This is a genomic window from Psychromonas arctica (genome assembly GCF_038155225.1).
In the GTDB taxonomy this organism is placed as follows: Bacteria; Pseudomonadota; Gammaproteobacteria; order Enterobacterales; family Psychromonadaceae; genus Psychromonas; species Psychromonas arctica_B.
This window is the reverse complement of sequence record NZ_JBAKBA010000004.1, coordinates 57,672-140,834: the sequence shown is the minus strand read 5'-3', so window position 1 is coordinate 140,834 and position 83,163 is coordinate 57,672. Positions and strand designations below refer to the sequence as shown.

General features: G+C 37.2%; 70 protein-coding genes and 1 pseudogene. 32 read left to right on the top strand and 39 right to left on the bottom strand.

The features are described from left to right. Positions 1-311 precede the first annotated feature (311 nt). Complete coding sequence (locus V6255_RS03325; protein WP_025566132.1) at positions 312-518, bottom strand: cold-shock protein; 207 nt, start codon at positions 516-518, stop codon at positions 312-314. Positions 519-818: 300 nt separating this feature from the next. Here V6255_RS03325 and V6255_RS03320 point away from each other — a divergent pair, with 300 nt between their 5' ends. Then, on the top strand, positions 819-1,172 hold the full coding sequence (locus V6255_RS03320) for a DUF2007 domain-containing protein (RefSeq protein ID WP_341626868.1): 354 nt from the start codon (positions 819-821) through the stop codon (positions 1,170-1,172). 196 nt (positions 1,173-1,368) lie between these two features. Here V6255_RS03320 and V6255_RS03315 read toward each other — a convergent pair whose 3' ends face one another. From V6255_RS03315 to urtA, 13 genes are all read right to left on the bottom strand, one after another. Next, positions 1,369-1,551 (bottom strand): hypothetical protein, encoded by a 183-nt coding sequence (locus tag V6255_RS03315; RefSeq protein ID WP_025566131.1) that lies wholly within the window; start codon positions 1,549-1,551, stop codon positions 1,369-1,371. Positions 1,552-1,589: 38 nt separating this feature from the next. After that, positions 1,590-2,201 carry an urease accessory protein UreG gene (ureG, locus tag V6255_RS03310; RefSeq protein WP_341626867.1) on the bottom strand — a complete coding sequence of 204 codons (612 nt, stop codon included), beginning with the start codon at positions 2,199-2,201 and terminating at the stop codon, positions 1,590-1,592. A gap of 74 nt (positions 2,202-2,275) precedes the next feature. Continuing rightward, positions 2,276-2,971, bottom strand: coding sequence for an urease accessory protein UreF (locus tag V6255_RS03305; RefSeq protein ID WP_341626866.1), 696 nt, complete (start codon positions 2,969-2,971; stop codon positions 2,276-2,278). Continuing rightward, entirely contained in the window at positions 2,961-3,449 is a 489-nt protein-coding gene (gene ureE / locus V6255_RS03300; protein ID WP_341626865.1) for an urease accessory protein UreE, read from the bottom strand. The genes V6255_RS03305 and ureE overlap by 11 nt, the downstream gene beginning before the upstream one ends. A 14-nt stretch (positions 3,450-3,463) precedes the next feature. Then, positions 3,464-5,167 (bottom strand): urease subunit alpha, encoded by a 1,704-nt coding sequence (gene ureC / locus V6255_RS03295; protein WP_341626864.1) that lies wholly within the window; start codon positions 5,165-5,167, stop codon positions 3,464-3,466. A gap of 2 nt (positions 5,168-5,169) precedes the next feature. After that, positions 5,170-5,511: an urease subunit beta gene (locus V6255_RS03290; protein ID WP_341626863.1), complete on the bottom strand. Its 342-nt coding sequence runs from the start codon at positions 5,509-5,511 to the stop codon at positions 5,170-5,172. A gap of 11 nt (positions 5,512-5,522) precedes the next feature. Continuing rightward, positions 5,523-5,825, bottom strand: a complete 303-nt coding sequence (gene ureA / locus V6255_RS03285) for an urease subunit gamma (protein WP_025566126.1) — start codon at positions 5,823-5,825, stop codon at positions 5,523-5,525. A gap of 62 nt (positions 5,826-5,887) precedes the next feature. Continuing rightward, positions 5,888-6,820, bottom strand: coding sequence for an urease accessory protein UreD (locus V6255_RS03280; protein WP_341626862.1), 933 nt, complete (start codon positions 6,818-6,820; stop codon positions 5,888-5,890). A gap of 50 nt (positions 6,821-6,870) precedes the next feature. Further along, on the bottom strand, positions 6,871-7,566 hold the full coding sequence (urtE, locus tag V6255_RS03275) for an urea ABC transporter ATP-binding subunit UrtE (protein WP_025566124.1): 696 nt from the start codon (positions 7,564-7,566) through the stop codon (positions 6,871-6,873). A gap of 2 nt (positions 7,567-7,568) precedes the next feature. After that, complete coding sequence (gene urtD, locus V6255_RS03270; protein WP_341626861.1) at positions 7,569-8,378, bottom strand: urea ABC transporter ATP-binding protein UrtD; 810 nt, start codon at positions 8,376-8,378, stop codon at positions 7,569-7,571. Next, a complete protein-coding gene (gene urtC, locus V6255_RS03265; protein ID WP_341626860.1) occupies positions 8,378-9,568 on the bottom strand; it encodes an urea ABC transporter permease subunit UrtC in 1,191 nt (396 codons plus the stop codon). Before urtC ends, urtD begins: the two co-directional genes overlap by 1 nt. Beyond that, positions 9,568-11,247, bottom strand: coding sequence for an urea ABC transporter permease subunit UrtB (gene urtB / locus V6255_RS03260; protein WP_341626859.1), 1,680 nt, complete (start codon positions 11,245-11,247; stop codon positions 9,568-9,570). The genes urtC and urtB overlap by 1 nt, the downstream gene beginning before the upstream one ends. Before the next feature lie 172 nt (positions 11,248-11,419). Continuing rightward, on the bottom strand, positions 11,420-12,703 hold the full coding sequence (gene urtA, locus V6255_RS03255) for an urea ABC transporter substrate-binding protein (protein WP_341626858.1): 1,284 nt from the start codon (positions 12,701-12,703) through the stop codon (positions 11,420-11,422). Between the two features lie 256 nt (positions 12,704-12,959). Between urtA and V6255_RS03250 the strand changes: the two genes are divergently transcribed. From V6255_RS03250 to V6255_RS03220, 7 genes are all read left to right on the top strand, one after another. Continuing rightward, positions 12,960-16,325: an ATP-binding protein gene (locus tag V6255_RS03250; protein ID WP_341626857.1), complete on the top strand. Its 3,366-nt coding sequence runs from the start codon at positions 12,960-12,962 to the stop codon at positions 16,323-16,325. Next, positions 16,315-17,202: a response regulator transcription factor gene (locus V6255_RS03245; protein ID WP_025566118.1), complete on the top strand. Its 888-nt coding sequence runs from the start codon at positions 16,315-16,317 to the stop codon at positions 17,200-17,202. Before V6255_RS03250 ends, V6255_RS03245 begins: the two co-directional genes overlap by 11 nt. Positions 17,203-18,306: 1,104 nt before the next feature. Continuing rightward, positions 18,307-19,026: an RES family NAD+ phosphorylase gene (locus V6255_RS03240; RefSeq protein WP_341626856.1), complete on the top strand. Its 720-nt coding sequence runs from the start codon at positions 18,307-18,309 to the stop codon at positions 19,024-19,026. A gap of 447 nt (positions 19,027-19,473) precedes the next feature. Continuing rightward, positions 19,474-19,812, top strand: a complete 339-nt coding sequence (locus V6255_RS03235) for a hypothetical protein (RefSeq protein ID WP_341626855.1) — start codon at positions 19,474-19,476, stop codon at positions 19,810-19,812. Between the two features lie 690 nt (positions 19,813-20,502). Then, positions 20,503-22,593, top strand: a complete 2,091-nt coding sequence (locus V6255_RS03230) for a sensor domain-containing protein (RefSeq protein WP_341626854.1) — start codon at positions 20,503-20,505, stop codon at positions 22,591-22,593. A 274-nt stretch (positions 22,594-22,867) separates the two neighbouring features. Next, the gene (locus tag V6255_RS03225) at positions 22,868-23,500 is read left to right on the top strand and encodes a TetR/AcrR family transcriptional regulator (RefSeq protein WP_341626853.1); all 633 of its coding nucleotides are present in this window, start codon (positions 22,868-22,870) and stop codon (positions 23,498-23,500) included. A gap of 104 nt (positions 23,501-23,604) precedes the next feature. After that, positions 23,605-24,588, top strand: coding sequence for an MDR family oxidoreductase (locus tag V6255_RS03220; RefSeq protein WP_341626852.1), 984 nt, complete (start codon positions 23,605-23,607; stop codon positions 24,586-24,588). A 236-nt stretch (positions 24,589-24,824) separates the two neighbouring features. On the opposite strand, the gene ald is transcribed toward V6255_RS03220, so the two are convergent. Continuing rightward, positions 24,825-25,958, bottom strand: a complete 1,134-nt coding sequence (gene ald, locus V6255_RS03215; RefSeq protein ID WP_341626851.1) for an alanine dehydrogenase — start codon at positions 25,956-25,958, stop codon at positions 24,825-24,827. 308 nt (positions 25,959-26,266) lie between these two features. Between ald and lrp the strand changes: the two genes are divergently transcribed. Beyond that, positions 26,267-26,731: a leucine-responsive transcriptional regulator Lrp gene (lrp, locus tag V6255_RS03210; protein WP_201288120.1), complete on the top strand. Its 465-nt coding sequence runs from the start codon at positions 26,267-26,269 to the stop codon at positions 26,729-26,731. A 201-nt stretch (positions 26,732-26,932) separates the two neighbouring features. Here lrp and V6255_RS03205 read toward each other — a convergent pair whose 3' ends face one another. Next, complete coding sequence (locus tag V6255_RS03205) at positions 26,933-27,700, bottom strand: SDR family NAD(P)-dependent oxidoreductase (RefSeq protein WP_341626850.1); 768 nt, start codon at positions 27,698-27,700, stop codon at positions 26,933-26,935. A 416-nt stretch (positions 27,701-28,116) separates the two neighbouring features. Here V6255_RS03205 and serC point away from each other — a divergent pair, with 416 nt between their 5' ends. After that, positions 28,117-29,310, top strand: a complete 1,194-nt coding sequence (gene serC / locus V6255_RS03200) for a 3-phosphoserine/phosphohydroxythreonine transaminase (protein ID WP_341626849.1) — start codon at positions 28,117-28,119, stop codon at positions 29,308-29,310. A 265-nt stretch (positions 29,311-29,575) separates the two neighbouring features. Here the strand turns inward: serC and V6255_RS03195 are convergent. Then, a pseudogene (locus V6255_RS03195) lies at positions 29,576-30,850 on the bottom strand (aspartate aminotransferase family protein). A gap of 349 nt (positions 30,851-31,199) precedes the next feature. Between V6255_RS03195 and V6255_RS03190 the strand changes: the two are divergent. After that, on the top strand, positions 31,200-31,940 hold the full coding sequence (locus V6255_RS03190; RefSeq protein WP_341626848.1) for a sulfite exporter TauE/SafE family protein: 741 nt from the start codon (positions 31,200-31,202) through the stop codon (positions 31,938-31,940). A 541-nt stretch (positions 31,941-32,481) separates the two neighbouring features. Here V6255_RS03190 and V6255_RS03185 read toward each other — a convergent pair. The 4 genes from V6255_RS03185 to V6255_RS03170 form a co-directional block, all read right to left on the bottom strand. Then, positions 32,482-32,979, bottom strand: coding sequence for a universal stress protein (locus V6255_RS03185; protein ID WP_341626847.1), 498 nt, complete (start codon positions 32,977-32,979; stop codon positions 32,482-32,484). 56 nt (positions 32,980-33,035) lie between these two features. Next, positions 33,036-34,379 carry a TRAP transporter large permease gene (locus tag V6255_RS03180; RefSeq protein ID WP_341626846.1) on the bottom strand — a complete coding sequence of 448 codons (1,344 nt, stop codon included), beginning with the start codon at positions 34,377-34,379 and terminating at the stop codon, positions 33,036-33,038. Then, on the bottom strand, positions 34,376-34,975 hold the full coding sequence (locus V6255_RS03175) for a TRAP transporter small permease (RefSeq protein ID WP_341626845.1): 600 nt from the start codon (positions 34,973-34,975) through the stop codon (positions 34,376-34,378). The genes V6255_RS03180 and V6255_RS03175 overlap by 4 nt, the downstream gene beginning before the upstream one ends. 266 nt (positions 34,976-35,241) lie before the next feature. Continuing rightward, positions 35,242-36,243, bottom strand: a complete 1,002-nt coding sequence (locus tag V6255_RS03170; protein WP_341626844.1) for a TRAP transporter substrate-binding protein — start codon at positions 36,241-36,243, stop codon at positions 35,242-35,244. A gap of 346 nt (positions 36,244-36,589) precedes the next feature. On the opposite strand from V6255_RS03170, the gene V6255_RS03165 reads away from it, so the two are divergent. Further along, on the top strand, positions 36,590-38,113 hold the full coding sequence (locus V6255_RS03165; protein WP_341626843.1) for a PLP-dependent aminotransferase family protein: 1,524 nt from the start codon (positions 36,590-36,592) through the stop codon (positions 38,111-38,113). Between the two features lie 201 nt (positions 38,114-38,314). Here the strand turns inward: V6255_RS03165 and V6255_RS03160 are convergent, their stop codons facing one another. The 4 genes from V6255_RS03160 to V6255_RS03145 all read right to left on the bottom strand — a co-directional run bounded on the left by V6255_RS03160 (position 38,315) and on the right by V6255_RS03145 (position 42,763). Then, entirely contained in the window at positions 38,315-39,712 is a 1,398-nt protein-coding gene (locus tag V6255_RS03160; RefSeq protein WP_341626842.1) for an APC family permease, read from the bottom strand. A 38-nt stretch (positions 39,713-39,750) separates the two neighbouring features. After that, positions 39,751-41,043: an FAD-binding oxidoreductase gene (locus V6255_RS03155; protein ID WP_341626841.1), complete on the bottom strand. Its 1,293-nt coding sequence runs from the start codon at positions 41,041-41,043 to the stop codon at positions 39,751-39,753. A gap of 35 nt (positions 41,044-41,078) precedes the next feature. Then, the gene (locus tag V6255_RS03150; RefSeq protein ID WP_341626840.1) at positions 41,079-41,540 is read right to left on the bottom strand and encodes a RidA family protein; all 462 of its coding nucleotides are present in this window, start codon (positions 41,538-41,540) and stop codon (positions 41,079-41,081) included. An 83-nt stretch (positions 41,541-41,623) separates the two neighbouring features. Then, on the bottom strand, positions 41,624-42,763 hold the full coding sequence (locus V6255_RS03145) for a tyramine oxidase subunit B (RefSeq protein ID WP_341626839.1): 1,140 nt from the start codon (positions 42,761-42,763) through the stop codon (positions 41,624-41,626). Between the two features lie 280 nt (positions 42,764-43,043). Between V6255_RS03145 and V6255_RS03140 the strand changes: the two genes are divergently transcribed. Next, positions 43,044-43,877, top strand: a complete 834-nt coding sequence (locus V6255_RS03140; protein WP_341626838.1) for a helix-turn-helix domain-containing protein — start codon at positions 43,044-43,046, stop codon at positions 43,875-43,877. Positions 43,878-44,108: 231 nt separating this feature from the next. Here V6255_RS03140 and V6255_RS03135 read toward each other — a convergent pair whose 3' ends face one another. Next, the gene (locus V6255_RS03135; protein ID WP_341626837.1) at positions 44,109-44,999 is read right to left on the bottom strand and encodes a DMT family transporter; all 891 of its coding nucleotides are present in this window, start codon (positions 44,997-44,999) and stop codon (positions 44,109-44,111) included. Positions 45,000-45,670: 671 nt separating this feature from the next. Then, positions 45,671-46,432 carry a 2-dehydro-3-deoxy-D-gluconate 5-dehydrogenase KduD gene (gene kduD / locus V6255_RS03130; RefSeq protein WP_341626836.1) on the bottom strand — a complete coding sequence of 254 codons (762 nt, stop codon included), beginning with the start codon at positions 46,430-46,432 and terminating at the stop codon, positions 45,671-45,673. A 413-nt stretch (positions 46,433-46,845) separates the two neighbouring features. On the opposite strand from kduD, the gene V6255_RS03125 reads away from it, so the two are divergent. Both V6255_RS03125 and V6255_RS03120 read left to right on the top strand, forming a co-directional pair. Then, the gene (locus V6255_RS03125) at positions 46,846-47,178 is read left to right on the top strand and encodes a hypothetical protein (RefSeq protein ID WP_341626835.1); all 333 of its coding nucleotides are present in this window, start codon (positions 46,846-46,848) and stop codon (positions 47,176-47,178) included. A 7-nt stretch (positions 47,179-47,185) separates the two neighbouring features. Further along, the gene (locus V6255_RS03120) at positions 47,186-47,803 is read left to right on the top strand and encodes a LysE family translocator (protein WP_025565388.1); all 618 of its coding nucleotides are present in this window, start codon (positions 47,186-47,188) and stop codon (positions 47,801-47,803) included. Here the strand turns inward: V6255_RS03120 and V6255_RS03115 are convergent. The 3 genes from V6255_RS03115 to V6255_RS03105 form a co-directional block, all read right to left on the bottom strand. Further along, positions 47,786-47,920 (bottom strand): hypothetical protein, encoded by a 135-nt coding sequence (locus V6255_RS03115; protein WP_341626834.1) that lies wholly within the window; start codon positions 47,918-47,920, stop codon positions 47,786-47,788. The genes V6255_RS03120 and V6255_RS03115 overlap by 18 nt on opposite strands. 19 nt (positions 47,921-47,939) lie before the next feature. Then, the gene (locus tag V6255_RS03110) at positions 47,940-48,794 is read right to left on the bottom strand and encodes a universal stress protein (RefSeq protein WP_341626833.1); all 855 of its coding nucleotides are present in this window, start codon (positions 48,792-48,794) and stop codon (positions 47,940-47,942) included. 285 nt (positions 48,795-49,079) lie between these two features. Continuing rightward, complete coding sequence (locus V6255_RS03105) at positions 49,080-50,048, bottom strand: magnesium transporter CorA family protein (RefSeq protein WP_341626832.1); 969 nt, start codon at positions 50,046-50,048, stop codon at positions 49,080-49,082. A 195-nt stretch (positions 50,049-50,243) separates the two neighbouring features. On the opposite strand from V6255_RS03105, the gene V6255_RS03100 reads away from it, so the two are divergent. The 4 genes from V6255_RS03100 (at position 50,244) to V6255_RS03085 (ending at position 55,183) form a co-directional block, all read left to right on the top strand. After that, complete coding sequence (locus V6255_RS03100) at positions 50,244-51,299, top strand: DUF21 domain-containing protein (protein ID WP_341626831.1); 1,056 nt, start codon at positions 50,244-50,246, stop codon at positions 51,297-51,299. A 287-nt stretch (positions 51,300-51,586) separates the two neighbouring features. Continuing rightward, positions 51,587-52,444 carry a mechanosensitive ion channel family protein gene (locus V6255_RS03095; protein ID WP_025565384.1) on the top strand — a complete coding sequence of 286 codons (858 nt, stop codon included), beginning with the start codon at positions 51,587-51,589 and terminating at the stop codon, positions 52,442-52,444. A gap of 384 nt (positions 52,445-52,828) precedes the next feature. Next, a complete protein-coding gene (locus V6255_RS03090) occupies positions 52,829-53,689 on the top strand; it encodes a mechanosensitive ion channel family protein (protein ID WP_341626830.1) in 861 nt (286 codons plus the stop codon). A 147-nt stretch (positions 53,690-53,836) separates the two neighbouring features. Next, a complete protein-coding gene (locus V6255_RS03085) occupies positions 53,837-55,183 on the top strand; it encodes a magnesium transporter (RefSeq protein ID WP_341626829.1) in 1,347 nt (448 codons plus the stop codon). A 113-nt stretch (positions 55,184-55,296) separates the two neighbouring features. On the opposite strand, the gene V6255_RS03080 is transcribed toward V6255_RS03085, so the two are convergent. Continuing rightward, a complete protein-coding gene (locus V6255_RS03080; protein ID WP_341626828.1) occupies positions 55,297-56,145 on the bottom strand; it encodes a LysR family transcriptional regulator in 849 nt (282 codons plus the stop codon). Between the two features lie 248 nt (positions 56,146-56,393). Here V6255_RS03080 and rimK point away from each other — a divergent pair, with 248 nt between their 5' ends. The 4 genes from rimK (at position 56,394) to V6255_RS03060 (ending at position 59,958) form a co-directional block, all read left to right on the top strand. Further along, on the top strand, positions 56,394-57,299 hold the full coding sequence (gene rimK / locus V6255_RS03075; protein WP_137297433.1) for a 30S ribosomal protein S6--L-glutamate ligase: 906 nt from the start codon (positions 56,394-56,396) through the stop codon (positions 57,297-57,299). A 4-nt stretch (positions 57,300-57,303) separates the two neighbouring features. After that, positions 57,304-58,350 (top strand): succinylglutamate desuccinylase/aspartoacylase family protein, encoded by a 1,047-nt coding sequence (locus tag V6255_RS03070; RefSeq protein ID WP_341626827.1) that lies wholly within the window; start codon positions 57,304-57,306, stop codon positions 58,348-58,350. 2 nt (positions 58,351-58,352) lie between these two features. After that, complete coding sequence (locus V6255_RS03065; RefSeq protein ID WP_341626826.1) at positions 58,353-58,784, top strand: ATP-dependent zinc protease family protein; 432 nt, start codon at positions 58,353-58,355, stop codon at positions 58,782-58,784. A gap of 265 nt (positions 58,785-59,049) precedes the next feature. Further along, positions 59,050-59,958, top strand: coding sequence for a GGDEF domain-containing protein (locus V6255_RS03060; protein ID WP_341626825.1), 909 nt, complete (start codon positions 59,050-59,052; stop codon positions 59,956-59,958). A gap of 46 nt (positions 59,959-60,004) precedes the next feature. Here the strand turns inward: V6255_RS03060 and V6255_RS03055 are convergent, their stop codons facing one another. The 5 genes from V6255_RS03055 to V6255_RS03035 form a co-directional block, all read right to left on the bottom strand. Beyond that, the gene (locus V6255_RS03055) at positions 60,005-60,508 is read right to left on the bottom strand and encodes a hypothetical protein (protein ID WP_341626824.1); all 504 of its coding nucleotides are present in this window, start codon (positions 60,506-60,508) and stop codon (positions 60,005-60,007) included. 121 nt (positions 60,509-60,629) lie between these two features. Then, entirely contained in the window at positions 60,630-63,761 is a 3,132-nt protein-coding gene (locus tag V6255_RS03050; protein WP_341626823.1) for an efflux RND transporter permease subunit, read from the bottom strand. Further along, positions 63,758-65,395 carry an efflux RND transporter periplasmic adaptor subunit gene (locus tag V6255_RS03045; protein WP_425355898.1) on the bottom strand — a complete coding sequence of 546 codons (1,638 nt, stop codon included), beginning with the start codon at positions 65,393-65,395 and terminating at the stop codon, positions 63,758-63,760. Before V6255_RS03045 ends, V6255_RS03050 begins: the two co-directional genes overlap by 4 nt. 10 nt (positions 65,396-65,405) lie before the next feature. Further along, positions 65,406-66,665: a TolC family protein gene (locus V6255_RS03040; protein ID WP_341626822.1), complete on the bottom strand. Its 1,260-nt coding sequence runs from the start codon at positions 66,663-66,665 to the stop codon at positions 65,406-65,408. A gap of 95 nt (positions 66,666-66,760) precedes the next feature. Then, positions 66,761-67,093, bottom strand: coding sequence for a hypothetical protein (locus V6255_RS03035; RefSeq protein ID WP_341626821.1), 333 nt, complete (start codon positions 67,091-67,093; stop codon positions 66,761-66,763). A gap of 345 nt (positions 67,094-67,438) precedes the next feature. On the opposite strand from V6255_RS03035, the gene V6255_RS03030 reads away from it, so the two are divergent. The 7 genes from V6255_RS03030 to V6255_RS03000 all read left to right on the top strand — a co-directional run bounded on the left by V6255_RS03030 (position 67,439) and on the right by V6255_RS03000 (position 75,177). After that, a complete protein-coding gene (locus V6255_RS03030; RefSeq protein WP_341626820.1) occupies positions 67,439-67,714 on the top strand; it encodes a YrhK family protein in 276 nt (91 codons plus the stop codon). A gap of 220 nt (positions 67,715-67,934) precedes the next feature. Then, a complete protein-coding gene (locus tag V6255_RS03025; protein ID WP_341626819.1) occupies positions 67,935-69,572 on the top strand; it encodes a phosphoethanolamine--lipid A transferase in 1,638 nt (545 codons plus the stop codon). Positions 69,573-69,648: 76 nt separating this feature from the next. Beyond that, the gene (locus V6255_RS03020) at positions 69,649-70,323 is read left to right on the top strand and encodes a response regulator transcription factor (RefSeq protein WP_341626818.1); all 675 of its coding nucleotides are present in this window, start codon (positions 69,649-69,651) and stop codon (positions 70,321-70,323) included. Beyond that, positions 70,323-71,759, top strand: a complete 1,437-nt coding sequence (locus tag V6255_RS03015; protein WP_341626817.1) for a HAMP domain-containing sensor histidine kinase — start codon at positions 70,323-70,325, stop codon at positions 71,757-71,759. Before V6255_RS03020 ends, V6255_RS03015 begins: the two co-directional genes overlap by 1 nt. Before the next feature lie 441 nt (positions 71,760-72,200). Further along, positions 72,201-73,127, top strand: coding sequence for a tripartite tricarboxylate transporter substrate binding protein (locus tag V6255_RS03010; protein WP_341626816.1), 927 nt, complete (start codon positions 72,201-72,203; stop codon positions 73,125-73,127). Between the two features lie 100 nt (positions 73,128-73,227). Beyond that, complete coding sequence (locus V6255_RS03005; protein ID WP_025565030.1) at positions 73,228-73,674, top strand: tripartite tricarboxylate transporter TctB family protein; 447 nt, start codon at positions 73,228-73,230, stop codon at positions 73,672-73,674. A 9-nt stretch (positions 73,675-73,683) separates the two neighbouring features. Further along, positions 73,684-75,177, top strand: a complete 1,494-nt coding sequence (locus tag V6255_RS03000; RefSeq protein WP_341626815.1) for a tripartite tricarboxylate transporter permease — start codon at positions 73,684-73,686, stop codon at positions 75,175-75,177. 267 nt (positions 75,178-75,444) lie between these two features. Here the strand turns inward: V6255_RS03000 and V6255_RS02995 are convergent, their stop codons facing one another. Beyond that, entirely contained in the window at positions 75,445-76,635 is a 1,191-nt protein-coding gene (locus tag V6255_RS02995; RefSeq protein ID WP_341626814.1) for a potassium/proton antiporter, read from the bottom strand. Positions 76,636-77,334: 699 nt separating this feature from the next. Between V6255_RS02995 and V6255_RS02990 the strand changes: the two genes are divergently transcribed. Together V6255_RS02990 and V6255_RS02985 are read left to right on the top strand one after the other, a co-directional pair. Further along, complete coding sequence (locus V6255_RS02990; protein WP_341626813.1) at positions 77,335-78,450, top strand: FIST C-terminal domain-containing protein; 1,116 nt, start codon at positions 77,335-77,337, stop codon at positions 78,448-78,450. A gap of 15 nt (positions 78,451-78,465) precedes the next feature. After that, a complete protein-coding gene (locus V6255_RS02985) occupies positions 78,466-80,292 on the top strand; it encodes a bifunctional diguanylate cyclase/phosphodiesterase (RefSeq protein ID WP_341626812.1) in 1,827 nt (608 codons plus the stop codon). Between the two features lie 317 nt (positions 80,293-80,609). Here V6255_RS02985 and V6255_RS02980 read toward each other — a convergent pair whose 3' ends face one another. Continuing rightward, positions 80,610-81,035: a response regulator gene (locus tag V6255_RS02980; protein WP_341626811.1), complete on the bottom strand. Its 426-nt coding sequence runs from the start codon at positions 81,033-81,035 to the stop codon at positions 80,610-80,612. Between the two features lie 34 nt (positions 81,036-81,069). Then, a complete protein-coding gene (locus tag V6255_RS02975) occupies positions 81,070-82,968 on the bottom strand; it encodes a CHASE domain-containing protein (protein ID WP_341626810.1) in 1,899 nt (632 codons plus the stop codon). Positions 82,969-83,163: the final 195 nt, after the last annotated feature.

Here is an 83,163-nt window from a genome sequence, read left to right as displayed (position 1 = left end):
TACAAATATCTAAACCTACAAATATCTAAACCTACAAATATCTAAACCTACAAATATCTAAACCTACAAATCTTCTAAATCTAAAATCTATAAATTGAACAGCTCTTCATGTTGATGATTAATATCACCTAAAAAAACACTATCCATATGCGCTCTACCTCAATATATTCAGAAGTTAGTTTAAACGGTTAACAGCGGTTGATTGGTGATCTATATGTTCACTTTTTTTAAAGCAAAAAAAATGGCGAATCTTTTCAGATTCACCATTCTCTTAGAATTATTAGTGCTTTAAGGCACTAAAATATCAGAGCTTATAGAGCTACGATATTTTCTGCTTGCGGGCCTTTAGGACCTTGGCTTACAGTGAATTCTACTTTTTGGCCTTCAGCTAAAGTTTTGAAACCTTCGCTTGCAATTGCACTGAAGTGTGCGAATACGTCTGGACCAGACGCTTGCTCGATGAAACCAAAACCTTTAGACTCGTTAAACCACTTAACCGTACCTTGAACTTTAGACATAATAATATCCTGTAAAATTTAATAAAAATTGCCTTCAATAGGCTTGAATAGCGTAAAATTAGACTGGAACTTAAAAACTTCAGACGAGGTATTATTAATAAGACAACGTAATGGAGAATGTAAACAATAGGCTTTATTTCTGCTGAGTTGTATAGTATAGAATTCCTAGATTAAGTCAATAGATCATTAAGATAAAAAGCATTAAATATCTGATATAAACTCGATTTCTATCAGTTGCTTTATCTCCTGACTATTTCAACTAAGCTAGTCACCCCACTATCAATAAAGTTATAGAGCGTTATGAGTCGGTTTGTCGTCATATCTAACTATTCATTTCCTTTGGATGCACATATAGCTAAAGCCAGTTTAGAGAGTGAAGGTATTCCTGCGCATATAGCTGATAAACACACTGTTAATATGCAATGGCTTTATTCTGATGCGATAGGGGGAGTTAGGTTATACGTGCCAGAGGAGTTTGAAGTTGAAGCAAAAGCGGTTTTAGCATTAAACTTTTCAGAGGATGTAGATTCTATTTTCGAAGCAACACCAGAACACTGCACGCAATGTAAAAGTACTAATTTAGTCAACTATTACCAACTACTAACAACTACACCAAAGATAAGAAGCCGGCTTTCATTCTTTTTATATTTTTAGGATTTCCGTTATTTTTTTATAAACACGGTAGAAAATGCACGGACTGTGGGTGGTTTAAAAAAGCGTAATAAGCGCAGATGGGCCAATACTAAGCTCATAAAGTGAATAATAGAAAACAACTCACCGATAAGTAGGCAAGGCAATATCAAGATATGACGACATTGCCTCGTCAATAAAAGACTAATTAAACAATATTCTATTGCTTAGATTTTTTCTTGTTTTTGAAATAAAGCACACCTTTTACTGCGACAACAGCAAATAATCCCCAGAAAACAGCATGGTAAAGTAAATGTATTGCGCCTTCGCCTAGTGCATGGTCAGTATGAGCAAAAGCTTGCGTGCTTAGTAACAAGGTAAAAATTAAAGTAAAAAATTTCATGGTTATTCCTTTCCAACATAATAATATATAAATAGTGCTTATTTGAGCATACCTTGCGTTTCAATAAACTCGATGATTTCAGCTAACCCTTGTTGTGTTTTCATATTACTGAAAATAAATGGTTTATCACCGCGCATCTTCTTCGCGTCTCGATCCATTACGTCCAATGATGCACCAACCAAATCAGCAACATCAATTTTATTAATGATCAACAAATCAGACTTAGTAATACCTGGGCCACCCTTACGCGGAATTTTATCACCTGCAGACACATCAATCACGTATAAAGTTAAGTCTGATAGTTCAGGGCTGAATGTTGCACTTAAGTTATCGCCGCCGCTTTCCACTAATACAAAATCTAAATCAGGGTGGCGTTCATGCAATTCATCAATGGCCGCTAGGTTCATTGAGGCGTCTTCACGGATTGCCGTATGCGGACAACCACCTGTTTCTACGCCAATAATACGGTCAGCCGTTAACGCATCATTACGTGTTAAAAATTGTGCATCTTCATGTGTATAGATATCGTTAGTGACGACAGCCATTTCATATTTGTCGCGTAGTGCTAAACACAATTGGCTTAATAAAGCGGTTTTACCTGAGCCGACTGGGCCACCGACACCGATACGTAATAGTTGTTTTTTTCTCATTATCTTTCTCTCATATTTCTAAAATCACTTTTAAACACTTAAAACAGATAACTGTTTAAGCCTAAGCTGTTACTTTAAGAGCGGAACAGTCGCGTATATTGTGTTTCATGCCAGGCACTTGCCATCGCCAATCGCGGTAAGCTTGCACCGATATCATCATCTTCAAGTTGGTTGGCAAGACTGATCGCCCCTTCCACTTTATCGCTTAATTCAAACAGTAAATTTTGTGCTTGAGTTTGTCCTAATGGCACCAATTTAGTGGCTGCTGCTACTTGGTTATCAAGGTACGTCCAGCAATAACCACTTTGTGCTGAGATTAAATCTAACTTAAAAAGGTACGCTGCAATCGCAAAAACACTGACAAAACTGCTTTCAGATTGTTTAAATAATTCGCTATAAGGCTCACTATCCACAGTATCTAATTGTTTTAATAAACGAATCAATGCTTTACCCATTGCGACATCAGCAAGGCGTAATTCGCTACTTTCACGACAAGCAATTAAATGTTGGTTATGCTCTTTAAAGCTTTCAAAATCATTATTTTCTAAGGCGAGATACAATCGTTTTAATAAGGCTAAATCAGTACGGGCAATGGATTCATTGAGATTTAACTCAATCCACTCAAAAGTCGTTTTTTGATTGTTTATCCAGCCCATTTCAATCGCGTATTCCAACCCTTGTGAAAATGAAAACCCACCAACTGGTAAATTCGCACTACATAATTGTAGCAGTCGATTAAGCTTAATCGGACTCGCTATATTAATGTTCATGGCTATGCTCTGAATGTGCATGAGAGTGAGAATGTCCATGCGAATGCCCACTACGTTTACCATAAGCGCCATTTTCAGGTGCAAAAACGGCAGGTGCTTTATCGATTGTTAAGCCATAGTTTTCAGCAAGTTCTTCTAACACGTGATCCGGTTTAAAACGCACCCATAACTCACCGACTTGCAATGTCGTATGGCGATTTCCTAAGTGATAGCAGACTTTACTGAAGGTTAACCAATCAGTGCCAAGCGCAGTTGAAACGGCTTCCGCTTGCCCTTTTACTTCAATCAATAAACCACATTCTGTTTTTAATATTTCACCGACTAACAAAGGATGTCCACGCTCTACAAAAATGCCAATATCAGCACCTTTGTCAGTAACACCTTTAATGCGTGATTTTTTACGCGTGTCATGATCTAGTGTGATCGAATCACTGATTTCATCATGCGTATGATCCAACCTTTCAAATACTTGTAACATTGTTTTTTCCTAACTTAAAACAAACAATAACGTTGTGCTAACGGTAGTTCAGTAGCCGGCTCACAGGTCAATAACTCACCGTTTGCACGCACTTCATAGGTTTGTGAATCCACTTCAATATTTGGCATCCAGTCATTGTGGATCATGTCTTTTTTACCAATATTACGGGTGTTTTTACACACTCCAACTAAACGAGTCATCCCTGCTATTTCAGGTACATTTTTATCAATTGCTGCTTGCGATAAAAAGGTCATTGACGTTTGTGCTGCTGCGCTACCAAATGAACCGAACATAGGACGATAATAAACCGGCTGTGGCGTTGGGATTGATGCATTCGCATCGCCCATTGGTGCAGCGGCAATAAAGCCTGACTTTAAAATCATCGAGGGTTTAATACCAAAGAATGCAGGTTTCCATAACACTAAATCCGCCATTTTTCCTATTTCAATCGACCCTACTTCATGGCTAATACCATGGCTGATTGCTGGGTTGATTGTGTATTTAGCAATGTAACGCTTAGCACGGAAATTATCATTACGCTCTGTATCAGGCGTTAACGGGCCACGTTGTTGTTTCATCTTATGGGCTGTTTGCCAAGTACGTGTGATCATTTCACCAACACGTCCCATCGCTTGTGAATCAGACGAAATCATACTGATTGCACCTAAGTCATGCATGATGTCTTCAGCTGCGATACTTTCTTTACGAATACGTGAATCAGCAAAGGCAACATCTTCTGGAATTGAAGGGTTTAGATGATGACATACCATCAACATATCTAAATGCTCATCAATGGTATTGATCGTATACGGACGTGTTGGGTTAGTTGATGAAGGCAATACATTTGGCTCACCGCAAGCACGAATAATATCCGGTGAATGACCGCCACCAGCACCTTCAGTATGGTAAGTATGAATAGTACGACCTTTGAAGGCACCCAGCGTATCTTCTAAAAATCCTGACTCGTTTAAGGTATCAGTATGAATCGCAACTTGTACATCATAGCGCTCAGCCACTGACAAACAGTTATCAATAGCAGCTGGCGTTGTGCCCCAATCTTCATGCAGTTTTAAACCACATACACCCGCTTCAATTTGCTCTTCAATCGCTTTTGGTAAGCTCACATTCCCCTTGCCTAAAAAGCCAAAATTCATTGCAAAGTCATTGGTTGCTTGCAACATTTTATGGATATTCCAAGGACCCGGTGTACAGGTAGTGGCTTTAGTGCCTGTCGCTGGGCCGGTACCTCCACCAATCATAGTGGTCACACCTGACATTTGTGCTTCTTCAATTTGCTGTGGGCAAATAAAATGAATATGCGCGTCTATGCCACCAGCTGTCAATATTTGGCCTTCGCCTGCAATCACTTCAGTGCCCGCACCAATTTCGATATCAATATTGTCTTGAATATCTGGGTTACCGGCTTTACCGATAATGGCAATACGGCCATCTTTAATACCAACATCGGCTTTTACAATACCCCAATGATCTAGGATCAATGCATTGGTGATCACAAGATCAACGGTCTCAGAACAAGCCGCTTGGCTTTGCCCCATACCATCACGAATAACTTTACCGCCACCAAAGGTGACCTCTTCACCGTATTCCGTAAAGTCTTTTTCTACTTCTATCCATAAGTCGGTATCAGCTAAACGAACGCGATCGCCCACTGTTGGCCCAAACATATGTGCGTAAGAATGTTTATCAATGCTAGCCATGATTATTGTTCTCCCTCAATGCTATTTTTAGTCTCGACTTGAAGGTCGCCTTGAATATCACCACGGAAACCAAATACACGACGCTTACCGCGATAAGGAATAAGCGTAACGTCTCGTTTTTGGCCCGGTTCAAAACGAACCGCAGTACTTGAGGTAATATCTAAACGATAACCTTTGGTGATTTCACGATCAAAAACCAACGCGCTGTTTACCTCATAAAAATGATAATGAGAACCTACTTGAATCGGTCTATCGCCTGAATTTGCGACGGTGACTTTTAACTGTTCACGGCCAACATTGAGCTCTCGATTACCGCTATCCGTTTTTATTTCGCCGGGGATCATAAGCTGCTCCATTAAATAATTGGGTTATGGATAGTGACTAACTTCGTCCCATCAGGAAAGGTTGCTTCAACTTGTACTTCAGGAAGCAACTCAGCAATGCCATCCATCACTTGGTCACGGGTTAATAACGTACGCCCGTAATCCATCATTTCAGCTACGGTTTTACCGTCACGTGCGCCTTCCATGATTTCCATTGAGATGTAAGCCATCGCTTCAGGATAATTTAGTTTTACACCACGTTTTAAACGACGCTCTGCTAATAGTGCCGCAGTAAAAAGCAGTAATTTGTCTTTTTCTCTTGGTAATAAATCCATATCATTTTCTCTTTTTATTTAGGCTAGCTACTAATAAGATCTCTTCTCATGCAAAAGTCTTGTTAGGTATGCCAGATTCTTGGTTGTATCGCAGTTTTATCGACTAATAAAGGCCGTAATACTTCCCATAAACTAATGAATAATTGTTTGCATTGTTGTGCATGAGCCCCCAGATAGCGGATCACCAATAAACCATCGATATCACTAATGCTGATCAACGACTGTGCGTTTTGCTCCGTTACTGTGTCACGTAATAACGCCACTAACTCCGCGCGTTGCTGTGGCTGTTTTAATACTTGCGGCGCATAAGCTAAAAAAGTCGCAAAGACGCTGTTGTTTGCTAACCCAGCGGGATGCGTTAAGAGTTGGTTAGCGGGAGATAACGCAATGCGGTCATGGTAAATCAAGATGTCATCGCAATATAAGCGATTCAATTGACAGTATTTTCCGTCCACAAAGGGTACATCTGAGTCGGGTAATCCAAGACAGGTAATGTCCCAACCAAGATAAACACTGCTACTAGTGAGCTTGATATCAACAGTATTAAAACCATCGGCTCCTTCGTAAACAATGGTTTCCTGTGGGAAGTTTTCACACTTAGCGTTAGCCTCTAAGGTTAACTGAGTGATTTGTGCTTGCTTTGTATCGCCGATATCAAGGTTGGTTCGAGCACGATAAAAGCGCCCTGCTCCAGGTGTCGTAAACAGTAGATGCGCATCTTCTTTCACTGCCACACTAATACGTAATTCATCACCAGAGACAATCCCAGCAGGCGGATGTAACAGGTAAATATGTGCACAATCTCGTCCTTCTGGGTAAAAGGCTTTTTGAACGGAAAGCGGCCCTTTACGTTGCGTGCGAGTCAATTGTGTACCGACAGGAGTGTTGCTGAATTCTAAGAGCAAATGAGCAAGCCAGTGATTTTTCACTGGCTTGCTAGCGTTGATATTCGTCGCAGCAGTAGCGACTGAAGAGAGTGGCGCGGTTGTGATCATTGTTCCCTTATTTTAACTTATATTGACATTAGCGATTCAGCTTCACCGTTTTAAACGGCGAGATACTTACTGACTAACTCATCATCAAGTTCATCCATTGGACCCGATGCTATTACTTGGCCTTTTTCCATTAAGTGGAAGTTTTCTCCCACTGCGCGAGCAAAAGGTAACTTCTGCTCCACTAGAATAATGGTCATGCCTTGTTCTTTATTTAACTTTAATAACACATCTCGAATTAATTGCACAATATTAGGTTGAATACCTTCGTTGGGCTCATCTAATATTAGAATATCCGGATTCAGTACCAAAGCACGTCCAATCGCTAACTGCTGTTGTTGGCCACCAGACAGGTCACCACCACGGCGATGTAACATCTCTTCCAACACAGGGAAAAGTTTAAATATATGATTTGGAATCGTTTTACTTTTTTGTCTTGAGCAATTTAAACTGATTTTTAGGTTTTCTTCAACCGTCAATTGCGGAAAGATATGACGCCCTTGTGGCACGTAACCAACACCAATCTCAGGACGTTGCTCAACACTACTTTTGCTCATATCTTTGTCATTAATCACTAGATTACCTGAGCTAATAGGCAACAACCCCATAATGGTTTTTAATAATGTGGTTTTGCCCACACCGTTACGTCCCATGATACAAGTACGAGAACCTTTCTTAATCTTAAGATCAAGATCCCATAGGATCTGTGTGCCACCATATTTTTGATTTACCGCGGTTAACTCAATCATGATTAAGCTTCCTCCTCACCTAAATAAACTTCGCGTACGTCTTTATTTTCTTGGATTTCATCCATCGACCCTTCCGCCAATACAGTCCCTTGATGTAATACCGTGACCTTACGCGCAATAGACCTTACAAAAGCCATATCATGCTCAACCACCACCACTGAATGCTTGCCTGCAAGTGACGTTAATAGCTCGGCCGTTCGCTCTGTTTCTTGTGCTGTCATCCCGGCAACAGGTTCATCAACTAACAATAAACGCGGTTCAGCGGCTAATAACATACCAATTTCTAACCATTGTTTTTGGCCATGAGATAGACGTCCTGCTGGGTAATGTTGTTCAGCAGTTAAACCAATGGTTTGTAATACTTCATCAATTTTATCTTGTTGTTCGCCACTCAATTTATGAAATAGCGAACTCCAAATACCTTTATCGCCAGACAAACTTAACTCGATGTTTTCAAACACACTGAGTGCTTCAAATACTGTTGGTTTCTGAAATTTACGACCGATACCTGCACGCGCAATTTCAGATTCATCAAGTTCTAATAAATCAATTTGTTGACCAAAACTTACCTTACCTTTGTCAGGGCGAGTCTTACCTGTTATCACATCCATTAACGTTGTTTTACCTGCGCCGTTTGCACCGATTAAACAACGTAACTCACCATCACCAATATAAAGATTCAAGTCGTTTAACGCTTTAAAACCATCAAAACTCACACTGACATCTTCCACGTATAAAATCATACCGTGGCGTGTATCTGGTTTTAAGTTATCAACTGATGACAGCGGTGAACCGTGTTTATCTACAATCATTATTTATTCTCCGCTGCTAGTGTTGGATCATCTGACTTACTTTTATCAGAGCCGCTCGGTTTCTTTTCTGTTGCTGGTGGATCTATTTTATCCATTAAGTTTGTGACTAACCCTGCCAAGCCTTTTGGCAGTAACAACGTTACCAATACAAACAAACCACCTAATCCAAATAACCATGCTTCAGGCATAATCGCAGTAAAACGCGTTTTGGCATAACTGACCACAATCGCGCCCACTAATGCGCCGTATAAAGTGCCACGTCCACCAATTGCCACCCAAATAACAATCTCAATCGAGTTTAATGGTGAGAACTCACCCGGGTTAATAATGCCCACTTGCGGTACATAAAGCGCACCCGCTACACCTGCTAACATGGCAGACACAACGAAGATCCACACTTTATAATGCTGTGGTTTATAACCTACAAAACGAACACGGTCTTCAGAATCACGAATCGCAGTGACAACACGACCCATTTTTGAATTAACAATAAAGTGACTGATCGCATAACCAATGGCTAACATCACAGCCGTTGCCATAAATAAAGCCAACTTAGTATTCGATGACTGTAATGAGAATCCAAAGATTTCTTTAAAGTCAGTCAAACCATTGTTACCACCAAATCCCATTTCATTACGGAAGAAAGACAGTAGCAGTGCATAAGTCATCGCTTGCGTCATGATAGATAAGTACACACCACTTACACGTGAACGGAACGCTAACGTACCAAAGATGAAAGCTAATAAACCAGGGCCAGCAAAGACTAACAAAATCATTACAAAGGCGTTATCAGAACCCGCCCAATACCAAGGTAATTCAGTCCAGTTCAAGAACACCATAAAATCGGGTAGTTCTGGGTTACCGTAAACGCCTCGATCACCAATTTGGCGCATCAGGTACATACCCATCGCGTAACCACCTAAGGCAAAGAATGCACCGTGACCTAAGCTTAAAATACCGCAATATCCCCATACCAAATCAACCGCTAAGGCGAGTAAGGCATAACAAAGGTACTTACCCAATAAGCTAACCGTGTAATCACTCACATGTAATAGTGAACCCTCGGCAAACATTAAGTTACATACGCTGACGTACAGTGTTGAGGCAAATAAGATCGCAATAACAAAATGCAAACTACTCATTTTTTCAGTTATCTTTTTCACGTTAGGTGAATTCAGTAAAGTATTCATTATTCTGCAGATCTCCCTTTTTGCGGAAACAGTCCCTTAGGTCGTTTTTGAATGAACAACACTAAACTGACTAAAACAATAATATTGGCAAGCACAGGCCCCATTGATGGTTCTAAAAACTTATTGAATGTGCCCATAGTCATTGCTGCGACCAAGGTTCCCCATAAATTACCCACACCACCGAATACCACCACTAAGAATGAATCTATAATATAAGCTTGACCTAAATTAGGACCAACATTGGTCAACTGACTTAATGCAACACCTGCCACACCCGCAATACCAGAACCTAAACCAAAGGTAATCGCATCAACCCATGAGCTTTTAACACTCAAGGCTCTTGCCATATCTCGGTTTTGAGAAACAGCGCGAACGTGTAAACCTAGTGAAGAGTTTTTCAAAATCATTAACAGTGAGAAGAACACCATTAACGCAAATAAGATGATGTATAAACGGTTATAGGTTAACGATAAGATAGGGTTAATTTCTAACGAACCACTCATCCATTGTGGCGCTTCAACTTGGCGGTTAAGTGGAGAGAAAACACTACGTACTAACTGCTGTAAAATTAAGCTGATACCAAAAGTAGCCAGTAAGGTTTCTAATGGGCGACCTTTTAAGAAACGAATCACACCACGTTCAATTAACACACCAACAAAGCCAGACACAAGGAATGCAGCAGGCACGGCCATTAATAACGAGTATTCGATTAAATTAGGGAAAGTTTGTTGAATAACATAAGTGGTATAAGCACCTAACATCATCATTTCGCCATGCGCCATATTGATCACGCCCATCACACCAAAGGTGATAGCAAGACCAATCGCCGCCAATAATAAGACTGAGCCAAGACTCAAACCAAAGAATAGGTTTTCAGCTAAGCTAAACACACTCGCCTGCTGTTCAATACTATCGATAGCATTGGTTAATACTATTTTAAGCTCTTTTGTTTCTGCGCTTTGTACTTCTACGCTGCTAGATTCAGTGTCAGCAGATGTTGAACTAGTAGAAACTGAATCGGCAGAGATCCTATCTAACTCTTTAACTAAGGCATTCTTAACCGTCGGTTCTAAACGATCTGAAAGTTGTTTAGCCGCAGATAATTTCTCCGATGTTGGCCCTGTTTCTAATTGAGCAAGTAATAAAATAACCGACATCAATTCACGAGCATCATCATCCTTCTCACTTTTGATTAATTTATTAACCGCAGTCAAGCCAGTTTGGTTTGGATTATCTAATAATTGTTTTAAAGCCGCGATGCGCGTATCCGCATCAGCACTTGTTAAATCAAGATTGGCTAATAAATCACGAATTTGGCCACGTAAACGGTTATTGGTTCTTACTTTTTTAATCGCTGATTTACTCACGGCAGGTAACACTTCCGCCGTTAATACATCGGTTAATTCATATTGGTTTTGTTGGTTTTTATAAACAGAGACAACGCGTTTATCGGCTTTAAGGTAATACAGATCGCCGTCCATCAAAGGTTGTAAAATATCGCTGACTTGTGGTGTTGATGTCACCGCGATCTGTTCAATCAATGACGCCATTTTGTTTAATTTAGTATTTGGTAACTGCTCGACTAATGTAGGAAGAGCTGATTGTTGTGTTTCACTAACAGCGGCTGAGGCGTTGAATGACATAACAAAGAAAAGTAAAAGGGGAAGTAGACGCAACATGAGCTGTTCCTTAATATTGATTTCTTCAGTGCATAAAAATGGGAGGGCTGAGCCTCCCATCTAATCGTTCTTACATTTAGCTACATGAACTTAACTATATGAGCTTAACTATATAAATTTAGCTCTATGAATTTAAATACATAGGTTAAATTAGTAAGTTAGAACGTTATGACTAAAATTGTTGACCAGAACATTTTGCAGTAGTGACATCAAAGTTGCCGCATTTGATTGGAGCAGTCCAATCAGATACTAGGTTTTTAGAGCTTGGTAAAAAGTCTGACCATGCATCACCAATTACTGTATCAGGCGTTTCCCAAACTACTTCAAACTGACCATCTTCTTGGATTTCGCCAATTAATACAGGCTTAGATAAATGGTGGTTAGGGTTCATTACCGCAATACCGCCTGTTAAGTTAGGTACAGCGATACCGATCATTGCTTGTTCTACGGCATCAACATCAGTAGTACCGGCTTTCTCAACAGCCTTAACCCACATTTTAAAACCAATGTAAGTTGCTTCCATTGGGTCATTTGTTACACGCTTGTCATCACCAATGTATTTTTTCCATTGTGCGATAAACGCTTCATTTTCTTCTGTATCAACACTTTGGAAGTAGTTCCAAGCGGCTAAGTGACCCACTAACGGTTTTGCATCAAAACCAGATAGCTCTTCTTCACCGACAGAGAATGCAATAACAGGGATATCTTCAGCAGAAATACCTTGGTTACCTAATTCTTTGTAGAATGGGATATTTGCATCACCGTTTACTGTTGAAACTACAGCTGTTTGTTTGCCTTCAGAACCAAAGCGTTTTACTTCAGCTACAATATTTTGCCAATCTGAATGACCAAATGGCGTGTAGTTAATCATGATATCTTCTGACTTTATGCCTTTAGACATCAAGTATGCTTCTAATATCTTGTTAGTTGTACGAGGGTAAACATAATCGGTACCTAACAATACAAAACGCTCAGCACCAAGATCATTGATCAGGTAATCAACTGCAGGAATCGCTTGTTGATTTGGCGCAGCACCCGTGTAGAATACATTTTTAGACGACTCTTCACCTTCATACTGAACTGGGTAAAACATTAAGCCGTTAAGCTCTTCAAGCACAGGAAGTACTGATTTACGAGAAACTGAAGTCCAGCTACCAAAAATAACATCAACTTTATCTTTTGCTAATAACTCACGGCCTTTCTCTGCAAATAATGGCCAGTTTGACGCAGGGTCAACCACCACAGGCTCAATTTTTTTACCTAACAAACCGCCCTTTGCATTTTGATCTTCAATCATCATTAACACAGTATCTTTTAGTGTTGTTTCACTAATCGCCATGGTGCCTGATAAAGAATGTAAAACACCGACTTTGATGCTATCAGCAGCATAAGCAAAGTTAGTCATTAAGCCAGTTGCAACAATCGAACTTGCAACAATTAGTTTCTTCAGTTTCATAGATAGTTCCTTTCCCTTTTTTAGTATCCAATGATTAATCTTTTTAGAGGAATAAAAATCTCAATCCCAACCTATTTCAAGTGGGATTAGTATCCAGTAATTAGTGCAAGCATTAAATGCGCAAAAGCGCGCAATGGACTACGCAATTATGCGCATATAAAAACAACAACTATTGAAGTAAGGTACGCGCGCACGATATGCTAAGAGCTAAGTAGTTATTAGTACGGATAGCCAATAAATAGCGAAAGAAGCGGTCATGCAATCAAACCAAAAAATAATTAAAGCACGCAGAACCTATAATAAGCTTGTTGCGAATGAGATGATGGAAGATTTCGCGCTGCGCTTTACTGCTAAACGTGCCAGAAAGTGGTCATTAAACCGCATCTCAATGACCGCGCTTGGCATAGTTTCGTTTCTTGTTTTAGAAGCGATTGGCGGTGCAATCACCCTTCAATATGGTTTTGAAAATGCCGCGTGGGCAATTTTAGCGGTGACTTTAATTGTTTTTTTAACCGGTCTACCTATTAGCTATTATGCCGCCAAATATGGGGTCGATATCGACTTACTCAGCCGAGGGGCTGGCTTTGGTTATATTGGTTCCAGCATCGCCTCACTTGTCTACGCCTCCTTTACCTTTATCTTTTTTGCGCTTGAAGCCGCGATTATGGCGATGGCCTTAAAAATACTATTTGGCTTGCCCTTACCCGCTGGGTATATCGTCAGTACCTTATTAATTATCCCCTTAGTGACCCACGGCATTACCTATATCAGTCGCTTTCAAGTATGGACGTCACCAATTTGGGTAGCGCTACAACTGTTGCCGCTGTTCTTTGTGTTTATCCACAACGATACGCAATTCAGTGATTGGATCAGCTTTACCGGTGAAGCTGGAGAATCAGGCAGTTCATTTAATCTATTATTATTTGGTGGTGCTTCAGCCGTTTTATTAGCATTAGTCGCGCAAATAGGTGAACAAGTCGACTTCCTGAGGTTTTTACCTGAAAAACCCAAAAAAGGCGCTTGGCGATGGTGGTTAGCACTGATTGCAGGTGGTCCCGGTTGGATGTTATTTGGCGCGCTTAAACTATTTTTAGGATCTTTCTTAGCTTACTTTGCATTAAAACAAGGCGTTGCACCCCACCTTGCTAGCGACCCTGCCCACATGTATCAACTCGCTTATAGTTACGTGTTTGATAACCCGTCGATTAGTGTCTTTGTGGCTTGTACCTTTGTGGTGTTATCACAACTAAAAATTAACGTGGCTAATGCCTATGCAGGTTCATTAGCATGGTCTAACTTCTTTTCACGCGTGACTCATAATCACCCTGGTCGTGTAGTGTGGATGGTGTTTAATGTAGCTATTGCCCTATTACTGATGGAACTGGGCATTTACCAAACCATCGCCAGTATGTTGTCTGTTTATTCGGTGATTGTACTGGCTTGGTTAAGCTCAGTGGTTGCCGACCTCATCATTAATAAACCGCTAGGTATCAGCCCTCGTCATATCGAATTTAAACGCTCTCACCTTTATGATATTAACCCCGTGGGTGTGGGTTCAATGTTACTTGCTTCAATAGCAGGTTTTACCGCACACATGGGTATTTATGGTGAAACCATTGAAGCATTGGCGTCTTTTATTGCTTGTTTTTTACCTTTTATAACGGTGCCTTTAATTGGTTGGTTAACCAAAGGAAAATACTATTTAGCAGCCAACCAACAACCTAAAATTAAAACCTTTACGCAATGCCACATTTGTGAAAATAGCTTTGACCATGAAGACATCACTTTCTGCCCTGCTTATGGTAAAGCCATTTGTTCACTATGTTGTAGCCTCGATGTACGATGTGCAGATCAATGCCGCCCAGACGCGACACTTTCGCAACAAGCCCATGATTTTTTCACGCGTTTTTTAAGTGCCAAAGTACTTAAAGTATTAACCACACCACTGATGCAGTTCATCGCACTCACCTTAGGTCTTGGTTTTGTCGGTGCGGGGATCTTAGTGTTGGTATATCTACAAGTTCCTCTCGATGAAATAGAAGTCAAAGAGGTGTTTGCCAGCACCTTAATCAAGATATTCTTCCTATTAATTATCATCATCGGCATTGTCAGTTGGTTATTTATCCTCGCGCGTAATGGCAACCAAAGTGCATTAAAAGAGTTACGTTCACAAACTAAAGCCTTAGCCAAAGAAGTGGATGCGCATGAACAAACTTCAGAGGCATTACAAAGCGCAAAAGAAGTAGCGGAGTCTGCCAATGAAGCTAAAAGTCGTTATCTTGCCGCGTTAAGTCATGAGTTACGCACGCCGCTTAATGTACTGCTAGGTTATGCACAACTGTTAATGCGCGATCAAGTATTACCACCAAAACAGCGTGAAAGCATTGCCATTGTGAGACGTAACGGAGAGCATCTCGCCGACCTAATTGAAAGCCTATTAGAAGTCTCTAAGATTGAAGCGGGACGAGTGACCTTGCAACGTGATGAGTTTAATCTCAAAGCTATTTTGCAACAGCTGGTGGATATGTTCCAAATGCAAGCTAGTAAAAAAGGTATTAAATTCCATTATATCGCCAGCGCCAACCTACCCGATTACGTAGCCACAGATAAACAACGCTTTAGACAAATACTGATCAACTTGATCTCTAACGCCATTAAATATACTGAAAAAGGCTCAGTGACTTTTAAAGTCACCTACCGCAGTGAAGTCGCTAACTTTAGTATTATCGATACTGGTGCAGGCATCGCTAAAAGTAACCAAGATTTAATATTTAAACCTTTTGAACAAATTCGCAATACCCATACTCAATCTATCGGTGGAACAGGATTAGGGTTAACCATCTCACGTTCATTAGCTGAACTGATGGGAGGTGAAATAAGCTTAACGAGTAGCGTTGGCCAAGGCTCAACCTTCAACTTTAAGCTTATGTTATTTAAGCTCAACAAAGATCCTAAAGAACCAGAACTGACTAAATCAGAAGCCGTAGGCTATAACGGTGAAACACAAACCGTATTAGTGGTCGACGATAATAAAAACCAACGCGATCTGATGTTCAGCTTATTAGCGCCTATTGGTTTTAAAGTGTTATTGGCCGAGCATGCACAACAGGGTTTTGAATTACTACAAGATAATGATATCGACTTAGTGCTAATGGATGTGCAAATGCCAGACATTAACGGCTGGCAAATGGTAAAAAATCTACGTGAACAGCATTATCAAATGCCCGTATTAATGGTGTCAGCCAATGCACGAGATGCAGAATACAACCTACAAGCCGAAGGTTATCATAATGGCTATATTGCCAAACCTCTTAATTTAGATGCATTATTAGGTAAAATTGCACAATTATTAAACTTACAGTGGCAATATAAAAATACTGATAACATAACGTCTAACGATATTAATAAGACTAATAAACCCAGCGTCACCAGCGAACAATACCAAGCTTTAATCGCCCTCGCAGAGATTGGTTATCTGTCTGGTTTTAAGAACAAGTTTGAAGAAATACAAACAGAATATCACTACCCAGAAGACAGTGCGTCGCAGATACTTGAGTATGTTGAAGTCTGTAATTTCCCTAAAATTATTGAATATTTAAACGAGTTAAACCATGGATCATAAAAGCAGTGATGTTGTATTGGTTGTCGATGATTCACCAGAATCATTAGGCATGCTCAATGTGGCACTGAACAGTCAAGGTTATACCGCATTAGTCGCCTTAAGCGGACAACAAGCACTCGCCATCGCAGAGAAAGTACCACCAGATGTAGTGCTATTAGACGCGATGATGCCAGAGATGGATGGCTTTGAAACTTGCCGACGTTTAAAAGAACTATTACCTAACACCCCGATTATTTTCATGACCGGATTAACCGATGTCGAAGACATTGTGAAAGGTATTGAAGCGGGAGGCGTGGATTATGTCACCAAACCCATTTCACCCGACGAAGTGATTGTGCGGATCAAACGCCACGTTGAAACCGCCAAGCTCGCACTAAGTGCACAGGATGCCTTAGACCACGCAGGGAAAACCGTATTTTGTGTCAGCCAATTAGGTCGATTATCTTGGGCGACACCGCATGTGCATGAATTGGTCGATGATATTTCCAAAGGCGATGCAAGTCCGTGGGCAACCTTAGCGACGTTAATCGAAAGTTGGTTATTAGGTGATACCAGCAAAGAGTTAAAAGTAGACTGCTTTTCTGAGAAAATGAGCATTGCTTACGAGCGCCAACAACAGCAAATGCATTTGTTACGCATCGTACAAACTAAAACACAAAAATCACCACAGGATTTGAAGGATAATCTCCCGATCACCAAACGTGAATCTGAGGTGTTGTATTGGGTGTCTTATGGTAAAACCAGTTGGGAGATTTCACAGATTTTAGAAATGAGCCCACGTACGGTAAACAAACATTTAGAGCAGATTTATAAGAAGTTAGGGGTGGATAATAGGACGTCGGCGGCGGCGATCTCGATTAGGATCCTAGAGGGATAGTCGTTTATTTAGCAGCAAGGGATTGCTGGGTGATCCTTTTTTTTTGTGCTTTAGGGTTCGTCTGCGTTCGTTGAGACTATTTGGATTTTTTGTTAGCAAGTTTTTCGTCTTCGCTCGTTGTGGCTTTATTAATAATTGTAACTTGGTGTTTCGCCCTTTCGGCGACTTTACTTTCTCTCTGCCAGCAGAGAAAGTAAGCAAAGAGACTGGCACCGGATCGCTTTCTTATCCAATCAATGAAGCTCTTTCTTTATGCACCACTTCATACGGCGCGTCCATGCGCCGAATGAAGTTACAGCAAACGTCCTGTTTGCTGTTGCAGAAAGAGCTTAATCGCTTGGGAAAGCTCAACGGCGGGGAGTTGTAGCCACATTGAGTAATGTTTCGCTACGCTCGTTGAGGCTATTTTATTTTTATTTGCAAGTTTTTCGTCTACGCTCAGCAAATTACATTGATACTTCCGGCTTGGTGTTTCGCCCTTTCGGCGAGTTCATTTTCTTTATACGAACAAAGAAAACAGAACCAAAAGAAACTCGCCCATATCGTTTTTGAATCTACTCTTTTGAAAATATAATAATAACAGCCTTCTTAACGCACCGCTCATACGCGGCGTCCCTGCCGCGCTCTGAGCTAGCAACCGCAAAGGGCACGCAGAGCTTAGCCCGCTCATAAACTATGCTGTCGCATAAGTCGCTCCATTCCTTAGCTTGCTAAAGGCAGTAATTAATTCAGAAAAACTAAAATGGGAAATTGATGCAGCCATATAGAGTTTCTTATTACTCCAATAATACAATAAAATTTTTGTTAAATATAAACCAATAAATCTCATTCTACCTTTCCATGGTTAATGCGAAATAATTCCACCTATCTACATGATTAATAATTGATTTAAGGTTAAAGATAACTTTAAATATTTGATTTACCGTTGCAGTAGCGTATTGTTGAAAAAATAACAAAATTAATGTATTCCGTATTTACACCTGAAATATAGAATTTTTTGGTTTAATAAACTGTTATGTCATCAGTCATACTAATATCAAATTATTTTTAACATATGAGATGTTCCCTCTTTAAATCGTAAGTGAATTATTGGGTTGAAAAATTATGGAAAATAAAATAGCCGGTTTCTCGGAGATGTCGAATTTTTTTAATGAAATTAGCGAACACCTTCGTCATGAAAATAGATTTTCTTTACCTGAAAATTTACAAAGAACAGTAGATATTTTTTGTGAATATCATTATAAACACGCCATAACAATACCTACTGGGGGCGAGTACTGGCGTGCTCGAATTAATCCTATGGGTAAAATAGATGCGTATGAATCATCAGACATTGGTGCTCCTCCTAAAGGATCTGCAAGCTCAGGACGAATTAATCCTCCTGGTATTCGATATTTATATGTAGCTTCAAATAAGGCTACAGCAATAAGTGAAGTACGCCCTTGGAAAGGGGCAATGATAAGTGTCGCAAATTTTGTACTTAAAGAAGATGTTAAGATTGTTGACTTAGTACAAGATATTAGCTTACCAGCATCAATGGAAAGTAATTCGGATGCTGTCATCGAAACCTTAGCTAATGACGTGATATTAAAGTCCATTAATGCAAAATATTTTTCAACTCCTGCACATGCTCATGATGATTATGCATATCTTCCAAGCCAGTATATTGCAGAAAAATTGAAAATAATGGGTATTCAAGGTATCAAATATCCAAGTGTGCTAAGTGAATCAGGGCATAACATCTGTTTGTTTTTACCTGATAAAGCTGAGTTTAAAATTAGTGAAGTAATAAATGTTAAAGGTGTCTCGTATACTTTTAAGTAATGACATAATCGGGTAGCCGGAGGTATCTAACCTCCAACCCCACACCACCCTGCATGAGGCTCCGCACAGGGCGGTTCATCTTATGATGAATAGTAAATGTTAATCAACAAATCCTTTAATAACATCAAACATTGAAAAAGTACGGGGCATCCAAAGGTTGTTCTTAACAGTATTTTTCGCTTGCACAAACTGAAACTTTCTTAATCATTGTAACTTAGTGTTTTCCCCCTTTGGCGGCTTTACTTTTTCTCAGCTAGCAGAGAAACTTATATTTATAAAGAGCCAAATAGACTGTCATCGAGTCGTTTTATTATTCACTTTTTAATGTTAAAACATCTTTTTACAACTGCTATAGGCGTTACTTTAACAACTACGCCTTTAGGCAAGTGCTGTATTGGCAGCTGGCTTTGGTGGATCAATGCTTAGTGATTTTATGGAGAGTAAAGTTTGTCTTTTGAAGATTGGGTATTTTGGATTGCATTTATAAATTTTTTATTATTAGCTATTGCTAGTTTTGCATTTGGACGTATTTCTCTACCTTATATTGAAAAGCAAATGGTTAAAGAAGGCACTGCTATACCTGATTGGGATAAAGGAATTGGGGGCAGAGCAATTGTCTATGCGATGGCAATTCTAATCGGAAAAGGTTATTCAAGTATAATGGTTGATAATAAAGCAATCCTTAAACATACCAGAAAGCTTGATTGGTATTTAGCATTGTTACTTGTACTTACCGTTTCAATGTTTTTCATATCTGGTTGTATTTTGTATTTTAATGATGGTTAAATTATTTTGCTCTAACCGCATACTTTGATTTTCGATAAATGTTAGAAAATAGCGTGTCATATTTTTAACAGTATTTTTTTCCTGCTGGCAAGACGTGACTAAGGAATCTCAATATGGTTTCGCGATCTAGTAAAGTACGGGACATCCAACGATTGATCTTAACAAGATCAAATAGTAAATAATAAAGTTCGATACTCAATGTGGCTACGACTACCCGCCGTTGAGCTTTCCCAAGCGATGAAGCTCTTTCTGCAACAGCAAACAGGACGTTTGCTGTAACTTCATTCGACACATGGACGCGCCGTATGAAGTGATGCATAAATAGAGCGGTACCAGTTTTTGCATGCTATGGGTAAAGTTTCAAAAAATTCAAAAAGTAAAATCGTCAACAAGGCGAAATACCAAACAACAATGTTTAATAAACCCTCAATGCGCACAGACAAACTAAATCCAGAACAAAGCTATACCCAAAACAAAACTACATCCAAAAGATCCGACCACTAAGTTCAGCTCCTGATTTCATACATTCCCCTCTACAAACCATTTATCTAGGCATTTAACTAACCATAACCTACCTAAAATAGCCTTGTTCTTGATCATAGAAATATAATTTATTAATGAAAAAATAGCTATTAAGATATAGTATGTATATAACTTAAATTTTTATTAAATCTAATATGAGCCTAATATATGAGATCGGTAAAAATCAGTAATCTATTCAATCAAAATACGACTAATGATACGTTACATCAGTTGTTCGATGCTGTGGATGCTATTTCAGTGCAAGGCTACGATGAAGAGCGTCGTGTTATATATTGGAATACTGGTAGTGAAAAGCTTTATGGCTTCAGTAAAGAAGAGGCTTTAGGCGAAAAAATAGAGAAACTGATTATCCCAACGCCTATGTCTGAGTTTGTTATTGCAGCACATAATGACTGGGTAAAAAAAGATATAGAAATTCCTGCCTCAGAAATCATTTTATGCGACAAAGATGGCCACGACGTTAATGTGTTTTCAAGCCATGTTATGTTTACCAATCAGTTTAACAAAAGACAGATGTATTGTGTTGATATCAACCTGACTGATGTTCGGAAGGCTGAAGCTCAAGTTGTGTTTAAAGAACATATGCTTGAAACCATTTTTGAAGCGACCCCTGACTTATTTTTCTTGATGGAAAAGAATGGTTCCATCATCGATTACTATGCGAGCAATCATAAAAACCTCTTCGTCTCTCCCGATGAGTTTGTGGGTAAATTGATCTCCGAGACGCTGCCTGAAGAGATCTCTAATATATTTGATCATTATGTTAAAAAAGTGATACATCACGCAGAAGCACTAACCTTTGAATATGAGTTAACACTACCTCACGGGCTTACTTACTTTGAAGCTCGAATGAGCTATTTACCACAATATGAACAGATACTAACGATTGTTCGGGATATCACTGAACAACATAAATCGTCAGAGGTTATACGTAGACACGCCTACTACGATACGTTAACGCTATTACCAAACCGTTTTTTAGCACTTGATCGTTTATCACAAATGATAATCGACTCTGAGAAAAGCCATAAAAATATCGCTGTCTTTTTTCTTGATTTAGATGACTTTAAAAAAGTAAATGACTCACTAGGCCATGAGGTAGGCGATAAATTATTAATAGAGGCAGCGCTTAGGTTAACGAGAGCAATACGTAAAGAAGACACTATAGGTCGTTTAGGCGGCGATGAGTTCATTGTTTTATCTCAAGGTTTAAACGATGAAAATGATCCGCGAACAATAGCTGACAACTTACTCAAAGTGTTTAGAGAACCTTTCCAAATTGATGGCAGAGAATTAATCCTCACCTTAAGTATAGGTATCGCAGTCTCGCCCGAAAATGGGTACACGGTATCGGATTTATTGCGTAATGCTGATACGGCAATGTATCAAGCGAAGTCATTAGGGCGTAATGCATATTCCTTTTTTACTAAAGAAATGAATATTGCAATGATACGTCGTTTTGAAATTGAAGAGCAGATGCACGGCGCATTAGAACGCAATGAATTTGAAGTATATTACCAACCTCAGTTTGATGTAAAAACCAATAAAGCGATTGGGGCAGAAGCATTACTTCGTTGGCATAGTGCTGCATTAGGCAATATTACTCCCGATGAATTTATCCCGATTGCAGAACATACTGGGTTGATTGTAGTGATTGGTCAATACGTTGTTAAACAAGCGCTTAATTTTTTAAACCAATGGCAAACTAGTGAAGGTGAGCAATATACTATTGCAGTTAATTTATCGCCTCGTCAGTTCCGAGACAAAAACCTGATCCCTTTTATTAAAGAATCACTTGATGAAGCCAATATTGGAGCAGGTAGTTTAGAGTTAGAAATTACTGAAGGCGTATTAATGACTGGCCAATCTTATATTGCAGATGCTTTACAAGCATTGCAAAAACTGGGTGTTAAACTTTCAATGGATGACTTTGGTACAGGCTATTCTTCACTTAGCTATTTACGTCAATATGACTTTGATGTGTTAAAAATCGATCGGAGCTTTATTAATGGTATTACTCAAAATAAAGAAGACCGTGATTTAGTAAAAGCAAGCATTGCAATTGCACATAACTTAGGCTTAGATGTGGTGGCTGAAGGTGTTGAGATAACAGAACAGTTAACAATATTAAAAGAATTGAACTGCGATTATGTGCAAGGTTATTATTTTAGTAAACCGATGCCTGCTGCACATTTTATTGATTTTTCAAGTCACTATAAAGAAATCAATGAAGCGTAATTTTCTATTATTTAGCTTGAACTAAAACTATTCGATAGCCTATTTACAATAGTCTAAATAGGTTACCGATTGAGACTTTGTAAATAGTACGATTGTCAGCTTTGATGTTCTTTAATGTGCTCTGAATCGTAGGGCTTTTTTAATTCCCTCTATCGCCTTAAATTGATCTTCCTCATGGTAAGTCCATTCTTTAATATAAACCTATTACAAACCTTTTGCATTTAATTAGACGATCGGTCTATTATATCTATATAACATTATCCATGGCTGTTCTATGACATCAATAACAACAAAACCACGACGTGGTCGACCATTAAAAAGTGCGCAGGAGAATCGTGACACTAAGGCTGAATTAATCCGCAGTGGTCTTGAACAATTAACAGAAAGTGGTTTTGCCTCTTCAGGTATCGATCCTATTTTAAAAAGAGTCGGCGTGCCTAAAGGATCTTTTTATCATTACTTTTCAAGTAAAGAAGCTTTTGGTTTAGCAGTGATTGAAAGCTATGCAAATTACTTTGCTAATAAATTAGATACTTACTTATTAGACGAAAGCTATCCGCCGCTTATGCGCATTAAAAACTTTGCAGATAATGCTAAAGCAGGGTTAGAACGTCATCATTTTAAACGTGGCTGTTTAGTAGGTAATTTAGGGCAAGAAGTTGATTTATTACCTGAAAGCTTTAGACAAATATTAATAGATATATTCGACGCTTGGCAGTTACGTATAAGCCAATGCTTTAAGTTGGCGCAAACTCATGGTGACTTATCAATAACCGCAGATTGTGACCAATTAGCAGAGTGTTTTTGGATAGGTTGGGAAGGTGCAGTGAGCCGAACACGACTAGTGCAAAGCACCACACCATTAGATAACTATTTAGATAACTTCATTGCAGGATTACCTCGATGAAAAACACTCATTTTTAAATTTTTAACTTTACGCATTTAATTAAAACATACTTAATTAAAGCATTTTAAAATCATTAATAGACGATCGGTCTAAAAGGAATCAATATGTTCAAAGGTATTTTAGTCGAGAAAGATGAACAAGGTTACAGAGCTGCCGTAAAAGACATCGATGACAGTGTTTTGCCAGAAGGTGATGTCACCATTAAAGTCGCTTATAGCACTCTAAACTATAAAGATGCTCTCGCCATTACTGGTAAAGGTCCAGTGGTTCGTAACTTTCCAATGGTACCAGGGATTGACCTAGTCGGTACTGTTGAACAATGTGATAGCAAGCAATTTAAAGTAGGCGATAAGGTTTTATTAAATGGCTTTGGCGTTGGCGAAACGCATTGTGGTGGTTTAGCAGAGAAAGCACGTTTAAAAAGCGAATGGTTAATCCCTTTACCTAATGCATTCTCGGCCCGCCAAGCGATGTCTATCGGCACTGCAGGCTACACGGCGATGTTATGTGTTATTGCACTAGAAAAAAATGGTATCACGCCAGATAAAGGTGACATTTTAGTCACAGGTGCCAATGGTGGTGTAGGTAGTTTTGCTATTACAATATTAGCCAAGTTAGGTTATAACGTTATCGCATCAACAGGTCGCCTTGAAGAATCGGAATACCTTAAAAAGCTAGGTGCTGCAGAGGTCATTGACCGAGCAATATTAACAGAACCAGGACGTCCGTTAGCAAAAGAGCGCTGGGCAGCAGCCATTGATTCTGCTGGCAGCCATACCCTTGCGAATGTCTGTGCCAGCTTAAAATACGGTGGTGTGGTTGCCGCTTGTGGTTTAGCACAAGGTATGGATTTACCAACAACGGTTATGCCATTCATTTTACGTGGTGTGACGTTAGCAGGTATTGATAGTGTTATGCGCCCTACTGCAGATAGAATTGAAGCATGGGAACGCCTTGCGACTATTTTAGAACCCGCTGTTTTTGATGATATCGCTAAAGAAATCACCTTAGATGAAACGATTGAAACCGCAGAAAAACTAATATCAGGTAAAGTACGTGGTCGTGTTGTGGTCAATATTGCTGGCTAGACTATTACTGCCTGGTTATTACTGAACTGTTATTGCTGAACTATTATTCGGCTTATAAATACTATTTTCTATTAAACAAGATCCTTTTGGTTGCCGGTATGATTGGTATTATACGCCTATAAAAAAGGCCATTTAATGATGCATTAAATGGCCTTTTTACTAAATGCTGCCTTATTAACAATTAACAATTAACAATTAACAATTAACAATTAACAACTAACAATTAACCATTAAATTTAAGCTGCTGTGTAAGGCGTTGCTAATGCTTCATCAGGACATACAAAGGGGATGTTCAAGCTTTCAGATACGCTAGCATTGGTCACTTTACCGTGAATAACGTTTAAGCCATTTTTAAAATGAGCATCGGCCAATAACGCTTCTTTATAACCTAAGTTTGCTAGTCGTAAAATGTAAGGCAATGTTGCGTTATTTAATGCAAAAGCAGAGGTTCTTGCTACGGCACCAGGCATATTTGCAACACAATAATGCACAACATCATCAACGATATAAGTTGGTTGGTCATGCGCTGTTGCTTTTGATGTCGCAAAACAACCACCTTGGTCAATAGCAACATCCACCACCGCAGAACCAGGTCGCATATTTTTAATCATTTCAGCACTCACCAATTTAGGTGCAGCTGCACCTGGAATCAGTACACCACCAATCACTAAATCGGCATCTAAGACTAATGATGCTAAATTATATTTATTAGAGTAAGCGGTTTTAATACTTGAACCAAATTGTGCGTTTACTTTGCGTAATGTATCTATGTTGTTATCAACAATAGTCGTATCAGCACCCAGACCGATAGCCATTTGCGCCGCATTACAACCCACCACACCACCACCAATAATAACCACTTTTGCAGGAGCTACGCCTGCCACACCACCTAACAATAAGCCGACGCCACCGTTAGATTTTTCTAAACATGCCGCACCCGCTTGGATAGACATACGACCAGCCACTTCAGACATCGGCGCTAATAATGGTAGTCCACCATTGGCATTGGTTACTGTTTCATAAGCAATACAAACGGCTTTACTCTTAATTAGGTCTTCTGTTTGTGCCATATCAGGCGCTAAATGAAGATAGGTAAACAATAGTTGGTCAGGACGAAGTAAGGCACGTTCTACGGCAAGTGGCTCTTTCACTTTTACGATCATTTCCGCTATTGCAAATACTTCTTCTGCGGTTTTTAAAATACTCGCACCCGCATCAATATACTCTTGATCACTACACGCTATTCCTTCACCAGCTGACTGTTCGATATAAACCGTATGACCTGCCGATGTTAATTCTTTAACACTTGCTGGGGTCATCCCTACACGATATTCATGAACTTTGATCTCTTTAGGTACACCGATAATCATATACTGCTCCTTGTAATATTGGGGTAATGTTTAGGTAATACTCGAGTTATAGTTGATTTAAGCTTGTTAAAATTCTCTAATTTATTAATATGAAAAATATGATTGCAAAGCATTACTGTGCAAACAACAAAAAACGCTTACTTACCGACCAAATATTGTTCAATAAATAGCTTTCAGAAACAGTATATGCATTAATAAATAGTTTTATTTACTCTATTTATTTATTAATTTTAAAATTTATAGATTATAATACCAACTTTTAGTCTTATAGCAGTTAATTACTCTGATATAGAGTTTGGATGCAGTCAATGTCACTAGATAGAATTGATCGTAATATATTACGAGAGTTGCAAAAGAATGGCAGAATTTCTAATGTTGAGCTTTCTCATAAAGTAGGACTTAGCCCTACACCTTGTTTAGAAAGGGTAAAACGTTTAGAAAAACAGAAAATAATTAAGTCGTATACTGCGTTACTTGATCCTCAATACCTAGATGCATCGTTATTAGTTTATATTGAGCTAACACTTAAGCGCTCTAGTGCAGATGTATTTGAACGTTTTAATGAAGCAGCAAAAAAACTAGATTCGATATTAGAATGTCATCTTGTATCGGGTGATTTTGATTATTTATTGAAAACGCGTGTGGCTGATATGTCTGCATACCGTAAGGTGCTTAGTGAAACGTTTCTTTCGTTGCCTGATATAAAAAGCTCTAAAACCTACGTAGTGATGGAAGAAGTGAAATACTTAACGTCGATTAATATTCCAAATTAATCGTTAAGATTTTACGAAAAGAAGCTCTTTTAAATGAGGTTGATATATCCATCTTAGATATATCAACCTTGTTTCGCCCTTCTTTTGCATTATCGGTTAGTCAGTGTGGTCTGATTTCAATCTAACTACCTACTGCTTAGCCTTATTCTACTGCATCGCTTTATACTATTGCTTCGCGACACCCTACAACTTCGCTTCATTCTACTGCTTAACGATTTTAAAGCTATCCCACGCTTGAGATGTTGGCATGACTTCTAAACTATTAATGTTGATATGTGCAGGTTGTTCAGCAATCCAGAAGATAATATTAGCGATATCTTCAGGTTGTATAGCATTAGTGCCTTCATAAATTGAATCGTATTTATCTTGATCGCCATTAAATCTCACCAAGCTAAATTCACTCTCAGATAAACCAGGCTCTAAACTTGTTACACGAACACCTGTACCCGCAAAATCACTACGTAAGTTTCTAGAAAACTGTGCAACAAAGGCTTTGCTTGCACCATAAACATGGCTACCCGGATAAGGCCAGTTACCCGCAATACTCGCAAGGTTGATAATCGTTGAAGACTGTTGTGCTTTCAATACAGGTAATAAACTGTGTGTGACGTTAACTAAGCCAGTGACATTAGTGTCGATCATCGTATGCCAGTCTGATAATTTCGCTTTATCTGCTGACTCTGCGCCTAATGCTAACCCTGCATTATTGACTAAAATAGCGACCTGCTTAAATCGCTCAGGAAGGTTATTAGCAAACGCTGTAACCGCTTCACTATCTCTGACATCTAATACAGAATAATGAACGTCAGTCAGTGCTGAAAGTTCACTACTGAGTGCTTGTAAACGTTCTTCTCTTCGACCCGTTAATATCAGTGGATAACCCTGCTCAGCAAACTTTTTTGCCGTTGCCAAACCAAATCCAGACGTTGCGCCAGTAATTAAAACTACAGGGTGTTGATGAGCTGTCATAAAATATTCCTTAATATTAACTATATGATAAATTCATTACGCTCATTTAAACATATTCATTAACTATTTTTACATAAAACCTAACGATATAAGCTATTTGAATAAGGTTATACTTCTTCAATATTTCAAATAATATGCGACCTATAAAGAGATCGCTAGAGCCAGATATCTTTTTATCTGGTATCACGTCGAGATTGAACAAACATAATCGTAATATTAAAAAATACACGTTGTAAAGATAAAGGCAAGCAGTAACGATTGGTACTAAGGAAACCCTATTCTGGCGCTAACTTATTAATAAAGCACGACTTACACTTTGTTTATTACTTTAAAATCAGCATTTAAGTATTCAGAGTTCAAGCTCAAAAATACAAAATTTGGAATATATTAATATACAAAAATAAGGAATATTGGTTATGGCAACAGGAAATAAAATGGATATGCACCCAGCGCTTATTGGTTCGCTCAGTCCAACCGTTTCACCAGATAAGGTGATTAACTTTAGTCCTGGTCCAACATCGTTACCTAAAAGTGTCGAAAATGAAATAGCAGCAAGCTTTACTAAATCAGGGTTTACCTCTTTAGCACTGTCACATCGTTCTCCTGAATTTATAGACATTCTCGATAAAACAACGGCAACATTAAAAAGAGTAATGGATATTCCTGATAATTACGAAATACTTTTTACACATGGTGGCGGGCATGGTCAATTTGCAGCGCTTCCTCTTAACCTTTGTCATGAATTATCAGATGTTGCAACTTATGTAGTTAATGGAACATGGTCCGCTCGAGGAAGAGATGAAGCACAAAAGTATTGCAATGCGGAAACCATTGATGGAAAAGATCCACAAACAAACAAGTTCACACACTTTCCTGAATTAACAGAAGAAGATATTAACGTTCAAAGTAAATATGTTTACTTATGTTCTAATGAAACAGTCAACGGTATTGAATTACATCGACTTCCTAAGTTGCCAGAATCACGTAAACACATCCCTCTTGTCGTTGATGCAAGTTCTGACTTTACCACTAAACCAATCGATTGGAATGGTGATAATGTAGGGGTACTTTTTGCTTGCGCATCCAAAAACATTGGCCATCCTGGATTAACAATGACAGTGGTTCGTAAAGATCTTTTAGGAGAAGGGAAAGCCTCTCCTTTATGTCCTGGCGTATTTAATTATACAACGAACAGTGAAGCTGGAAATCTTTGGAACACCCCTGCAACATTCAATATTGAAGTGGTTGGATTGTTGATGAATTGGCTTGCACGAGAAGGTGGCGTTGCAGCTAACGAGCAACGCTCAATAGCAAAATCACAAGTCCTTTATGATGTTATTGATAACTCAAATGGGTTTTACGCGACACCAGTACCGAATAAGATGTTAAGAAGTCGAATGAATCTGCCTTTTAATATCAAAGGTGGTGACGACACATTAACGAAAAAATTCTTAATTGAAAGTTGGGAAGCCGGAATGGTTGGCTTACGCACGTTAACACCTTTTGGTGTTGGTGATTACCTAAGAGCAAGCTTATATAATGGCGTAACGGAAGAGCAAGCAAAAACGCTCGCACAGTTTATGATAACGTTTGCAATGAACAACGCCTAACACCTAAGATGCCAGCCATTAATGGTTGGCAATAACTCCTTTTTAATATTTCCGCTAGTTAACTCTACCAACTTTGTCGATTCAATCGATCCTTTATACATCTGAAAATACAGTTTTTCACATTGAATTTTTACCATAAGTAGTACATGTCGAACCGTTTTATTACAACCTAGAATAAATAGAATATTAATATAAAAGGTAAAATAGCCATTGCCCTTTTCCATTAATAAATAAGACTATAAACGGAAAAGAGCCATCGGTAAATTTAAAGGGAGGTTTCTGCAAATACGCTATCAAGCGTATCAATAATAAAATCAGCCTCTTCATATGTTAGTGTTAATACAGGACATAAACATAAGGTATTATTAAAATGCTTAAATGAACGATTAGTACGTCCGATAATAAGTCCCTTTTTCATACACATTCCTGCAACATTCATCGCAACAGATTCATCAATAGGTGTTTTAGCTACAAGGTCACTGACCAGCTCAATCCCTAGTAATAATCCTTTGCCTCGCACATCTCCGATGATTGAGTGTTTTGTTTTTAATCCTTCGAGTTTTTCTAATAGGTAATCGCCCATGATTGCACTATTACTTACTAGATTCTCTCTTTCTAATATCGCTAAATTCGCTAACGCCGCAGCAGGCCCAGCAGTACACCCCGCGTAAGTACTAACATCTCTAAAATAAGTATCACGGTCGCGAGTGTCAGCAAGGAACTCATCGAATATTGCTTCCGTGGTAACAACACAAGAGATAGCAGCATAGCTTGATGCCACACCTTTCGCTAAGGTGACAATATCTGGTTTAATACCTTAATGCTGATAACCAAACCATTTTCCAGTTCTACCCATGCCACAAACAACTTCATCGATATGGATTAATATATTATATTTTTTACATATTTCCGCTATAGCAGGCCAGTAACCTTCAGGTGCGGTAATCACGCCTCCACCAGCAGTAATCGGTTCAAAAATAACGGCGCCAACGGTATCTGGCCCTTCTCGTAAAATCACTTTTTCTAATTCTTTAGCCGCTAAAATACCGTAATTTTTTACCTCGCCAAACTGGCTTCGATACTCACAACAATGTGGGAACTCAACAAAACCAGATAAGAACGGGCCGTAATGTAAACGACGTTCTTCTTGACCTGTTGCACTTAAAGCGCCCATCGTTGCGCCATGATAATCTCGCTCACGGTATAAAATTTTATTTTTTTGACCACCGTATTTTTTCTGAGAAATCTGACGTACTATTTTAAACGCTTTTTCATTCGCTTCAGATCCCGAACTTGCGTAATACACACGGCTCATTCCTAGCATTTTCTCTAATAACTTTTCAGCGAACTCTGCACCGGGCTCTGTTCCTGCGGTGCTGGCAAAGAAGTTAAGCTTCTCTATTTGATCACGTACTGCATTCGCAATTTCTGTACGCCCATAACCAACATTCACACTCCATACGCCACCAGAAGAAGCATCAAGATAACTATTGCCTTTAGCATCCCAAACTCGCGCCCCTTCCCCTTTGACCATGATCATCGGATCTTGTTGCTTTGAAACTTCTTGTTGTTTTAAAGCACTATGTTGGCTCAAATGATGCCATACATGATTGCGATCTGTTTCAATTAACTGCGCTGTTTGTAAGTCCATCATAGTCTTCTCCATAGTTAAGTCTCCATTTTAGATACTTACACTAACTTACAAATTAGAATCTTATTTAGCACCAGCAATTTTATTCGGTAGCACCAATTTCAATAACCTTTAGACAATTTTTCTATAACATTATTTTGGGAAAAGATGGCTCTATGATTAATCTCCTTTGGCTCTAACGTTAGCACTATAATGCGACGATAGTATGTGGGATATTCAATAATTCTAAGGAAAGAACGTGGAACAAATTTGGTTTGTACTCCCAGTAGTCATCTTCGCGGCAGTGGTCAGGGGATATAGTGGATTTGGCTTTGCGGTTATCTCTGTAGTTGGTTTTAACTTCTTTTTTGAACCTCAACAAAGTGTCGCAATTGTTTTATCGCTAGACTTTATTTGTAGCATCAATCTATGGAAACAAGCCGTTAAGCAAGCTGAATTCCCCGTTCTAAAGAAACTTATTTTAGGTGCTATTTTAGGTATTCCTATTGGTTATTGCTTTTTACTATTTATCCCTGCAGAAATATTAAAACTATTAATTTGTATTGCCATTCTTGGCTTAGCACTACTGTTATTTTCTAGCTATAGACCTTTTGATGCGAGCAAAAAAAGAACACAAATTGGTTTTGGCCTAACTTCTGGTGCAGGCACAGCTAGTGCGTCTATTGGAGGCCCAATGATTGTTTATTACATGTTATCAAGTTCATTAAGTACCAGTACACAACGCGCTACTATGATTCTATTTTTTATAGCCAGTGAAGGGTTAGCCATTATTTCATTAATCAGTGGTGGTTTGACTGATAGCACCTTGCCTAAGGCAATATTAATATTGATTATTCCTACACTTTTAGCCGTTCGTTACGGCCAACATTTATTCAACAAAAAACCACCAGAATCTTTAAAAAGTTTTGCATTACCAATCATGGTTATTGTAGCTTTATTAGGGATGGTAAACAGCACTGTAACAATGATGGGACAATAATAATTGCAGATAACTTAGGTGGCTTGGATGTATTCAGGCCATATCTCTTTTAAATTCTAACATTCACTTTGTATTCAGTTAATCATAACCTCTCTATTATAGAAATTAAGCTTATTATTAGCCGTAAAATTTTTATATGATGCTTGCCTTGGAATAGAGAATGAAAAGCTGTCAGTACCCTTTAGGACTTTTATTATTAGTATCTAACCTCAGTTCCCAACAAGAAAACCGATACAACACTTCCCCCTGGATTTTTTCGTTAAATGTTCTATCAATAATCAGTTATTGCTTCAATAGTTCGCATTGGACTGCGCAAAACTAAAGGCACTGTCATAGTCAAAAAGATAATCTTATGATGTTAAATATAATGCCGCTTTCATTAATTAGAATTAAAGTTATCTAATTTACGATTTAATGGGAAAATAATATGAGCTTTATCAATTTAGCAAAAGCAACATAGAAGTGAGGAGTAAACTTTATTACAAGCATAAAAACCGAGTAATTTAATAACTCGGTTTTGAAAATGACTTATCTAAAGCGATTATCTTTTTCTTTCTTTTAAAGGCACCACTAAAACAGGGATACGAGAACGGGCTAAAACATTTCTTGCGACACTACCTAAGAAGGTTTCTACAAAGCCTTTTTCATGGGTTCCCATTACAATTAAATCTACTTCTCTTTCTCGCGATATTTTTAATATCGCTTCCATTGGAAAAGATTCGACAATATTGATGGATTTAATTTGTTTACGTATAACTAAATCTTCAGGATCAGTGACTTGTTCCCAAAAGTCTTCTTGTTTAAGTTCTAATTTAGCCTTCGCTTGTCGTTTACGTGCAATTAACATCTCAGCTCGAGAAGTATCGTCCATTACATAGCTCTCTAAGGCCATTCGCGCATCACTAGATAACTTTTCAACAACATGCAAAATATGCACCTCAGCACCCGTTTTTTTAGCTAAGAATGCCGCATATTTAAAAGACTCATTCGATCCTTTTGATAAATCAGTGCTATATAGAATTTTATTAAATTTAAACATATCTATTCCTTTGTAATTAATCTGCTTTATTCATATAAAGCAGATTATTTAATAGGTTAATATCCCAATAGCTCAGGTAGCAATAGAGCGATCTGAGGCACATAAGCAATGATAATAACAGCAATTGTTGATACAAAAGCAAAAGGTAATGCTTTGGCTGTTACTTCTTCTAATGGTGTATCTGAGATACCTGAAGCGACGAATAAGTTTTCACCCAATGGCGGGGTTGAGAAACCAATTGATAAGCTACAAACCATTACGATACCGAAGTGAACAGGGTCAATACCAAGCGTATAGGCGACGGGCAGTAATACTGGCGTTAAAATCATGATAGCAGCAAGTGTTTCCATGAACATGCCAACAAACAATAGGAAAGCAATGATTAATAACCAAATTAAATACAAGTTATCAGTTAGGCTTAACATCGAGTCAGCCACAATCGCTGGGATTTGGTTTTCTACTAAAATACGCCCAAATGCAGTTGCCGTAAATAAAATTAACAAGACACGTCCAGATAACCAAGTAGTGGTTTCTAAAGAATGAATCAGATCTTTCAGTTTCAATTCTTTATGTACGAATACACCAATAAACAAGGTATAAAAAATAGCAACAATCGCTGACTCTGTTGGCGTGAAGAAGCCAGAATAAATACCACCTAAAATAACCAATGGCGCTAAGATTGACCAAATACCATTACGTGCAGCTTTACCTATTATCGCGACCGACCAACCTTCACCGCTTCCTTTAAAACCATAGCGGCGACATTGAATATAGTTAAGCGTCATTAAACCAACTGACATAACCACACCAGGTAAAAAACCTGCAATAAACATTTTTGGTATCGATATACTTTGGAATTCACCATGTTGAGCAATCGCATCTAAAGGTACAACAAGACCTAATGCAGAAATACCAAAAATAACCATTGGAATAGAAGGCGGAATAACAATACCTAAGCCACCCGATGATGCAGTAACAGCAGCAGCGTAACCTTTATCATAACCACGGTTTACCATTGCTGGGATCATTAACATGCCAACAGCAGCGGTCGTTGCGGGGCCAGATCCTGAAATAGCACCAAAGAACATACACGCAAGAATTGCAGCCGCCGACATGCCACCCGTTACTGGACCCGCGAAGCTTTCAGCTAAGGTAACTAAACGTTTGGATATTCCGGATGCTTCCATTAATGCACCAGCGAGTATAAATGCAGGTAATGCCATTAATGGGAACGAACCCACTGAATTAAAAGCAATTTGTACCAATTTAATTGGATTTTCATCTAAATAAAAGAAAGAGGCTAACGCAGCGACGCCTAATGACACCATTACAGGTGCGCCAAGCATTAACAATGCTAAGAACGAACCAAATAACACCATTACAATGGATGCTTCACTCATGATTTTTTCTCCATCTCTAGGGAAGATTCAGAAACCGTTTTCTTGTCAGTTTGTTGGTGAATATCTTCTGATATATCAGTATTGATTAATTCATTCATCTCTTGAGATTCAGGATCAATCACTTCAACCCCTTTGATAAATTTCAAATAATTCACTTGCAGAATGCGGATTGTCATTAACGTGAAAGCGATAGGGAGAATGAGGTATATATACTTCATTGGAACGCCTAAAGTTTGCGACTTCCAAAAAAGGTTCATTCGATTGAAAACAAAGTCATAACTGATGTAGATAAAGTAGCTATTAAAGCTCACCCAAATCACATCTGAAAGCAGTTCTAAAAAAGTACTTAATTTGTCAGGTATCCATTTGTATTGAAATGTCACTCGGTTATGTGCGGATAGTTTTGCGGCATAACTTGAACCAAGAAATACAAACCATACAAACAAATAAACCGATAACTCTTCACTCCAAGTGATTGAATACCCAAATAACTCGCGAGTTAGTATTTGCACGAACAAAAGAGTAACAAACGTTACCAATAATGCCCTACATAAATAACTTTCTAAATTATCAAATATTTTTAAAATTATTTTCATCATGTTCCCTTTTTAGAGATCAGCTTTGGTAATAAAGTAAGCAATCCATACCAATTGCATAAATTTACTGTAATGACAGCTTAAAAAGGTAAGCCCTAAAGGTGTAAGAATTGTAAAATAATAATTTTTTACAATAAGTTTAAACACTAAAGCGGCTTACTTAAATTCATGTTATTGAATATTTATTTATACAATTGGTATTAAATACTTATGACTTACTAGTACATGTAAAGCTGAGTGTCTCCACTCAGCTTTTGGCATTACTTTTAGATACTTTCGCGATCTAAAAGTATTAGTAATTCATTAATTTTATCTTTACCGCCAACTTGTTCGTAGAATTCAGGCCACACTGTTGCTTGTGCTTTTTTAACCCATTCGCCTTCATCTTCTAGTTGATCAATTTGCATTTCATATTTAGCCACTAGCTCTTCTTTGATGCTCCCTTCTTTATCTTTAATCCAAGCAAGGCTATATTCAGTTGCTTCTTTACCCGCTGCTAAGATTGCTTTTTGTACATCTTCAGATTGTTCTTGGAAAACAGATTCAGACATAATTAACGGCTCTAATGCGAACAAGTAATGCGTTTCAGTTAGATACTTTTGAATCTCACCAAACTTCATAGAGTGAATCGCTGCATACGGTGTTTCTTGACCTTCAACAACACCTTGTTGAAGTGCTGTAAATGTTTCAGACCATGCTACAGGCGTTGGGTTACCACCAAACGATTGGTAAGTTTTAATGATTAAGTCGCTTTTAGGAACTCGAATACGTAAGTCTTCAAGATCACCTAGGTTTTTAACTGGATGCTCTGAGTTAGTTAACATTCTAAAACCAGAGTAACTCCAAGCAACAATACGTACACCTGCTTGTTTTAGTGTTGTATCAGTAATTCTTTTTTCGATGCTGCTGTTAATAACCGCTTCTGCTTGGTCAATATTTTCAAAAATATAAGGTAGAGAAAGAAGGCCAACTGATGGGCTGAATGGTGCTAAGTTATTAGCAGCAACAATAGACATATCTAATGTACCAATAGCTACGTCATTTACTGTTGCTTGCTCAGAACCTAATTGTCCATTAACAAATAGTGTCGTTTTATATTTATCACCAGCTTTTTCAGTTAATAATTCTGAGAATTTAACGCCTAATGCTTCTTGAGCACTGCCGCCCCCATCACCAACTGCAATTTTCCAGTTTTCTGAAAAAGCATTTGTAGATAAGACTAAACCAGCCGTTAGTGAAAGAACCTTAATAAATTTCGTTTTTTGCATTTCCATTACCTCATTTACGATTATAACTAGCCTACATCAAGTTGATGTATCCATTCCCATTGAACCTAAAAGACACGCTTCAGATTCCTATGCAGTCGAACTACTTTAGGCTAAATCAGTTAGATATATTTAACTGACCTCGCTTTCATTATTTAAACTACGCGGTGCAAAAAATAAGATACAGGGCCAGATTTTTTAATTGATAGGCCACAATTCTAACTTTAATAACGACACTGCTTTAAAATAATTTAAACTGGCTCAGAAATTGCGTTATATAAAGAAGTCCTGTCAATTACTTTGCTGGAATACAAACAATAATCGGTCCAATTTTTAAGCAGGTGATGTAATGGTTGATTTTTTAATGAATATAGAACTGCACCAAAACAGCACTTACCAACAACAGATCCGTGAAAAATTAGTAGAGCTAATTGAACAAGATACCTTTGGAGATAAGGCTTTACCTTCTGGACGAAAGATGGCGCAATTACTTAAAGTATCAAGGAATACTGTCGTACTAGTCTATGAAAGCTTAGTGGATGAAGGTTACTTAGTTGCACGTAAGCGTAGTGGTTTTTTTGTACATCCAGACTTGCTAATGGTGCAACGCCTCACCAATTCGGTGCAAACGACTTCTGAAGGAGTACTTCGTACTCCCCGTCAACCTAATTGGTCAAATAGAATACTCAAGCAACCAAGCCGAATGTCTAGCTTAAACAAAGATGAAAACTGGCTACAATACCCTTATCCATTTATCTATGGCCATATCGATGTGAGTGAATTTCCACTTTATCAATGGCGCGAATGTTCTCGCATAGCCGAAAGTAGAGGTAAATTACATGAATGGGTAGAAGGTTTTATCGATATAGACGACCCACAATTAGTAGCTCAAATACGTCAACAAATTCTATCAAAGCGGGGGATTAGTGCAAAACCGGAGGAGATATTAATTACACTTGGCACTCAAAACTCTTTGTTTTTACTGACGAGCCTGTTAGCAGATAAAACGGTGACATTCGGTGTTGAGAATCCAGGCTATGCTAATTTCCGTCATATTATTTCATTATGTGATGGTAAGATGAAACCTTTAGAACTTGATAACGTTGGGTTAAAAGTGGGTAAACAACTAAAAGGATGTGATTATGTTTTCACAACACCTAGCCATCAGTACCCGACAACCGTAACCATGAGTATTGAACGACGTAAGGCCTTACTTGAGCAAGCTTGTAAAGATGATTTTATTGTTGTTGAAGATGATTATGAAAGTGAAGTAAATTTTATTCAGGAACCTTTACCAGCATTAAAAAGCTTCGATCAAGATGGTCGAGTCATTTATGTAGGCAGCCTATCTAAATCATTGACGCCAGGTATACGCATTGGCTATCTTGTTGCAGAAAGCTCATTAGTTACAGAGTTACGAAAATTACGCGCATTACAATATAGACACCCTCCCTCTAATAATCAACGGATCACTGCTTTATTTATTAGCCAAGGTTATTATGATAGTCATGTACGACGTATGCGACGCACCTATGAAAAGAAATGGTTGTTGATGCAAGAAGGCATTAAACAATATCTTTCTACCTGCAAAGTACACTCGACTCCAGGTAGCTTTTGTTTTTGGATTGCATTACCGCTGGGTATTAGCAGTCAAATGTTAAAAGACAAAGCAGCACTACATGGCTTACTTATAGAGTCTGGTGATACGCTATTTATGCAGAAAGATGCACCAAAGAACTATATCCGTTTAGGTTTTTCGGCTATTAATACTGACAAAATATTAGATGGGTTAGCTATTTTAGGCGGACTAATCGACCAAACCTCTTCCGTAATATCAAGTCATATAGAGCCTCTGAAAAAACGTATGGCTTAGGCTCAATATAGAAAAAATCAAGAAGCGTGCTAGGCACGCGATTTTATTTTATTGGACTAATCATTTTTAAGCAATGGTGTATTCTGGTTTATCTTTACCGGCCATATTATCTAAATGGAAAAGACAAATAATATAATGCCAACATAATAACAAATGTTGGCATTATATTAAGTAGCAATCTTAATCTACCTTACTTATTACTTAGTCCATATCTGGTTCAAATAAGTTACGTTTCATATAAAACTTCACCCATAACGCACCAATAATACTTAAGACGACTAGTATTCCACCAGTGATGCTGTACACAAGTTGTGTCATTTCTGGGCTTGGTGAGTTGTTTAAAGCAACAAATAACATTGCGATTAAACCTAATATTTGTGGCACAGGAAAGAAAGGTGTGCGGTATGGTCGAGGGTGATTTGGCATGCGTTTACGTAATACCATGACATTGATATGCGCTACGCTATAAGCTAATAAAAAACTGGTTGTTGCAGCAATAATTAACACGATTAAAGAATCAATACCTAATGATAGGAAAGGGATTGTCGTTAGTACCGCGATCATCAGGATACCTACCCAAGGTGCGTTGTGTTTATTGGTTGCTTTAAGTTGAGGGAAAGCTTGTTTCTGCTCTGCCATGCCTTGTAACATTCTTGGTACTGCCGCTAATATCGTATTCATAGTACTGCAAGTTGCAGCTAAGGCCATAATAGTCGCAATAACTAAACCACTTTTGCCGAATACCGCATTTGCATAATCTAAAAATGGAAGTGGTGAACTCACTAAACTTTCAACATTTAAAAATAAACTTGCACCATAGATAAACGCTAAGAAAATACAAAAGATCATAAATAATGACAGATGCATTGCTCGTGGAATGTTTTTATGAGGATTCTTAACTTCATTGATCATTGGGCAGATATATTCCACGCCAACCATTGTCCATAATGCCAAGCCAACTAAACCGATAAAGCTGCCATCCATTATACCTGAAAAACCCCAATCGACAGTGGTGCCAACTAACTCAGGATGAGGTTGGCTCGCACCAGTAATAGCCACAAACCCAGTCAGTACTAATGCACTCACTAATACAAATGCTAAGAAATTTTGCGCTTTAGCAAAAACATCTGTCCCAATCAGATTAGTGATAGTGAAAATAACTAAAATAATCATTGGAACGACTTTTTCAGGTAATACCCCCGGCAGTAATTCGCCTAACATAGCATCAACTAAAAACATCTCAACGGGTAAGGCTAAGACAGCTACAACAACATAGCCAGCAAACACAGCCACGATAGCAGGAAAGTGACCAATAGCTTTTTGTGTATAAGTCGCTAAAGTCCCAGCCTGAGGAAACATCAGCGATAATTCAGAGAAACTCATCGCATTAAATTGCGCTAAAATAAGTGCAACAACCATCGCGGCAATAAACCCCATCCCACCAATGCCTAAGCCTTGAAGTGCGGAGATCATAGCACCTTGAACAATGACTAAGCCGATACATATGGCCATCATTGTTGGTAATCCTAATTTTGTCATTTTATTAGCAGCCGGTTTCGCAGCCATATTGACGTTATCTGAATCTGTTATAGTTATCATGTTCCTGTTCCTCTTTTGAGTAAAACGTTTTTATGATGTTAAAGTCGGTCGAAGCGATAAGGGCTTGGATCAACGAGTGGAGGGGTATTACAAACAATATCTGCCGCTAACTGACCAGCCGCGGGCCCAGTACCAAAACCGTGGCCTGAAAACCCTGTTGCAATGGTTAAACCAGGAATAGCTTTGATACGGTCAATGACTGGATTTGAATCAGGCGTAACATCGATAATGCCAGCCCACTCTTCTTCAATTTCTGATTTATTAAAAACTGGCCAAGCTGCACTTAAGTTAGCGAGTGCTTCTTGATTGATAGCTGACGAATGTTCAGGATCGTTGGTGCGAACTTCTTCAAAAGGAGAGCGTCTATCGCTTTTCCAGCGACGGCCCAATGAAAGATCTTTTAAGAATTCTCGCCCTAAAGCAGGACGTAAAAAACGATGTTGTGTACGTAGTTGTTCAAAATAACGCCACCCAATTAATAGATGATCCAAGGTAAGTGGCGCATCTAATGCTGAGCGCTGCGTGATAATGAAACCACCATCTTGATGCTTTCTGAAAGAAAAATCGGGGCCACCTACCGCAATATCAGTTGGTCCTTCCATCGGTTTAGTACGAAGCACAGAACATTTAAGTGGCAGTGTCGGTAATGAAACCCCTACGTTACTTAAAAAGCGTCTCGACCAAGCACCACCAGCCAGTAAGACTTGATCACAACGTATCTCTCCTTGTTCTGTCACCACGCCACATACTTTTCCACCTGATGTTGAAAGCGTACGTACTGCGCAGTTTTGTAACATGATGGCACCTTTTTCTATCGCCGCTTTAGCAATATTCGTTGCTGCGATAGCCGGTTCAGCTCGACCATCGGAAGGCGTATAAATGCCGCCTTTCCAATCACCTTTACCGCCGGGTGCCGTTTGATCAACTTCTTGAGCCGTCATCATTTTTGAATCTAAAGACAACGCACTAACTGATTTCAACCATGCTTCATGCATTGCCAATTGCTGCTCTGTTTTAGCTAAAAAGATAATGCCCGCCTGTTTGTAACCAACACTTTGACCAATGCGCTGTGGCATTTCAGCCCATAAGCGATCTGCAGCCATTGCGAGTGGAACGTCCTCAGCATGTCGACTTGTTTTGCGGATCCAACCTAAATTACGTGAAGACTGCTCTCCAGCAATATGGCCTTTTTCTAGCAGCACCACTTTGATATTGCGTTCAGCTAATGTCAGTGCGGCTGTCACGCCTATAATGCCTCCACCAATAATGACAACCGTTGTGGACTCTGGAAGAACGTCCGTTGTATTTATTGCATCAAGTGTTTTTGTCATGAGCTTATTCCCTACTCGTTGTAAGCATTTCTATTTTAAATAGTGATCTCTTGGATATCTGCAGTTGCCGCACCACGATAAGCGGTTACTTCTAATTCCATTTTATAAACGGTTGAGCCTAATGGCGGACAAGTGACTGTTGTCGCGGGGTTAATACCTTTGAATTTTTCGCCGATTAATTGCATAACAGCATGCACGTCTTCAGGATCTTGAATAAATACACGAGAAAAAACGACGTCAGCTAAACTTGAGCCAACGGCTTCTAACGCGGCTTCAATATTGCTAAAGACTTGCTCAGTTTGCTCTAAAGCATCTTCAGGTATCACTTTGGTTTCAGGGTTTCGCCCTGCTGTATTTGAAACGTAAATCCAGTTATCAACAGAAACCAAACGAGAATAGCTTCCTATCTCTTCAAATTTTGAACCTGTTTTTACTTTTACTATCTTTGCTATATGAGTTTTTGCTATTTGAGTTTTTTCTATTTGAGTTTGTGTCATGTTAGTTTTCCGCGTTAAAGTAAAGCTTGCGTGAATTGACCTTTATCGGTGTTCACGCTTTTTTATAATGATGGTTATAACGACTAGCTCAGCTCTGGCGTTTCCCAGAGATTGAGTTTTACACCGATATTATGTTTCATTGCGTTGTGGTAAATTTTGGTTGCCCAAGCGACATCTTCAGTAGGTAAACCGCCTACCGATAACACAATAATTTCTTGATCGTTTTGTCGCCCAGGACTTGTCGCTGTGACAATCGAACCAAGATCTTCAAGTTGATCTTTGGTCATTAAACCTTCGTCAATCATATCCATGAAACGACAGCCAATAATTGGAATGTACATGTGTGCAGGTTTTGGTACTTCTTCATGCCAAGCTTCATAAAGACCAATATTGTCCATGACTTTTCTGACATCACTTTCTTCTAAGCCTTGATCTAATCGACAGTAAGCAGGCATTGAAATGAAAGCGCCAGGTTTCACCCATTCACGTTTTATGACTGGATATGAAGAAATATCACCGGTTTCTCCTGAATTACAGTAAGTAACGATATCAGCATCTCGTACAACATCTTCCAAGGTATCGACGACTTGTACATTAGTGATTTGAGGGAAACTCTCTTTCACCCAGCTAAGAAAACTATCTAAACTTTTTTGACCTCGGCCTTTAATTTTAAGCGTGTCGATTTGTGGGCATACAGCCATGAAAGCAGCAATTGATGTTTTACCCATAACACCAGGTCCTAGAAGACCAACTACCTTTGAATCTTTACGTGCTAAATGACGAGCACCCACCCCAGGAACAGCACCAGTGCGATAGGCAGAAAGTAGGTTTGCAGACATGTGTGCTAACGGAGCACCAGTATCAGTATCGTTAAGTGTGAACATTAAGATTGAACGCGGCAGTCCTTTTTCACGGTTAGCAATGTTAGAGCCATACCATTTCACGCCACATGTTTGATAATCACCACCAAGGTAAGCTGGCATTGCCATTAAACGACGGTCTGGAGTGTGACGAGGCATCGTCGCTATTTCTGGATTTTCAGGGAAAGTAACCATGGCGCCATGAGAGTCATTATTTGCGCCAGCCATACGATAATCGCCTTTATGGAGTAGTCCGAACATCTCTTCCATTGCATCAACACAGCCAGGCATATTCTTAACACCTGCTTTGATCATGTCTGGTTCTGAAAGATATATAAAATCGATTTGAGTATTTTCTGACATAACATCACCTTAATTTCTTGGAGTAGGATTACTTACAAAATTTATTTTTACGTCTGTCTCATTACATCCAATGACATAACTTTATCAGTGGATTAACGCTTGATGAGCAGCAAGTGATTTTTATCCTAGACCTCTAAAATTTGTGCGTATTGAACTTTTACGACACGGTTTTTTTACGGGGTTAATAATCGTTCTGTTGTTACTAGGAGTGAATTTAATTGGCATTAGGTTTGCAGATAGGAGGGATATCTTAGGCATTTTTAATAAATGGAATTTATACATGTCAACCAATTCACTTGTTAGTCATCTCGCTCGAATTCGCTCTAAACAACCTTGGTTAGTGATGAATGCAGCAGAGAAATTTTCGGTATCTGGGTCTAATCACAAATCGATTTCTCATTTCTATAGTTTTCAGCCGAAAGCGTCCGTAGAGCAGACTTTTGCGATTCCAGATGGTTGTGTCGATATACTCTTTGATTGTGATGGCAGTAACCCCAATGCAGCTGTTTTTGGAACCCCGTTGGAAGCAATAACCATTGAATTAAATAAGGATCATCGATATTTTGGCGCACGATTTGTATCTGGCGTGATGCCAGATTTTTTAGATTTATCTGCAGCTGAATTAATAGGACGTCATTACGATCTGTTAGATGTTGTTCCTCAAGCAAATCAATTATTTAATGAAATTGTTAATAGTACTGATTTCTCTCAACAAGCAGCTTTTTTTGGAAAATTTATTGAAACGCAAAATGAACGAAAACCATCAATGTTAACGGCGCAAGTCTTACGTAATATTTATGATAGTGAGGGGTCGGTTCGTATTAATGAATTAGAAGATAAAACGGGATACAGTGCGCGGACTTTACAGCGACAGTTTGGAGCTGATATGGGTATGTCTCCCAAAGCTTTTTGTCGAATTGTTCGTTGTCAGTCTGCTGTTTATGGACTTAATCACCGTGAAAAAGTCACTTTTTCTGACTTAGCTTGTGATTTAGGTTTTAGCGACCAATCACATTTTTTGAGAGAGTTTAAAAAGCTTGTTAATGCCACACCATTGGATTATTTAAACCGAGTAAAGCATCAAAATTATTTAGAAAGCATACAATATTTATGATCAATAAAAGTGCATTGGTTATATTTTGTGCACTAAGGCTGTGCTTCCCCTCCGTTTACCTCTAACCATTTAGAGGCGGTTTCTATAAAAAATTAAGCGTTTTAGATTAAATAAAAAATAAATAACTGCTTAAATAAACCCGACATTTATTTACGCTAACCAATTTATGCGAGCATAAACGATCAAATGATCTCAACGCTTCTCTATTATTTAACCTTTAGCTTTTAACCTTTAACCTTTAACAATAGGCTCACCATTATTAACCACTAATAAAGCGGCTAGTTTACGCTTCTCAACATACTGGCCTAATGATGCGCCGCCAATAATTAAGATTAAGGTAACAAGGTGAACAGGCTTTAAAGTGACTTCTGGAATAAACATCGCCATCCAAATAACCGACAATAAAGGCGCTAAATAAGCAAGCGCACCAATCACCCGTGTATCACCATGACGAATAGCATAATCCCAAGTATAAAAGCTCAACCCCATTGGCCCAAGCCCTAACAAACCAATCACTAATAAGTCACTAATTGACGGGATCACCGCTTGAATGTCTGCTGTTAATGCATAACTGGTTAACGCTAAAATGCCCGAGAATAAACAAAACCCAGCCACCGCTGACATTGGCATTTTAGTATAACGACGATTAGATAATGTATAAAAAGCCCATAATAAAGCCGCAATAAAAGCTTCACCATAACCAAACAGGTCAGCAACATTAAAGGCAATTGGCTCTTGAGCAAGCGTTAGTAATACCCCGCCAAATCCTAAAATCGCGCCAATAACATGACCGACGTTAAGACGAGATTGGCTAAATAAGGGCGTCCCCAACACAATAAATAGTGGCCACAGGTATTGAATCATATTAACGCTCATCGCCGGAGAGCGCGAAAAAGCATCAAACAATAAAAAGTGGTAACCAAACATGCCAATAACCGCACTTAACCAAACTTTCCACGGTAACTTCCATTGACGCCAATATTTCAAACCAGGAATTGAGGCGAAAATCAGCACTAACCCTACTGAAAGCAATGATGGGATATGTGTAATCGTCACGGTTAATACCGCTAAAGAAGACCACATTAAAATGGTGAGTAATGCACTGATGTAAGCTCTATTCATGTCGTCTCCGATATTATTTATTTGATTTCCGTATACCTAGCTAATGATGCTTAATAAACGATTGTATTTAGTTTAAATTAAGCCCAAATAAGCTATTAATGGAATATGCTTTTAAGCGAGATTATCATGTGAAGCTTATGCAAAAAAGCAATATCGTAACAGTCTTTCTAACTTAATTAAGATTAACTTTAAGCAGTATTCTACTGCCACCTCTTTGGCTATTTAACCCAATTCTAGTTAATGAAAGCGGAATTATATTTAAAATCATAAAGTACTATTTTTTACTAGTCAGTGCCGCTAGTTTTGCATAGTTCAAGGCTAATTATTGAAGTAATAACGGGTATTGAGAAATAATTTAACGCAGAAATTCGCGGAGATAACGGTGTTGTATCGCTTTGCTTATCCAGAACTGAGGTTATTTAATGTAATCGGTATAATCTGAAATGAATCATATGGTTTAGGCTAAACACCACCATGATAATTTTTAACTTCTATCGTCTTTTTGATAGAAGGTATAAATACTTAAAGCAAAACTTAAAAAGCCTAGTATTTGAGCGACAACTTGCTGATCTATCATCTGATTATCTGATGTTGGTTTTTCATTAGAATGCTGAAAATAAATCGTATCTATTCCATCTATCGTATCTATTCCATCTATCGTATTTATGCGGCTAACGCGCTAACCAACCACCATCAACGGCAATCGTGTAACCATTAATATAATTAGCCGCATCAGACGCTAAGAAGACACAAGGTCCTGCAATATCGCGAGGTAATCCCCAACGTTGCGCAGGGATACGCTCTAATATTGCAGCATTACGATCTTCATCTTCTCTCAGTGCCGTCGTATTGTTTGTTTCCATGTAACCCGGTGCGATGGCATTAACGTTGATATTAAACTTAGCCCATTCATTTGCCATTGCGCGGGTAATCCCCATTAAGGCACTTTTTGATGCAGTATAAGATGACACTCGAATCCCGCCTTGAAAAGAAAGCATTGAAGCAATATTAATAATTTTTCCACCGTGACCTTGCTCGATAAATTGCTTCGCTACTGCTTGCGACATGAAAAAAGCTGTTTTGCTATTAATATTCATCACGTCATCCCAATTTTGCTCAGAAAAATCAAGCGCATCTTCTCGACGAATAATACCTGCGTTATTCACTAAAATATCAATACGACCAAATGCATCGATAGTTTGCTGAATGATCCCTGGAATATCATCTTGCTTAAGTAAGTCAGCACGATAATCAATAAACGAGTGACCACCAGCATGCATTTGTTCAGCAGTTTCTATGGCGGGTGTTCGGTTAACACCAACTACTTTACAACCTGCTTCGGCTAAACCAATGGCCATCGCTTGGCCTAATCCCGTGTTGCAACCAGTGACAATGGCTACTTTATCTTTCAAATGAAACGAATCTAACATCATATTAAGTCCTCGCTCAGAATGCATAAATATCAAAATCAATATACACAAAAAAACAAACACCATCAATTTCAATTGAAACGCCGTTTCATAATTGCGATTGCAGTGCCTAAAAACTGAAATCAAACGACCCCAAACATAAAAACAGAAATTATTGATAGGTTTTAACAACAAAAGTATCACTTCTATTATGTTGATTAATTAATATAAGAGCGCAAAATGCCTAGCTTATACAAGCAGTTAACACTCTAAAATAAACAACATATATACCCATTACCGTTCAAGGTGCTTTGTTTAGTCATCAGCTTAGACTCCAAATCAAGGCGTAACATAATGACAATGACGAGTTATGTTCGAAGGTTGCAACGTTGAGTTTTGCACCTTAAATGTTAATGACGATAAAATAGGATGACAGTATGAATAAATCATTAAAAGCAATACTAGTGTCGGCTTTAATCTATCCCGGTTTAGGGCATTTTGTATTTAAAAAATACGTTGTTGGTTTTGCCTTCATTGCTAGCTTTTCAATTCCTTTATTATTGCTAGTGCAAGGAATATTGGCTAAAACCAATCAAATGGTGGAGCAAATTCAACATGGGGATCTTGCTTTAGATGTCACAGCTATTTCAAACTCACTAATGACGAGTTCAGATATGCAAACGTTCGATACTTATACCTATATCATGCTAGCAGTTTGGATCATCAGTGTATTAGATGTTTATAGGGTCGCTCGTAAAACAAAAGGATAAAATGAAGATGGAGTTTGAAGTTTGGTTAACGTATGTTGTTGCTTGTTTAGTCTTAACGGCCACACCGGGACCAAGTATTTTCCTGGGTATTGTTCACTCTATTAACTACGGTTTAAAAAGAACAATATTTACCGTACTCGGTGATATCAGCGCTAATTTTATACAAATGATATTAGTGTCGATTGGTTTAGGTTTGGTTATCGCAAACTCTGAATTTGCCTTTGATATTATTAAATGGCTAGGCGCAGCGACTTTATTTTACATGGGGATCAAGATGTTACTTGCACCCGCTAAAAGCGTTGATAAAAAAGATGATTTAGAAAAAGTGTCCAACCTTCGTCTATATATTTCAGGGTTTATGGTCGCCGCTGGCAACCCTAAAGCGATTGTATTCTTTACTGCGTTCTTCCCTCAATTTATCGATACCAGCCAACCACTCTTTCCACAAATGGCGATTATGTGTCCGACGATGGCCTTATTAGATTTCACCTTAGTCATGCTGTATGCCTTTTCTGCAAACAAGGTGTTAACAACAGGAAAAGCCAAATTGCATATTATCAATCGAGTAAGTGGTGGTATTTTGGTCGGTGCGTCTGGCGCATTAGCGTTAACTAGCCGCGCATAATACGCTTATTGATTCACGACCACTCACGTTATCTGTAGTGGTCGTATTAATGGTGATATGAATCGGCGTATTAATGATCGAATTAATTGCCGTACTAATGGCGATATTAATAGTCATGCTACTCGCTGAGGCTTTTTTATTTTTTAACGAGTAAAATATCGCAAGGTAATTCCGTTAATAATGCAGTCGTTGTACTGCCTATCCAAAACTGTTCAAGCTTGTTTCTTGTCACTAAGCCCATCACTAATATATTGCTGCTATTTTTTTTGATATAAGACGTTAACGCGACTTCAGGTATACCTTCCAACAAAATAGTCTTGCCTGCAGGAATACGATGTTTCTTAGCAAAGTCAGCTAATCCATCACGATGCATGGACAATATTTTACTTTTATATTTAACCAATACTGACGTCACATGATAACAATGAGCCACTAACCAACTGGCTTTTAACTGTTTAGCCCAGTTTTCACTTAAAGTCGCAATATGTTCATCAATCGTCGTAATTCTTGCATGTTCATGCAAAGGGTCAATAGCACCAATCACGCTTAATGGGTGTTTCCAAGCTTGCTTATTAAGCAATAAAACAGGTGCCTTAATATCAGTTAAGCGTTGGAAAATAGAGTGCCTTTTATCGACGATGTTATCTTCGATCACCACTAAACTATTTTGATTATTATTAACTTCAGTATTAAGTACTTTCAGATAATCAGCAGATGAATTGATCGTGATTTCGACATCCATAGCATTCATGGTAAAAAATTTAATTAGCTGTTCTTTTTTAGTTTCAATTTTTTGCATTAATTCATCAGATAACAATTGTTTATCATTAAATAAATGCCAATAACCACGCCCTTTTAACTGCGCACTTGCATCAATAATGATCTTAATCGACTTTTGATGAGGCGGGATAAGATGAACTATTTTATCTAATGACGTTGTTTGATAATAAAATCGACTGTCAATGAACCAAATAAATTGTTCTGTAATCATATATAAATCCACATAGAAAAGGGTTAATCGAGTATATGGCACCGACCTTACCATTACAATTTATGCACAATGTTCATCTCCAAACGTAATGATTTAACTCGTTATAGGATGGCACAGGGTTGCGATTAAAAAGGTATTGATACGAACACATACAAAAAGTGACTTGAGAATAAAAAAGTAAATAGCTGATTATTTCTATCTACTTTATTTTTTGAAAAAATATAGCGCTCAATAAATATCGACTAAAATCTAGACATATTTGACTAACGCAAACTAACTGTAAGTTTACAGCCAGCGTTTTTTCTTAAACAACATTACTAAGCTTATTGAAATGAAGCCCATGAAGCTCAATAGATAATAATAGCCATTAGCAACTTTTAACTCAGGAATATACTCGAAGTTCATGCCGTAAAGACCGGCTAAAAAGCCTAATGGAATAAAGATAGCAGTGATCACCGTCAATACTCGCATTGTTGCATTTAGTTGATGAGAAGCGACAGAAAGGTAACCGTTCACTAAGTCACTACAAATATCATAATGCATCTGTGACAAACTCAATAAGCGCTCAATACGTTCATGCACATCAGTTACCGTATGAAGATCCGCTTGATTAATAATAGGCGTTTCATCTGTGACTAGAATCTTTAATTCGCTTCCAATATTACTATGGTAATTAAATGTCCGTTTTAACTTGGTTAAACGTGAACGATACAAGGTGATTTCTTGCATCATTTTATCATCACCGCCCATTTGAAATTTATCTTCGATTGATTCTAACTTTTCTTCAAATTCAAAAAGCTTTTGCAGATAAATACCACAGCTATAATGGAAAACTCTTAAAGCTAATGTGATGGGGCTTTTGACTAAATATTTTTCACCTTCATCAGCGAATAATTTATCAATAGAGATAGATTTTTTAGCATGGGTTGTAATCACGATATTCGTACCAACAAACATAGCAATCTGTAAGTGATCAAATACCAGATCATCGCCTGGATGATAAATGCCACGATAAAGCATAAAGATATAGTCATCAAATAATTCGATTTTTGGTGGATGTCGATCTCGTTGCGCATCACTTATTGCCAAAGAATGACAACCCAAACTTTTCAATAAGACGCGCTCTTCTGTCTGATCATGAGAATCAAAATCGACCCATAATGCATCACTTGGATTTTGTTTCCACATTTCAATTAAAGACTCATCACCATAAGTACATGACTTATCTGATTTTAATAACATACATCTGATCATAATTTTTCTCTTTCTATGATTAAAATAGCGCTTAACACTGGGCGTATAGTGATCTAGCTTTGGCTTTTAGTCACCTTTTAATTGTCTTTTTCATACTCTTTGCAATGGCCCTTAAGTAGCGATAAATATAAATTCCTTTGCTTCAATAAAGGTTATAAACTTTATTCCAATTTTATAACATTAATTCGGTGAAATATGTCGGTAGATATTATTATTTGGATAGCCATTGTATTGTGTATTTCACAATCAGCTATCTTTTCAGGTTTAAATATAGCCTTATTTTCACTGAGCAGATTACAGCTTGAAGTGGAGTCTACCAAAGGCAATATAGAAGCTAAAAAAGTATTAAGGCTGCGTAATGATTCTAACTTTTTATTAACCACTATTTTGTGGGGAAATGTTGGTATCAACGTTTTGCTAACTTTATTGTCAGATTCTGCGTTAGCAGGCATTAGCTCTTTTCTTTTTTCCACTATTGCGATCACTATTATTGGTGAAATTACACCGCAAGCTTACTTTTCTAGAAACGCATTAAAGATGGGTGCTTTCCTATCTCCCGTGATACGTTTTTATCAAGTGATATTCTATCCTGTAGCAAAACCGACTGCCCTGATACTTGATGCTTGGTTAGGTAAAGAAGGCATTACCTATTTAGCTGAAAGCGAGCTCAGCAGTATTATCCGTAAACATATTGAAGCAGAAGAAACAGATATCAATCATGTAGAAGGCATTGGCGCTTTAAACTTCTTCAAGCTTGATAAAATATCAGTGATTGAAGAGGGAGAGGTCATTGATCCTTTCTCTATTATCGCACTACCAACCAAACTCGATTTACCTATTATTCCTGAAATTACATCAGCACCGAATAATGAGTTTTTAAAGCTAATGAATAAATCAGGACATCGTTGGGTTGTATTAACTAACTTAGAAGGTGACCCATTGGTTGTGGTTGATTCAGACAGTTTCTTACGTGATGTATTTTTTGAAACAGAAAACTTTGACCCGTATAAACATTGCCATCGTCCGACCATTATTACCGATGAATCAACCATGTTAAACGATGCTATTATCAGAATGAAGATGGGAGAGTCGGTAGACAAAAGCTTTGATGGTGCAATAGAGCGAGACGTATTACTTATTTGGGGTGAAAATAAACGCATCATCACCGGCGCAGATATATTTGGCCTATTATTAAAAGGTATCCAACCACAAGTATTACAGAACAATATAATATCGGCGATAAAAACCTAACTCGCGTTATTGATATGAATAAATAGGCATGTGTAACAAGCAATCACATGCCTATTACGTTTTGAGTTAACACCTCGCACCAATAAAAGCAGAGATTAACGACTTATAAGCTAACATAACAATACCAGTACCAATATCAATACCAATACCAATACCAATATTCGTATCAGTAACAATGAGATGGCAAACTTTAAAGCACTGCTCAATGCTATCAAAATAACGAAAGACTTCCGCAATCTAATACAATTAACTTGTTGGTGAATAAAAAGAGCTTAAAGGGACATTACATGGACTTATCACAAATTAACGAAATACTATCTTACAAACTTATTACCATCTCAGGCCAAGCAATTACCTTGTCCCATATCTTACTCATCCCTACGGTTATATTAATAGGTATTCTCTTAACGCGATGGGTGGCTAAATTAATCACTAAACGTTTAATTTCCAAAAGAGTCGACCCTAATGTCATTCATTTATTACTACGCGTGTTTTATGTAATAGCAATGGCGATTCTATTAGTAACAACATTAGAACTGATTAACGTACCGATTACTGCATTTGCCTTTTTATCAGGTGCAATAGCTATTGGTGTGGGTTTTGGTGCGCAAAACATTATTAACAACTTCATCAGTGGTTGGATTTTAATGTGGGAACGTCCAATACGCATTGGGGATTTTTTAGAAGTCGAATCTGCAAAAGGTGTCGTTGAAGAAATTAATACTCGTTCAACACGTATACGTCGTGTCGATGGTGTTCATTTATTGATTCCTAATAGTAAATTATTAGAAAATACTGTCGTCAACTGGACATTAATTGACAGTTTGGTCAGGACATCAGTCACTGTCGGTGTTGCTTATGGCTCACCCGTTAAAAAAGTAGCAGAGCTTATTATGCAAGCAACAACAGATCAGAAAAGAATAGTAGAAAGTCCTGCTCCTGTCGTTACTTTTGAAGATTTTGGTGATAATGCTTTAATGTTCGAAGTCACTTTTTGGTTGGACTCTAGTGCTGAAGGAGGCTTAAGAGTGATGCGTAGTAACATTCGTTTTCGCCTTGAAGAACTATTTGAAGAGAACGATATTATTGTTGCTTACCCGCAAAGAGATATTCACATCGATGGTTCATTGACACTCAATAAATAAAAAATAATTAACAATAAGCAAATTTGAGTTATACCAATCTGGATAAATAAATGGTCTATTTAGGCGTTAGGGAAAATAGATGCCAGCAAGGCGTTGATTGCAGTAATTCGTTATTCTTATTACAAAATCGACAACGAAGCTAGCATTCATTTTAACAAGCATCAATGACTAGATAATGACTTAGATTGGTATTAATACATTCGATTTTATTAACCCAAACTGCCTTATTAATTAAGCCTCATTTAACGATATGGTTAAGTACAGGTAGTAATAAAGTAAGTTATTGTTAAAATTAGCAAAATAAAAACAACTAGATAAAAGTGACGAGTTAAACTAACAGTCTCTAGATAAAAAATAACAGAAAATTTAAGTGGATACCCCATTATGTTTGAAAAAATATCATCAATCGATTTAACCACTAACGCCTTTTTTCAAACACTAATCAATAATAATAGTGTCTTAACTATCGTCCTTATTTTAGCGTTAATGGCAAGTAAAAGTTATATTTTAAAATTCCTACAAAAAAAAGGAAAAACTAATAAACGCCTAAAAATCAATATTGTAAATAATACGATTACGATCCTAATCTTTATTGGTATTTTTAATATTTGGGCTGCTGAATTCCATGAATTTGCCATCTCCATTGCCGCTTTTGTAGTGGCGATTGTGATTGCGACAAGAGAATTTATTCAATGTTTTATCGGCTTTTTATACATTGTATCTAGCCGACCTTTCCGTATCGGAGATTGGATACAAGTCGGCGATTATTATGGTGAAGTACATTCGATTGATTGGGCTAAATTAACCTTATTAGAAGTGAATATTGATTCCTATGAATACACAGGGAAAACACTTTATGTCCCTAACAGTAAGTTGATTACGTCGTCGATTAAAAACTTAAACTTCTTAAAACGTTATGCGATGCACCACTTCACTATCACAAGAGATGGCAGTGTTAACCCGTTTATCTTTTTAGATGAATTATATGAAAAAGCACATGGTTACTGCGCTGATTTTAATGACGTTGCAATACGTTACAACCAATTGATTGAAAACCGTCTAGATGTTCATATTGCAGGACCTGAACCGCATATACAGGTGGCGACCTCTGACATTGGTGATACCCAACTCATATTTACTATATTCTGCCCAACCGAACGAGCATTAGAAATTGAGCAATGTTTAACAGGTGATTTTATGAGGCTATGGTTTGAACAACAGCAATTAATAAAGCAGAGTAATTAATGCTACAAAGCGCTTAAAACTGCAATTAAGACAGTAATAAAACCAAGTAAAAAACAAAGAACACACAAAATCATAAATAGAAAGGCTGCTTTATAAGCTCAATGAATAGCCTAATTTACAGCTTAAAACAATAAAAAAGGAGGGTTTATGTCATTAGAATTACTACCCGATTATATTGAAAAAATTAATAACAATTTTGAAAATGAAACGGATATTAAAGACGTCATCGTTGAAGTCGAACAAGAATTATCCGACGAACAGATAGCGCTTTTATTAGAATCATTTCCTATTAAACTAAGAATAGAGATATGGCTTTCTTTCAGTGATGAAACACAACAAAACGTGTTTATTGAAATGAAACCGGAGTCGAGGGAGTTACTATTAAATGCTTGTGATGATGAGCTTTGCTTCCCGCTTTTAACCAAATTAGACGCGGTTGATTTATTAGAACTATCTGAAAGTTTAAATGATCGATTTATCGATTACGCTGTTAGTAAAATGACAGCGAAGCAGCGCAGTCTTTATAAAAAATCATGTGATTACGCATTAGATGAAGTGGGTCATTGGCAAAACTTTACGGAAGTTCAAATTCCACAACAGTTGAAACTTTCAGCCGTCAAAAAGGTATGTAGCAAAAACTTACCCACCTTTACTGATGTTATTTATATTGTCGACGATAACGCGGTTTTGATTGGCGAAATAGCCCTTAATGCCATCTTTAAAGCAGAGAGTGAAGAAGAATATAAAAGCTTTATTAATACTGATATTGAATATATTTCTAGTAATGACGATATTGCCATTGCATCGGATAAGTTAATTGATTCAGACACTTCTGCATTACCGGTTATTGATGAAAACCGTTGCTTAACAGGTCGTTTAGACTTACCGACAGCCTATCGTTACAGAGAACAAATCGCTGAAACACAATTGATTCAAGCAGCGGGTTTAGTAGAAGAAGAAGATCTATTTGGTAATGTATGGCAAAGCTCTAAAAACCGTGCCGTTTGGTTAGGCATTAACTTAGTGACCGCCTTTTTAGCTTCATGGTTCATTGGTTTATTTGAAGCGACTATTCAACAAGTAGTGGCGTTAGCCGTATTGATGCCAGTGGTTGCATCGATGGGCGGGATATCAGGTAGCCAAACGATTACGCTAATTATCCGAGGGTTAGCATTAGGTCAAATCAATGATGCCAACAAGAAAAATATTATTGCCAAAGAGCTGAAGGTGGGTGCTATCAATGGAGTGTTGTGGGCGATTGTGATCGGCGCTATCACCTTTGTCTGGTTTGATAATCCATTACTATCACTCACTATCTTTATTTCTATTTTAGGTAATATCCTGATCGCTTCACTCTCTGGAGTATGGGTACCTTGGATGTTAAGCAAATTTAATATTGACCCTGCTTTATCTGGCTCAGTGGTGCTAACCACTGTCACGGATATTTTTGGGTTTATTGTGTTCTTAGGATTAGGTAGCTTATTGCTGCTATAAAAAAGCGATAAAAAGCCTTTAAAGAATATTAGAAGCCCTAATATCACCTCACATATCACTTAATTATTTAAATTAAGCGTTATAAAAGAGACTGTTATTAGGGCTGTTATAGGCTAGGTTCTTACATGTGGAAACAACTGTAAAACTTGTTCAATCATGTCTATTTTCTGATTTTTCGCAAGGTAACTTGCATAGATTTCACGCTTAAACACAGGCGCTTCATCAACCAGAAAGAGCTGATTATTTTTAAGGTATTCAAAGGTGATTTGTCGTGGTAAATATGCAGCGCCACCAGCATCTAAGATAAAATTAAGCGCAATTCTAGGCTGACTCATAAAGTGTTTAGCTTCAGGTGCATCTTGAAACTCTCTCAAATACTGTGCAGTAATCGACTCCCCATAATCCACCATAATAAAGTCCGTTAATGCAGCAGAACTATCAACATGATCTGGGTTAGTCGTAACAAGGTGTAAAGGGACGGTGGCGACTTTTTCTGACACAATTTCACCAACAAAAGTCGGATCAAACAAAAAAGCGATATCAATAACGCGGTTTAACAAACTTTTTCTTAGTTCAGATGCACTATAAGTACTGGTTAATAAGCTGACATCTTCGATATTAAGATGGATTTTATGTAACCAGTTTTGCAGGACAATATCCCAAATGGTGCTTTTTGCCCCCACTACTAATTGCATTGAATGTTGTGCGGTTATACCAACATCTTGTTTAGTTTTTTGCCACATAAAGATTAATTCATTAGCATGCTTAATCAAGCGATGCCCTTCTGGCGTTAGCTTTAAGTGTTTTTTACTGCGATCAAATAGCAATACACCTAAGTCTTCTTCCAACAATTTAATACGCGCGCTTACTGCTGATTGAGTTATAAATAGATTTTCTGAAGCAATACGAAAATGTAATGAACGGCTTACTTCTAAAAAGGTTTTTAATAACTCTATTTTCATGCACTTACCCACTAATCAAAAATTTTAATCAAAGACCACAAAACAATTAATTTTATTATATATCGTTTTGTTTATACACTCCACGCACTTAATTTGAGTTCGGATTAAAGACACCTTAAAAAGTGAATATAGCGACTGTGCTTTATCGCACAGATCTTTATTAAACTCAGGTTGCTCGGTATTTGCGATAGTTGCCTTGATGGCTTTCGTCGCCCCATATTAGTGATACATACACAGGAATTATATTGATGAAAATTGCAATCTTATCTAGAAACCCGAAGCTATATTCTACTCGTCGTTTAAAAGAAGCGGGCGAAGCACAAGGTCATGAAGTCGACATTATCGATACATTACATTGTTATATGGACATCACAAGTAGCCGCCCTACTGTTCGTTACCACGGTGAAGAATTACCACAATACGATGCGATTATTCCACGTATTGGTGCGTCAGTTACTTTCTATGGTACAGCGGTAGCACGTCAATTTGAAATGATGGGCACTTTTAATATCAATGAATCCGTGGCGATTAGCCGTTCACGTGACAAGTTACGTTCAATGCAATTATTGTCTAGAAAAGGCATTGGCATGCCGCGTACTGGCTTTGCAAACAAACCAGATAACATTAAAGATTTAATTAAAAATGTCGGTGGCGCACCGGTTGTTATCAAGTTACTTGAAGGCACACAAGGCATTGGCGTAGTACTAGCTGACACTGCTAAAGCAGCTGAAAGTATCATTGAAGCATTTATGGGTTTGAAAGCGAATATTTTAGTACAAGAGTTCATCAAAGAAGCTGGCGGTGCAGATATCCGTTGTCTAGTGATCGGTGGCCGTGTTGTTGCTGCGATGAAACGTCAAGGTGCAGAAGGTGAATTCCGTTCTAATTTACACCGTGGTGGTTCAGCTGTTGTGGTTAAATTAACAAAAGAAGAGCGCGAAACAGCGGTTAATGCAGCTAAAATCATGGGCTTAAACTTCTGTGGTGTTGACTTGTTACGTTCGGAAAATGGCCCAATGGTAATGGAAGTAAATTCATCACCAGGCCTTGAAGGTATTGAGAAAGCAACAGGTATGGACATTGCTGGAATGGTATTTGATTTTATTGAGAAAAGACCAAAAACAATTACTAATAAAACTCGTGGTAAAGGATAAATAGATGAAAACATTACGCATAGGCGATTTTGACATTTTACCGGGCACTCAATGCAAAATTGAACTGCCTGTAGCAAAGTTATATACCGATGCAGATGTTTCATTACCGGTACAAATTATTCGCGGCACTAAAGATGGCCCAACCATTTTTATTAGCGCGGCAGTACACGGTGATGAATTAAACGGTATTGAAATTATTAGACGTTTAATTAATAAACCTAACTTTAAAATTATTCGAGGTACCGTGATCGCGGTGCCAATGGTCAATGTTTACGGTGTAGTGAATCAAAGTCGTTATATGCCAGATCGTCGTGATTTAAATCGCTGCTTTCCTGGCTCAGCAAAAGGATCATTAGCGGCACGTGTTGCCCATATATTCTTAACGCAAATTGTTAAGCATTGTGATTACGGCATTGATTTACATACCGGTGCAATTCATCGTTCTAACTTGCCTCAAATTCGTGGTGATATGAATGATGAAGAAACCAAAGAACTGGCACAAGTCTTTGCCGTGCCTGTGATTTTACATTCAAATGTAGTGGACGGTTCTTTACGTGAATCCGCTGTAGATAATGGCACTAAAGTCTTGCTGTATGAAGCAGGTGAAGCATTACGTTTTGATGATTTCTCTATTCATGCAGGCATTAAAGGGATAGAAAATGTTTTACGTCATCTCAACATGATGCGTAAAGTGACTTCGAAACGAAAATTAAAAGAACCGTATATTGCTAATAACAGCGGCTGGTTACGTGCTAATGCAAGTGGTGTTGTAAAGCATTTAGTGGAGTTAGGTGACCGTGTAACGACTGGCGATAAACTTGCGGAGATCGGCAGTCCTTATGGTGAGATCTTAGGGGTTGTTAAAGCAACTAGATCGGGGATTTTAATCGGTCAGCAAAACATACCTTTAGTACAAGAAGGTGAAGCAATGTTCCATATCGCTTACTTTAAAGAAGATGATGAAGCGGTGTATGAACACATTGAGTCGGTGCAAGATTTTTTGCGCCCAGAAGATGCGCATAACCCTCAGCATATAATTGGAGGCAAGTAATAATGCAATCTAAAGATAAAATGATTATTGGCCGCTTAGAGTCGATTGCATTACCAGAGTTAGGCATTAAAGACATGCAAGTACGCGTTGATACTGGCGCTAAAACATCATCGTTACATGTTGATAATATTGTGAAGTATATGGAGTCTGGCACACCTTGGGTGAAGTTTGATATTCACCCTGATATCCATAACGTGAAAAAGCTTATTTCATGTAAAGCAGTACTCAGTGATATTCGTAAGATCAAGTCATCTAACGGAACCTCTGAAGAACGCTATGTGATAGAAACTGCGATGACCTTAGGAAAGGAAACGTGGCCAATTGAAATCACTTTAACTGACCGTGCTGACATGAACTACTTAATGCTATTTGGTCGTGAAGCAATTGGTAAGCGCTTGTTAGTCGATCCATCAAAGGTATTTCTAGCGAAATAAACGTTTATTGTTACGAAGAAAATAAAGCAAAGACTAATCAGAGAGGTTTATATTAATTTATATAAACCTCTTTTTTATTGAGAAACGACCATTTTTATTGATAAACAACCATTATAAAAATGCTTATATGCCACCTATGAGTAACCTCTATAAACAATATTTATAAGAAACATACATGAATAAAAATGCACATTAACATGATTATAATGAGGATAACCTGCATAATAAGCATTCTTTAATCATTTTATTGAGTAGAAAATAGCCCATGGCAGATAAGCGTTTACATTTAATTGTTGTCACTAATGATAATGATTTTTTCCATTGGATAGCTTCAACTATCCGAGTTTCAAATCTTACCATCGAAACAATAAGCCAAGTGGCTGTTGATGCTATTTCAGATATAAAAGTCATTAGTGATAGCGACCAACTGCTGATCATTGAAGATAAAACCTATTCAAAACACTTCACGAAAATAAGTCAGACTTTTTCCTCTATTGATCATGAGTTGCCATTATTAGTGGTTACCGAAACTTATAACAATACCATGAGCAAAATTAATGCTTTCGCGATTATTGATACTATCGTAAAACCAAGCTTATCGATCCACTCTTTAGAGCACGCTATTTGCTCTTTATTAAAAGACTATAAATTAACGCAAAGACTTAAAAGACTCGCTCACTATGATTCGTTAACAGGGGCGGCTAATCGCTATTTGTTTGATGACAGAATGTCGGAAGCTTTGAAAAAGGCTAAGCGAGAGAAACAAGCTTTCTCATTGTTATTCTTTGACCTTAATGCTTTTAAGTCAGTAAATGATAATTATGGGCATGAGGTGGGTGATTTATTACTTAAGCATTTTGTCTCACAGCTTAATAAAGTCAGAAGAGAAACAGATACCTTGGCGAGACTCGGTGGTGATGAGTTTTGTATGTTATTACCTAACACTGATAAACCTAGCTTATTAAAACTTGTAGACAGAATTAAAGAAGCATTTTTATTACCACTAGTGGACTTAGGGATTGAATTACATATTCAATCAGCAATAGGTGGCGTTAATATTCAAAATCAAAGTATCAGTTTATTAAGCCCTAAAGAGATTTTAAAAATAGCAGATAAATGTGTTTATGAAGCAAAGAAAACCTCAGAAACACATTTGGTATTAGAGACTATTTAGTGTGCTTTAATAACACTCACTTTTTAACATTGATGACTGATGTTAATTATTTGCAGTTCTGACGAAATGCATTGTGACCTTGTTTCTGTTGTTGCTTTACTTTAGCTAACAGAGCTTCAATTTCAACTTTATCATTGGTTTCGCTCAGTGCTTTAAAAGTTGCGTTCAAATCCTGCATCTCTTTTTGATACAGAGCGAATTTTACTTTTTGATCTGCACTTACTTCACCTTTGCTATTAGCATCATGATGACTTGCTTTAGAAATAACAACGGGTGTCAACTGCTCTGCCTTTGCGCTGAGCTTTAATAACTCATTCGCATGCTCTTTCATCTCTGCTTGGTCTTCAGAATTAAAGCTTTTGTTATACGCTCTTAGCTCACTTTTCATGTACTTCATCATATCGCCTAGCTCGGTATCTTTAATCTCACAATGTTCTTCATGAGCAAAAGCTTGGCTCATTGGTAGTGATAAAAATAATGTTGCCGCTAGAGATAAAGCGAGTTTGTTTCTTTTAATTCTCGTAGTGCTAGTCATTGCAGTTTTAATCATGTTAGTCATGTCCTGTAAAATATGTATTGTCAGTAAGTCGGCTTAATCATGGGGGAAACTACAAGTTGAAGCTAATGATTAACAATTAACTTCAACCTAAAATACCAATTTAAGTAATCACTCAGTCTTTAATATACAGCTGATGGCGTAAGCTTACTTTTTTCCATTGGAAATATACAGCAGGTAAAATCAATAGCGTTAAAATAACTGCACTGACCATACCGCCAATCATCGGTGTTGCAATTCGTTGCATCACTTCAGAGCCAGTACCGTCACCGTACATAATAGGCACTAAACCAATCACAACGGTTGCTACCGTCATCATCACTGGACGGACACGTAAACCAGCGCCTTCCATAACAGCATCTTTTAAATCTACAACAGAAAACTGTTCAAGACGTTCCGATCTTTTAGTTGCTAACGATTGGTTTAAATATAATAACATGATCACACCTATCTCAATCGATACGCCAGCCAAAGCAATGAAACCAACACCAACCGCAATCGAGAAGTTAAACCCAAGTATGAACATCAACCAAATACCGCCCATTAACGCAAAAGGTAAGGTAGATAGAATCAATAAGACTTCGCCAACACGTCTAAAGGCTAAATAAAGCAAAATAATAATGATCAAAATAGTAATAGGAATCACCTTCGCTAAACGCGCATTGGCTTTTTCCATGTACTCATATTGACCAGACCAAAGTAATGAATAACTCGCTGGTAAATTAACTTGGTCGTTCACAATATCACGCGCTTCATTAACATAAGAGCCCAAATCACGACCTTCAATATCAACAAATATCCAACCATTTAAACGTGCGTTTTCTGTTTTTATCATCGGTGCGCCCGATTCAATATAAACCCTAGCGACATCATTTAAACTAATGGTCATTTTTGAAGGGGTAATAATAGGCAATGATTTAAGCGCAGAAACGGAATCACGATAATCATTAGGGTAACGTAAATTAACAGGGTAACGTTCTAACCCTTCAATGGTTTCAGTAATATTTTGACCACCAATCGCAACAGCGACTAGCTGCTGAATTTCAGCAATATTAAGTCCATAACGCCCTGCTTTTTCACGGTCAATATCCACTTTCACATAACGTCCACCACTAACACGTTCGGCATAGACAGAAACTGTGCCAGGGACGTCTTTTAAGATCTGCTCGACTTGTTTACCTATTTTTTCAATTTCAGCCAAGTCTCCACCAGCGATTTTGATACCAATAGGCGTTTTAATACCGGTCGCTAACATATCGATACGTGTTTTAATTGGCATTACCCAAGCATTGGTTAACCCTGGGAAATGAATTAAACTATCGAGCTCCTGTTTTAACTTGTCTTTAGTCATACCTGCTCGCCATTCGCTTTTAGGCTTAAACTGAATCGTCGTTTCTATCATGGTTAACGGCGCAGGATCGGTTGCGGTTTCTGCACGGCCAATTTTTCCCCATACGGTTTTAACTTCTGGTACGGTTTTAATTAGCTTATTAGTTTGCTGCAATATTTGACGCGCTTTACCCACCGACACACCTGGGTAAGTGGTTGGCATATACATTAAATCGCCTTCATCTAACGGCGGTATAAATTCACTACCAATTTTATTTACCGGGTAGAAACCGACTGCTAATAAACACAAAGCAAAAATAATCAATAATTTAGGGAAACGTAAACCAAAAGTTAAAAATGGTTTATAAATAGCCACCACTAAACGGTTTAAAGGGTTTTTATGTTCAGGGAGTACTTTACCGCGAATGAAATAACCCATTAAGACAGGAATCAAAGTAATCGCTAAACCAGCGGATGCGGCCATTGCATAGGTTTTAGTAAAAGCGAGTGGTGAAAACATCTTGCCTGATTGCCCTTCTAACGCAAAAACAGGTAAGAAACTGAAGGTAATAATTAATAATGAAAAGAATAAAGCAGGCCCGACTTCCGTTGCCGCTTTAGCAATAACCTGCCAACGATTGTCATCGGTCAGTTCCGTTTTTTCCATGTGTTTATGCACATTTTCAATCATCACGATCGCACCATCGACCATCGCACCGATCGCAATCGCAATCCCCCCTAAAGACATGATATTGGCGTTAATGCCTTGCCACGACATAATAATAAACGCAACAAAAATACCCACAGGTAAACTGAGTAAAACCACCAGCGACGAACGAAAGTGAAATAAGAAAGCAGCACACACTAATACCACCACAATAAACTCTTCAAGCAACTTATCGTAAAGGTTTTCTACCGCGGAATTAATCAGTTCAGAACGATCATAAGTTGGAATAATTTCTACTCCATCTGGCAAGCCTTTTTGTAGCTCATTCAATTTATCTTTAACCGCTTCGATTACCCCTTGGGCATTTTCACCAAAGCGCATCACCACTACGCCGCTGACCACTTCACCTTCGCCATTAAGCTCAGTAATACCACGGCGCATTTGTGGCCCTAAACGAATTTCAGCAACATCACCTAATAACAAAGGTGTGCCGTTATCATTCACCCGTAAAGGGATAACTTTAAGGTCATCAATAGAGGAAATATAACCAGAAGTCCGCACCATATACTCAGCTTCGGCCATTTCTATTACACTGGCGCCTGATTCTTGGTTAGCACTTTTAATCGCGTTGCTAATCGTGGTTAACGATAAGTTGTAAGCACGTAACTTATTAGGGTCAACACGGACTTGATACTGCTTCACCATGCCACCGACCGTTGCGACTTCAGACACACCCGCGACGGTTTGTAGTTCAAATTTTAAGAACCAATCTTGTAAACTACGTAATTCGCTTAAATCGTGTTGTCCGGTTTTATCAACTAACGCATAGCTAAAGATCCAACCAACTCCCGTTGCATCAGGTCCTAACGCAGACCTTGCTTGTGGTGGTAAATTCGGTGCAACTTGTGACAAGTATTCAAGCACTCGTGAACGTGCCCAATAGATATCTGTATCGTCATCAAAAATGATATAAACATAAGAATCACCAAAGAATGAATACCCTCGCACAGTCACTGCACCGGGCACACTTAACATCGCAGTGGTTAATGGGTAAGTCACTTGATCTTCAACTACTTGTGGTACTTGACCAGGGTAAGTTGTTTTAATAATTACTTGTACATCGGATAAATCGGGTAAAGCATCAATCGGTGTTTTTTGTAATGAGAAAACACCATAAGCGACAATCATAGCGGTCATCAACAACACCATGATGCGGTTTTTTATCGACCAATTAATAACGTGAGCAATCATAATGTCATCACCCTTTCGCTAGTGTACAAAGGAGATATTTGTAGCACACCTACTTCTATTGAATCTAAATCTTCTGTGCTATCCAAATCTTCTGAGCTATCTAGGTCGTCAGAATCATCTTCTCCATTTAAGTAATCAGATGTTTCTTTAAGACGCATCGACTTATCATCCATCGCGTCTTGTTCTTCTAACATACGATCAAAATCAGCACTGATACTCGATTCACTATCCAATAAAAACTGTGCCGACGTCACTATTTTTTGTCCGACTTCAAGACCAGATAATATTTCGATAGTTTGTTGATTCTCAATACCGACTTTAACCAGTACAGACCTAAACTTACCGTCGCCCATCGCTAATACAACTCGATTCATATTACCTGCATAAATCACTGCTTCACGTGGTATGTATAAACGTTCTTCATCCATTTTAGGCGTGATAACAACCGATGAAAACATATTAGGTTTAAGCATTTGATTAGGGTTATCAAACTGTAATCTGACACGAAGCGTACGATTACTTTCGCTCATTTCAGGATAGATAAATCCTACTTTCCCTACCCACTCTTTACCCGGGAAATAATCTAATGTCATACTCGCCATATCACCTAACTTGATCAAAGAGACTTGCGCGGCGAACACTTCAACATCGACCCAAACGGTATCTAAATTAACGGCAGTAATAACCGTGGTAGAAGGCGAAATAAATGCACCTTCATTTACGTTTAAGTCGGTAATAGTGCCTTTATTAGGTGCGTAAATATCAATACGTTGTGCTACTTTTCTAGATCTTATCAGTTGGTTAATCTGCCAAGTACTAATACCTAATACCTTTAAACGCGCTTTTGATGAACCAATTAATGCATTGCGATTCAACTTAACGGCATTCAATAAAGATTCTTGTGCTTTCACTAATTCAGGCGAATAAAGTGAATACAGCTTTTGCCCTTCTTTTACTTCAATACCAACCGACTTAACGTATAGTTTCTCTATCCAACCTGACACTCGGCTATTGATTTGCCATAACGCATCTTGATTCGCTTGCACACTGCCTAAGCTGTTAACATTTAAATCAAACGTACCTTTTTTTACTATCGCAGTACGTACGCCAAGGTTATTTTCTACGGCAGGAGAAATGGTTACAGTACCCTCATCGCTATTACCATTACCTTCTTCATACACGGGTACTAAATCCATTCCCATTGGAGACTGACCAGGCTTATCTCGACGATAATTAGCATCCATTGGTGCAACCCAATATTTAATCTTTGGTTCTGCTTTTTCCTGCTCTTCATAAACGGGGACTAAATCCATGCCCATTGGCGACTGACCAGGTTTATCTCGACGGTAATTTGCATCCATCGGTGCAACCCAGTATTTAATTTTTGGCTCTGCTTTTTCCTGAGCTTTCTTTTTTTCAGCGTAAACAGGCACTAAATCCATGCCCATTGGCGATTGACCTGGTTTGTCACGACGATAGTTTGCATCCATTGGTGCAACCCAATATAGAATTTCAGGTTGTTCATTTGATGTTGTGCCACTCATTCCTAAATGTAAGATTCCACTTTGGTTTACAAAAAAACCCATGCCGAATCCTGCTGATAAAACTGCGATCAGTAATAATATAGTGCGCATAATTTATTCCTTAAAGTGCCTGAAAATAACGAATTTTAGAAAGGCTTTTCAGGCCATCAAAATAGAGTTGTTGATATTCAATAGAGAGATTCAATTCATCCATATAAGCTTGAATGACGTCAATAAAGGGACGAGTATTTGATTGATAGCTTTGTACTAAAGCCTCAGCACGTGACTTAGCTTGCTTTAATAAGCTATTTTTATAACGTAATTGACGTGAAGCAAGCTGCTGATAATTAACAATTTCAGCTTTAAGTTGAGCATTGAGTTGACGTATTAAAAGGCGATGTTCCGCTTGTTTTTGACCTTTGTTATGTACTGCAGCAATCATTTGCTGATCTTGACGTTGATCAGTAAAAATTGGCAAGTCCATAGAAACAAAACCACTCAGTAAATCAGGTCGAGCGCTGCCGTTATCAAACTCAGACAAACGATGTCCATAACCCAATTCAACTTTAAAGCTTGGCTTATAACTCTGCTTTGCTAAATCAACACCGCTGTCAGCCACTAAAATATTTTGTTTTAATGCTAATACCTTAGGATGCTTAGTTAATAATTCATAATGCTCTATATTACGTGTTTCACTAGCCTTGATATAAGTTAAGGTATCAGCCCAAGCTGGTATAGTGGTTGGTAATTCTTGATAAGCTAATTGCCCTATCCATTCACTTAATAAACTACGATAGGTCAATGAATGCTGTGATAATTTAGCTAATTTTTCATCTAATAATCCCAGTTCAATATCTGCATTAATGAGATCTTCATTTTCAATAAGACCTAATGAATATTGTGATTCTAAGTCTTGATAAAGGCTGTTAAATAGCTGTTTATTTTGACTGACTAATTGAATAGATTTTTCAATAAAAAGGATGTTTAACCATAAATCACGTACTGTCTTTTTCACTAATAAGCGGCGCTCTGATCCTTGAAAAACAACCGTTTCCGATTGTAAATAAAAACCTTGTTTAGAGATAGCTAATGAATCACCTCGGCTAAATTGTTGAGCTATACCCACCGTTAACTGTGTCATTGGCTCATTATCAAGTGAAAAACTATCTGTTGGTAAATTGGCGACCCCTAGTTTTATTGTAGGGTCAGCTAATGTTGCACTGCTATTACCCTTTGCAATTAATGAGGCTTGTTGTGCTTCATAAACTTGTTGTCCTGGATCGTCTTGTAATGCGATTTGCTGTGCATCTTGTAATGACAACGCAGAAACATGCAATGTAACCACTGTGCATAACAGCACAGATAGATTAAAGATTTTCATCTATTTTCCTTTTATCCAATGAATGGATAACTAATTAATCTTTTAAAATACTGAATTGCGCTATCTCAAAAAAAAATAGATCGCGGCTTAAAAAATTAACTAAATAAAGGAGGACGGAAAAGACTTGAAGGTTGGGAATGAAGAGGTGAAATATTAAAAGATGGGTAATTAAATTGGCTGTAAGCCAATGATAAAATTTGATTGTTTTCGATAAAATGAGTCACAGAAACAACACTCATTAAGTCACAATCATTTTGACAATCATTCATGCTCATCATCTCAGTATTGCAATGACCAGAATCCATCATCATTTTGCAGTAACTAGCTGATTGAGTTTCACCTTTAGACAGCGCGACGGAAGCCATTACCTTTTGCATAAAAGTAATTTGAATCGTCAATATTAAAAGTAAAATGATAAGCTTTTTCATTAACTCAATGCTGCTCTTTATCTATCAGTGATTATTAAGTGTCTAAATTTCTAATAGCCATAACGACAAATATGACTTTATTAATTATTAAAGATAAAGCTTCCCCTAGGGGTAAGGTCAAACAATAACTTTAAAAATAGAGCGTTATCTTAAAATATCCTAAAACGATTTCTAAGCAACCTCTGATTTATCTTAAAAAGGTTGATTTCTATTGGTATTGATTCACTCTAGTCAACAATATACTTTATTGACTGCGTTTATTTACAATAAATTTGGTATTCAATAACAAAGAAATGCAAATAACTCTTCTATCATCTTATTCAAATTAAACATTAATGGAAAACTATGAATTCAAAGAATAACCCTATGGAATTAGATCTAGGACAAAAACATATTATTACACAACGAAGATATGAGGCTTTAGGAGCAATAAATGATTTTTTCATTGCAGTGTGGTTTTTAATTGGTAGTTTTTTCTTCCTCTCTGATTCTCTTGTTGAAAGTGGTACCTGGTTATTTATTGTTGGTAGTGCTCAACTATTGATTAAGCCTGTATTAAAACTAATTAGCTTGATACATGTAAAGAAAATTCATGACCAAAAACAAAAACAGAATAAATAACACAGTGATACGTCAAACAACTCAATCCTTAATAGTTTCTGTTTAGGCGAGCTTAAATAAAATTCAATAAAAGCTTAAGTATATAGTGAGTTTTAGCACGCTTAATTAATTTCAGTAAACTTCCAATAATTAATGCTCAGTAAACTTTCAGTTTACCTTCAGCGTTTCTTAAGCTTCGAAACATAATATTTCCGTATTATCTTATAGTGCGGAAATATCTATGAACATTAGCCACCTTAAAAGCCTTACCTTTTTACATCAACGCTCTTTAAATGTGAATACAATGGTATTGTTACTTGCCACCTATTTTGCAGTGCTCTTTAACCAACCTATTATTCAAAAGGTGTATGCTTTATCTAGTTATGACCTGCCTTTATATTTTATAAGTCATCTTTTACTGTTGGCCGCTTTTGTCATTATTTTTAGCTTATTAGCTTGGCCTTATGTATTTAAAATTATCTTCATCCCACTAGTGCTTTCCTCTGCATTGGCATTTTATGCAAGCAATAAATATAACGTAATGTTTGATTACACCATGATTGAAAATATTTTTGAGACAAACAGTAATGAAAGTGTTTCTTATATTAATATCAGCTCTGTTAGTTGGTTTATTGTGCTTGGTTTATTACCTGCTTTATTGCTATTGAAAATAAAAATAACGTACAACGGTAGCCTATTAAAAATGCTATTTATGAAAGCCGTCTTGTTGTGTAGCAGTATGCTTGTTATCTTAATAATTGCGGTTTTTTACTATAAAGATTACGCCTCTATTGGCCGTAATAATGCTTACTTAAATAAAATGATCAATCCAGCTCATGTTTATAATACTTACAAATATATTAAGAAAAACTACTTCAATAAAGCAATGCCTTATTCATTGTTAGGACAAGATGCGACCATCACATCAGCCAAAAACAGCAAACCAACATTAATGGTATTTGTTGTCGGTGAAACAGCACGCTCGCAAAATATTGCTTATAACGGCTATCAACGAAACACCAACCCTTACACAGAAAATATGGGGCTCATTTCATTTAAACATGTTCAAACCTGTGGCACAGCAACAGCGGTATCGTTACCTTGCTTATTTTCAAATATGAACCGTCCGGATTACAACAAACAAAAAGCGAACAATCAGGATAATGTGTTAGATATACTCAGCCATGCAGGCGTTGACGTTCGTTGGATAGACAACGATGGTGGTGATAAACAAGTCGCGAAAAACCTTGATAAAATTGACATCAATAAAAACGATAATAGCGACTTATGCAATAAACATAGTTGTTATGATCAAGTACTATTACGACAACTTCCTCGTTTAATCGCAAAGCAACCTGGTAAAGACAAGCTGCTTGCATTGCATTTAATAGGGAGCCACGGTCCTACCTATTATCAACGTTACCCACAAGACAAAACATTGTTTAAACCTGCTTGTGAACGCAGTGATATTGAAAATTGTAGCGACCAAGAAATCGTTAATGTTTATGATAATAGCATCGCTTATACTGACTATGTATTAGCTGAAACCATTACCTTACTGAAGCAGTATCAAGAAGAATATAACGTGGCACTTTTTTACTTATCTGACCATGGTGAATCGTTAGGTGAAAATGGCTTATACCTACACGGGACGCCTTATGTCGTTGCACCTGATCAACAAACTCATGTACCTTGGTTTATGTGGGCTAATGAGGCTTACTTTACTAATAAAAGCCTTAATAAAGCATGTTTAGAGCAAAAAGCAGCAAATGATTTTGTATCACATGATAATTTATTTCATACTTTATTAGGCTTTTACGGTGTAGAGACAAAACAAAAGAATAAAGACTTAGATATTACCTACTCTTGTAAGGCATAAATTGTAAAAAAAGTGATAAAAGCATCGATTAAAAAATATAGCTTAATGAATAGTGGTTAATCAATAGAGATAAAAAATGAAAATTTTAGTGGTTGAAGATTCCCAACATCTACGCAGAAGTTTAGTGGTAGGGTTAAGTAATTTAGGTTTTACCGTCGAAGCCACTGGAGATGGAAGTGAGGGGTTAAACCTCGCACTTTACAACCAATTTGATCTGATTATTTTAGATCTTATGTTACCTAACATTGATGGTATGACGCTATTAAAAACCATTCGCCAAGAAAATATACACAGTAAGGTCATTATTCTTTCAGCCCGAGTTACGGTAGATGACCGAGTTAATGGATTATTAGCAGGTGCTGATGATTACTTAGTTAAACCCTTTTCTTTTGATGAACTGCATGCACGTATCATGAGTATCCAAAAAAGAGGTGAAATATCGCACTTTAATAATGTCATCAAACAGAATGATTTTGTCCTTGATACTCAACAAAAAAGCTTTGCTTACCAAGACAACTTAATTGACCTGACTAAAAACGAATTCAAAATTATTGAAGTGATATTTAGTGCTAAAGGTAACGTGGTTAGCACCAGTAAAATAAGTGAATCTGTGGTGGGCCACTTTGATGAACTGTCTAAAAACAGTATTGAAGCGCACCTTTCATCGGTAAGAAGAAAGACCAAACAAGTGGGTGGCATACTGCCCATTAAAAATAGACGTGGTTTCGGTTATTTAGTTGAGCAATCATAATGAAATCGATTAAAAAGGACATTGTTCGTGCCATTACGATTATTCCTGCGATCATACTATTCACTATATTTATAGCAATTGATATTGTGTTAGATGATTGGGTAAATGACAAGTTTGATGAGTCATTAATCACTAAATCAAATTATTTAAAAACGTTAATAGAAGTTTATCCTAAAGGAGTTGAGTTTGATTTCTCAGATCAATTTATGCCTGAATTTGTCGATGCTAAAAGTACGCAATATTTTCAGCTATGGGTCGATGGTAAACCTTTTGAGCGTTCTAAATCTTTAGCTGAATACCCAGAAGAACAACTTGCAAAACAAGATCTCACTATTAATACTTTTAAAATCATTAATGTTGAGTTACCCGATGGACGTACAGGTCGTTCCATCATGAGCTACTTTCATCCACAAGTACCAAGTCGACTAAGAGGTGAAGTTGCCCCTTTCCAACATACCGCTTTCTTCACCGTCACCGTATCCGATGAAGATTTGTCTTGGGCATTGCTTGCTCTTGATATTGTATTCTGGCTAGTTTTTATCACCTTTATTATTGGTATGCGTTATCTTGTTATTTCTCAAATAGATAAAGGTCTAAAGCCACTTCTATTGCTCAATGACGAGATAGCCCACTTAAAAGTGGATAAATCAACCTCGTCTCTTAGAAAACTAACCGATGAACATATCGAAATAGCACCAATACGGGCTGAGTTATTACGCTTTATTGAACTATCGCAGCAAACGCTACAAGAAGAACAACGCTTATCGGCTGATATTGCACATGAACTTAAAACACCGATTGCAGAGATCATTAGCCTAAGTGAACTACATATTCAATATCCTAATGATCATCGAATCGCAGACAGTTACTCTCAAGATATGTTGTCCATTGCACAACGTATGAAACACATAGTAAATAACCTGATGATGTTAAATCAAAGTGACGAATATTTGTTAAAGCGACAAAACGAAAATGTCGAGTTAAGCGAGGAGATCAATGAAATTCTTTCATTTATCCAAAGCGATCATACTAATGCGAACGAAAGAATAAAAATTAAAAACTCCCTCTCTAAAACTATTGTTAATTTAGATATTATTAGCTTTAATATTATTATGACTAACTTAATAAATAATGCGCTTTTTCATAGTCCTGAGCACTCAGATATTAATTTAGAAATAACAAAAAATGCTCAAGGAAGAATTTATATAATACTACAAAACAGGTTAACCAATTTAATATCAGAAGCGCAGTTAAATAAAATATTTAAACCACTTTATCAAGTAGATTCATCTCGAACTAAGAACGAACATTATGGATTAGGACTCGCTATCGTTGAAAAACTGTGTTTAATTAATAGCTACGAAATTAAAGCAACGCTTCCTACACCTGACATTATAAAATTTAGACTCACACTTAATAAAATTGAACTCAGTTAAATGAAGCTAACGATAACTTTCTCTTAAACCTTGGTTTACCAATTATCATTTTTTAATGAAAAAAAATTATTCACTTGCTTTAAAAAAGATATTTGTTTAAAAAAAACACAAAAATAAAAGTATAAAATAAGACTATTTGTGGTTTGTTTTGAAAAATAATATATAAAATAGTGAAAAAAAACCAATTACACGATCAAGCACACATTTTATCCCCTGCTTTCGTGACCTATGTAATGCTAATAAATCTTTTCTTCCTTTACTCTTTCCTTAATAAAGTTTTAACAACATAAAAACTTTAAAGTAACAATTTAAGCTTTATCGATAATATTTTGATTCAAACTATAAAGTAAATTTTCAAAAAACTTGAGATGGCTCGGAATGATAGACAGATAAAGCTAAATATAAGCAACTAATTTTTAGCCCTTAAAAAGGAATGTAACGATGAAAAAACTATTTAAAACTGCATTAATTAGCGCAGGCTTACTTATGTCAGCAAGCTCTTTTGCAGCTGATTACCCTTCAAAAAACATACGTTTAATCGTGCCATTCGGAGCAGGTGGTGGTACAGATGCAGTAGGTCGTACATTAGCTAATAGCGCTAAAGATATTCTAGGTACAAGTATTTCAGTAATGAATAGAACAGGTGGTGCTGGTGCAGTAGGGATGAGTTTTGGTGCTCGTCAACGTGCTGACGGTTATACCCTTACTGTTGTAACACGTGAAATCGCTTCATTACCACAAATGGGATTAATGCAAAATACAGCAGACGATTTCAAACTAATTCGTATGGTTAACTTAGACCCAGCAGTTATTTTAGTACCAGCAGATAGCCCATTTAACACAGTTAATGATTTAGTAGCAGAAGCTAAAAAAATGCCAGGAAAAGTAAAATTCGCTTCAACGGCAGCACCAAACTTTTACTTAATGGCATTAGAACAAGACCAAGACATCAAACTTAATGCCGTGCCATACAACGGTTCTTCAGAAGCTATTCCTTCAGTATTAGGTCATCACACACAAGTAACAATGGTAACGCCAGGTGAAGCAATTGCTCAACTACGTTCAGGTCAACTTAAAGCGTTAGGTGTTATGTCGGAAGAGCGTATTTCTTACATTCCAGATGTACCAACATTAAAAGAGCAAGGTCTTAATGTTACAACGGGTACATGGCGTGGCATTGGCGCACCTAAAGATACGCCAGATGAGATCATTGAAATCTTAGGAAATGCATTTGACCAAGCAATGGCTTCAGCTGAATTTAAAGACTTTATGGCTAAAGGTGCAATGACTATTCACCCTCTTAAAGCACAAGAGTTCACTGACTTTGTAAAACAAGATACTGAATTACTTAGCAAGTTTATTAAATAAGCTTTATTAGATAAACCGTATCAATCAAAGCCAAGGCATCTACCTTGGCTTTTACCGTTTCATATTACTTAACAAATTTGTGTTTATTAGAGAGTTTATTATGCTCAACCGCAACATTTTCTTCCCAAGCCTAGTGATATTTTTGAGCCTCGTTTTTTTAGTGCTTATTTCGCAATTCGAAGAACCTAGGTATCAAGATGCACCCGTCGGAGCTGGTTTCTTTCCTGCCGTCATCGCTATTATTCAAATCATAATATGTAGCGTTTTAATCATTCAATACAAGAAAAAACAAAAACCACAGAAAGAAGTGACATTGATATCAAGCCACTCTATCTTTGGATTTACTTTTTTAATTGGTTACGCAGTGCTGATTACACTCGTTGGTTACTTACCTGCAAGTCTTATTGGCTTCACTTATTACCTTCTTTTTTATCGCGTTAAAAAGCCGCTTTATTACGTTACCGCGTGGATATTTGTATTCGCCATTTATTTTCTTTTTAGTGAAGTTTTTATTATTTCGCTACCGGAAGGTCTACTCTTTTTCTAGGTTATTATTATGATGGAATATTTACTTAATGGGTTTGCAGATGCGTTTAGTATGGCTGTCTTCCCTGTATTAGTTTTGGGTGTATTAGGCGGTGTTATATTAGGTGCATTACCTGGTTTAACAGCAACGATGGGCGTAGCAATATTATTGCCCTTCACTTTTGGTATGGCACCTACGCCAGCACTTGTTATGTTAATTGGTGTTTATATTGGTGGTATTTATGGGGGCTCAATTGCCGCTATTTTATTAAAAACACCTGGTACGCCAGCTTCAGCAGCAACCGTACTTGATGGTCATACAATGGCAATTAAAGGTCTTGCAGCGAAAGCGTTAAGCATCGCAGCTGTGGCGTCATTCATTGGCGGTTTAATTAGTACCATTGTGTTAATTGCTATTGCACCAATATTAGCTGATTTTGCATTACGATTTAATGCACCAGAATACTTTGCGCTGGCGTTGTTTGGTCTAACTATCATTGCCAGTGTTTCAGCTAAAAACATCATGAAAGGTTTACTCGCTGGTACGATCGGTTTATTAGTATCTATGGTTGGTTTAGATCCAATCAGTAGTGTACCTCGCTTTACTTTTGGCATATTAGATCTATACAGTGGCATTAATATCATCCCTGTATTAATCGGTTTATTCGCCATTTCAGAAGGTTTAAATCAATTAGAGAAATTATCGAGCGATACACAAGATATCCCACCTAAATTTGATTATAAGTTACTGAGTTTTTCAGATTTTAAGAAAATTTTACCTACTACTATCAAAAGTGGCTTAATAGGTACTTCAATTGGTTCAGTGCCGGGTGCAGGAGCTGACATTTCAGCTTTTGCTTGTTACAACGAAGCAAAACGTGTGGCTAAAAATCCAGAAGAATTTGGCAATGGTTCAATGCATGGTTTAGCTGCAGCGGAATCAGGTAACAATGGTGTAACCGGTGGTTCATTAGTACCACTGTTAACGTTAGGTGTACCGGGTGATGCGGTTTCAGCAGTATTGTTAGGGGCTTTAATTGTTCAAGGTTTAACACCGGGTCCGTTATTGTTTACTCAAAATCCTGAAATTGTTTATGGTATTTTTAGTTCGATGATCGTCGCGAATATCGTGATGTTAATTATTGGGTTTTTAGGTATTAGATTCTTCTGTCGTATTATAGAAGTGCCAAAAATAATCATGATCCCTATTATCATTTTCCTATCTGTTATTGGTGCTTACGCAATTAATAACTCTATGTTTGATGTAGGTATTGCGATTACATTTGGTTTATTAGGCTTTATATTAAATAAACTAGACATCCCATCGTCACCTATTTTATTAGCAATAATATTAGGCCCAATGGCAGAAACAAACTTAAGAAAATCCTTGATCTTGTATGAAGGTAGTTGGTCGTTCTTGTATGATCGTCCGATTGCACTCGCCTTTATTCTATTCGCCGTTTTCTCTGTTTATTCAACAATTAAACTGAAAAAGAAAGAGCGTTTAGCAGAAGAGAAAAAGTAACCTTTCCCTTATTTACATGATTAAAACTTTAAAAGGGGCATTATCTCAATGCCCTTTTTTGTATTCACTTAGCTACCTCAATCCTATTAATTCCAATCCATTTAGTACTAATACAATTAATAACGATAAAATTAAGGCTCTAAGTACTTATTTCTTTGTGGAAAAACCCTTATAAAAAAGCTTGTAAACAATCATCTCTATAGTCTTTTAAAGCCACTGTTATTTCATTAAAAGCAGCTTAAATAGAGTAATACCAATCAAACCAGATTATTGTTCAATATTGAGTTTTAACTTCTTTGAAAGAGGTTCAATAGCTGCTCCTTGGAAGAAAACGGAGATAAGCACAATAAAGAACACCATATTAACGATCGTCAATGAAGAACTCACGCCAGCAGCTGCAGGAATAAGAGCAAACACGATAGGTGTGGCCCCTTTAAGGCCAATAGAAGAAATAAATAAACGCTTTCTCCAACTCGCTTTAGGGAAGAATAAATAACAAATCTGCACCGCTAACGGTCTTGCTACAAAGATCAATAAAACAGCAGGTAATAACGAAGCATACAATACCTCAAATAAATGATGAGGGAAGATTTGTAATCCAAGTGCAATAAACATTAAGGCTTGGGCCAACCATGACAAACTATTAAAGAAATGTTTAGTCATTTCTTTTCCACGTTTAATGCCATTGCCCATCACAACACCCACAACATAAGATGCTAATAATATATTACCGCCAATGAATTCACTGCCGTAAGTGGCTAAGACAAAGCTGGCTAAAACAAACACAGGAATTAAACCATATTCTTCAAGCTTAATATGGTTAAGTAGCCATACCGCAACACGCCCAACAAAATACGCAACAGCAAGTGCACTGAATATTTGGGTAACGAGCTCAATACTAATTTGACTAGCAGAAACCCCGTTTTCGGGGGCAAGAGCAAGCTGTGTTAGCAACACAACTAAAATCAACGCAACAGGGTCATTTGTTGCTGATTCAAACTCTAATACGGTATCCGTTTGTTCTTTCAATTTAATTTTTTTAGATTGAAGAATTGAAAACACGGCCGCAGCATCCGTAGAAGAAACAATGGCGGCAAATAGTAAACAATGAATAAAGGAAAAGTCTAAAGTATACGAAAGTAATATGGAGAAAAATAACGTTGTTAGCAATACACCCAATGTTGATAATATGCCTCCCTCACGATAGGCCACACGAACACTTTCCTTGGACGTATTTAAACCACCAACAAAGACGATAATATTCAATGCAATACTGCCGACTAAGGAGGTTAAAGCAAAATTATCATATACAAAATTAAACTCCCCATTGCCAAATAATAAACCAACCCCCATGAAGATGAGTAAAGATGGGATACCAAAAGTCCGCGATGGATGATGTAAAAGAATACCAATTCCAATCAAAGCGGCAATACAAATTAGTATAAGTTGATATGACATTATTTCTTTTTTTTCCTTTATTTTGAATGTTTACTAAGGGTTATTTATGATTTATTTACGTTTTTTAAAAATTATTTGCGGTTAATACTACTTTTATTTCACGGTTTAAAAGCTTAAGTCGTACAATAATAAATAGAGACTGGTAATGAAAAGATAATGATTAATGTATAGGTTCAATTAGAGAAAAAATTTAAACCAAGCAGTGACTTATATCAAAATTATTATACATAATATCTCCTAAACTTATATTTATAAAATGCTTTATTATTGTGATTTATTATTTAAATAAAAAATTTAAACAATAAAAAACAACAAGTTAAATATTTTCGTAACGAAAATAAAAAAATCAAAAACCTCATAAATTAAACACGATCCAATTCACTTATTTGTCGAAAAGGCCATGCCCTAAAATCAACAAATTTTAGTATAGCTTTAAAGGTTCTTTAACGACTTTAAAAAGCAAGCTCACACTACCTGCTTATTTTGTTTAACTTCATTCTTGCACTCAAAAGATACAAACGCAGATCAAACTTTACAATGAACAAGAGTGTTACCAATCACAAAGAAACAAGGAAGGTCATAAGCTTATATTATTAATACTTAAAATTAGATATAGTAAAATATACTTTTATTTCATCAATTTATCATTTAATCATCTTAACTCCAAAAATTGGTACTATAAAATTAGGAATAGACGTTATGCCAACGGCTTCTATCATAAAATTTACAGACAGCTCATCTTTAAGTGAATTAAATAAAGCAATCGATAGTGTCATTGAAGAAGGGGCTAAAACAGTATTATTATTGACTTGTATCGATAATAATTACAATCAAGAAAAATCAAAAAAAGTGTTGCAGCAATACACTGTTTCGCTGTGTGGTGCGGTATTTCCTAAAATCATATATAAAAACAAAAGTTACTCACAAGGAGCGATTGTTTTAGGATTAATGGTTCACTGTAAAGTGGTAAATTATTCCATGTTGGCTGACTCAGATGCTGATTTAAAATCTTATATTCAACTAAAAAGCCAACAAATAGAAAACTACCAAAACTTTATCATCATCTCCGATGCATTTTGCAATCAATGCGAAAACTTTACCGACCACTTTTATGATTACATGGGTTCTGGCATATCTGCGATTGGTGGAGGAGCTGGTTCATTGGATTTACTACCTCATCCGGTTATTTTCACCAATCAAGGGTTGATTAGTAACGCAACACAAGTAATAGCACTTCCTTGTCCTATAACCAATAGTATCGCGCACGGTTGGGAAATTTTAGAGGGCCCTTATTTAGTAACGTCTTCTGAAGGGCATTATGTCCACTCATTAAATTACCGACCTACTTTTGAGTTATACAAAGAAATTATCCAAAACAAAATAGACTATCCTTTAGAAGATGATTTTTTTAATGAATATGCCAAGCGGTTCCCTTTAGGCATTATGTCATTGGATGGGGATATATTAGTCAGAGATTCATTACAAACAAATGGTGCTTATTTAGAATGTGTAGGCAACGTCCCTATGAATTCGATGGTTTACTTATTACACAGCGATCTACATAAAATGACACTTGCCAGTGAAAAGGCAGCACAAGAAGTAGCAAGGAAAGGTGTTGCAAATACTCTTTTATTATTTGACTGCGTTACTCGCGATCTATTATTCGGTGAAAATATTAGCGATGAACTTGAAGTAATACAACGTCCTTTCCCTAATACCAGGTTAGTAGGTGTAATGGCCCTAGGGGAAATAGCGAATACAACTAACGGGTCAATCCGTTTACTCAACAAATCAACAGTGCTTGGTTCCTTTTAAACAGCAAGGAAATTTATGAATATAGCGATGCATATAATGTCGATTCAGCATCAATTAGTATTGGCAATAGACAAAGATCCTGACTTAAAAAAAATGCTACACCAATTCTTAAGTCTTTGTAGCCTGTCTTTAAATTCAACGAATAGTCATATCTTCCTTATAAAAGACAACAATAATAATCCGGCATACCAATTAAATATAAACCATGAAATACAATTAAAACACTATGTCAGCTTTCCAATGAAAAAAAGTGGATTATTATCGAGTGAAGATACAAAATTATTTGACTTAGTTAACCAGTTTTTTCAAAATAATCGCGATGAACAAGAACAAAAAGTTAGCTCCACGTTATATCATTTTTTTAAGATAGGTGACTTTGGCGTATTAACCATTGAACGAGAAAAAAGTTTAGACCAAGCGATTCGAAATGCCCTTCCCCCAGTATTAAATAAACTCGCCATTAGCACCATTGCCGCCATTAACCATCATTCTCTTGTTATTGAAATAAAAACACGTCAACGTGTAGAAGAAAAAATAAGCTATCAAGCCTCTCATGATTTTCTTACAGGCCTTTACAATAGAATGAAAATACAAGAGTTTTTAGCGAGTGCAATTGATGACTGTATACACCAAGAACAAACTGGCGCTATATTATTGATTAACTTAACAGGGTTTAAAAATATCAATGATGTAATGGGCTACCACGTAGGAGACGAGGTATTAAAGCAAGCAGCGGTTAGGCTCAAAGTATTAATCAAAGACATGGGGATCGTCGCCAGATTTAACGGACATGAGTTTATTATATTAATAGAAAGTTTATCTCTTAATAACACCAAAGCTCAATCAATCATCAATGATGTCATTGCAGATATTATTTATGCGATGGAAATTCCTTTTGAATTTGTTGAAGGTCGATTTTCTTTATCTTGCTTCATTGGTTATGAGACTTTTAATAATGCATCAAAGGGAGTTCAAGATATCCTTAAAAATGCCAGCATAGCAGTCTATGAAGCCTTTAAAAGAGGGAAAGATAAAGCATTACCTTACAACGAAGTCATGTCAAAGCAATTAAATGACCATATCAGTTACACCAGAGAAATAAAGCAAGCCTTAGCATTTAATGAATTTGAATTGCATTATCAACCTCAGTACGACCATTTAAATAACATGATTGGTGCTGAAGCTTTATTACGTTGGAATAATCCTTTAAGAGGTTATGAATCCCCTGCTGTTTATATTCCTATCGCTGAAGAAAGTGATCTGATTATGCAGATCAGTAGTTACGTCTTACAACAAGCATGTGAAGATATTAGAAAGTTACAACAGCTTCCTTTACCTGATACCTTTAAACAAGTGTCTATTAATATCAGTGCAAAACAATTAGCGAAGCATGATTTTGCCGATACAATTATTTTAGCCATCAAAAAGAATCAGATATCCCCTCTGCATTTAAAAATAGAAATAACAGAAAGTATTATGATGGGCGATATAGAATTATCAATCGCATGCTTAGAAAAATTACATGACTTTGGTGTCGAATGCGCCATTGATGATTTTGGTACCGGTTATTCCTCTCTCGCTTATTTAAAACGCTTACCAGCTAGTCTGCTTAAAATTGACCGTTCGTTTGTCACTGATATCCATAAAGATCCAAGTAACCATGCTATTGCAAATATGGTTATAAAACTAGCGAACAGTTTAAATATGGAAGTAATTGCAGAAGGGGTAGAAACCAAACAAGAACTAGACTCTTTAATCGCTTTAGGGTGTTATCAATATCAAGGATTTTATTTTAGTCGCCCTTTAACTTTTAATAAACTAGTCGAGAGTTTAGAAGCATAATCCAACTACCTTTATTAAATCTAAGAGATTAAATATCAGTGATTTTTACATTTATCATTATACCGATTACATTAAATTTTTTATCTAAATTTTGCGATGGAAAAACAGTTCAATTCAAGGCATAAATTGCTGTTCCCTTTACGAAATTTACAACGAGGAAGTGGGCTGTTATGGTTATGTACTTATGATCTGAATCCAAGAACGACCCAATCATTAAATTAAAAATTTTATTGGAAATATAGATTTACTTTGCCATTTAAAGTTTACTTTTCTAAGGCTTATTTTCCAAAAAAAAATAACAAAGCATTCTAAACAGGTTATTTAGGCAACATCACAACTCGCCAATAACAATCAAGTAATTGGATTACTCTATCAAATCCGCCTTTGACATCTGACTTAACAATGTACCCAGCTATATTTTCGTTATACGCAGCTACTAAGTCTTCATCTGCAGATGATGTAGTCAGAACAAAAATAATCGTGTTTTTTAAGTTTTCATCTTTACGTATATTTTGTAGAAACTCTATCCCACCCATAATTGGCATATTCAAGTCCAATAAGATCAAATAAGGCCTTTGTACTATACTTGTATCACGTAGCAACTCTAATGCTTCTAATCCATTTTTTGTTCTAACAATTGGGTTCGCTAATTTAAGTTTCTTAAAACCTCTTTCAACTGCTTTAGCATCAATATCATCGTCTTCTACCAACAAGATACTGACTTCGTTATACTTTTCACTCATGCTTGTTTATTCCTTTATTTCTTGCTAACTGGCTTTATTCAGTAATTTCCTTCGGCCAAGTAAAGTAAAAAGTACACCCTTGACCTTCACTTGATTCGATTCTTACTTCTCCAGAATAATGTTCAACAATTTTCTTAATCAACGCAAGTCCCATACCACTTCCTTCCGCTTCATCTCGTGGCCTTAAAGTTTTAAACATTTTAAATATATCTTCTTGATATTGCAAAGAAATTCCAGGTCCATCATCTTTAATACTAAATTCATAAAACAACCCTGTATCTATACAGCCAACTTCAATACCCCCCTCTTCTTTATGATGGTGCTTTATGGCATTACTCAACAAGTTTCGTATCACTTGTTCAAAAGGAGCTTTAAATGTTGAAAAAGTAGGTAACTGATCGTTAATCGTTAAAGTAAAACCATTTAAAGGCGCAACTAACATAAATAAGTCATTCACTAACATATGACTGTTAATAACTGAAAAACTTACTTTTTGATGATTAGCTCGAGAATAAGTTAACAAATCGCTTAACAGTGTTTCTAAACGCCCTATTCGATTTCGCATCATCTTAAGATGATCAGGTATTTCTTCTAAATTACCTTCTTCTATATCTTCAACAACCCAAGTTGCTAATTGGTCAATACCACGTAATGGTGCTTTTAAATCATGTGATGCGACATAGGCAAAGTCATCCAGATCTTTGTTAGAGCGAGCAAGATCAATAGAGCGTTTCTCAGCGAGTACCTTAGCACTTTCAGCTTCTTTCATTAAACGAGATAAGAGTACTCGCTGGGTTTTTAATTCAACAACATGAGCTTTTAATTCTGTATTTTTATCAGCTAAAGATTGCGTTCTTTTCATCACAGTCTTTTCTAATCGATGATTTTGATTTTTTAATTCATCACTTAAAACTGTTATATTTTTCGCTCTAATAACAGCGACTTGTAAAGCATAAACTGCAAATGCTAATAATAAACTAATGACAGTACCACTTGCTAAAATCCATTTTATAACAGAAGGAGACTCAATCTGTGCTAATAAGTTTTCATTTAAAGCGATATTTAACTGCCATTTACGGTCTGGAATGGTTAAATCAAAACTAAAAAATTGATTATCGTTTTTCTTCCCATAAAGCACGCTACCATTGTCAGCATTAACATCTAATAAAGTTAATTTTAGGCCTTCAGTATCTGCACGAGCTTTAGCTTTTTCCATTAAGGTATCAATTCTAAAAACCCCAGTTGTATAACCTAATAAAGCATCAATACGCTGTTCAATATTACCAATAGGAGCCCCTTTTTTATAAACAGGGGCAATAATTAAAAATCCCGCAGAATCACTAAGCTCTTGAACTAACTTAATTTTTGATGTTGTTACCATTTTTCCAGTATTTCGAGCTGACTCTAATGACTGGCGTCGGGTATCGCTGCTATTTAGGTCAAAGCCAAGTACTTCACGATTAAAATCATAAGGACTAACATAAGACACAGGTGTGTAATATGGCTTAATTCCACTTGTAACTAACTTGCTTTTTTTTGTATTTTCTTTAATTTCAAAATTAGGTTCCTGAGTTTGTAATAATGCTTCAAACGATTTTCTTTGATCGCCTGGTATTAAAGGCACCCAACTAAGTGCTTGAATATAACCACGGCTTTTTATATCCAGAACTCCCATATATTGATTAAATTCATCCTGAGATAAGTGTTCTTCGTTTGCACTATAAAAAGCCTGTAAGCCTTGTAAATCATTAACTGATTTATCAATTGCATCCTGAAAACGAATAGAGATTTGCTCTGATATATTCTCTATTTTTAAATAGCTCTCTGTTTTTAATTGATTACCAACTTGTAACGAGACTGAATAGGTACTTACAATACCAACACCACTTATAATAATGGCTAAGATTAGAGACTTAATAGAAATTGAGTTCACCTTTAAAATCCTTTTAAACACATAAATTTTATATTCATAATATCGATTATGGAGGGTAAAACGGTATAAGACAGAAGTGATATCAGATATACGTTACTGATATATATTTATATAAGTAATTGTTTTAATAATAATTATATATTTTAAATTATCTAACCTCTATTTTATATCATTTATTCTAGTGTTAGATCATTA

Excerpts from the sequence above, each read along its gene's own strand:
- urtB (WP_341626859.1), bottom strand. The coding sequence starts at position 11,247 with ATGTTGCGTCTACTTCCCCTTTTACTTTTCTTTGTTATGTCATTCAAC.
- V6255_RS02995 (WP_341626814.1), bottom strand. The coding sequence starts at position 76,635 with ATGTCATATCAACTTATACTAATTTGTATTGCCGCTTTGATTGGAATT.
- V6255_RS03120 (WP_025565388.1), top strand. The coding sequence starts at position 47,186 with ATGGAGTTTGAAGTTTGGTTAACGTATGTTGTTGCTTGTTTAGTCTTA.
- V6255_RS03315 (WP_025566131.1), bottom strand. The coding sequence starts at position 1,551 with ATGAAATTTTTTACTTTAATTTTTACCTTGTTACTAAGCACGCAAGCT.
- kduD (WP_341626836.1), bottom strand. The coding sequence starts at position 46,432 with ATGATGTTAGATTCGTTTCATTTGAAAGATAAAGTAGCCATTGTCACT.
- V6255_RS03170 (WP_341626844.1), bottom strand. The coding sequence starts at position 36,243 with ATGCAAAAAACGAAATTTATTAAGGTTCTTTCACTAACGGCTGGTTTA.
- V6255_RS03145 (WP_341626839.1), bottom strand. The coding sequence starts at position 42,763 with ATGTCAGAAAATACTCAAATCGATTTTATATATCTTTCAGAACCAGAC.
- V6255_RS03135 (WP_341626837.1), bottom strand. The coding sequence starts at position 44,999 with ATGAATAGAGCTTACATCAGTGCATTACTCACCATTTTAATGTGGTCT.
- lrp (WP_201288120.1), top strand. The coding sequence starts at position 26,267 with ATGTCACTAGATAGAATTGATCGTAATATATTACGAGAGTTGCAAAAG.
- V6255_RS03125 (WP_341626835.1), top strand. The coding sequence starts at position 46,846 with ATGAATAAATCATTAAAAGCAATACTAGTGTCGGCTTTAATCTATCCC.
- ald (WP_341626851.1), bottom strand. The coding sequence starts at position 25,958 with ATGATTATCGGTGTACCTAAAGAGATCAAAGTTCATGAATATCGTGTA.
- V6255_RS03205 (WP_341626850.1), bottom strand. The coding sequence starts at position 27,700 with ATGACAGCTCATCAACACCCTGTAGTTTTAATTACTGGCGCAACGTCT.
- V6255_RS03095 (WP_025565384.1), top strand. The coding sequence starts at position 51,587 with ATGGACTTATCACAAATTAACGAAATACTATCTTACAAACTTATTACC.
- V6255_RS03220 (WP_341626852.1), top strand. The coding sequence starts at position 23,605 with ATGTTCAAAGGTATTTTAGTCGAGAAAGATGAACAAGGTTACAGAGCT.
- ureA (WP_025566126.1), bottom strand. The coding sequence starts at position 5,825 with ATGGATTTATTACCAAGAGAAAAAGACAAATTACTGCTTTTTACTGCG.
- V6255_RS03115 (WP_341626834.1), bottom strand. The coding sequence starts at position 47,920 with ATGACTATTAATATCGCCATTAGTACGGCAATTAATTCGATCATTAAT.
- V6255_RS03060 (WP_341626825.1), top strand. The coding sequence starts at position 59,050 with ATGGCAGATAAGCGTTTACATTTAATTGTTGTCACTAATGATAATGAT.
- V6255_RS03030 (WP_341626820.1), top strand. The coding sequence starts at position 67,439 with ATGAATTCAAAGAATAACCCTATGGAATTAGATCTAGGACAAAAACAT.
- V6255_RS03240 (WP_341626856.1), top strand. The coding sequence starts at position 18,307 with ATGGAAAATAAAATAGCCGGTTTCTCGGAGATGTCGAATTTTTTTAAT.
- V6255_RS03105 (WP_341626832.1), bottom strand. The coding sequence starts at position 50,048 with ATGATCAGATGTATGTTATTAAAATCAGATAAGTCATGTACTTATGGT.
- ureE (WP_341626865.1), bottom strand. The coding sequence starts at position 3,449 with ATGTTACAAGTATTTGAAAGGTTGGATCATACGCATGATGAAATCAGT.
- V6255_RS03005 (WP_025565030.1), top strand. The coding sequence starts at position 73,228 with ATGCTCAACCGCAACATTTTCTTCCCAAGCCTAGTGATATTTTTGAGC.
- V6255_RS02990 (WP_341626813.1), top strand. The coding sequence starts at position 77,335 with ATGCCAACGGCTTCTATCATAAAATTTACAGACAGCTCATCTTTAAGT.
- V6255_RS03020 (WP_341626818.1), top strand. The coding sequence starts at position 69,649 with ATGAAAATTTTAGTGGTTGAAGATTCCCAACATCTACGCAGAAGTTTA.
- V6255_RS03250 (WP_341626857.1), top strand. The coding sequence starts at position 12,960 with ATGCAATCAAACCAAAAAATAATTAAAGCACGCAGAACCTATAATAAG.
- V6255_RS03280 (WP_341626862.1), bottom strand. The coding sequence starts at position 6,820 with ATGATCACAACCGCGCCACTCTCTTCAGTCGCTACTGCTGCGACGAAT.
- V6255_RS02980 (WP_341626811.1), bottom strand. The coding sequence starts at position 81,035 with ATGAGTGAAAAGTATAACGAAGTCAGTATCTTGTTGGTAGAAGACGAT.
- V6255_RS03055 (WP_341626824.1), bottom strand. The coding sequence starts at position 60,508 with ATGATTAAAACTGCAATGACTAGCACTACGAGAATTAAAAGAAACAAA.
- ureC (WP_341626864.1), bottom strand. The coding sequence starts at position 5,167 with ATGGCTAGCATTGATAAACATTCTTACGCACATATGTTTGGGCCAACA.
- V6255_RS03100 (WP_341626831.1), top strand. The coding sequence starts at position 50,244 with ATGTCGGTAGATATTATTATTTGGATAGCCATTGTATTGTGTATTTCA.
- V6255_RS03065 (WP_341626826.1), top strand. The coding sequence starts at position 58,353 with ATGCAATCTAAAGATAAAATGATTATTGGCCGCTTAGAGTCGATTGCA.
- V6255_RS03245 (WP_025566118.1), top strand. The coding sequence starts at position 16,315 with ATGGATCATAAAAGCAGTGATGTTGTATTGGTTGTCGATGATTCACCA.
- V6255_RS03150 (WP_341626840.1), bottom strand. The coding sequence starts at position 41,540 with ATGACACAAACTCAAATAGAAAAAACTCAAATAGCAAAAACTCATATA.
- V6255_RS02985 (WP_341626812.1), top strand. The coding sequence starts at position 78,466 with ATGAATATAGCGATGCATATAATGTCGATTCAGCATCAATTAGTATTG.
- V6255_RS03175 (WP_341626845.1), bottom strand. The coding sequence starts at position 34,975 with ATGAAAATAATTTTAAAAATATTTGATAATTTAGAAAGTTATTTATGT.
- urtA (WP_341626858.1), bottom strand. The coding sequence starts at position 12,703 with ATGAAACTGAAGAAACTAATTGTTGCAAGTTCGATTGTTGCAACTGGC.
- serC (WP_341626849.1), top strand. The coding sequence starts at position 28,117 with ATGGCAACAGGAAATAAAATGGATATGCACCCAGCGCTTATTGGTTCG.
- V6255_RS03230 (WP_341626854.1), top strand. The coding sequence starts at position 20,503 with ATGAGATCGGTAAAAATCAGTAATCTATTCAATCAAAATACGACTAAT.
- V6255_RS03320 (WP_341626868.1), top strand. The coding sequence starts at position 819 with ATGAGTCGGTTTGTCGTCATATCTAACTATTCATTTCCTTTGGATGCA.
- V6255_RS03225 (WP_341626853.1), top strand. The coding sequence starts at position 22,868 with ATGACATCAATAACAACAAAACCACGACGTGGTCGACCATTAAAAAGT.
- urtE (WP_025566124.1), bottom strand. The coding sequence starts at position 7,566 with ATGATTGAGTTAACCGCGGTAAATCAAAAATATGGTGGCACACAGATC.
- urtC (WP_341626860.1), bottom strand. The coding sequence starts at position 9,568 with ATGAATACTTTACTGAATTCACCTAACGTGAAAAAGATAACTGAAAAA.
- V6255_RS03015 (WP_341626817.1), top strand. The coding sequence starts at position 70,323 with ATGAAATCGATTAAAAAGGACATTGTTCGTGCCATTACGATTATTCCT.
- ureG (WP_341626867.1), bottom strand. The coding sequence starts at position 2,201 with ATGAGAAAAAAACAACTATTACGTATCGGTGTCGGTGGCCCAGTCGGC.
- V6255_RS03035 (WP_341626821.1), bottom strand. The coding sequence starts at position 67,093 with ATGAAAAAGCTTATCATTTTACTTTTAATATTGACGATTCAAATTACT.
- V6255_RS03110 (WP_341626833.1), bottom strand. The coding sequence starts at position 48,794 with ATGATTACAGAACAATTTATTTGGTTCATTGACAGTCGATTTTATTAT.
- V6255_RS03185 (WP_341626847.1), bottom strand. The coding sequence starts at position 32,979 with ATGTTTAAATTTAATAAAATTCTATATAGCACTGATTTATCAAAAGGA.
- V6255_RS03070 (WP_341626827.1), top strand. The coding sequence starts at position 57,304 with ATGAAAACATTACGCATAGGCGATTTTGACATTTTACCGGGCACTCAA.
- V6255_RS03290 (WP_341626863.1), bottom strand. The coding sequence starts at position 5,511 with ATGATCCCCGGCGAAATAAAAACGGATAGCGGTAATCGAGAGCTCAAT.
- V6255_RS03090 (WP_341626830.1), top strand. The coding sequence starts at position 52,829 with ATGTTTGAAAAAATATCATCAATCGATTTAACCACTAACGCCTTTTTT.
- V6255_RS03025 (WP_341626819.1), top strand. The coding sequence starts at position 67,935 with ATGAACATTAGCCACCTTAAAAGCCTTACCTTTTTACATCAACGCTCT.
- V6255_RS03165 (WP_341626843.1), top strand. The coding sequence starts at position 36,590 with ATGGTTGATTTTTTAATGAATATAGAACTGCACCAAAACAGCACTTAC.
- V6255_RS03045 (WP_425355898.1), bottom strand. The coding sequence starts at position 65,395 with ATGCGCACTATATTATTACTGATCGCAGTTTTATCAGCAGGATTCGGC.
- V6255_RS03010 (WP_341626816.1), top strand. The coding sequence starts at position 72,201 with ATGAAAAAACTATTTAAAACTGCATTAATTAGCGCAGGCTTACTTATG.
- V6255_RS03305 (WP_341626866.1), bottom strand. The coding sequence starts at position 2,971 with ATGAACATTAATATAGCGAGTCCGATTAAGCTTAATCGACTGCTACAA.
- V6255_RS03160 (WP_341626842.1), bottom strand. The coding sequence starts at position 39,712 with ATGATAACTATAACAGATTCAGATAACGTCAATATGGCTGCGAAACCG.
- V6255_RS03050 (WP_341626823.1), bottom strand. The coding sequence starts at position 63,761 with ATGATTGCTCACGTTATTAATTGGTCGATAAAAAACCGCATCATGGTG.
- V6255_RS03180 (WP_341626846.1), bottom strand. The coding sequence starts at position 34,379 with ATGAGTGAAGCATCCATTGTAATGGTGTTATTTGGTTCGTTCTTAGCA.
- V6255_RS03085 (WP_341626829.1), top strand. The coding sequence starts at position 53,837 with ATGTCATTAGAATTACTACCCGATTATATTGAAAAAATTAATAACAAT.
- V6255_RS03325 (WP_025566132.1), bottom strand. The coding sequence starts at position 518 with ATGTCTAAAGTTCAAGGTACGGTTAAGTGGTTTAACGAGTCTAAAGGT.
- rimK (WP_137297433.1), top strand. The coding sequence starts at position 56,394 with ATGAAAATTGCAATCTTATCTAGAAACCCGAAGCTATATTCTACTCGT.
- V6255_RS03000 (WP_341626815.1), top strand. The coding sequence starts at position 73,684 with ATGATGGAATATTTACTTAATGGGTTTGCAGATGCGTTTAGTATGGCT.
- V6255_RS03140 (WP_341626838.1), top strand. The coding sequence starts at position 43,044 with ATGTCAACCAATTCACTTGTTAGTCATCTCGCTCGAATTCGCTCTAAA.
- V6255_RS03155 (WP_341626841.1), bottom strand. The coding sequence starts at position 41,043 with ATGACAAAAACACTTGATGCAATAAATACAACGGACGTTCTTCCAGAG.
- V6255_RS03040 (WP_341626822.1), bottom strand. The coding sequence starts at position 66,665 with ATGAAAATCTTTAATCTATCTGTGCTGTTATGCACAGTGGTTACATTG.
- V6255_RS03080 (WP_341626828.1), bottom strand. The coding sequence starts at position 56,145 with ATGAAAATAGAGTTATTAAAAACCTTTTTAGAAGTAAGCCGTTCATTA.
- urtD (WP_341626861.1), bottom strand. The coding sequence starts at position 8,378 with ATGATTGTAGATAAACACGGTTCACCGCTGTCATCAGTTGATAACTTA.